This is a genomic window from Lacticaseibacillus styriensis (genome assembly GCF_030770295.1).
Classification (GTDB): Bacteria; Bacillota; Bacilli; order Lactobacillales; family Lactobacillaceae; genus Lacticaseibacillus; species Lacticaseibacillus casei.
The window spans coordinates 2,303,305-2,418,647 of the sequence record NZ_CP132483.1 but is presented as its reverse complement, the minus strand read 5'-3'; the positions used below and the strand labels follow the sequence as shown (position 1 = coordinate 2,418,647).

Genomic DNA, 115,343 nt, shown 5'->3' with positions numbered 1-115,343 from the left:
ACCAAGCCACGGTATATATTTTGCAGCATATCGTTCAACCTAATGTGCTCACCAAAAGCATCAACCAAATACATAGCACCAATCGCAATCAACCACACGCTAATTGCCTTCCAGAAAAAGTATTTCGGTTTGTGATCTGACATTGAACTCCCTCCCTGTTCAGTCGCGAGTGAATTTAAAATCAGTATAGTCATTTGTGAGCAAGAACGCATGTTTAAAGCCTTATTAGCTGAATGAATCCTCCAAAACAATTGCCTTGGACAAATGCCCTGAGAAGTTGTTCTTAAAAATTTTCTTTTAAAATTTGAGCAATTAAAAAATAAACGTTATTCTAAAGGTGTTCCAAAAATCATAACAGGAGCTGATTTATATGGCTGAGAAATACACGGCAGAGATTGTTCCGCTGAATGCAGAAAAAATCGGTACGAAGCCGCATGGCACCGCTGAATTTACGGTTGATGGTGCGCAACTGCGGATCCGTATTGAGATGTTTGATACACCAGCAAACGTCCAGCATTGGGAACACTTCCATGGTTTTCCTGATGGGAAGCCGGCAGAAATTGCCACGGCGGCGCAAGATGCTAACGGTGATGGCTTCGTTGATTTGCCAGAGACAGAGCCGGTTTCCGGTACGACCATGGTGCCGTTTGATGCCGAGCCTGCCAAGATGCATGTGCCAAATGACAGTTATCCGGTTGCTGATGCGGAAGGGCATTACGCCTATGAGAAGCTCGTTGATTTGGAGGAACTCCAACAGGCTTTCAAAGCCGCATTTGGCAGCGAAGATTTGCAACTCGACAAACGTGTGATTTATATTCACGGTGTTCCGGATTCACTGAAGTTGCCTGATACGGTCAAGGGCACAGTCATGAACTACGACGCGCACGTGACCTTGCCAATTGCGGTTGGTAAAATTGTCCGCGCCTAGTCGCAGTTTATAAATAAACAGCATATTTTAATCCTGATCCATCTTTGCCATAAGCGCATTGACGGATCGGGATTTTTTGATGTCGTTAAAAGATGGCAAATTCAGGGAAAAAGGTACTGGTAGCGTAATTCTACCTGTTTTGAAATTACAGCGCTGTAGTATTTTGTGAGTTGCAGAATCATTTTTAATAACACGTGTATTGTTAGCAAATCATCTAGTCAAACTGATAAACTTATTGTTAATATATTTAAAAATTAATACATGGAGGCGGGGAAATGCGGGGGAAACACATCATCATTAAAATCTTGATTGCGGGGGCAGCCATTTTAGCCGTCATGGGGTTACAAGGCGGTGGCGTCAAGACCAAACCAATCTCACTCACAGCACAGCAAACAGTTGTGGCGCAGCAGTCACAAAAGTCGGTGCCGTTATTTCAACAAATGGCGGTTTTTCCGGATGGGTGTCAGCGACCGCTTGCCGGCGGAATTTTTGCTTTTTACCGCTTCGACATTAAAGGACGCAAACAGTACCGAATGAAAAACGGCGATTGGCAGCTTGTCGGCAACCCGCTGACGGCTAATGGAGTTTACCTAGCTCAGGCTGATCAATTAGGTGTTGTCGGTATTACCCGGAAGCTGAATGATGGTAGGTTTTACGTTGAAAGACTAAAACTACCGGAGCGTTATGCAGTGAGACTACCTTCACCAGTAAAAGTATCCGTGAAGCAGGGGGCGTTAACAGTCAATGGCCAACCGGCACATGGCCGCGACTCATTACCGCGAATTTATGCATTGCGCGTGCCGGTGACACGGCAGTAAGTGCTTTACGTTAAAGAAACGAAGCGCTTGACTTTTACTCTCCCGCCGCATACAATTCACTTCATCAAGTCATAGTAGCGACTCACAGAGATCAGAACGCTAGCTGAAAGTTCTGAATGGTTCGCGAATCCAAGCTTGAGGTTGATGCTCAAATTAATTAAATCATGAAAAAGCGCAAAGCACTGCTTTGAACGAGAATGGTACCGCCTTAACGGGTGTCTCGATCAAAACGGTGCTTTTTTGAATGCTGAGAAAGTTGTAGCGTGCGGAGGTAACGATGGTAAAACGGGCAATGCATTGTAAACGGATTGTGGTCAAAATCGGGACAAGCAGTTTGATTCACCAAAATGGCAAGGTGAACTTACAGACGATTGATCGGCTGGCGTATGCCTTGACCGCGCTGAATAATCAAGGCTATGAATTGGTTTTGGTCACATCCGGCGCGATTGGGGTCGGGATGGCGAAGCTCGGGGTGAGTGCGCGCCCTGCCGCGATCGCCCATCAACAGGCGCTTGCGGCAATCGGCCAGTCAGAGCTGATGACCTTGTATACGCAACGGTTTAGCGATTACGGCGCCAAAATCGGTCAATTATTGCTGACGCATGATGTGTTTGATTATCCGCAAACTCGCCAACATGTGCTTGATACGATTGATGCTTTGCTTGCCCAGGAGGTCATTCCGATCATTAACGAGAATGATAGTGTGGCCGTGGATGAGTTGGATCATCGGACAACCTTTGGCGATAACGATCAGCTCTCGGCCTTGGTCGGAAAGCAGATTGATGCGGATTTGCTGATGGTACTTTCCGATATTGACGGGCTTTATGATCAGGATCCTAACCGGCATCCGGATGCGGCGCTGATTCCGGAAATCACCCATTTGTCTGCCAAGGTTTTAGCCGGCGCCGGTGGCAGTTCAACGCGTTTTGGAACCGGCGGAATGGTGACCAAACTAAAAGCCGCGCAAACGATGATGCGTGCCGGCAAACAGATGGTGCTGGCAAGCGGGCGTGATCCGCGGATCATCCTGCGCATCGTTGCTGGTGAACCAGTCGGAACTTGGTTTGGCAACGTTTTGGAGCAAGTGTCACCTGATAACCAAGCTTCAAATAGTTGAATTTAAAAGCGCACATATAAGATGACGTGATGAAAAAGTCAGCCATTTTGTCAGCCACTGCGGCTCACAAATAGCAAAGGGGACGATTTAAATGGATACAACGACGATCGATCTTGAACAAATGGGCAAAGCGGCTAAGGCGGCCGCAGCTATTCTTGGCCAATTAACCACGGCGCAGAAAAATGCCGGCTTACTGGCGATGGCTGATGCGCTGGAGACGCACACGGAAACGATTTTGGCAGCTAATCAAGCAGATCTGAAAGCTGCCGGCACGATGCCGAGCAAATTCAAGGATCGGCTGGTGTTGACGGAAGCACGGATTGCCGACATGGCGGCGGGCGTGCGGCAGGTAGCGGTCCTGGACGACCCTACTGCACAAACGGATCGTGCTTGGGTGAATCATGCTGGGCTGACTATTGCTCAGAAGCGAGTACCTTTGGGCGTTGTCGGCATGATTTATGAAGCGCGGCCGAACGTGACGGTTGATGCTGCGGCGTTGACGTTTAAAAGTGGCAATGCCGTCATTTTACGCGGCGGCAAAGAAGCCTTGCATAGCAATATGGCATTGGCAACGGTTCTGCAAGACGCGTTGGCGGCGCACGGGTTGCCGAGGGATGCAGTTCAGTTGGTGACGGATACGCGGCATGAAGTGGCCAATCAATTAATGCATCTCAACGATTACGTCGATGTGTTGATTCCGCGAGGCGGGCGCGGCCTGATTAAAGCGGTTGTGGAGCAGGCAACGGTCCCGGTGATTGAGACCGGTGCCGGTAACTGTCATATTTATGTTGATGCCCAGGCACAGCTGGAAATGGCAGTGGCGATTGTGGTCAACGCCAAGGTTCAGCGGCCATCTGTCTGCAATGCCGCCGAGAAACTTTTGATTCATGCAGATGTCGCTGACGAACAGCTGCCGGTAATTGCCAAGGCGTTGCAGGAACACGGCGTTGAGCTGCGCGGCGATCAGCGAGCGCGCGCCATCGTGCCAAGTATGCAGGCGGCGACGGACGAAGATTGGGACACGGAGTATAACGACCTCATCATGGCAGTCAAAGTCGTGGATTCCGAAGAAGCGGCAATCGCGCATATCAACGCGCACAACACGAAGCACAGTGAAGCCATCATCACCGATAATTATCAAAACAGTCAGCAATTTCTCCAACAGGTTGATGCTGCAGTGGTGTATGTGAACGCTTCGACGCGGTTCACGGATGGCTTTGAGTTCGGTTTCGGTGCCGAAATCGGCATCAGCACCCAAAAGCTGCACGCCCGCGGACCGATGGGCTTGGCCGCGTTGACGACGATTAAGTATCAGGTGCTGGGCAATGGCCAGGTGCGTGAAGATTAGCGTATTGTTTTACCATCAAAAATGTTGTCATCAAGTGGCGTTTTTACAAGCAAATGAGCTTCCAACACGCGGAAGCTCATTTGCTTTTTATGCTTCAGCATCAGTTGGCGGTTTTGACGTGCAACCAGCGCTTAACGGTCTCGCGATGGCCGAACAAGGTTGGAATGAGCAACAACAGTGCCAGCAAACCACAGGAAGGGAAGCCCCATAAGCCACCGGCAACGTCCATGAGGCCACCGACATACAAACTGCCAATTGGCGTTGAGCCTTGGTTGAGTAAAACATAGACACTCATGATGCGACCGCGCAGCTCGTTGGGAATCGAAAACTGAAACGCCGCATTGGACTGATTCAGAAAAACCATATTGCAAAAGCCAATGACGATCATAAAAATCATGGCTAACCAGTAAACGTGGATAAAAATCATCAACGTTTGGATCAAAGCTGTTCCTAGTGCGACTAACAGATATAAATCGCGACGAAGACCGAATCGGGCGAGGTAACTCATGAGAAATGCCGCGATAAGTGACCCAATACCAGTGGCCGACAACAGGTTGGCATAGCCTTGGGCACCGCGGCCCAGAACTTCCTGGGCATAAATGGGGATGATGACATTATTGTTGAAATTTAACGTGCAAATAATCAGCATGAGTTCGGCGCTCAGTTTGACATTGTCATGATGCACAATATAAACAAGGCCCTCTTTGACATCAGCAAGAATATGTCGCGGTGTGTGCCGGGCAACCGGGTGCTCCTGGTGAATCATGAACAAGCCAATAATAATCGCAATATAGCTTAAGGTGTCGATCAGAAAACACGGTGCAACGCCGATGGTCACCATGAGGATCCCCGCCAGAGACGGACCGGCAATTTTGGCCAGATTGAAAATAGACGAATTCAGCGAGATGCCGTTCATGAGATCTTTTCTGCCGACAAGTTCGATGACATAAGATTGCCTGGTCGGCGTGTCAAAACTCTGAAGAATCCCATAGCCTAAAGCGATCGCAAGGATCTGCCAGTACTGAATGATTTTTAAAAAAGTCAGGGTCGTCATGATCGCGCCCAGCACCAAAAAGCCAAACTGTGTCAGCAAAAGGATCTGACGTTTGGGATAGCGGTCGATCAGCGTGCCGGCAACTAAAGTGAGCGCCATAATAGGAACAAATTGGGCCGCAGCCAGTAAACCGACCAGAAAAGCGGACTTGGTCATCTGGTAAACCAGCCATGTCTGGGTGGTTCGTTGAATCCAAGTCCCCATGACCGAAATACACTGACCGAGCCAAAATCGGCGGAAGTTGGTTGAACGTAGTGAAGAAAAAGTTGCTCCAAAAACGTGCCTGTCCACAAAAATCATCGCCTTGCCAAGAGTTTACTGACCATCATCGTTGGCTTTTTTAGTGTGAATGTCAATATTGAAAATGGCAGATTAGCGGCCCTTTCTTTCGCTCAGTACCCTTAAGAAATGGTTTGTTGTCAAGTTAAACATGGGACAAAAAGACGCCAAATTAATATCAAAATGACGTCACAATCGCCTGTTACTGCGGCTATTTGTGACGAAAGCATGAATATTTATATATAAAATAATAACTATATTGACAATAAGATATTCGCGTTGATAATCTTAACTAAATTCATTAACGCGTGCGCTGGCGCAGGAGCCAGCACACGCTCACAAGGAGGCAATTAAGATGAAACACGCAAAAACAGGAATGACCGTTTTGTGCCAGGCCAATGGAAATATGGAACATGCTTTCATCGGCCAAATCGAAAAATGTTACGAAAACTCGGCGCTCGTGAAGATTCTGGATTATGACAGGCGCGATCGTTTCAACGTGCAGGATTTGATTGGCCGGACCGTCATTGCGTTCAATAAAATGAAGCAGAGTAAAAGCGATCGTCTGGAAACAACATATGACAAGCCGCTTCAAAGAGATGTCGGGTAGCCAATCGACTCTTAAAAGAGAAAGAATCATAGTCGCTAAACCATTGATGTTACTGGGGTCCCGTGAACTGCGGACAACTGTAACATCTTTTTTCGCTGAAGTGGTTGAAACGGAACCGATTAGGGTGTATAAATGCATCTTGTGATACAAATACGCGTACCGAGTCATGGTACAATTAGAAAAGGTGGTTAGGGGAATCATGTTATTTGCAGCGCATCTTCGTGATTATGCAGTTGTAGGTCAATACACGGACAAATGGGGTCATCGGCACGATTCTTCGCGGATCTGTCACCAGATGACCAAGAAGGAAGCACGTGAAGCCATGCAACGCTACTTGTTGCAGCATTACAGTGATTCGGTTGATCTGAACGCACCAATTAAGGTCAAGGTGCAGGCAACTAAGTGAATCTCCCCACCTTAACTTAGTTTATTTAAGTTTTTGTCCCAGTGCGATGTTTCGCAGCCAACTGATGGTTTCAAAACACCGCGTTCAAGAGGAGGTTTTTGTGTGTCACAAGATATCGTTGTAGGCGACAAAGTTTCAGTGCGTAAGACCAAGGATGTGCCATTGAGTTTCAAAGGAACCGTTGAAAAGCTCTACGCCAATGCAGCGATGCTGACCATTGACAGTTTTTCACCTGATGATGCTTCGTTAGTTGAAGATATGAAGAACAAAACGGTTGTGAACTATAAGCATATTAAAAAAGGCGGTAAGGCGGTAATTCCGCCAGCGCCTGAAGAAAAACGGCCGGGTGCACGGCACTAGGTTTGAAATGATCGCGGGACTCTCCATGAATATGGAGGGTTCTTTTTTTCACTCGAATTTGATAATCAGGATGGCGGAAACCCGGAAAAATAATTCATAATCTTTACGAGCAAAATAATAGCCAGCGAATCAGTCAACTTGGTACACTTAAAGTAAGTAAAAAAGAAGGGACTGATCATATGGCAGATTTTGATGCAGCAAAAGACAAAGTTAGCGGTAAAGTGAAGGAAACCGCCGGCAAGGTGACTGGTGACGAATCAACCGAAGCTAAGGGCAAGACCGAACAAATGGTGGGCGAAGCGAAAGAAAAGCTTAGCGATGCCAAGGACAAGATTGCCGAAAAGTTTAATGACGTGGTTGATAAGGCTAAAGGGAAAAAAGAAGATTAACGACCGCAACAAGGCGGCCGATAGTTACTTAAGGAGAAGACGCAGTTGCGGGCTTCTCCTTTTTTGCTTCTTGTTAGGCGCCTGCACGTTGATTTTTAAGCCCTAACATCTTCACTTACAAAAAATCAGCAAATTGTCTTTACTTACTAATGATAAGTGTTACACTAATAAGTGTTCTAATAAGTAAGCAATTTGGGAGGCTTTTTGACACATGACAGTTGTTAATGGTTACGAACAGAGCGATGCAGAGAAAAAACTGAATATTTTGAATTTGCCGTCATTGGCGGATGAAGCAAAGAAGATTATTCCAACAGGCGGATTCGGGTACATTGTTGGCGGATCCGAAGATGAATGGACTTTAGCCGAGAACACCAAGGCTTTCAATCATGCACAGATTGTTCCGAAGGCGTTGTCGAATATTGACTCACCGGACTTGTCGACCAGCTTCTTGGGCATTGACTTGAAGACACCAGTCATGATGGCGCCGACAGCGGCTCAAGGACTGGCACACAGTCAGGGTGAAAAAGATACCGCCCGCGGTGTGGCTGCAGTTGGTGGCTTGATGGCCCAAAGTACCTATAGTTCAACATCAATTGCTGATACGGCAGCAGCCGGCAATGGTGCGCCGCAATTGTTCCAGCTCTACATGAGCAAGGATTGGGACTTCAACAAGAGCTTACTTGATGAAGCCAAAAAGGCCGGTGTCAAGGGGATTATCCTCACCGTTGATGCGACCGTTGATGGCTATCGCGAAGAAGATATCATTAATAACTTCCAGTTCCCAATTCCAATGCCGAACCTGGAAAAGTATTCCGAAGGCGACGGCAAAGGTAAGGGTATCGGCGAAATTTATGCCTCTGCCGCACAGAAGATTGGTGAAGACGACGTACGCCGCATTGCGGAGTACACGGACTTGCCGGTGATCGTTAAGGGCATTCAGTCACCAGAAGATGCTTTGCGGGCAATTGGCGCAGGTGCAGCCGCTGTCTATGTTTCTAACCATGGCGGCCGGCAGTTGAATGGTGGCCCGGCTTCCTTTGATGTTTTGCCGGCCATTGCCAAGGCTGTCAACAAGCGCGTTCCGATTATCTTTGATTCCGGAATTCGCCGCGGCAGCCATGCTTTCAAGGCGTTAGCAGCTGGTGCTGATCTGGTCGCGTTTGGTCGTCCGGTTATTTACGGCTTGGCTTTAGGCGGTGCTCAAGGGGTTCAAAGCGTGTTCGAGCAAATTGACCACGAACTTGAAATCATCATGCAGCTTGCTGGAACCAAGACCATCGAGGACGTTAAGCATGCACCATTAACCCATTTTAATTATGGCCGGCCGGAAATCCAGTGACTTTAGTCATGGGATGGATAGGCCCGCTCTCAACGCCTGTTAGGGCGTTTTTTTAGTTCGTTGTATTTTTGGTTGTTGATGTAATGCTCAATGACGTCCTTGCCCATGTCGCCAAGTGTACTCATGTAGTAACTGGGTGACCATAAATGCCCACCCCAATCTTGAGAACGACGAATTTCCGGATGCCGTTTGAGAAAGATAAAGGCACTTCTACCCTTGAGCGCCTTGATGGCACTGGTTGGCGCCTTGCTGGGCGGAAAACTGATCAATACATGGACATGATCGGGCATGACTTCCATTTTTTCGATCACAATCTCATTATCATCGGCAACCTTTTGCAAAATGCCTTTCATTTCGTCTGCCAGTTCCTTAGTTGCAAAAATCTGATTGCGATATTTCGTGACCCAGATCAAATGGTAATGAAAATTATAGATATAGCGTCTGGTATAAACCGCGTCTTGGATTTTTTCTGTAGTCATAAAAGTCACCTCAATTGTTAGAGTCATTGACCAATGCTATAATACCATTATAGCAAGAAAAGAGGTGAGATTAAATGAAGTCAATGGCACAATTAGAATATCATTATGGCTTGAAGGTTCGCATCTACCCGAGTGATCGCCAAAAGAAATTGATTAAACTTAACAGCGATGCCAGTCGATTCGTCTATAACGAGATGGTTGCGATCGGTAAAGAACTCTGGCAATTAAAACAGGTTAAGCTACCAATTGACACGGTTCAAGATCGAATCAAGCAACTTGAATTACGACAAAATGCCAAGCAGTTGTCAAATCATTTCCAGTTTTTAGAAGACAAGCGAATTGACAGTCTTGCTAAGGCTAACGCTATCCGAAACTACCGCAAGGCATGGAAAGCCTTTCGGAAGGTTCATAGTACTGGCGTCCCAAAATTCCACCGCAAAAGCTATGCGTGGGGCTATCAGACTAATTGCCAATATATCCAGCAGAAAACGGCGCAGCTAACCAACGGGACCGTCTGCTTTGAAGATTGCCAGCACGTCTTAGTGCCTAAGTTAGGTCGGCTACGCATTAAAGGCTCCCACAAACGATTACTGAATCGAAAAGCAGAAACTCGTATTGGCACGGTCACGATTACTAAGGACGCCGCAGACCGTTTCTTTTTATCCATGCAGCTGGGTTCCGATACACCATTCATGACGAAACCTGCTAAGACCAATCGGCAAACCGGCATTGACCTCAACACGGAAAACTTCTTGACTACCAGTGATGGCAAAGTCGTAGCCAACCCGCGCTACTATCGAACAATCAGGGGACGATTGGCCAAGGAACAACGCGTTTTGTCACGTCGTGCCCGAAGGGCAAAGAAGGAACATCGGCCGTTACGTAACAGTAAGAATTACCAAAAACAGCGCTTGTTAGTCGCCAAGATTCATGCCCAGGTTCTGGATCGTCGTAAGAACTTCCTGCACAACGTCTCAACCACACTCATCAAGAACCACGATTTAGTGGTTGCAGAGGAATTGCGCAGTAAGAACTTACTAAAAAATCATGCCTTGGCAATGAGTATCGCAGACGTAGGCTGGCGTACATTCTTAGGCATGCTAACTTACAAAGCTGACCTTTATGGTCGCCAGTTTGTAACGATCAATCCTAAGAATACCACGCAAACCTGCCATCATTGCGGCTTCGTCATGGGAACAGAAGGCACTGATAAGCTGACGCTTGCTGATCGAGAATGGAACTGTCCTAAATGCCAGACCCATCACGTTCGCGATCACAATGCCGCTCAGAACATACTGATCAAAGGTATTGCTAAATTAGCCTGAATAGGCTCGTCCCTATGGCAACCTGGGGACGCTAAAGGCACTGGTAATTGCCGTGTAAGACAAGCAGTTCGTAGAACTGCCTGCAGTGGTGTATCTGTGCAAATTGTGATTCAAGCGCTCGTAACAGGGGTGTTTGCTCACAAGCCACTGACTTTAGTCAGTGGTGGTTGACCTACGCTGACTAGTTTCGGTGTCAGTAGATCCTTAAGACGCAAAAAAGAATCCGCTTCGGCTCAAAGCCAAAGCGGATTCTTTTTTGACTTGCTTGTGATCAAGCAAGCCCGCTATATGTTAAATTGTCATCAAAACCACGTCATTCAATGATCGGGTTTCAGCAATCCATTTACAGGCCGATTTGACTCAGTGTGTACATGGCGTTGCGGAATTCATCGCGTCGATTAGCGCGTTTTTCGATATCACTTGGCAGTTCCGTCATATCGATTCTGACAACGGCTCGCCGCAGTAAGCTGACCATTGTCTTGTCATTCATTTTGATGTAAAGGTGATCAGCGTCAAACCGTTCCACCGCGTCTTCCCAAACTCGGGCATTTTCGTGGTCGCTTTCGACGTTACGCTTGATCAGTGATTTGCCATCAACCGTGTTGAAGGTGACATCATAGGTTGTCATGTGAAGCTCCCCTTTCTTGGATGCATTTATCAGTTCAGAGTGAACTGGTTTGCACTCTTTAATTATACATCCTAATAGGTCGGTCCATTGGGATGTAAGATGAATTGCCAAAGATAAAGCGTGTCGGCGAGGAGATAGGCGGTTAAGCCGAGCAGGAAGGGCAGGGGCATGACAGATGTCATCAAGCTGTAGACACCAAAGATCAAAAGCGAGAAGCCTAAGTAGAACCAGCGTTTGAAGCCAATATCAATCCGCTTGACTGGATAAGCACTTAGGTAACCGATGAGACTAAAATAGTAGACAGCCAAAGTGAGGGTGATAGCAAAAGCAAACCACTGCGGATCAAGTAAGTGCGCCAACCATAAGTGGATCAGCGTACTGAGACTGAGAATCGCGGCCATGAGCGGATAATGTAGATGGATCACCGCTAAACCGCCATTTTTCTGCCGGCGATTGAGGCCGTTATCATAGACGAGTTGATAGGCCACAAACAACAGCATGACGACCAGGAAGAAAAGTGCTGCCGGCAAGGAAAGACCGGCATAAACCGTGTCCGCTACGCCAATGATCGACTCGCCGAAGATCAACAAAACCAGTAACGCGTACCGTTCGCTTAAATGGGTGAGATCGGTCAGTGGGGCTCTATTTGGTCGCCAAACCAGGGATGGCATCAGGGCGGCGCCGATAATTGCCACAAAAAAGACAGCGAACGAAAGGGTGTAGGGCTTTAGAAAGAGCGATATCAAAGCAATCACGCTACCGGTCGCAAGCGTCAGTCCGGATATTTTGGCGAGGGTTGCATGATTTTTTCGCCAAGTCAGGCCATATTCACTTGCCAAACTTAAAAATAAAACTGCCGTGCTCAACTGAAAGGACCACTTGGTTTTGGCGGGATCGCTGGTGATGGCGGTGCTTAAAACGATGACCCAGAACATGTTGACCAGGCTAAAAAGGTTGTGGCGCCATTGGGGATGGGAAAACTGATTCGTTAAGACGGTCTGGTAGGTCCAAATCACCCAAAACACCAGCAGCATCAATAAAAATTCCCCGATTATTTGCGGTGCGATCCTGCCATGCACCGGCAAAGCCAGGGTTTGCGCCATGCGACCAACAGCATAGGCAAAAATCAAATCATAAAAAAGCTCGACCATCGTGACCGATCGAAGCGACTTGGCCATGAGCATCCTTCTTTCTAAAAGCTAAGGCAGTGCTCGCCTTGCTTGTCTCAATATATAGTAGCCTATCATTTTCGTGACTTGGCGGCAAAGCAGTTGCTGCCAAGCCGGATTCGGATTCGGTCGGACTACCCTAATTCTGCTGAGATTGTTATACTAGTTTGGTTAGGGAGGTTGCGATTTGGTCAAACTAGTCCTTTTACGCCATGGCGAAAGCATTGCCAATCAACAAAATACTTATACCGGCTGGTCCGATGTGGGGTTAACCGCGCATGGTAAGGCGCAAGCAGCCGAGGCCGGGAACAAGATCGCGACAACCGGGATCCTGTTTGATCATGTCCATACTAGTGTGCTATCACGTGCCATCATGACTGCCTACATTGTGCAGGACAAGATCGGGCAGAATTACCTGCCGATTACCAAAAGTTGGCGGCTGAATGAACGGCATTACGGGGCACTGCGCGGGATCAACAAAGACCTGACCCGCAAACTTTTTGGTCCGGATCAGGTTGCCAGCTGGCGGCGCAGCTTTTACGCGCATCCGCCGTTGCTGGCCCATCCCAGTCGTTCACGCCGGTACCACCAGTACCCGGCCACCATTATTCCGCGCGGCGAAAGTCTGGCGGATGCGAGTGAGCGTTTGCTGCCGTACTGGAGTGCCGAGTTGGCGCCACGGCTCATGGCAGGCAAGAATCAGCTCATCGTGGCCCATGGATCAACGCTACGGGCGCTGGTTAAGTACATGGAAGACATCAGCGACGCCGGTATCAACAAAGTCGAAATCGGCAATGCGCAGCCGATTGTCTATACACTTGATGATCACTTGAAGATTCTTAAAAAACAAACGCTTTGAAGATGGCTTAGGCGTTGTCTTAAAATCAGTATCGCAGAACAAGTTACAAGGCTCAATGCACCATGTAACTTGTTTTTTTGCGAAAAAACAGCTAGCAAACATTGTTTGCTAGCTGCAAATCACGTGCTACCGCTTGTCACGGGTGATAAGTCCGCGGCGATTGAATGAACCCTCTTCCTGAAACGACGATATCGTCAGCAACTATCTTTGTCAACTATGTTTGATTTAATATATCCTGAAAATGTTATACTGTTGATTATAAAAAGGAGGGGGCACCTACGCAACTTACCAAACGTCAACGTAAAATTGTTCAGCTGTTGAAAGCTGACAGCCCCATGACCGGGGAAACATTAGCGGCCAAGTTAAAAATCAGTTTGGCCACGATTCGGGCCGATTTGCGTCTGCTGACAACGATTGGCATTCTGGATGCCCGGCCTAAAGTAGGTTACGCTTACCAGGGTGCCAGCATTTTACCGGCCGGAAATGAGGCGTTGTTTAAAACGGCCATTGCCAAAATCCTGCTTCCACCAACGGAAATCAAGCTCACGACCTCGATGGAAGAAGCGGTGACCAAGCTTTTTATCGCCGATGTTGGCTCCTTGTATGTGCTGGATGATGACGGCGCCTTGGTTGGCTTGATTTCGCGTAAAGATTTGCTGCGGGCAAGTTTTACTGATCGCGACACGACCCTGCCTGCCAGTATTGTGATGACCCGCATGCCCAATGTTGTTACCGTGACGGCTGATACTACGATTATGGACGCCAGCAAGTTGCTGCTTAAACACAACGTTGATTCATTGCCAGTAGTCCAAAACCGCGGTGACACGCATGTCATTGGAAAAATTACCAAGAATCGCATTTTTAAATATCTGATCGAAACCCTTGCCCCATAAGCTGTTTGGCGAATACTGCCAGCGGCTTTTTTCGTGCTTTAAAAAAACTTAAAACAAATAGGCCAATTTTCGGGTGTAAACGCTTGCAATTTCAAGAGCTAAATAATACATTATATACCGAACATATATAACGTCATATTTAACGAATGGGAGGATTTGTGATGAAACAAATCTATGCGTTTGCGGAAGGCAACATGGAGATGCGGGCTTTATTGGGCGGCAAAGGCGCTAACCTTGCCGAAATGACGAATCTTGGTTTACCGGTTCCTCCGGGGTTCACCATGACAACAGCGGCCTGCCATGACTATCAGCAGCGACACGGCCTGTCGGATGCTTTGCTGGCTGAACTTGACCAGCATTTGCAGGCATTGGAACAGGCGACCGGGAAGCGTTTTGATGACCCGACCGCGCCACTGCTGGTTTCGGTTCGTTCCGGCGCACCAATCTCGATGCCGGGCATGATGGACACGATTTTGAATATCGGGTTGAATGACCAAACCGTGCAGGCACTGGCAACGCTGACGGCGGATACGCGTTTTGCCTATGACAGTTATCGCCGGCTGCTCGCCATGTTTGGCAATGTTGTCTACGGTCTATCAGAAAGTGCGTTTGATGATGTTTTGACCGCGATCAAACAGGAAAAAGGGTATACGTCCGATCTGGCATTAAACACAGACGACTTGAAGCAGATTATCCAGGCATTCAAGCAGTTGTACACAGACGCAGGCAAATCCTTCCCGCAATCACCCAAGGCTCAGATCTTAGCGGCGATTGTTGCAGTGTTTGAATCGTGGAACAATCGGCGCGCAGTGATTTATCGGCGGGAAAATCATATTCCTGAAGATTTGGGCACAGCCGTTAATGTGCAAACCATGGTTTTCGGCAACGCCGGTGAAGATTCCGGTACCGGGGTGGCCTTTACCCGCGATCCGGCGACCGGCGAACGCGCCTTGTTTGGTGAGTATCTTTTAAATGCTCAAGGTGAGGATGTTGTCTCTGGCGTGCGGACGCCGCAACCGGTGGCGGTCTTGCATGAGCAGATGCCGGAAGTCTACGATCAGCTCGCTGCAATCGCCACGACTTTGGAGCAGCATTATCGCGACATGCAGGATCTTGAATTCACGATTGAACACGGCGAACTCTATCTATTGCAGGCGCGTAACGGAAAACGGACGCCGGCTGCCGCGGTTAAAATTGCCGTTGATTTGGTCAATGAAGGGCTAATTGATCGGCAGGAAGCCTTAATGCGGATTGAGCCGAAATCGCTCAGTGACATGTTGCATCCGGAGTTTGACCCGCAGGCATTGGCGGCACATGATGTGTTGGCCACCGGGTTGCCGGCATCACCCGGCGCGGCAACCGGTGAAGTTTACTTCACCGCCGCAGAAGCCAAAGCTGCGCATGAAGCCGGTCATCAGGTTATTTTGATGCGGCAGGACACGTCACCGGAGGACATTGAAGGGATGATCGTCAGTCAGGCGATTGTCACCGCTCGCGGCGGCATGACCTCACACGCAGCGGTGGTTGCCCGCGGCATGGGAGCCACCGGTGTCGTGGGGATGCACGCGCTGAGTGTCGATGAACACGCCAAAACAGCCTCGGTCGGTGACATCGTGCTTCATGAAGGCGATTGGGTATCGGTCGATGGCACAACCGGGCACCTTTATCGCGGGCGCATCACAACCACCGCCGCCATGGTTAAGGAAAGTCTGGCCACCTTGTTGGACTGGGCCAAAGCAGCGAGCCGGATGGGCGTTTACACCAACGCCGACACGCCCAAGGATCTGCAGCAGGCGCTCACTTTTGGTGCAGATGGCATCGGACTAACCCGAACCGAGCACATGTTTTTCCAGCCGGAGCGGTTGTTGCAAATGCGGCGGCTGATTTTGGCAAAAGATGCGGAAGGCCGCAAAGCACCGCTGGCTGCCTTAGAGAAAATGCAGGAACAGGATTTCTACGATTTATATCGTCTGGCAGCAGGTAAAAGTGTCACAATTCGCTTACTGGATCCGCCATTACATGAATTTCTCCCGCATGACTTACGCGAAATTAACGAAGTGGCCAATGAGCTGGGTCTAGAGCAGAACCAGTTACGCGAGCGGATGGCGGCGCTGAAAGAAGTCAATCCGATGCTAGGCCATCGCGGCGATCGCTTAGCCGTTACCTTCCCGGACATCTACGCCATGCAGGTTCGGGCGATGATGCATGCGGTCTTCCGGTTAGCCGATGAAGGAGTCACGGTGACGCCGCATATCATGATTCCGCTCACCAACTCGGAAACCGAATTGCGTTGGGTACGCCGACTGGTTAGCAACGAAATCGAACGGATGGCATCTGCTAAAGGCATTCAGGTGACGTATGAAGTCGGAACGATGATCGAAACACCGCGCGCATGTGTCACCGCTGACGCTATCGCCAACGTCGCCGATTTCTTCAGCTTCGGCACCAACGATCTCACCCAGTTGACCTTCGGCTACTCGCGGGATGATGTCGGCTCATTCCTGCCAGCCTACCTGGAAAAGAAAATACTACCAGCTGATCCATTTCAAACGGTCGACACAGAAGGCGTTGGCACGTTGATGAAGATGGCAATCGACAAAGGCCACGCGACAAAATCGCAGTTGCCGATCGGCGTCTGCGGCGAAGTCGGTGGCGATCCGGATTCAGTTGCCTTCTTTGACAGCATCGGCGTCAGCTACGTTTCCTGCTCACCATACCGCGTCCCCGTTGCGCGACTGGCCGCAGCCCAGGCAACGTTGCGGGCCACGACAAAGGAAAAGGCCCGTTCGTAATCCGCAATGACCGATATAAAAATAATCGCGATTCAGACCATATAAAAAGATGCACCCAAGTCAGCAGCGAAATTTTGCTTCATGACTTGTGGGGCACCTTTTTAATTAATTTGGCTTCGACTTAATCGTCTTCGTCTTCAGCCTGAGCATCAACCTGCGACCGGCTTAGTCGCGTTAATTTGGTAATCGGAATCTTCCCCAGCACAAGCGGTACAGTCTCATCTAACGTGTCAGCATATTCCAAGCCGAACCACTGAGCTGGCGAAACGGTCACGCGCTGGAGCCATAACCGCGCCTGAATGATGGTTTTCTGGAAGCCTTTGATCTGAGTCTGTGGTGACAGCTCTTCATGTAAAAGTACAAACGTCCAGTCACCGACCTGTCGATCCGGGATGGTGGTGTATTTTTGCGGTTGGGTTGGCAGTTCGCCTTCGCGCATCATGTCATTAACAATCTGCCGCAGGAAAACGTTGACCTGTTGCTCCATCCGGAAGCCTAGGAACAGTTGGACATTGACCATGTAGTCGGTGCCGTAAGTGTCAGTCGTGTATTCGGCTGTGTAAGGTTCATCGGTAACGTTGACCGTTACAAACCAATAAACCTGGGCACGTTTTGGTCGTTTATCCAGAATCGAGTACAGGATTTCTTTTTTGATGTAGTGGTCATTGGCAATCTGGGTCATATACACCAAATTGGTGGTATAAGTCGGATAGTTCGGATCGCTACGTAATTCGGAAAGCTGTTTTTTATAAGCGAATAGTGAAGCCATTTCTGCCCGGTACGTGTTGTCGTCGCGAATCCGACCGCCGTATTGCCAGACAAACATAATCGCTAGGATCACAAAGGCAATCATTGCGGTGACATAGCCGCCATGGAGAAACTTAACGGCACTGGAGATGAAGAATACCGTTTCAATGGCACCGAAGAAAATCAAGGTGCCTAATGCGATCACAGTTGGCGCGTGGTGGACCCGTAAGTATTGATAAAGCAGCAAGGTGGTCATCAACATGGTAATCGTGATGGCCAATCCGTAGGCACCTTCCATTTCGGCGCTGGTCTTGAAGTAGGCGATGATTGCCAGGCACGCTACCCACAAAATGGTGTTAACAACCGGGATGTACAGCTGGCCTTTAAGCCGGGTTGGATAAACAATGTGCAACCGCGGTAGGAAGCGCAGTTTAATGGCTTCGGAGACTAACGTGTAAGAACCGGAAATCAAAGCCTGTGACGCAATAATCGCAGCTAAGGTTGCCAAAATAATCGCACCCAGCCGGATACTTTCCGGCAACATCTGAAAGAACGGGTTGAAATCACTGATTTTATTGAACGCTGTCACGTGCGAATTGCGGTCCAGCCACACTGCCTGGCCAAAGTAGTTCAACACCAGACAGATATTAACATAAGGCCAGCTTAAGTATATGTTGCCACGTCCCACATGGCCCATGTCCGAATACAACGCTTCAGCCCCAGTGGTCGCCAGGAAAATACTGCCTAAAATAAACAAGCCCATTTTATTATCCGGACTGACCAGTAAACGCAGCGCGTAGTATGGATTCAAGGCACGTAACATCGACCAGTCTTTTGACAACGCCAGAAAGCCGGCAACGCCTAAAAAGGTGAACCACACAAACATAATGGGGCCGAACGCCTTACCGATGAGATCAGTACCAAAGCGCTGAATGAAGAACAAAAAGGTGATGATGAAAATCGTAACCCAAATGACTTGTTGCTGATTGTCAATCAGAATATTGCCATTGATGTGGACGCCTTTGAGCCCTTCAATCGCCGTTGTCACCGTCACAGCCGGCGTCAACATGCCATCAGCCAACAAAGCAGCCCCGCCGATCATGGCTGGCAGGACTAACCAACGGGCACGCTGGCGAACCAGCGTGTACAAGGCAAAAATACCACCTTCACCGTTGTTATCAGCCCGCAGTGCGATCAACACGTACTTGATCGTGGTGATGATGAGCAAGGTCCAGAAGATTAACGAAACAGAGCCGACCAAAAAATCGGTATCAAAATGTCCCATGCCACCGTTTCCGGCAACGATTGACTTCATAACATAAAGCGGCGATGTTCCGATATCTCCATAAACAACACCGAGTGTTACAAGTAAAGCCGCGGCAGAAATTTTATGCTTCAGCTTCTTATTAGCAGCCAAGCCTGACGCCATTCGTGCACCCCCTGAAAAGTAATAACGCCATTGTAGCAGAAACATGCGCCAATGTAAGGTACATATGCTTAATTCATTTTACGAAATTCCACGTGATCGCCGTCATTAAACAAGAAAAGCCGCCGATGAGCGGTTTTCGGTGGTTAAGACGGACTGAACATTAACGCTCGGCTTCGTAAAATTCATTGAAATAAGTGTCAAGATCCAGCGGTGCCAATTTAAAGGCAATGTGATGTGCGGCAAGTCCCAGCAACAATTGATTGAAATGTTGGCCGGGAAGTTCATTAACCGGCAAAACCAATAGGCCATTCGGGTAATGTTGCCACGGCATCCGGGGTAGACGGTTGGCGTTGTCGGCCGCCACTTGGATGTACAGTGGTTGCTGTTCATGCTGATCGATCGTTTTGATGATTTTGCCATCACGCATGAAGTAGATCAGGTCGGCATAGCCCTGCAGATTATTCAGCAAGTGTGACACGGTGATGATCAGCTTGCCTTCCGCCCGCAACCCGCGCAGAATTCGCGACATGCGCGCGACGTTAATCGTATCCAGACCGTTCATGAACTCGTCCAGCAGCATAATCGGCGTGTTTGCCGCCATGACCATGCCAAAGCAAAGCCGCTGTTTCATCCCCATCGAATAGGTACGCACCGGCTGATTGACATAATCGTGCATATCCAGAGCCGTGATGATTTGCTTGACGCTTTTTTTCCGGTTATGCCAAAGTCGCGCGTAATAGTCAAGATGCGCTTTGCCAGACAAGTCGGGATAAAGGTCGTCTTGAACCGGAAAAAGGCACATTTGGCGATGCATCGCAAGGCTTTGCTTTTGACTGCCATAGGTTTGCCCGTCTAAGACAACTTTACCGGACTGCGGCTTGAGGTCATTCAAGATCAGGCGCAACAAAGTGGTTTTACCTGTCCCATTAGGCGCCACGATGCCCACAATCGAGCCACTGCTCATGGTGAGACTGATGTTGTCAATGACATGCGGCTTATTTTTAAAACTCAAAGCGAGACTTTGTAATTGCAGTTCCATTGTGAGACCTCCGTTTACTTGATAATGGCGGCGCGCCGGCGATGCGTGACGATGAACAGCACGACTTCAAGAATGAGAATCACGCTGCCAATAACGACCACGGCAGCCAGCGGACTCATGCGACTGGTATCGTAACGAAAATTCTGTAAGCCGCTAACGATTGCCGCCGGATTCATGTAACCAGGCAGATAGTAAGCTGTTTGCGGAACCGAAAAGGCAATGCCGTGCATGAAATAAAGTGGCTCCCCAAATAGTAACAAGGCACTGACGACCAGCCCGACCAACTCGTTATGGAAAAGCAGCTGGCACAATAGGTTAAGGCGAATGAACAGCCACATTAATAAGAGGGTTAGGCCCAGAATCGTCGGTAGCGCAATGCCAAGCGCTAAGGGATCCAGTTTAATCGACATGCCGTCTTTAGCATAATACGCAATTGCTGCCGACAATGACCCAATGCCGTGTTGCGGGATGACAAAAGCCGCAATGATGACGACTGCCACCACTAAAAAGCCGGATAACGCTGTGAAAACCGTGAATGTTTTGGCATTGACAGCGTGCCAGGGACTGACCGGCAATAAGCGGGCAATGCTGCGGTGGCGTTGTTCGCTCGTCAGCAAGTCGTTGGCAAACAAAATCGTGACGATCAATAAAGCTGTCAGCCAGCCGCCTGCCGCACCGCGAAACAGCGTTTGCCAAAAAGTCTGTTGCTGAACCGTGGCCGTGTCGGGATGGGCTTGTTTGGCCAGCGGTTCCAGGGAACGGTACATGGTCGCATTGGCAAAGGCCGCGTCGGCATCTGGATACTGACGATTTTCAAAATAATAGGAAAGTGGATAGTGAAATGGACTGGATTGGGCATCAGGATTGGCGGCGTTTTGACCTAAAAATGCCAGATAATGCAAGGTTGCCTTCACATACGATTGCGTGTGCTGTTGCTTTTGGGCGTTTAACATGCGTGTCTCGATGTTGGCAAACTCACGGGTAGCTGGTACCCACTTAGCTGTCAGGGGACCATGAGGCTCATTGACAAAAGCCACATTTTTATCGCGATCGCGGGTCAGCGCATTTCTTGTCGGCAGCTCGGCAGGCACGTTGTTGGGTGGAAAAAGGACAAATTGACACAGTAGCGCAACCAAGGCAATGCCGATGACGGCTAAGTTTTTGCGGTTAGTGAGCAGTTGGTGGAGTTGAAACCGAAAATAGCGCATCAGGCATCCTCCTTTTTAACGCGATAGCCGAAAATTCCCAGATTGACGATGGCCCAGCCAAGTAACAGGGCTGCACCGACGCCTACGCTGGCAAGCGGCTGATTGAGCCGGTCAACCAGCGTGCCGCTTAAAGTGGCGTAACTATCGAGATACGGCAAAGGGAGGAACCAAAGCCAGCGGAAGACTTGCGGCAGCATAAGTGGCAATAAAGCAGCTACGGTCACAATGAAGGTTGTCAGATAAGCATTTGTTACCCATGTGTTAATCAACATGCAACAAGTAATGATCCAGATACCTGCCAATAGAGTCAGACCACGGAACAGCAAAAGATATTGCCAAAGCGGCAGTAAGGTCTCACCCATGACCGCTAGCGGATAGGCAGTATCGCCGAGGCCATTAAACATTGCTGGCAACGCAACGATCACCAGCAAGCCGACCGCCAGAATAAGCAGATAAAATCCGGTTAATGTCAGGAGCCGACTGCTGCCGGCCACGCCAGCCGTTAACGGGCGCGCGGTCATGAGTGTTTGGTGGTGGCGCCGTTCGACCCAACTATCGCAGGCAAGCAAAATAGCCGCTGCACCGGTGAGCCAACTGAGATAAGGCAAGATAGTGACTATGTAAGCACTGCTGGTTGTCACCCCGGTAACGGCAGGTTTGTCATCATTCTTTAGTCTTGTGAGCGTCAAAACATCGCCTTTTAGCTGATGAAGCGGCGGCAATGGCATCGTGTTGATCGCTTTAAAATGCCGCTGCCGCATTGCCAGCTGTGCATTGCGTAAGCTCAGCAAGCCGTTCCGCGTTGTATCGGGCTCACCAAGCTTAATTCCCAAGCCAATCACACCGGTTGCTGAATTCTGCGCGTCCAGATTCGCCAACAACGGCTTCTGCGACTTGCTCAACGTGTCCAAGTTATATTCGGCATAATTAGCGACCGCCGCATTCGCTGTCGCCTGCGCCGTCTGTCCGACGTCCAAGCGATGCGTCCACATCAAGGCAAAAAAGCCAATGATAAAAGCCGCAGCAAACAACCCTGCCAAGGCAAGATTCTTCCGCGAATGAACCATTTGACGCCAATCAAAACCCAACTGTGTCCCCATGCCCGACCTCCATTTCGAAAAATGACTTTAATTCGGTTGCCATCAGAATACCACAATTCAGGCAGAGCGCGAACGGGCCCGCTTAGAAACCGGAATGTAAGGGCCTGTAAGCGCGTTTCAGTGCCAGACAAAAAAGGACAGAAGCTCTTCGGCCATCTTAAGTGCCGAAAAACTTCTGTCCCTATTTTTTATCGTGGCCAGTTCAATTCACTGACACTATCTTGATGCCAAAGCACCCATTGGATCCCATGGTGCCAGAACGGTTGGCTTGGCGTATTCGTTTTTGATGACATCCTGCAATTCGGTTGGTAGGTACTTCTTGGAGATGACAACTTGGTAGACAAATTGATCGAACCAGTCATCGCTTGCCACGAAGTAACCTTTTTCGCCGACCTTGTCACCCCAAGAGTTTTCGACCTTCCACTTGGTTGGTTTGCCGTCAACAATGTCAACGCCAGTCAGAACCATGGCGTGGGTCATGAGGCTTTCACCATAGTCAAGGCGTTCTGCTTTGGTCATGGTGAAGTCGGTGTTGAAGAGGTCATCTTTCTTGTAGATGTTGGTGTCCAGAATACCGAGTTGACGATCAGAACTTTGCCCAACGTCAGAACCGAACCAGACGGACTCGCCAGCCTTGAGCTGCTTGATGGCTAAAGCTTTGAAAGTATCGATGTCGAGATTCAGGTGCCGGACTTCGCGACCGCCGACCACGTTACCAAGCATTTCAACGGTATAAAGGTGGTTGTATGGCTTGTCCGCTGTTGGTGCGTTGATAATACTTTGATAGTCGTCAAGGTTCCAGCCAACATACTTCTTGAAGAAGGTTTGCGGGGTTAATTCGCGATCGATGTGGTAGTTCTTGTCATCGTCGCGATACTCAAAGTCGAATTTAGTCGGCGGGTTGCCTAAGGCGTAAGCCAAAATCCGGTAGTCTTCCGCTAACATCTTTTGCTTAGCAGCTTCAATATCGGCATCGCTGGCTTTGTCAGCCACTAATTTGCGCAGTTTAACCGCGTCTTTGCGCAACTTCAGGTTGAGCAAGCCGTTTAATTCGTTACTTTTGTTTGAGTTGTAGGTTTCCGGCATCACTGACTTCGGCACGATGCCGTATTTTTCGATCAATGCCGACAACATGTCCCATTGGCCGCCGTCTTGTTGCGGGGTGGCCAAGAGGAACGCAACTTTACGGCTGTCCAGTGGTTGATCAGCGGTTTTTAAAACATTTTCATAAAAATAATTGGACTTTTCAAATTTATCCCAGAAGTTGGTATAGTTTTGGGAAAGTTCAAAGTCCTTGATCTTAAACTGGGCCTGAATGCCGTGGCGCATCGTATTGAGCGCGGCAAACATCCAGCAGCGGCCGCTTTGCTTTTGGTTGGCAACGGCGCCGGTCTCAAGTTCGATCGAGAAAGTCGGCGTCATGGCCACTTTGCTGTCGGTGTTTTCGGCAGTGGCGTTGATGCCATTGTTCATAACCGCTTTTTGTAAAGCAGCGGAACCGGGTGTGGCTTGCAGATCCTGTTTGAACTGATCCAAATCGCTGGAAGTAATTTCTGCAGACATTGAAATAAACACTCCTTTTTTAAACAGTTGATGATGAAGCAGTTGGCAGTCAAATGGTTAAAATATCCAATTAGCCGTCCATATCGCCTGAATGAAGCGACAAGCATAGTCTAGCATATAACCCGTGTTTAATTCAGAAAATCCCACACAGGCAGGTCGATCGGCGTGGTTTGAAGAGCGGCTTGCTCGGCTTCGGTCAGGAGGCTCTTGCGAACGACGACCTCGTAGACGTACTGGTCAAACCAACTCGCATCGGCAACAAAGTAACCGTCATGGCCGTTGTCTTTGCCCCACGAATTTTCGACCTTCCATTTTGTTACCTTGCCATCAACGACATCTGCACCGGTGAACGTCATGGCATGTGACATTTCGGCTTCGGTAGTCACGATTCGATCCGCTTTGTCCACGTGAAAATCAACGTCGAACAAGTCGTTGTAATTGAAAAGACCACCTTTGAGCGTACCGGATTTTCGGTCCATATCGGCCAAGACATCATTACCGAACCATACGACTTCACCGGCTTGCAACTGTGCCAATGCCAGTTGCTCCAGGCGTTCAGGCGGGAGGTTCAGGATCGTTAAAGGATGCCCTTCAACCACGGTGTTGGCCGCTTTGATGGTATAGAGCTGTTGATATTTTTTGCTTGGCTCAGGATCGCTGGCAACCACGATGTAATTATCAAAATGCCACTTGACGTACTTTTTGAAGAAAGTTTGCGGGGTCAAGCCGGTATCGCGGTGATATTGTTTTTTGTCATCGCGATATTCAAAATCGAAAGTCGTCGGCGGGTTGCCAAAAGTATAGGCAAGAATGCGATAGACCACACTGAGTAGTTCACGTTTTTTAGCGGCAATCGCGCCTTCACTGGCATGTTGCTGCTTCAGCGTGCGTAATACTTTGGCGTCTTTACGCAATTTTTCGTTCAAGACACTGTTTAATTCAGCCGTTTTGTCACTGTTGTAGGTTTCCGGCATGACGGATTTTGGAACCAAGCCATACTTTTCAATGAGTGCAGCGGCTTGATCATAATGGCCGCCGTCTTGATCCGGTCCGCTGAGGTAAGTGGCGACCTCGCGATCATCGAGTGGTTTGTCGGCCGTTGCCAAAATATTTTCATAGAATAAGTTGGCTTTTTCCAACCGGTCGAAAAAGGCATTGTAGTTTTGCGAGAATTCGAAATCTTTCAGGCCGAATTCATCCGCAATGCCGTGGCGAACCGTGTTTAATGTGGCAAATAGCCAGCAGCGGCCGCTTTTCTTCTGGTTGGCAACACTGCCGGTGTCAAGGTCGAGCGAGAATACCGGCTTCATGTCCTCGCCGTCGATGGCTTCGCGACTAGCCGCCTGTGGTCCGACGTTTTGGACCGCACGACTGCGGGCAGCGGCGGCGGGATGATGCGCGAGTTGCTCTTGAAACGCCTTAATCTGATCAAATGTAATTTCTGACATAGCGAGCCCCTTTTCTTATCGCATTAAAGAAACCTTACCTCAATTTAATTAGAATTTAAAGATGTGAGATGGACTTGAATAAAATTGGCGTACGCAGAAAGATGTTACGGTAGATGTTTTATGCCGTGCCAAACTCCGCATTCTCCGGCGGGGGCAAGGGCTGGCGACCGCGAAGCTAGAGGGGTGGGCACGACTTTGAGCCTCTGCAAAACCGGCAGAGTCTCAAAGATCGGCCTTGTACTACGCCGGGAAGATCGCCCGGCTAGTACAATGTCACCACTGAGCCCGCCCCCGCCTCCGATTGCTCCGCTTTGTCACTACGGTCTTTAAGATTCAAACCAACTATCTAGCCGAAACAAAAAACAAACGTACTGCCAATTTTTGACAATCGGTAGCACGTTTGCTCCTATGAAGTTTGGATCCTAGATTACGCGAACGTCATTCAGTTATCCTTCACCGGCCGCAAAACATCAGCATATTCCGGATGGTTGTGAAAGGCATGCACTGCGTATGAGCAAAGTGGTTCAATGGTTTTGCCTTCTTGACGGGCGGCGGCAACGACCGCTTCGATGAGTTGGCCGGCGATGCCTTGACCGCGAAGGCTTTCGTCAACAAAAGTATGATCGACCGCCCATGCTTGGCCGTCGTCAATTGATTGATACGTTAATTCGGCCAGCAGTCGGCCATCCCAGTCGGTATTGAAAATCCGGCCCGGTTCGTGTTGAAATTCCATATTAGCCTCCTTGGTAAAAGTGCGTGAGCGTGAACTGGCGCGTTATGGTTGAGCATCCAACGCATTGCACCGTCAGCGCCGCTTTTACCGAATCCAGTCACCGTGACGCTCGGGTCAATTTTGTTAATGCGATTGACCAGCCGCGTCCGCACTCCAAATTTAGCAAGAAAACGGTATAATTACAAGAAGGAAAGCCTTTTCAGCATGGTTGTCAGCTGGTGCCGCGTGTTATGATACCTTGGACACTACTTATATGGAGGTTCATTATGAAGACCCGTGGTTTTGAAATTGTTTCAAAGTATCAGGATGACGACCTGACCCTGCCAACGCGCCAAACCAAGCAGGCAGCAGGGTATGATTTTTACGCGCGTGAGGATTTCTTGCTGAAAAGCATCTGGCGGTATGATTTTATTCGGCTTTTTCGTCTGATTAAAAATGAACGCCCGCTGACTAACAAGGATTTCGAACGGGCTGAGCAGATCTTGAAACCGTATTTGGTGCCAACAGGTATAAAGGCGTATATGCAGCCTAATGAAGTACTGGTTTTGGCTAATCGCTCCAGCAATCCGCTTAAGCACGGCCTGACGTTGCCCAATGGGATTGGCGTGATTGATGCCGACTATTATGACAATCCGGACAACGAAGGCGAAATCTATATTCAACTGCTGAATTTCTTCCCCCGCGACGTGATGATTAAAAAAGGCGACCGCATCGGCCAAGGTATCTTCATGCCATTTTTACTGGCCGATGGTGATCAAGGCGGGCTGGCTCAGCGGCAGAGCGGTTTTGGGTCAACCGATCACTAGTTAATATTGAAGGGATAATATGGCGAAAGCAAAAACACAGTACGTATGTCAAAATTGTGGTTATATTTCGGCCACTTATTTAGGGCGCTGTCCGAATTGTGGCGGTTGGAATACGTTGGTTGAAGAAACCGTCAGTTCAACCAAGTCGGCACCGCGGCAGACGCGGGCAGGCAGTAAAGTCAAGCCGATGCGGATGGATGAAGTGACGGTTGCCAAGGAAACGCGGGTTAAGACTGGTTTGGCGGAATTAAACCGTGTGCTTGGTGGCGGCGTGGTGCCGGGATCGCTGGTTTTGATTGGCGGGGATCCCGGAATCGGTAAATCAACCTTGCTATTGCAGGTGTCCGGGCAGTTGGCGAGCACTGGCGGCACCGTTTTATACGTGTCAGGCGAAGAAAGTGCCAGTCAGATCAAAATGCGTGCTGGCCGCTTAGGGGTTGCCAATTCGGGGATGTACCTGTATCCGGAAACCGACATGCCTAGCATTGAAGGTGTCATTGACCAGATGCAGCCGGATTATGTCGTGATTGATTCGGTTCAAACCATGAATGTGCCGGATATGAACTCGGCAGTCGGTTCGGTTGCCCAGATTCGCGAAGTCACGGCCGAACTGATGCGTATTGCCAAATCTAAAGGCGTGACAATCTTCATCGTTGGCCACGTCACCAAGGAAGGCGCGATTGCCGGGCCTAAAATTCTTGAGCATATGGTCGACACCGTGCTTTATTTTGAAGGCGATATGCACCACACTTACCGAATTTTACGGTCGGTTAAGAATCGGTTCGGCTCCACCAATGAAATCGGCATTTTTGAGATGCACCAAAATGGCTTGCAGGAAGTCGCTAATCCCTCGGAAATCTTCTTAGAGGAACGGCTGGCTGGGGCCACCGGTTCGGCGGTAGTGGTATCGATGGAAGGCACGCGGCCGATTTTGGTCGAAATTCAGGCGTTGATCAGCCCAACGATGTACGGCAATGCCAAACGCACCAGCAGCGGATTGGATCATAATCGCGTCAGTTTGATCATGGCGGTGCTGGAAAAGCGCGCCAATCTCATGCTGCAGAATCAGGACGCTTACCTGAAAGCCACTGGCGGCGTTAAGTTGGATGAGCCGGCGATTGACTTAGCGATGGCCGTTGCGATTGCCTCGTCATATCGCGACAAAGAGATTCCGCCGACTGATTGTTTTGTCGGTGAAATCGGCTTAACCGGTGAAGTGCGGCGGGTGAACCGCATTGAAGATCGGGTCAAAGAGGCGGCCAAGCTGGGATTTAAGCGGATTTTCGTACCGCGCAACAACCTGCAAGGCTGGCATGCACCCAAAGATATTCAAGTCATTGGGGTCACAAGCATTGCCGAAGCGTTGCATAAGGTTTTTAATTAGAAGAAGAGAGGAGGCATACCATGAAGAAACGAATTGTTTATTTGATTTTCGGCTTGATCGGCATCGGGGTCGGCATGGGCGCATTACCAGCGCTTTGGGAAGCCATCGGTTGGCAGCATCACCTGATTGTCAACAACCTGCTGACGAACGGTTTAATCGGCGCCATCATTTTCCTGTTACTGGCCAGTCTCAGCGTCAACTGGATTCTGGGACGGTTAAAAGTGCTGGAAAAGACGCTGAACACCAAATCACCAAGCTACTTACTGTTTGGTAGCCTGTCGACCACGATCGGCTTGATTCTGGCCGCAATTATTTCGATTCCGTTGTATCGGTTCATCGCACCGCTGAATATCTTCCTACCACTCATCATCATGCTATTATTCGGTTACTTGGGTTTTCGGGTGGGTACGACACGCAGCGAAGAATGGCGGCGGCTATTGAATTTCCGCAACCGCCGGACAGCAGATACGGACAACGACCAAGTGCTTGAGCGTAAAGTCGGCGATCATTTTCGCAAATACAAGCTGCTCGACACCAGTGTCATCATTGACGGCCGGGTTCAGGCCATTGCCAAGACCGGGTTTATCGAAGGCACGATGCTGGTTCCGAACTTTGTTTTGCATGAATTGCAACTGATTTCAGATTCGGCGGACTCGATGAAAAGAATGCGTGGCCGCCGCGGACTGGACATTTTGAATGCCATGCAGAAAGATAAAGACATTCATATTGAGATGTACGAAGGCGATTTTGACGATTTAACCGAAGTCGACAGCAAGCTGCTCAAGCTCGCTAAATTGCTCGACGGCATCGTCATGACGAATGACTTTAACCTCAACAAGGTCGCACAATTTCAAAATGTACCGGTGCTCAACATCAACGCGCTGGCTAATGCCCTGAAGCCTGACGTGATCCCCGGAGAAAACATGACGGTCACCGTCATCAAATCCGGCTCTGAACGGCAACAAGGTGTTGCATATCTCGACGATGGCACGATGGTGGTGGTCGAAGACGGCAAGTTCTACATGAACAAACCGCTCGAAGTCATCGTCACCAGCGCGCTGCAAACGGCCGCGGGGCGCATGATCTTCGCGAAGCCGGCACACCAGCAAAAGGCAATCCGGGATAAGGAAAAGTAAATATTGTGGATGTGAAAAGGCGTTGTCCCGAGTTGGGGCAGCGCCTTTTTTAAGAAGTGGAACAGTGAATTTCGTCAGCGGTGGGGACTTAGCGACATCTTGGTTACTGAAGGAGTGACTCTTTAAACTTGAAGTCCGCTTTCCATCTACGGCTATAAACCGGACTGATCTTCGTAATAACCTTTAGAATCGATTCAAGATCAGTCAAAGTCTCCTGATCACTGGAAATTTTATACTGGCAAAGCAGTTTCAACATATGCAATTGAAGACGAATGAAAAAGTAATTATCTGGGATCTTTTGTTGCTGCAAATGCTCCAACGTTTGGACAGCCGATGCATATTGTCCACGGTAATAAAGCGAAGCGGCAATATTATAAAATGTCTGGAAAAAGAGATCAAGGTAATTTCGCCGTTGATGTAACGCAAAATGAATCGTGAGAAACTTTGCGTACAAGCGATCAAAATCTTGGGGTTGTAAAAATGCTACACAGTCGCCATAAAGTGAGTATTCAAATTTGTACCAAGCATCACGCTCCATTAGGTAGTCGGCCACATACTTGGAATCAGCTTTGGACAGTAGCTCGTGGTTTTCTTGGATGTCGATGAAAATGGACAAAACCATAATGCCTTTCAACTTATAAAATTTGTTGTGGGTGGCTTTAAACTTTTCCAAAAAGTCATGGTGCAACTTTTTAAATCCAGAAGCATCCTGTGACACCGAAAGTTTCCACAAGCGCTGATTCAGAACGTCCAAACTGGAATCAACAATACTTGCATCGGCATTCTGATCTTGATTGAGAATTTCAAAAAACTCTGGTGCGTCCATGCCCAAGTTGCTTAATAGCAAACAGAGTTTCTCAACTGAAATATCCGATAATCCATTTTCGAACTTTGAAACGGTACTTACGCTGAGTTCACCGGCTACATCAGCGATTCTCAGACCCCGTTCTACACGCAGCTCTTTAAACAAAGCACCAATGTTATGTGATTGCATGAAGCGGTCTCCTCCAATTTTCCTATAAGCAACTTAAACCCAATTATGTGATGAAAATATCGTTTTTGTCAAAAAACACGGATTGATCGGTTTGATCTGGTAAGTTAGTACTACTTAAAGAGTATCAAAATCAGGTCTTGCGATTGAGTTCAGATATCACCTAGAGTTTTTGATATTGCTGTAATTGATGCATATATATTTTTTTATTGGTACTACAAAATAAACAAAGAACAAATGAAGCTGACAATCATCAATCTCATCAAGAAAGTTGTGGTATGACTTAATGCTAACAGTTAATAACCTCGATAAATGGTTCGGGAAGAAACAAGCGCTGCACCAAATTTCATTTGAAATCAAACCGGGACGGGTTGTCGGCCTGATTGGGGCAAATGGCGCAGGCAAAACAACCATTATGAAAACCATTTTGGGCATTTCGAGTTTTACCGGCGACATTCGGCTGAATGATCAGAAGATCACCGTTGACAGTCATGATGCTTTAAAAGATGTGGGCGCCTTGATTGAGTATCCGGGTCTGTATCCTTATTTAACAGGTCGAGAACAGCTTCACCTTTTTACGAGAGGCGCTGATCGGCAAGCCAAAGTGGACAAAGTGATTGAAGAGATGCACTTGACCTCCTATGCCGATGCAAAAGCCAAACATTATTCGCTAGGGATGAAGCAGAAGCTCGGAATTGCGCTGGCGTTGGTGAATCAGCCGAGTCTGGTAATCCTTGACGAACCAATGAATGGGCTTGATCCCAAGGCAACAAGAGAACTGCGCGAATTGATCCTTCAGAAAAAAGCAGAAGGCACCTCATTCCTCATATCAAGTCATATCCTAAGCGAGTTGCAAAAAGTGGCTGACGACGTTGTGATCATTAATCATGGTCATCTCGTCACAAGCAATACCATGAGCGCCGTGTTGGCCAGAAATGAAAGTTATCTTTTACTGCGAACGAATCAGAACGACCGCGCGGCGCAACTTTTAGTCCAGAAAGGTTATCAAGCTACTGTCGAAGAAGGCAGCGTTAAGATTGTTAGAAACTCAATTCAAAATATGACGTCTTTGTTGCGTGCAGTGCTGGATCAGAATATTGCGATCCACGACATTCACGAACAACAGGATGACTTGGAAAACTCACTTTTAGGCATCATTGAGTGATCGCGACGATACGGGGGATTTTATTTTGTTCACATTGCTTAAACAGGAAACTTATAAACTCTTAAAAAGACCATCTTTCACCATTTTCTGGTTATTTCTCATTGTGTTTCAACTGGCAATGGCAATTTTCGGAAAGGTTTATCCACAGACGTTTCAGCCTGAGAACTTGTTCCTCAATGATTTTTATGCGCCGGTGATGATTGTCTTTTATATTATTGCAGTCGGCAGTACGCAGCTGTCATCAGAAAATCAGTATGGCACGCTGAAGGCCTTGCTGTATCGGCAGTATTCAAGTAGCAAAGTTTTGGTTAGTAAGTGGTTAACCTTGCTGGGCTGTGCACTTTGCTTTTATGGCAGCAGCCTCGTGATGACTTTTCTTTTGAAAGTCATCTTTTTCCAAAATAAATTTAGTCTGACTTTGCAAGTTAGCACGCATCAGCCGATTTGGCAGGCGATGTTGATGAATGCGGTGAGTGAATTTTTGACTTTACTTTTTCTGGCAGCTTTTGTGTTGCTGCTGGCCACTTTATTTGATAACTCAACGCCTGCAATCATCGTCGGCATTAGTGCCTACTTTGTTGTCTCGGTCTTTAACCAACTAATGTTTATGCTGATTGATCAACATGACTGGCTCAAATGGAACCCAGTGAATATGTTGAACTTCGGTGCACAATTGAATTCCCCAAAGCTTTCGAGTCTGACTCACTTAGGCATTGACCAGATGATGATTGGCTACATTGCTTATGGCAGCATCTTCTTAATCCTTGGCTTGATTGTCTTCCGCAGGCGCAATTTGCGGTAGATGATGGTATTCACGAAAAATAAAACGCCTGTTTAGGTGTCATTTTCTGCGTCCAAGTCATTTATCCAAGTGCTTCAAAGTGGATCTTTTCTCAGCTTGAGAATCCATTCGAAAGTTTTTATACCAATACCACGTGTTATAATTTGTGTGTAAATTAAAATAATTATTTTAACAAGATTTGGTTGAAGGGCTTTTGGCTTGGTTTCTGAAGGGAGCAATTGCATTGAGACCAATTGGAGAAGAAAAAGTTCATAGCAAACTGTATAAAGATGGCAAGTTGTGGGTGGTGATGCTGATCGGCTTCTTCTTGATGGGTGGTACGAGTTCCGCGCATAAAGTGGCGGCCAAGTCCATCAATGAAACCTCTCAATTGGCACAACGATCGAGAGTCAATGCAGCATTGACTCGTCAACAAAAAAAGTATTTGAGTAATCCCGTTGTCTCACCAATTACAGAGACAGGAAAAGCTGCTGAAGATCCTGCTACACAAGGAACCGTTGATATCAAATTTGTCGATGACCAAGGCAATCAACTTGCCCCGGATCAGACGTTTAGTGGCAAAGTCGGCGATCTGTATACCATCTCGCCAATCAGCATCAAAGATTACCAATACGCCCATTTAGCTACGAATAGCGCTCCGGCAACCGGCACGTACACTGATGGCACCGTCACTGTCACCATGGTTTACACCAAGACGCCAATTCCTCAAGGTAGCGTTAACGTGAAGTACGTCGATGATGCAGGCAACACGCTTGCACCTGATAAAGTGCTCACCGGCCAGCCCGGCGATCCTTATGAAGCCCGTCCGATCGATATTGCAAATTACCAATTCACCAGTCTTGCGCCAGACAGCGCACCGGAAAACGGGACCTTTAGTACCGGCACTTTGACTGTGACGTTTGTTTATAGCAAGAATCCAACGGCCCAAGGAACCGTTAACGTTCATTATGTCGACGAAAATGGGAACACACTCGCGCCCGACAAAGTTTTGACTGGAAACGCAGGAACACCTTATACCACAACGCCAGCAACCATTGCGGGATATCAGTATCTGCGCATGGCGCCAAACAGCGCGGCTGATTCAGGCACATTCACCAATGGAACGTTAAATGTCACCTTTGTTTATGCGAAGACGAGCACGCCGGTCACACCAAGCACGCCGACAAATCCATCTACGCCAAATCCGCCAAGCAATTTGCCATCAACAGGTGGTAACAATGGCTCGACAATAACGATCATAACGCCAACTAATAAAGCTAAGCACACATTGCCGCGGACACACGAAGAAGAACAGATCGGCTTGACGGCACTTGGCGTCGTCCTCCTAGCTGTGGCAGGCTTTCTGGGTATTCGTTGGCGCCGGCAAACGAAAAAAGCAAGTCATAAAAATTAAATCGCGCCATTTTCAATTGTGTAAATTGAGTTGAAAAATGGAATGGAAAAGAGCATCATTCACTTTAAATGATGCTCTTTTTATACCTAAAGAATTGAAAACGATCACAATAGATCGTTTTCTGAACAACCGAATGTGAGGTCGCGCGTATGTCAAAAATTGTGAACAGCACTGTCAGTCAAGCAGCCATCGTGATGATGGTCATCGAGATCATTGTTTGCTTGGTTTTGCCGGTGGCTTTAGCCGTGTGGATCATTCAACGGCGAAGTCATCCGAAAAAAGGAGCAACGCCAGTGTTCTTTATCGGTATGGCCATTTTCATTCTTTTTGCCGGTATTCTAGAAGGACCGTTTCGCGGCATTGCTCGGCAATTTCAACATACGCCGTGGCTTTACGCACTTTATGGCGCACTGCTGGCAGGCGTTTTTGAAGAAGTCGGTCGGTGGTTTGGTTTCAAATGGATTCAAAAGCGTATTCCCCAAAAAGCCAAGACACCCGAGACCCCGTTTTTGTATGGTTTAGGTCATGGCGGCCTTGAAATGATGCTGGGTGGTGGCTTGGCAATGTTCAGTAATGTGCTTTTTGCAACGACCATCAACAGTGGCGCGTTGGCTAAATTAATGACCAAAACCCCGGCAAGCGCGCGTGCTGGCATTATCACCGCGGTGAAGCAGTTGACTGGGATGAGCGGCTGGACGGTGTCACTAAGTTTGCTTGAACGACTGTTAGCCTTGACCATTCAGATTGCCCTTTCGCTGGTTGTTTGGTTGATTGTGGTCAACCGCAAGCAGTGGTTCTGGATGTTACTGCCAGTTGGCTTGCATGCTTTTATTGATTTTCCGGCTGGATTGAGTCAAGCAGGAGCTTTGAGCCTCACTGTGACAGAGCTGCTGTTAGTGGCACAAACAGTGATCGTCGTGGCGTTTGTTTACTGGCTCTGGCGCCGAGAAAAGCCGAGCAGCACTGTCAGCGCATAATGTTTTAATAAACAAATTGCTTTAAAAAGATGGCACTTTTCCCGGCGAAACGAAAAACCTGATGACCTTGAGGCGTTGCCGTCCATCGCTTGCCCTTCTGTGGTACACTAGCATTGCATGTTTACAGAAAATGGAGGCTAAGACATTGGCAGATCGACCAATTCGGGTGCGTTATGCACCTAGTCCGACCGGGCATTTGCATATTGGCAATGCACGGACGGCACTGTTCAATTATTTGTTCGCACGGCACAACAAGGGAACGTTGGTGCTGCGGATTGAAGATACCGATACAAAGCGGAACGTTGCAGATGGCGAGAAGAGTCAAATGGAGAATCTCCACTGGCTCGGGATTGACTGGGATGAAGGTCCTGACAAGGGTGGGGACTTTGGCCCTTACCGCCAGTCTGAACGTAAAGACATTTATGACAAGCTGATCAAACAACTTGTCGATAAGGGCTTTGCTTATGAATCTTATCGGACCGAAGAGGAACTGAAAGCCGATCGCGAAGCCCAAAAGGCCCGTCACGAAATGCCACATTACGAATACGAATATGAAGGTATGAGTGACGCGGAAAAGGCAGAGGCCATTGCTGCGGCGAAAGCCAAGGGATTACAGCCGGTCATCCGGTTCCACATCCCGACCGATAAGACTTACGAATGGGATGACATTGTCAAAGGCAAGATTTCGATTGATGCCAACACGCTTGGCGGCGATTTTGTCATTCAGAAGCGCGACGGCATGCCGACGTATAACTTTGCGGTGGTGGTCGATGACCATCTCATGGAAATCAGTCATGTGTTGCGCGGCGATGATCACATTGCCAACACGCCTAAGCAGCTGGCAATTTATGACGCTTTTGGCTGGGAGCCACCGATTTTTGGCCATATGACTTTGATCATCAATGGCGCAACCGGCAAAAAGCTGTCCAAACGTGATGAAACTGTCTTGCAGTTTATCGAACAATATCGTGAACTCGGCTACTTGCCGGAAGCAATGTTTAACTTCATCACGCTGTTAGGCTGGTCACCGGTTGGCGAAGATGAGATTTTCACCAAAAAGGAATTCATCAAGCAGTTCGATCCAAAACGCTTATCCAAGAGTCCGGCACGCTTCGACCAGAAGAAGCTGGAATGGGTTAATAACCAGTATATTAAGGCCAAGCAAAAGACGAATCCGAACGAGCTAATGAGTATGTCGCTGGCAAACCTGATTGAAGATGGCTTGATTCATAGCGATCCGGATCCGAAAACCATCGAGTGGGCCCGTCAACTGATTAGCCTGTACACGGACCAGATGAGTTACACCGCGCAGATTAGCAAGCTTGCCGATATTTTCTTCGACAAGGCAACCGATCTGACGGATGACGAGCGCAAGGAGCTGGCTGACGACAATGCCAAGCCGGTTATTGAAGCGTTCGCTAAAAAGATTCGGGCACTGGACACCTTCGACGCGTATTCTGTTGGACGTATTGTCAACGAGGTCAAGCAAGAAACACAGGTCAAGGGCCGCAAGTTGTACATGCCGATCCGCATTGCCGCAACGCTGCGGATGCATGGCCCGCAACTGGCTGAAACGATTGAGCTCATGGGGCGCGATCAGGTGTTGAAGAACGTTGATTTGGTCACATCACAACTTTAATTAGCAGAAAAATCCGCGCAATGGCGCGGATGTTTTGTATGCCGCCACGTTGAATGAGGAGAGATCGCGTTTTCCAGACTAAATCAACCCAGCCTTTTGGAAATAGGTTCATAATGAGGATAAGGATTTTTATAATGAACCCAGCAATCAAAGCAATGGAGGTCTGGATAATGGCAATTTTTACTGCTTATGACAACGCGGAGATACTTGCAGCCTTGCGTGTCGCCGCACCGCACGCGGAGATTCATACAGATGATCAGGTTGCGCGCGAACATAGCGCCAATGGCAATGCCCAGTTGGAGATTGACGGCAGAATTTTGGCCTATGTAGCGGCTGGCGATGTTGCGGATATTCAAGGTGTTTTGAAAATAGCGCGGCAATACCACATTCCGGTCGTTCCTCAAGGCGCGGATACCAGTACCGTTATCGGGGCGGATGGCCTGAATGGCAGCATTATCCTCTCAACGGTGCGCATGAATCGGATTAAGGAAATCAGCAAAGGTGACTTGTTGGCGGTTGTAGAGCCGGGCGTGATCAACGGTGACTTGGATAAAGAAGCCCGCAAGCAAGGCCTGTTTTATGCGCCTGATCCGGGTTCTAAGCCGATTTCCAGTATTGGCGGTAATGCAGCGACCAATGCCGGTGGGATGAGCACGGTTAAGTATGGCGCGACAACGGACAATGTGCTGGGCTTGAAAGTCGTGCTTGCAGATGGTAGAGAAATCAAACTCGGCGGTCGCACTTATAAGCATGCCTTTAGCTATGACTTGACCCATCTTTTTGTGGGATCTGAAGGCACATTAGGCATTATTACGGAAATCACCGTTAAGTTGAATCCGATTCCGATCGGGACGCCTGTGGTCGGGGTGGCTTATTTTGATAACATGACGGCCTTGGCAAAAGGGGTCGAGAATTTGCGGTTGTCGGGGATTTATCCGGTGACCCTCGAAGCACTGGACGGCTTGACCGTTGCGGCGTTGGATCGGTATGAAGGCACACACTATGCAGAAGGTGCCGAGGCAATGCTCATTTTCCGGCTGGACGCAGGCGGCGAAGCCAGTCTGAAAATGGCGGAACAGATTTTAACGGCCGATCACGCCAAGAATATCAAGGTAACCAGTAATCCTGATGAAGCAGGCGCCATCATCAAATTGCGGCAGGATATGTTGCCAGCGGTTTTCGCGAACGGTCAACACATTATGGAAGATATGGCCGTGCCGTTATCCAAGTTGCCGGAGATGATGGACTACATTGCTGAGGTTGCCAAAGATTTGAACGTTGAAATCTACACTGCCGGCCATGCCGGTGACGGCAATGTTCATCCCACGGTTATCTGGCCAGCCGACCAGACGGAACCGCCAAAAGAAGCGCTCCAAGCCATTCGCATGATGTTCCGTAAAGCACTGGCATTGGGCGGCACAATTTCCGGCGAGCACGCTGTGGGGATGAGCAAGAATCAGTGGAACAACGAGGAGCTCGGCTTTGATGTTGATGAAATTCAGCACCAGATCAAGGACTTGTTTGATCCGCTGAATATCTTGAATCCGAAGCGGAAGATTGATTAACGGTTAAAAAATTGAGATGATGGGTTAAAAAGAAGGGGGCAGTTCTGTGTCCACTTGGAATGAAATTAAGGGCAGAATTGATTCTATTCCCGACGAAGCATTGACCATCATCGATGCACTAACTGAGCTTGAAGCGGAACGGATTCGTCGCGGGATCTCACAAAAGCAATTCGCCGAAACAATTGGCATGAAGCAGCCGCAGCTTGCAAAGATTGAGCGCTTAGACGCTGTTCCGTCGCTGACGACATTGTCACGGTATGCTAAGGGACTGGGAAAAGGGATTCGTTTATCGATCGTGACGCGTTAACAACGAGTAGAAATTTTGGGCTTCCTTGCTGGTATGTAAGGGAGTCTTTTTGGTTCTATGCGGCGAGTAAACTGGGACCGGAAGTCGGCGGGTAAGGACCTTAGCGTGATGGCCAAGGCTGGGCACTTGTTAGGTTGAAACAGTAAAGATTGGGAGGCAATCCGGTTCCCAATCGCGTTCGCTGGCGCAGAAGTCTGCGTGTAAGGACCTCAGGCGCAATGGCCAAGACCGGGCCATCACGCCTGAGGCCACTTACACTCCAACTTCTAAACGCGCCAGCTCACGCTCTTTCCTTTATAATCCTCCCATTTTCCTGTAAAATGCAGGTAAGACGCTACAGGAAGGAAATGAGCCGATGTTAACGTTATATAATACGATGTCCCGGCAAAAAGAGCCGTTCACGCCACTGCACCCTGGAGAAATTCGGATGTATGTCTGCGGACCGACTGTCTATAATTATATCCACATCGGTAATGCGCGCAGTGCGATCGCGTTTGATACGATTCGCCGCTATTTTGAATACCGCGGTTATCATGTCACTTATGTTTCGAATTTCACGGATGTTGACGATAAAATCATCAATGCCGCGCATAAAACCGGCGAAGCACCGCTTGATTTGGCGCAGCGGTTTATTGATGCCTTCATGGAAGATACCACGGCGCTGGGAATCGAACCGGCGACTGCCCATCCGCGTGCGAGTCAAATGATTCCGGACATTATTGATTTTGTTCAGGACTTGGTCGCAAAAGGCTATGCTTACGCCGTCGACGGGGACGTGTATTATCGGGCGCGCAAGTTCAAACATTATGGCGAGTTAAGTCATCAAAATGTCGACGAACTCGAAGAAGGCGCCAGTCAGCACATTACACAAGAAGAACTGGCTAAAAAAGAAGATCCGATCGATTTTGCATTGTGGAAAGCCGCAAAACCCGGTGAAATCAGCTGGGACTCTCCTTGGGGTAAAGGCCGACCGGGGTGGCACATCGAATGCTCGGTCATGAGCACCCAACTTCTCGGCGATACGTTTGACATTCACGGCGGCGGTCAGGATCTTGAGTTCCCGCATCACGAAAATGAAATCGCCCAAAGTGAAGCCAAAACCGGCAAGCAGTTCGTCCGCTATTGGATGCATAATGGCTTTGTAACCATTGGCGAAGATGACGAGAAAATGAGCAAGTCGCTTGGCAACTTCATTACGGTTCATGACATTTTGAAAACGGTCGATCCGCAAGTTCTGCGATTCTTCATGGCTGGTACTCAATACCGGATGCCGATCCGATACTCCGATGCCAACCTCAAGAACGCTGCTAATAGCCTTAATCGTCTAAAAATCGCCCGTGAAAATCTGGTTTATCGCCGCGACAATGCCGTCCCAGGCGTTGATCCCAAGATCACCGAGCAACTGAAAACGTTGAAAGACCAATTTATCACCGCCATGGATGATGATGTAAACGTCCAAAACGGGTTGACCGTCCTTTTTGACTTGGCCAAATTGCTAAACGAATATGCCAACGAAGATACGGTTAAACGTGAAAGCCTCGACGACTTACTGAATCTCTATGATGCGTGGCTGCAGATTTTCGGCGTGGTTTTTGCCGATCAGACCAATCTCGATGCCGATATTGATGCGTTGGTGAAAGCGCGCGATGTTGCCCGGGCAGCGAAAGACTTTGCCAAAAGTGATCAGATTCGTGATCAGCTGGCAGCGCAAGGTATTATTTTGGAAGACACTCCTCAAGGAACGCGGTGGCGCAGAAAATGACATTTGATCCAAAACAATTGAACGGCATCGCATTGGCCTATATGGGCGATGCGGTTTATGAGGTCTACGTTCGGGAACATCTTCTCAAACGCGGGTTGGTGCGCCCGGCTGCCTTACAGCGCGCCGCCAAAGATTTTGTTTCTGCCAAAGCGCAGGCGGCCTTAATCGCGGGGATGGAAGACGAGCATTTGCTCAACGACGAGGAGGTCGCGGTTTTCAAACATGGGCGTAATGCCAAAAGTTACACGCATGCCAAGAATACCGATGTCGTCACGTATCGCGTTTCGACCGGCTTTGAGGCCTTGTTTGGCTATCTGCATCTCGAGAAGCACGACAAGCGGGTTGCGGAATTAGCCGCATGGTGTATTCAATACGTTGAAGAAGGGAAGACGGGTCATGGCAAAACAGCCGCAAGCAGCACCAAATGAACACGATCCGGACGAGTTTGTCTTCGGCCGCCATGCCGTTGAAGCCGCACTCAAAGCCGGCACCGCCGCAACTATTAACAAACTTTTTGTTCAAACCGATCTAAAAAGCGAGCCGATTCAACATTTAATCGGCATCGCGCAAAAAAAGAAAATTCTGGTCGCTACCGCACCGAAGCAAAAACTTGATCTCATGAGTGACCATGGCAATCATCAAGGCGTTTTACTGGCAATGACGCCCTATGCGTACGCAAGTGTGGATGATCTTTTTCAACATGCAGCAGATAAAGGCGAAGATCCGTTTTTCTTGTTGTTGGACAACTTAGAAGATCCGCACAATCTGGGCTCGATTCTGCGAACTGCCGATGCTAGCGGCGTGCATGGCATTATCATTCCCAAGCATCGCGCCGTGGGTCTCACCAGTGCGGTCGCCAAAGTCAGCACCGGTGCGATCGAATACGTTCCGGTTGCCCGCGTCACCAATTTGGCGCAAACCATCAAACAGTTAAAAGACCGCGGCATGTGGGTCTTCGGCACCGCGATGGATGGTCAGGATTATCGCCAGTGGGATGCAAAAGGCAGTACGGCGCTTGTGATTGGTAACGAAGGCAAAGGGATCTCGCCCGGAATTGCCAAACTCATGGACGCCACGATTGCCATTCCAATGGTCGGCCACGTGCAAAGCTTAAATGCCAGTGTTGCGGCCGGCATCTTGATGTATCAAGCATTTGCCAGCCGCCATGAGGGCAAATAACCATGCGCGAACACATTTTGATTGTCGACGGCTATAACGTCATTGGAAACTGGCCGGAGCTGGCCAAGTTGAAAGCGGAAGATCACTTCGATGTTGCCCGCGATCGGCTGCTGGACATCCTGGCAGAATACCGTAGCCACGAAAACGCCAAAATCATTGTTGTCTTCGATGCCATGTATGTACCTGGTATCGGCAAAAGCTATGCGAAGTGGGATCTGCAAGTGGTCTTCACCAAAGAAGACGAAACCGCGGATAGTTACATCGAACGGTTAGCCCAGGAAATGAACTCGCCCCTCGTGCAACTCGTGGTCGTCACCAGCGATCAGGCGGAACAGTGGACCGTGTTCTCCCGCGGCGCCCTCCGGATTAGTTCGCGCGATTTCCTCAAAGAGGTTCAGCGTTCCGATCGTGAATTCAACCACGATACTGCCAACTATGCTGCCCACCTCGCCCGCCGCAACAGCCCATGGAATAATGACCAGTTATTTCTGTTGGATAAAATGCGCCGGCATCTGGAGCGGCGGCCGAAGCCGAAGGAGTAGGATGTTTTTTCTATACCTGATAATGTACGCTAGTCTAAATCGAACAAATGCCATGTTATACTGACACTGATAGGTATTGTAGAAAGGGGAGCGACTCCATGCTCATGTACGTAGATACTAACTTATTTGAAAGCCCAGCCCAGGTCTTAGTCAATACGGTCAACACAGTCGGTGTCATGGGTAAGGGGATTGCTCTGCAATTTAAAAAACTTTATCCTGCAATGTTTAAGGAATATCAACACCTTTGCGAGACGGGAGAATTAACGGTTGGAAAGCTCTGGATCTATAAGACAAATAACAAGTGGATATTAAACTTCCCAACTAAAACCGATTGGCGCCAAAAATCAAAGCTCGAGTATATCGAACAGGGACTGCAAAAATTTGTGGAAACTTATAAGGAACGGGGCATTGAATCCATCGCTTTCCCGCAGCTTGGAGTCGGAAATGGTGGTCTTGATTGGGATCGTGAAGTAAAGCCGCTAATGGAGAAGTATTTGCGTAAGTTACCGATTGATGTATATATTCATATTTATCGTCAGGCTCGTAACTTGCCGGAGTTTTCAAATGTAGGAGAGATTCAATCTGCGCTTTTGTCGTAGATGATGTCTGCAATTTCAATATTCCCTTAAAGGAATGAAAGTTTGTGAATGAATTAAATTAAATTTTTGTCAAAAAGATTCCGCTGTTCTGGCTAATCGCTTTAATATAAGCGATTAGCCAGAACAGCGGTTTTTGCTTCAATGAGAATGAGACAATTATAAAATAAAAACTATACCATATCATAATATGGCCTTCAGACTGGACGAAATTTCGCGTATAAAAATAGGCCCATAGACAGGGCCACATAATAACTAATAAAACCCGAAGTACTCCTTTACAACCAATAACGATCATTCATGTATTCTTGCGTAACGCGATCTAATTCTTCATCGCTGATACGTTGTTTGTTCTTAACAGTGTATCGTTGTCGCATAGCGGCGTGAGCATCAAAGTGCAGCTCTGCATACTCATCTTCATCTAGGACAGCAATCGTAAATTTTCTACCGTTTTCGTCATATTCAAAAATATTGTTTCCTGTCCCAAAAGAAAGAATAATACCTGTCTGCAGTTTCGCTGAGAGGTTCAATTACCGCAACAAAAGCGCAAATGAAACATGAAGTACAATACTTTGCGCAATTTAAAACATTGGGCATTGGACCACGCCGGAACTTATAAACATAGCCGTCCATGATCGGCTCATAGCCATCTTCCGTCAAGCTAATCTCAAATGAACTTCTCGCTCGTAACCGGAAGACTGCTCCAAAGTTGTCACGCACCTCAACTCGGCCTGTACGCGTTTCAATTCGGTCGTTGTGGATTAACATTGTACCCGCTCGAAGAACTTTGCCGTTAATTGTTGGAGCTTCTTCCGTATCAGCATCATGACTGACAAAAGTGACCATAAATGTTCGAGGGTTTACTGAAGTTGCGCTACTTGGATCTTGCAGACGTTCAGGAGCCGTATTAAATAGCGAAGAAACATTTTCCATAACAATTACCCCCCCTAAAAAGAACGAAAAAGGACTAAAAATCATTAAGCAAAAATGAACTTTAGGCGAGGATATCATGATATAATCCAAAAGTAAAGAAGCTTCTTGCATAACATGAGATTTTACGAGGTTAGCTAAATGAAGACTAAATTTATTTCCTTTTTTCGCCTTTACGCTCAGAGCACTACCGAATTTTTTAAAGCTTCCCCTCTCTATGCTTCTATTCTTTTTTTGCTAATTCCACTGCAGTCAGTATTACCAGCCGCAATTATTGCTAGTTCACAAAGCTTACTCACAGACATTACAGGTAACAAAACATTTTCTGGAGCCTTAAGCGTGTGGGGGGTATCAGTCATGTTAGTTGGAATTTTTAATCCTATCGTCACACTAACGCAAGGACTGCTTACTGATCGATTAGTTGCACATATCAATTTATCTCTAATGCTGCACTCCAAAACTCTCAAAGGTATTTCCACCTTTGAGACATCACACTATTATGACGAGCTTGATTTCATAAGATCTGAGGCCTCGTGGCGTCCAGTTAATCTCATCGTTTTCAGTCTCTCACTTTTGCGTGACGTCATTACAACAATTTCTTACATTGTATTATTGTTGCAATTTCAATGGTGGATAATAGTTTTGGTTGTTATTCCGGCAATCCCTCAAGCCATCGTTTCTTATAAGATACAGCAAGATGCTTTTGAAACCATGGTGGATCGCAGTCCTAAGTCTCGAAAAATGCAATATTATGCCCAAACATTGCTTACTAATACGGATGCAAAAGAGGTCAGAATCTTCAATGCGTTTAATTTATTTATAAACAGGTATAGAACTACCTTTAGCCAAATTCATCAAGAACTACGGAAGGTAAGATTCAAACAAATGCGGGTGTCCGCTCTATTTTCCGTTACAAATGGTGCAGCACTAATCATCTCCTTGTATCTTGTTGTTCAAGGAATTTCAGCGGGAACTTACGAACCTGCTTCTCTCCTCACTTTCACAGCAGCAGTTGTCGCATTTGGTCAAAATCTAAGCGCGATTGTTGAAGGATCCAGTCTCTTATATGATTCACTTTTGTTTATGAAAAAATACTATGCTTTTTTAAGCAAGCCAGATACCTTGCGCCTTGCCCATCCTGGAAAATTCACGGCTGGGCCGTTCGAGATTAAATTCGAGAATGTCTCTTTTGCCTACCCCGAAACCAAGAAAACAGTAATCCGAAACGTCTCATTTAAAATACAGTCAGGAGAAAAGGTTGCAATTGTCGGAGAAAATGGCTCAGGTAAGTCTACTTTAATAAAGCTTATTCTTCGGTTGTATGACCCAAGTAACGGTACCATATTTATCAATGACATACACTTGCCATCATTGGACCTCGACAACTACAGAAATCACATTCGCGTCGTATTCCAAGATTACTCAAAGTTCAACTTGTCGTTGAGAGAAAGCGTAGGGATTGCAGATCAGCAAAACATTATGGACGCTGACGTCATACGTGCACTTAATAAAGCGAGCGCTTATAAAAACTTCGTGGCTCAGGACATCACGCTAAACACTCATTTAGGCAAACAATATGAAGACGGTATTGAAATATCAGGAGGGCAATGGCAGAAGATTGCAATAGCCCGTGCATTTTATAAAGATAGTGAAGCAAGTTTGGCAATTTTAGATGAGCCCACAGCGGCACTCGATCCTCGGAGCGAATTCGAAGTCTACAAAAGTTTTTATGAACTTAGTAAAAACAAAACCATTATCTTCGTTACGCATCGTCTATCATCTGTCACAATGGCAGATCGTGTTTTATTCCTTAAAAACGGCCAAATTGCTGGATTTGCTCCACATAAGGATCTGATGTCTACGAACAAAGAATATTCAGATATGTATCATATGCAAGCAGAAGGCTATGTTGCTGGATTAGCTAAAGATTAATGAACCTCAGCACCTGTGCAATCCACAATACATGGCAGTCTCTATTCTTACGAAGCACAAAGAGTCGCTAATCTATTCATTGGAGTAGGTCAGCGTTTAGAGCTTTTTGCAAATAAAGACAAATCACACCAAAGAAAAAGGCGGGAAATGAGATAGTTCCGGCATTTATTCTGACAAAGTCTCACTCACGCTTCAAATCAAGCGACACTGGATCAATGGGTAACGGTGTCCATCTGCTGATGGGCGTTACTGATTTCAATACTCAAGGCGCGCAGCCGGTTGTTGGTGTGATCAATCAGCTCAAAGAATTCTTGCGGCATGCTGTATGTCGGTTTCAAAATGGTCATAAGATTGGGCATCCGGATGTCCAATCTGTTATTTTCAAAATAAGCAACTGCTGTTTCATGCAGATTGCCGTGGACTTGGCGGATAGTTAAACCGCGCCGGAAAAGTCCGCCGGGATCATCATATGTATCATCAGTCATCATGGGCACTTCCTTCAAGTCGAGCATACGCTAGTCACGGTGGAATAGCTAAGCGTCTGAAGAATCCACTAAACTGATATTTTGGGTAAAAAAGCTTTTAACGCTATTCCACAAAGCTTCTGATTCACCATCTGTGCTTGCAATCGCAATAGCTAACTCGGCAAATTGTAGTTGGAATTCCTTACTGGAGGGCAACCGATAATTATTTCTTTCTAAAAACAGGAAAATGGCTGTATAAGCAGTGCGCTTGTTTGCATCATTAAACACATGTTTTTTGATTAGTTTCACAAAGTAGAAAGCGGCAAGCTTTTCTATGGTGTCATAAAGCAGATTTCCAAAAGCTTCTTGCCTTGCCGACTTTACGATATAGTCCAATGCTTCTGCATCTCTGATGCTAGGCTGTTGATGCTGGGCTGTTTGGGTAATCGCATTGATGGCGATGATTTCGTTCTGAGTTAAATATTCCATGCTACTTGTCCTTCAAGTAGTCCAGACCTATTCTGTACTGCTTTTGCAAGCGGTGAATCGTCTTGATCAACTTTTCTTCGTTATCCTCTTCCTTTGCATGAACGACATGCACAGTTAAATCGCCATCTGGCTGCATACTGAATTCTAGTTGGGTATTTTTCTTGATACCACTGCGCCGCCGTATCTCTGAAGGAATTGTGACCTGTCCCTTGCTAGACACGGTCGCGCGAACAGCATCGCTTTTTGAATCCTGCATATTCAGTATCCTCCTTACTTATTCCTTACATTTAACAGTTTATCACATTGTACTAAGAAACGGGGGACGTATGACATGGTACACACTAGTTTCTGTCAATTTTTCAAGAGAGTCTGACAAATAGCTGATTTTGCTGCCATCCCAGGTGAAGCAACGATCCATAGAACAATGATCAGCAAGATTCGGCGGTTAACACGGGATAGCGTCCGTTTTAATGCTCTTGGGGCGACTAAAGATGATCCAGCCAAAAAAATCGGGGAAAAAATAAACGTCGCAAAATCGGATTTTTTCGTTGAATTTTAATTTGTTTGGTTAAAACCACTGCGAAAAAGTTGAAAATACCGACGTTTAAAATTAATTGATCAGATGAACTCAAACCTATCGTATATTGTGTTTAGGGAAGCTAGCACCCTAAAAAGTTTAAATATATCGGCTGTGAATAAGTCGAAGAAATGGAGGAAACGCCATGCAACAATTCGTGACGTTGGATGATAGCCGCCTGGAACGGATCAGTGGAGGCAGCACTGATAATTTTTGGACTTACATTGGCATGGGACTCGGAGCGATTGCACGAAGCTGGGTTCAAGGTGGTTTTGTGGCACCCGCAATGAGCCTTAGCATCGATGTTCTAAACGAGCTCAAACGAAAAGAAAACTTGCCATAGGATGAGTCAAAAGAAAGGATGAGCGTCATGACCAACTTAAAAGATTCCGAACTTTGCCAGATTACAGGTGGCTTCTTACCGTTCGCAATTCCGGTAGCAACGATTCTAGGCATTCTGGCGACAGATGCATTTAACCATGCTGACCAGCTGATTGATGGCTTTAAGCAAGGCTGGGAAAGGCCGTAATAAACCTATGATGGCGTGCTATTCACAAGAGGCAGGGTTAAAGCTATCAAAGATGTTTAACAGCTTTAGCTATGAGGCCATGGTCTATCGGACTTCCGTGACTTTACTGCCATTATTCTTGTTGAAGGCTACTATCTCGATTTACAACGGTTCAGTCTAAACATAAAAGGAGAAAAATATGAGTCATATGGTTTTGCGTCATCGCAAAGCGGCGATTGTCTTGGCAGTGGCGGCGTTTGCTATCGTGCTTGTGGTTGCAGTTAGGTACAACGCAATTGTCGCTGATATTGCTGCAGCAGTTCCTTTGAGTCGAGAGACTAGGAAGACTATTGAAATGTTTTTGAATGCCGGTATGGGTGCAGCAGCGATTATTACGTTATTGGGTGGCGGTGGCCTAATCGCGTATATTGTGCGGCAAGCGTTTAAAAGTGGGGGCAAGAAGTTAATTCTTGCAGCTTAATTAGTTGTGAAAAAGTCCAAAGTGTTTCTGTTAAAGAAAACGGCAATTTTGTGTCCGCTTTCTTTATTTATATTCACCGCAATTACTATTTCAATCGCAATCAGCCTTTTTCTATCATCGTATCATTTTCCCCAAAACTTGCCTGTTGATTTGAAAAGTCAAGTTACTGAATTTTGCTTTTTTAGAATCCTAATGAAAAACATTTTCGTTTCACTCTTATTAATAAGTGGGTTCTTCTTGTATAAAGTATCAACAGTGATTGTATTGTTAGCAAACGCAGTGTCCATTTCCCTTGTGCTAACGCTGAATATCTATACAACTGGTGAAGTCTGGTACTTTCTTGGCCTGATAAGTATTCACGGATTAGTTGAACTTAGTGCGCTAATGATTGCGGCAAATATGGGATTTCAGCGAATTAATCTCAAGATTCGGACACAGAGGTTGGCATTTAGAAATACAATAGTGCTCATACTGATATTACTCATTATTTCAGCCAGCCTAGAAACGTTTGTAACGCCCTTGTTTTGGAGATGACGTAAAATGATTGAGGTATTGGCGGTTTCGTTAAAAAGAGGTCTTTCTGGCGTTCCTTTTGTTGATACATTATCCGCTAGAAAGACAGTTTGGTTTTGGGGAGTTATCAACTTATCCGGCTTGGCCGCTTCAATAATTACTCTTAGAGAAATCTTGATATCAGGAGTCCTTCTTGACGATATCAAGAAAATTATGATGGTGTGGTCTGGGTTCACTTTAAATGTTCCTGAAATACTTGGAATTCTTGTCGCGGTCAATGCCCTAATTTATTATCAGGATTTAAAGTCACTTTGTCTTATGTCCTTGAATCAACCAATAATAAGATTCGGAGTGCGTTCGGGCATTTCCTCAAGTTTGTTGAAGGCTGCATTTTGCATAAGAGCAATCATCTCCATGACGCGAATACCCTTTTTGCTCTTTCTTATAACGCTGACTATAGAAAATCTCCGCGGCGTTCGTTGGCTTTCTTGCAGTCTTTTTCTGGCGACATTGGGCATTGCACTCATTACTTTTATGCACTTTTCATTGGAGAAGTGGCTGAGGAACGAGCTTGTAAAGAATGTACTTGTACTTATTTTTGCATTTGTATTCACAGCAAGTGTGGGGAAAAGTTTATGCGTCGAGTTTATAAGAATTTTTTTAAACGAAAAAATTTTAACTGCTGCATCCTTTTTCAGCTTTGAACCGCAGTACGTGCTATTTTTAGTATTGATTTTGATAGTCTTCTTTGGACTTTACAAATATCGTAAGCCAATCAGTTTCAAGTGGTCTTACATGAAGGATCCAGTGAAAAATGCTATTTTCTTAGCGATCAAAGATACTGGACAGATTGGCACATGGTTTTATTTTATCAGCAGTAGTGGGCTTGCACTTCTAATGAGCAGCGTAGATGAAAGATACTCGTTGTTGGTCGTGTTTGTCACAATTTATTACAGCACCATGGTTCTGTATCAGACGATTATTAATAATCTTCCAGGTTATTTTGAAATAAATGTTCATAAACAAATATTTATCTGGAATAATCACTTAGACGTGCTTGTACGTCGGTGTCTATGTTCCTTTCTGGTGTACCTCACCGTTAAATTAATGCCCTTAGTCTTTTTGATCCTACTTTTCAGCTGGATTAAAAGACTTTCATTTTTGGAAGTGGGATTACAAATTCTGGCCACCCTTAGTATCTCTTACTTAATGGCAGTAGTTTATCAATTGACGGGTTTACTGGGATATACGAGAAATCATGATACCAATGCTTTTGAAATTAGAGAGCAGCTTCGTGTAAAATCTTTCAGAACGATTATTGAGGGTATCTCTTTGGCTTTTGTTGCGCCTTGTAGTGCTTTGCCGTTGACGCTACTTGTTGTCGACAGAATCAATATACAACTATTCATCATTTTGGAAACTGCAATGACGCTCACTGCAACGCTGAGTGTCTTAGTTCTGCTAACAGTGGTCTCATTATGTATAAAGAGGGGAAGATATGGGCAATCAGGTTCGGGTGAAGAACGTTAGCTTTTCTTACGATGATAATGTACTATTTCGAGACCTTTCTTTGCATTTTTCCTCGGGAAGCATCTATAGAATCATGGGGTCGAACGGGGTTGGAAAGACGACGCTCCTTAAGTTACTCGCGTTTGACCTATTACCAAACGAAGGGGTAATCGACACTGATTTAATGCGAGAGGAGATCATTTATCTTCATGACGGGAATATACTGGATCCCAACTTAAGCGCCAAAGAACATGTGGATTTTTTGATTTCCTTTGACAAAATCAATCGACAAAGGCTGGCAAAATTGCAGTATTTACTGGAAAAGATGAAACTTGAAGCATATTACAACGAACTAACGTCGGCGCTGTCGCTAGGCACAGTCATGAAATTAACATTTCTCTTGTTTTGGCTTCAAGAGCCCAAAATGTTGATGCTTGATGAGTTCTTTTCTGGAATTGATACGAGTGGCATGCGATGCATTGTGGACTTGATAAATGAAATGGCTACAGAAGGCTCAGTTATTCTTTTCGTTACTCATGTTAACCAGAATGCTGATTTATTAGATTATCATCCAGTGCAAATCTGCGAGTAAAGGTCGATTGGCAAGTTGGTTATGTTTCTCTTGGCTAGGCGCATTAGGGGTGGTAAGTATCACAAAAAAAGGTAAGGCTTTTCTATTTGGCGTCGCGGTTTGGGCACTCGTCATTCTTTTCAACATGCTCATGGATCGCGTTCTATACGGACATTTAATATGGGGCGAGTATTTAAAGATGACTGGATGGATCCTCATTGCTGTCATATTGGGAAGAATTTATTTTTCCAAAACCAATTAATCCACGCGGTGAGTTGCTTGGCTTGCACCAGGGACGCGTTTAAAACTACGAACTTGGCGGAGTTAATGCCGTGCTTCTTTGGTTTAGCAATGCGTTGCCAGCCCAATCGCTGCGCAGCTAAGTCGTATTAACAATCTTTCAATAATTTAAGGAGAAAAGACAGCGAAACCGCAATTTCGTCGTCTTTTCTGTTTGAAATGGGATGAAACTTAGCCTCAAATTGTAATATTTGGCGTGTCATCCGATGTGCTATATTTTGACTCTTCCAAAGTTGCTATTGGAGAACCTGATAAAATCTCTTGGTTGCTTTCTCGCGTAAAATATTCTATGATGTCGTTACTAGCTTACAAAAAGTAAGTAACACGCATGGGAGGCATTTTTGATGGTAGACATTGAGCATTTACAGTTTGGACTTGAAACTTTTGGTGACATTGTGGCAAATGAAGACGGAAGCTTACAGACCGCCGCTGCATCCATTCGTCAGATTGTGCGCGAAGGTGAGCTGGCCGATGACTTGGGCATTCAGGTCTTTGGGGTTGGCGAACATCATCGGCCGGACTATAGCGTTTCGAGTCCGGAAACGGTTTTGGCGGCGATTTCAGCAGTGACCAAGCAGATCAAGTTGGCAACGGCGGTCACCGTGCTCAGCTCCGATGATCCTGTGCGGGTTTATGAGCGGTTCGCGACTTTGGATGCGCTGTCCAATGGGCGAGCGCAGGTCATGCTGGGACGCGGCTCGTTCACCGAGTCTTTTCCTTTATTCGGCTATGACTTAACCGATTATGACGACCTATTCAATGAGAAATTGGGATTATACGACGTCTTGCGCAATGAAAAGGCAGTGACCTGGTCGGGCAAGTTCCGTGCCGCTTTGAAAAATCAGGAAGTTTATCCGAAGACCGAAAACGGTAAACTTGAGACTTACATTGGCATTGGCGGCTCGCCGGAATCCGTGATTCGCGCGGTTAAGTTCGGTTACAAAGTGATCATTGCGATCATTGGCGGGCAAGCCAGCCGGTTCAAGCCGTATATTGAGCTATATCACGCAGCTGCCAAAGAACTCGGCAAGCCGGAATTTCCAATTGCCGTGCACTCGCATGGGTTCATTGCTGATGACGAGAATGAAGCTGTCGAAGTTGCGTTTAAAAATATCAAAGCCAACTTTGATCGCATTGGGCTGACCCGTGGCTGGGCACCGATGAGTCGTGAACAGTTTGACGGTGAAACCAAGGTAGGTTCATTCTATGTCGGCAATCCCGAAACCGTTGCGCGGCGCATGGCCGAAACAATTGACCTGCTCGATCTCGGCCGCTTCGATCTCGTTTATGGTGCCGGCAACCAGACCGCAGCTCAGCGCGAGCGGATGATTGAGTTGTATGGTACGAAAGTCATTCCGCGGGTTAAAGAAATTTTGGCAGAAAAGGCGGCGGTGAAATAATGGTCATTCAACGCGTAGGTATTCTTGGCGCAGGAAAAGTCGGCATCGTGCTGGCTGGTTTGGCGCTGGATGCCGGCTACACAGTGCGAATTTCCGGTTCGGGATCCGTCAAGAAAATCGCCTTAACCATTAAAACCTTAGTTCCCGGCGCCATTGCGTCAGAGAATGCGGATGTCGTTGCCAACAGTGACATCATCCTGCTGGCGATTCCACTTAGTCGCTACAAGAACATCGATGCTGACTTGCTGAAAGGTAAACTGGTCATCGATGCCATGAATTACTGGTGGGAAACGGACGGCATTCGCGAAGAAGTCTTAGATCCGGACACGACTTCCAGCGAACAGGTTCAGGCTTATTTCAAAGATGCCAAAATTGTCAAAACGTTCAATCACATGGGTTACCACAATCTGCAAGAAGAGGCGCGGCCAAAAGGCGACTCGAGACGGAAGGCACTTTTCGTCACCGGCAACGATCCTGACGCTGTCGCTACAGTGGCCGCTTTTGTCGATACAATGGGCTTCGACACGGTTGTCCACAACAATCTGGCAGATGGCATCATGACCGAACCAGGCAGTCCGCTATTCGGCGCCAGCCTGCGCTACGCTGAGGTTAAGAACATCATCGATCACTTTGATCAGACCGAGTTCGGTAAGCGGATAGCGGCGAAAGTTCATAGTCATTAATAGGTGACGGGAGTTTGGCATAAAAGCAAGGCATGCAGCTTCTTGAAGGCTGAGATGCCTTGTTTTTGCTTCTATAATTGATTGTTTAAATGAAATGCAATTGTTAGACTGACAATAACAAGCAAGATCTTTGGATGTCTGGGGTGTCTACTGTGTTGGAGGAGAAAGAATGAAGAACAAGAGATCAACCAATAAGACGGCTGTTTATATTTCGCTTTTCCTAGGTGGTATTGTTGTTGGCTTGATAACTTCACCAATTATCCAAGATTTGTTACGGGTAATTTTTAAGTAAACGATTTTATATTTATAAGAAGTACACAGTCTTATCCCTATATCGCAGTAATTCAGTATAGGTATAAGCCTGTGCGCTTTTTTGATCTGCGATTGCTGGTATAAAGAACATTAAATGTACTGAGTAGAATAACAAGCGTTTTATAGCACATAAGCAACGTTAATTTTTAACTTGGCTATTCTTGCAGTTCATGTAGTAGCCTACTTGTAGAGACGTTAAGCCCTGCATGGAGGAAGAAACTAATGAACAACTTACCCTTGCCCGTCAGAATTGTCCTTTTCACCTTAATTATGGTGATTGTGTTTACCATTCTCGGGGTTATTGACGCAGCTTGGTTAAAGTATCGGAGACGCCCGGAGATGATCAAACAACGGAGGCTTGGTCTTATTAGTCTAGGAATTGTTTGTATCATAAGCGGCATCGGTCAAATCTTGGGTCTGTGGCCTTAAATGTTCCCATGGAGAAAGCTGTTAGTCTCTTAAGCTTTGCTAGCTAAACGAAATTCTACCTGATAGCCCACCTCTGCGTTACCAATTGCCTAACGTTCTAACCGATTACAATCTTACTAGTAGATTGATCGAAGCTTCGAACAAAAACCCACAACGTTTCCTCATCCGCCAATTGGCATGGTGAGAAAGCACTGTGGGTTTTCTTTTTTGCGTTCAATTAAACATGTCTAAGCTTTCCGGTTCAGCAAACTTCCCGTCAAGCGGATCAGATCATCCTGCGCCGACCCGGCCGGCAACTTCTTTAAACCGGCGATGGCTTGATCGGTATGTTGTCGGGCCATGGCGTAGGCTTGCTTGACGCCTTCATATTGGATGACCAAATCACGGAGCGTATCCATTTCCGCATCGGCGATTTGATCCTTTTTGGCCAGCAACGGCAAAAAGGCTTGGCGATCGCGCTGCATGGCTAGAATCAACGGGGCGGAATAGACCCCGCTGCGGACGTCTTCGCAAACCGGCTTGCCGAGGGTGTCGCCGTTGCTTGTATAGTCGAGGATGTCATCGAGCAACTGGAAGGCAATGCCGATGTCCATGCCGATTTTTTCGGCAGCTTTGGCGAAGTTGTTGCTACCGCCGCTTTCGTAGGCACCGACAAAGCAGCTTAAGGCAAAAAGTTGACCGGTTTTGCCGGAAACCTGTTTGAGGTAGTCATCAATGGTGATGTCGGTTTGGTAGCGGGTGGCCATTTGATCCAGTTCGCCTTTGAGGATCTTCTCCATGCTGCCGCTGTCTTGTTGAATGCTGCGGAGGCTGGAGGCGTAATGGGCCAGGAGCTTGAAGCACACCACGAAAAGATAGTCGCCGGCATAAACCGCGGTTTCCGGGCCAAATTGTTTTTGAATCGTGATCTGGTTGCGGCGGGTTGGCGATTTGTCGATGATGTCATCGTGAATGAGCGTTGCCGTGTGCAAGGTCTCGATCGCTGCTGCCAAGGCGATCATTTTCTCCCGATCCGTATCCTGAAAACGCGAAAAGAGCAGACAATAGGCCGGACGCAACAGCTTGCCGCCGCCGTTGATCATCTCCAGGATAGCTTCAGCCACTGGCGTATTGTTGGTGGTAATCTGTTTTTCAATTAACGTTAGTGCTGAGGATAATTCAGGCGCCAACGTCGGGTATTCATGCCACATGGGATGAATTTTCATGGTGTCGCTGCTATATAAAACGTGGAAGAATGTCTCTTTGACACCAATAAAGGTTTTATATATTTCCTTTCTTGATTGACAATCCTACATTTCATTTAGTCCCGTCAACAACGGTATTCCCACTCTGAAATAAATCATCATGACAGTGACCGTCTCCTGAACTTTAAGGGTATAGCCTACCCCGTAACCTTTGATTTTGCATAAGCAATTAGATTCTCAACCGCATTTTCGTCTCGCCGCAGCTTCACCCCGCATTGATAACAATGATAGTCATCATGACCAGTTCGATGTTTTAAGTTGCCGCGTAGCGTGACCCGTTCATCAGCGGTTTTCACATAACCACAGCGTGAACAACGCTGGGTGCTGGGGTAATACTGATCCGCCAGCACCAACGTATTGCCATACCAGTCAGCCTTGTACTGCATGATCACTTTGAACTTACCAAACAATGATCGATGCAAGTTCTTCGCGAGACGTTTATTCATGCGCATATGGCGATTATCCAGATCCTCAATCCCAATGAGGTCATAATCAGTGACGAGCATAGTCGTAAACTTTTGCAGCAAATCCGTTTGAATCCGCTCAACTCGTTGGTATTGACGCTTCAACTTGGTTCTCGTTGTGCGATAAGCCTTGGAGTTAAAATGCTTGGGACTTACTTTCCGCTTGCGGGCCAATTGGCGCTGATAATGAGCAATGCGGGCGTAAAGCACTGGCAGGCGGTCAGGTAAGGTGGGTTGGGTGGCATAGCCAGTTGACGTTTGATAGTCAAACTTGCCGATGTTGGCATCAACGCCAGTGACCGTTAGAACCGGCCGCTTTTCAACAGAAGTCTGAACCTCGATTGAAAAGGAAGCATAGTAACCGTCAGCGTCTTGAACGACACATACCTGTTTAAGCTGACCTTGCCAACGAGGTTGCTCGGCTAGTTTGATGTCGTACCACGTTCCAGCACCATGAGGTTTATCTAAACGTAACTTGCCATTCACAAGTTGCGCCCGATCCGTTTTGAACGTTTTGCGGGATCGTTTCTTAGATTTCCAGTTGGGCTTATCGTGATCTGGCATCTTTGGATTGAAGTAGTTCTTCCATGCCTTACCTAGATCCTTTACAGCAAGCTGCAAAACTCGGGCTGACTGTTCGTACTGCCAATCGGCTTTGTTCCAGACCAGTTCGTCCCGCACTTTGCGTTCATTAGGACGCAAAGTTTTATCGGCCATCACTAGGGACGCATCGTACATGGCATTCCGCGTTTCGAGGGCTTGATTCCAGCAAAACCGGCGATAGTTAAACAACCGCTCCAGTTCACGCCGCATGGTTGCATTGGGATAGAGTTTAATCTTATGCATTTTAATCAAAAGTTGTCACCTCCTCTCAATTAGCTGGTTAAACGCCACTTGAGGGGAAGCTCAGAGTAAGCCGTTCAACCCAAGGCTAGCTAACGGAACTTTGGTAAGAACCATCATACAGTACCGATTCAGGCTCTTGTCAATACATTTCGCTAGTTAACTTGGTTTGAACACACGGACAGCTTCCACTTAATTATTCTGTCCATGTTGTACCGCCTAATTCCATATGGTTCGTCATATTTGAGTGCTGTTAACATCCTCCTTTTTTACGTTGCTTGCTTCGGTCGTAGCGCAGGCGACGTAAGATATCAATGTGTTCAAAAAGGAAATTAGCCGCAATGCCGACTGCGATGCCAGCGAGAATGCCCATAAATGCCAGGATCGGCAGGTAGAGCATCACCGTCCAGCTTTGGGCGATCAACGATGCCACCAGCAGCTGGCCGACATTGTGCAAAATGCCACCCGCGGCCGAGATGCCGATCATGCTGACGCGTTTTTCACCCAGTTGTTTGATGAGCAGCATCCCCAGCCAAGACAGGAGTGCCCCGGCCCCGCTGTACAAGAACGTTGACAGGGTGCCGCCTAGCAAAGTGGTGAGTAAAAGGCGCAGCCACAGCAAGACGAAGCTATCCGAAATGGACATCGTGAACAGCGAGATGATGGTGATGAGGTTGGCTAAGCCTAGTTTGGCACCGGGCGCAAACGCAAACGGGAAAGGAATCATGCGCTCCAGTAAGCCGATAATGACGCCTTGGGCACAGAGCAAGGCAATATAAATATATTGCCGGGTGCGGTCGGCTTTATAAATGCTCATTCGGTCACCATACCTCCCGTGTTGTTACTGCCGCCTTTGTTGGATTTGATTTCAATCAACAACTTGTGCGGCAGGCAGACAATGGTTTGTCCGGGTTTGGTAATTCGGCCGCGGCGGACGCAAACCTGATCCTGACAGTTGGCTTCGGTAATCGCAACTCCGGCACCTTGAACTTCGATCTTATTCCAGTCGCCGTCTTTGGCGCGATAAGTGAATTGGGTCGTGCCGGTGTGGCCGGTTAACCTTTTCCGATAGACTTCGTGGCCATCATGGGTCACCACGGCTGTTAAAACGCGCTGCGAGGCTTCTTGTTGCTGCTGATTTTCCTGAATGCCGAAGATGAGGTAGGGGATGAAGGCCGCAAGAAACAGGCCGCCGACAATGATCCAGTCAAAAGGACGAATCATTTTAAGATAGCGTTTGAACGTATTCGGCCGTTTCATAGTCAAGCTCCAATCTAACAAAAATCAGTTGTTCGCATCGGTCAATGAAAAGATGGACGTGAACGTCAAGGACGGGGAGCGCTGCACACCACAGAACATGGCCGCAGCAGCTTCCCGCTCTTGAAAAAAGACTCTAGGCAAAATCCACCCAGAGTCTTCTGCGCCGGTAAACGCGTTATCGTGACAATTATTTGAGTGCATCGGTACCGTAAAGTGATTGCGGTGTTCCATAGCGCCATTTGCCAAAGACTTTCTGGAGATAAGGGACAACCCATTTATCAAGGCCGAACGCGCGGCCGGAGCCGTTCATGCAGGCAAAGGCCATCGGAATCATCCAAATGTTGACCCAGTAGAACATGCCACTCAGGCAGAACACGCCGACAAAAGCAATGGTGGCTGCCGAGGTTAACCAAGTGAACAGGCCGGCGATCAAGGCGAGGCCGATCAGAATTTCCATGATCGTCATCGCTTTTTGCATGAAGAACGCCACTTGCTGGTTAGGAATCAAGGTCTTGGTAATGCTGTAATACCAGTTCGGCATCTTATCAAAGACCATCATCGGATCATTCCCGTACTGATAGGAAAGTGAAAAGACAGTCTTGGTGGCCTTGGCCGCGCCGGCTGCAGCTCCGGATGCGGCGCTGGTAGCATCGGCACCGGCGGCAGAAGCACCGCTGGTCGCAGCTGGCTGCAGCCAACTAAATGGCAGGCGCAGCTTATCAATAAACCATGACTCCTTGCCTTGAATCTTCGGCCAGCAATCAATCAGCCACATCGCGCCTAACGTGAGCCGGGCAGGTACCGTCCATAGTACGTTGCCTTGACGGGAAAGATGGCCGCGGAACATATTACGTTCGTTGCGGGTCCGGAAGAATTCGTGCATGAAGTATTGGAATAAATAATAACCGGAATAAATTTGGATGAAGTAGAGCATGTTGACTAAGTGCTTCATCAACATCGCAAAGAAACCGGAGAGATGCAGCCAGCCCATGATGTTGGCAACACCATATTTGGAACCCAAGCTGACCATGAAGCCAGAATAGTTGGCTTTATATTCAATCTGTTCCTTGTTTTCCAGCTTGGCTTCAATGTTCGTCAAGGCAGTATGCGCGGTTGCTTCGGCCCCTTGAACGATTTGCGGTTGGCCGCGGCCAGTGCCGTCTTGATCAACCAGTGAGACATCACCAACAACGTAAATATTTGGATCGTCTTGCGATTCCATGTTGTTCTTAACCAGGATTCGGCCAGCACGACCTTGTTTCAAGCCGAAATCTTTGGCTTGATCCGTTGCCTTGACCCCTGCTGTCCAAACCAGCGTGCATGTTGGAAAAGTGGAACCGTCTTTCAGATCGACATGGTCTTCATGAACGCCGACAACGCCGGTATTCTTCATGACTTTGATGCCGCGTTTTTCCATGTAACGTTCGGCTTTGTTCGCGTCTGAACGATCCAGCATATTCATGATCGTCGGCGCCATTTCCATCAGGCTAAACTGGATTTCGTTCGGATCTAGCTTGTACTGTTTGGCGAGGGTATCGCGCCAGTCACGCAGCTCGCCAATAGTTTCGGTACCGGTAAAGCCGGAACCGACAATGACAATTGACAAAAGAGCTTTGCGCTTAGCCGGATCGTGTTCTTCGGAACCGCGCCGCACGACATCTTCAATGTGGCGTTTCAACCGAATCGCGTCTTCCCACTTACCCAAAGTGAAACCGTGTTCGGCAACGCCTGGTGTTCCGAAATCATTTGGCTGTGATCCGATCCCCAAGATCACATAGTCGTAAGGGAAGCGGCCGTTTTCCGTGACCACTTCCTTCTTATCGCGGTCAATACCTGTCACGTTATCGGTGACAATCTTGACGTTCTTACGTCGATTGAATAGCCGCTGCAAATCGTATTGAATCGCATCTTCCGGAACACGATCCGCTGCGATTTCGTGCAGTTCGGTGACATAAGTGAAGTACGAGTGGCGATCGATCAGCGTGATCGTCACGTCTTTGTTGCGTTTGTAGTGCTTGGCCAGGTGCTTTGTCGCATAAACCCCGGCAAACCCCGCGCCAACCACGACGATATTGGTTTTCGCCATGCATAACACTCCTTACCATTTGCAATATCCATACTTTTGTGAAGTATGTATCCAAGTCATTATAGCCTTTAATTTCGCTTAATGTCTAACGTTCTAGCTCTCTTTTTCCAAATCCGGACATTTTTGTGTAAAAAGACACAAAAATACGCTTTCGAAACAAATCTAAGAAAATGAGAAAGCGCTTATAATACCTGAGTTTAGTTGATTTTTTTGACTTGACTGGCTAAACTAAATATGTGATTGAGAACACAATATCGCAGTAATGAACTGCAAAAGGGGTAAATGTCATGAAGTTAAGTAAAGTTGTGACGGGGACAGCCGTTGTTGCACTGTCCACTTTGGTTTTAAGTGCATGCAGCAGTAGTTCAAGCAGCAAAAATTCGTCCAGCAGTAAGGCTTCCAGCAGCAAAGTGGTGAAGAAGTCATCAACCCAAAAGCAAGTTGCCGGCGGTCCGCTGAAGGATGGTACTTACAAGCTGAATGAAACCGGCTATGACCATGGCTATAAAGTCGAAATGGCCATGACAGTCAAAGACGGGAAGATTACTTCTACTAAGTATGACTACGTTGACAAGAATGGTAAATCCAAGACCAAGGACGCTGCTTATGAAAAGTCAATGAAGTCCAAAGTCAAGGTTGGTCCAAAAGAATATATTCCTGAGTTGAACAAGTCGTTCCAGAAGAACGGGACAAATGTTGGGGCAATTGATGTGATCTCAGGTGCGACTGACTCCAGCCTGACCTTCAAGAACTATGCACAACAATTGATTCAGGCTGCCCAAGCCGGTGACACCAAGCCGATTGAAGTGAACAATACCGGCAAGATGAAAGACGGCACCTATACACTTGAAGAAAAGAACTACTTCAATGGGTATCGGGTTACCTTCTCCATCACCGTCAAGGACGGCAAGATTACGCAAAGTAACTATGACAACGTCAATAAAGATGGCAAGTCCAAGACACTTGACACCAAGTACGAAGCTAATATGAAGAAAGTCAATAAAGTCGGCCCGAAGGAATACATTCCGGAACTGAATAAGTCGTTGGTTGCTAAGCAGTCACCAGCCAAGGTTGATGTGGTTTCCGGTGCGACCCACAGTTCCGATACCTTCATCTTATATGCTGATCAACTGGTCAATGCTGCACAAAATGGCAACACGAACAAGATCGAAGTTGACAACATTGTTTACAACAACTAATTTGTTGGTTTCACGATCGATGCGGTTGGACTGATTGTTAGTCTAGTAGCTTAAGTAGGGACTTGTTCGGAATACTTCTTCTGAGCAGGTTCTTTTCTTATGCCTACAAAACCCCGTATAATGGCTCTGCGACTAATTGGAGGACTATATATATGAAGAAAAGAGTTGTCGTCGTTTTACTGATGCTGCTGGCATTGGTAGCGACTGCCTGTTCCAGTAAGCCTGCAGCGAAACGCACGTTGGTCGAAGGCGACCCTTATTCGGATACCCAGTTTTTGATGGGCACGGTTGTCACGGTTAAAATTTATGACAAGGGCAAGCAAGGGGCGTTAGATGCCGCTTTTTCCCGGGTTCAACAGTTGGCCGATCAGCTGACGGTCAATCAAAAGGGGTCGGAAGTTGATAAGATTAACCAAAACGCCGGGATCAAGCCGGTTCACGTGACGCCGAGTGTTTATCGCGTGATCGCGGCGGCCAAGCATTACAGCGAGAATTCCAATGGCTCGTTTGATTTGGCGATCGGGCCGATCACCAGTCTGTGGCACATTGGCTTTGCCGATGCCCGCAAACCGGCCCAAAGCGAAATTGATGCCAAGTTGCCGTTGGTGCATTACCAAGATGTCATTCTTAATAAGAAGCAACAGACCGTTTACCTGAAGAAAAAAGGCATGGCCATTGATCTTGGCGGCATCGCGAAGGGGTTCATCACCGATGAAGTCGTTAAGACACTCAAGAAACAACATGTCACCACGGCTATTATTGACTTAGGCGGTAATATTTTCGTCATGGGTAAGAGCCCCAAGGATGCGAAGAAAGATTGGAATGTCGGCATTCAGGATCCGAAAAAGCCACGCGGGACGGCGATCGGTACCTTGCCTGCCAGTAACAAAACGGTTGTAACCTCCGGAATCTACGAGCGCTATCTCAAAGTTAATGGTAAAGTTTATATGCACCTTATGAATCCCAAAACCGGCTACCCATTTGACAATGAGTTGATGGGCGTGTCGATCGTCACTAACAAAAGTGTCGATGGCGATGCTCTGTCAACCGCGACGTTTGATAAGGGGCTAGTCGATGGGATGGCATATATCGAAAAGCTGAAATATGCCGATGCCATTTTTGTCACCAAAGACAAAAAAGTTTATGTCAGCTCGGGATTGAAAGACAGTTTCAAACTGTTCAAAAATTCCGGATACACGCTGGCGAGTTTAAAGAAGTAGAGCGTGAACTGGCGCGGTTTCTGGCCACGCGAGCGCGTTTAAAGGGGGAAGTCGATGACGCTGCCGATTTTCTTGGAATTGGTGGAAATTCGCACGAAGCTGGCAAGTATTTTGCCGTTTGCGATTGGTACGTTATTTGCAGTGAGTTACTTTCACGGCTTTAATGCTGTGAACACGGGGTTATTCCTGGTGGCGATGTTGCTTTTTGATATGATGACTACCGCGCTGAACAACTTGATGGATTATCGCAAAGCCAAAGATGAACACTATCAGCAAGCCGTTAATGTGATCGGCCGGGAACAGTTAAATCCAAAGTTAGTCAGCCGAATCATTATCGGGATGCTGGCAGGCGCCTCGCTGCTTGGAATTATTTTGGTTGTGCGGACTGATTGGCTTGTGTTGTTGATGGGGATGGCTTGTTTTGCAATCGGTATCTTATATACTTGGGGACCGTTACCATTGTCGCGGTTGCCACTGGGAGAAATCTTTTCCGGTGTCGTGATGGGCTTGGGCATTCCGGTGATTGCCACTTATATTAATATTGCCCCTGGAAAATTGATCGCTTTGGATTGGGGGTGGCCGACAATTGTCTTGCGTGGCGATTTTATTGCCATCATCGCTTTAGGTTTGACCTGCATTACGCCAATGGCCACCATTGCTAACGTCATGTTGGCCAACAACATGGCTGACTTGGAGGAAGATGAGCGGAATCATCGGCATACGTTGCCCATGTACTTAGGTCACTGGTGGGCACCGCGGGTTTACGCCTTGTTAGCCTATGTTGGTTTCCTCGCGGTCTTGTTAGCTGTTGTGTTTGGCGCCTTGCCGAGCTGGGCATTGCTGATTGAGTTGGCGTGGCCACTGGTCATTCGCAACGTCCATCGCTTTATTCGCGATCCAAGCAAGCCGCGAACGTTCCACACTGCCGTCGTGAACCTGGTTTTGGAAAATGGTTTATTAACCCTCGGCTTGGGAATGGGGGTCTTGTTATGACGCAACCATACAAACACCTAACCTGGCCGCTGTTCCTTGAATTTATTCGCTTACCGGCAAAAGCCGCGAGCATGCTGCCGTATGCGCTAGGCATTAGTTACGCCGCGTGGGCTTTTCAACAATTTTCCTGGGTCAACAGCCTGCTTTACGGCTTGGCCCAGCTTGCCATTGCTTTGTTTGTCACTGGCTTCAACAACGTGCAAGACTACTTCAAAGCTAAGGACCATAGTTATCAGCAACAACAAAATATCATCGGCCGCGAGCATCTTTCTCCTTGGGGGATGTTGGCGTTGACGATTCTGATGCTATTAGTGAGTGTCGTTCTTGGCCTGCTTCTTGTGATGCGCACGAATCTCAGCCTTCTGGTCATCGGTGCCATTGGTGTTGGCATCGCCATTCTATATACGTTTGGTCCGATCCCGTTATCCCGGCTCCCGCTTGGCGAATTGCTGGCCGGCATCGTCGAAGGCTTCGGCACATTCACGATTGCCGTGCTGATCAACATGCAGGCACCGCAACCTTTGGATCTCGTCTTGGGCCGTCGCACATTTGCGTTTTCACTGAATCTCGGTTGGTTGTTGCAATTATTCATCGCCGTCCTCCCGATTGTCATCCTCAACGCAGCGGTCATGTTTGCCGACAACATCGCCGATCTGGAACAAGACGTGAAAAATGAACGCTACACATTGCCCTATTACCTCGGGAAAAAGCGTGCCTTGCGTTGGTACCGGCTAATTCCATTTACCACCTTTGTCACCTTATTACTCGGCATCGTTACTGGCATCTTGCCGATTTGGAGTTTGCTGGTACTGGCGACATGGCCACTGGTGCTCCACAACACAAGGGCCTATACCAATTCACCTAGTAAAGACAAAACTTTTATTTTCACCATTCGTTCGCTCTTGAGCTTTGGTGGGGCGCTGTTGGTGACGTTGTGGTTGGGAATCTGGTTTTAGGTATAAAAAGATAAAACACTACAAGTAGGCAGCTATCACTTTTTGATAGCTGCTTTTTTAGGCCTAATGGAATGGTCAAAATAGAGAACATTAGCAATTAATAACCGATAGTGCTAATTTCAATAACGTATAAATTGCGATGGGTGTTAGTGGCTGTATTCAAAGCCCTTTTAATAGGTTGATTTGTGGCGGTTCACGTGCACCTATATTCTAAATTAAGAATATAAAAAACGAGGACATATAACCGAGCCTAAATTAAAAAATTAATTTTTTTCAAAAAAATTATTTACTTTCTATAGCTTATGAGTGTATTATCAAAAGCGAACCAACTGATATATTAAACTTTTCAAAATAAACCTTGGAGGTGCCACATGGCAGGTCAAATCCGTATCACCCCAGATCAGTTGCGCAGTCAGGCGAAAGCTTATACCAATGGCTCACAACAGGTTGATTCCGTTCTTCGCTCTTTAGAATCAACCACGAATCAAATCGCAAGCGAATGGGAAGGTCAAGCCTTTCAGCAATACCAAGCACAGTTCGAACAGTTGAAGCCAAAGGTGCAACAGTTTTCACAGTTGTTGCAGCAAATCAACGGCCAACTTAACAACGCTGCAAATACGCTCGAACAAACCGATCAAAGCATTTCCAAGAGCTTTGGTTTCCAGTAATGGGTTAACACAAGGAAAGTCAATGAGCAAAATGTTCATTGGCTTTTTTTGATACTAGGGGAGGAGCAACATCATGAGGGAAAAGTTGAAAAAATATCGGTATCTGATTGGCGGCCTGGTGCTTGCTTTGATCCTAATCATCGGGCTTGTACAGGTAAGTTTGAACAATCAGAGCGTTAGTGAAGCAACACCGCATAAAGATTATCGGTTGTCGATTGCGCTGGTGAACGAAGATAACGGCGGAAGCTTTAATAACCAGAGCTATAACTTTGGCAAAAACTTTGTACAGTTAGTGACACAAGATCCGAAGAATGCTTGGACAGTTACTTCAAGAAGTATTGCCGAAAATGGTTTGCGGCATAAGCGCTATGAGATGATGTTGGTCATACCAGCTAATTTCACACAAGAAACATTGCAACTGGAAAGCGCGAATCCTAAAAGCGCGGAGCTTGAATATAAGCTGAATACTAGCAAGAATTCGTTAATTCGTTCGCAAGCACAGGAACAGATTAACTCGTTACTTCAAACATTTAACCAACGTGTCATTAACATGTATTTTTCCAGCGTGATTAACAATTTACATACTGCACAAAATAATGTCGGGAGTATCGTTGTTCAGGAAAACCAGTTAAATGGTACTTTAACAGGGCAAGTGAACAAACCCTTTTCAGGGCTCGGCGACCAGTTCTCGGCGCTTACCGATCAGAGTAAACAAATCGAGGGCGATTACGATGATTGGAAGAGTCAGGCCACGCAATTTAACAAGGAAGCCAAGAGCTCTATGACAAGTGTTATCGAAAATGGCAACACGACGCTTAGTGGCTTAAAGCAGTTCAACGATTCCCAAACGCGTCAGATGAAGAATAATAAGCAGACGATGACCGAGTTTTTTAAAGACTCACAGAAAAAGCAGTCGGATCTTTTGAACAAGGACTACAAGAAACTGATTGCCAACAACAAAAAAGCATTGGCTGCTTATCAGAACCAGTACAATCACGATGCCAAGGAATATGATACCTTTCACCAAAATATTGATAGCCAGTTTGACTTGTTTAATCGTCTATCCGGTGGGCAAATTTCCCATGGTCAAGCTTATCAGTCGTTAATTGATGCGAATAAGGCGTTGAAGCCGAGTTTGGTAGCAATGAATCGGCTATATGTGACACAGAACGATGCTATTGACAGTCAGATTCAAAAACTCCACACGGCGCAAGCCGATTTACACACTTTCTTTTCTGGTGATCAAAAAGGTGATGTAACGAACGTTGATGTGGTTCAAAAGCACGTTCAATCGGTCATCTTAAAAGAGATTAAGACCGAACAAAACAAGCATCATTATGAAGAACCGAAAGTCAATCAGGCAACTGAAAAATTGATCAGCCAAAACCTTCAGAATGCCGTCAAACAAGTTCCGAGTGACACAGGTGATTTACTTGGATGGTTAACTTATTTTGACAACATTGATACAGCGACGTCAGATGGCTACAAGCAGGATATTGCCTTAATCAATAAGTTTGCGGATGACAATCAGATCACAAGCAAGGATCGCAAATCGCCAACCATCTTTGATCAGTCAATTAAGAACCTGATTAATGGTGTACAGGCACATACCCAGCAAGGGATCTTTGTGCCAATCGATGCTTTAAAGTCGGGACAGAAAGTACAGATTAGTATTGAAACCCCTGACGTCCTTGAACTTGACACGAACAAATTAGTGAATGATATCGCTTCCCAGTTTGATAGTCAGCATTTTACGATTTCGGCAACGTCAAACAACATCGTGATCACTGCCATTAAAGACACTGAATCGCAGTCTTTGAAGTTTACGCCAGCATTCCATCTAAAGAGCGGCAAGTTACCGAAGTCGGTTTTAGACGACAATACTGTTCAAGTGAATTACCAATTGCAATTGGTGACTAACGACGGGACTAAAACAATAACCGAAGTCAAAAAGTTCCAGCCGAGCAAGCGGCAACGACCACGACACAACCGGCTACTGCTGGAGATCAGACTCAAAAGACGACAGATGCAGCTGGCGACACAGGTACTGACCAAAAGACTGATACCGACAAGACTGATGCGAATGCGCAGGCACCCGATCAGTCAACAACGAAGGAAACCAATAAGGTCAAAAATCTGGCGGATGATAATCAGTTGACGGTTAAACTGGATCATCCCGCATTGGACGCGGCGGCTAAACAGAAGTTAACGCATTTAGTCACAGAGTTAACTAAAATCGTGCAGGCTAGCACGTTAATTACGAATTACTACGGTTCAAGTAACCAAGCGGATCAGAAGCTTGATCCATCTAGTCAAAAGAAGCTAACGGATCAAGCCGGTAAAGATTCGTTGTACTACGCTTTGGAACACACGGATATTGATGATGCGGTTGCGGAAATGGCCGCAAAAGAGCTAGCTCCTGGCTTTGTTAGTGAAGCAACACAACAGGATAAAGCCATAACTGACCAGATAACCGCACTTACTAAGCAAAGTGAAAATACTGACTTTAAAAAACAGTATCAAAATGAAACGGATGCGGTCTCAGCACAAACCGATCGGATTCAAACAGCAGCAGATCGGTTGGTGAGCTGGTATAAGAAGGCAACAGCATATATCCATGCGTCAAAATTATCTCCTAAAGCCAACTTGGTACTGGATGATACCAAATTACCGTTAGACCTGGTAAAACAGCCTACTTTAGAGGAAGACCTTAAAAGTGGACCGGCCTTAGTCAAAGAATTCCAGGATCAGATGGCAGATAGTCAAAAGACTGTGACTCAGACTATGAGCGATGCTGCGAAAGTAAAGGACATGACACCATCTTTCCACACGCTTCAGAAAACTACGAATACACTTGCTAACAGCAGCAAGACGATTGTGAATAATGCAAGTGGACTGACGCAACGTTGGACAAAAGTTGTCGGCAATAACGACAATTACTCGAAAAAGTTTTCTCAAGTTCTAGGCAATACTAAGAATGGCCAGGCAGATAATCAAAAAGTTTATAACTATTTGGCTGATCCGGTTCACGTCAAGAATAATGGCGAAATCACGAGTAAAACTTCGATCATGCCATATTACCTAACCTTGATTATGGCATTTGCAACGTTGTTCACTGCGTATATCTTAGCAACGATCGAGAAGAGAAGACGAGCCAGTGTAGCAGATCGCTTTGTGAATACAGATCGCTTTGTTTGGCAGAATACGCCATGGACGCTTATTACTTTAGGTACTGGGCTTGTCGAAGGAATTGTTATCGGCTTCTTGTCAACTCGGATCCTCAACACGGTTCAGGTATCCGATATGACTTGGATTGTCGTTATTAGTTTGATTCAGCTGGTATCGGTCATGTTGGCGACTTATTTACTCCGACAGTTCAAAGCGATTGGGATGTTTGCACTTTTGATCATTGTTGCGATTTATCTGTTCTTTACGCCGAGCTTAGGTGTCCAGGTTCTTGCAGGGACACTGACCAAAACGATGACAGCCATTTCACCTTTCTCATGGATTGAATCTTGCATTACCCAACTAACCGGAGGCACCAATCTTGGATGGCCGAGCTATCTCTATCTCAGTGGGGCAGCTGTCGTTGGCGTTGTTATCAACTTATTGGTCTATCGGCGCAAGAAGGGAAGAAAGGACGGTGCGGCTAATGAAGCGGAAATTGCTAAGTAGATTAGCCTTCATCATCCTGTGTTGTTTGATGAGTGTCTGTTTACAGGAACAGTCAGTCTTGGCTGACGTTAATCCTAATGACGGCAATCTGCAACTCAATGATCAAGTGATCGAGCACACAGCCAACGCCGATACTGCCCGTCAACAAAAGCAAGCGACTAAAGCTGCTGAAGCGGTACCGGATTTGTTTAGTGATCAATACAATCAAGCGGCGAAGAAACAAGCAAAAGAAAGACAGAACATGGGACACGAGATCCAGCAGGAAACTTTCAAAACAGCGCCGCAGATTCAGCAAGATCATCAAAAACTAACAAAACAGATAAAACACCAGGTCTTTATGAAGCCACAAACGGTAAAAACAACGGGTGATACGGACGAAGGACAACAACAGAGATTGCCAATCGTGCGGTGGCTACTGATTGGGCTCGTCCTAGTTATCTTTGCTGCTGGTGGCTGGGGTGCCGGTTTGCTTGTCAGACAGTGGACGCGCCAGCGAGAAAAGACCTTGCCAACAAAGAAGGGGGCATAATCTTGGCCGATAAAAATGAATATGTCAACGTTGCATTGGAAGTAGTCTCCGATGGGGATGTTAAGCAAGAACGCGACCTTCGTGTTCCTAAATGGATTACCACTCGTCAACTGCGAGAACAGATCACCGAAGACCTCGAACTTGATCGCAATCAGCTCGCCATTGACATTCTACGATTGAAATACAAAGACGAAATCTTAACCGATAGCCAGTTAATGAGCAACTTCTCGTTAGCTGAAGGCGATGTGATTGATATCATATTGGTCGCTAAAGGCGCCAGCAAACCAATAACAACAGAGGAAGAGTGAAACGCGTGGAAAAAACAATAAAGTTGAACGGGGACGAACTCCATTTACAGTACGAAACCGGCAAAATCACCGTAGCTATTTCACGGGCACAAGTCAGCGCGGCGAAGAATGAACTGGAGGCAGGCTTGACACCGGATGCCAACCTTCTATCAGGAACGGTCACAGTTCAAGGTGACAATGTCATCTGGACATATCAGCGTCCTGCTGAAACCAAGACGATTGACGAATTACGGAAGCAACTATCTCGAGTCGAACAGTTAGCGCTACTTTCTAATCTGGCGCAATTGGAGAAATTTGAGCAGTCGCGTGTGACCGTGCTCATTCATCCAGACAATTTGGTCTTTGATGAAAGCTTTGTCCCATTCGTGGTTCATCGTGGCTTGCGCGACATTGTGCCGCCTAAAACATTAACGCCCGAACAGCTATTGTCTCAATACAAGGCATTTGTGCTGTATGTCATTGCCAATCAGCGCGACTTTGAGCAGATGGCACAAGGCGACTTTAATCGGGTGAGAAGAACCAGCTTTAACCAAAGTATTATCGAAGCAGCTGATTTCACGGCAGTTAAAGCTTTGGTCGACCAGGCCTTGGCGACTGAACGCGAACGGACGCGGGCGACCAACGATGTCGTGCCGAAACGGCGTTACCGGTTTTATCGGTATGGGTTTTATACCGCTTTGGTGGCTGTCATTGCCTTGATCGGCGTAACGGTTTACTTCACGGCCTTCAAAGTGCCATTTGATGACCGCATGCAAGCCAGTCAGAAAAGTTATCTGAGTGCCGACTACGATGCTGTCATTAATGACCTGAAACATGATCAGCCGGCAAAATTGCCCAAAGCCGAGCAATATATCCTCGCGACCGCCTATATCAACACAGAGGGGCTAAGCAGTGTCCAGAAGAAAAATGTGTTGAAGAACGTCTCGTTACAGAGTGATCAAAACTATCTGAAATTCTGGATTTACAACGGTCGGGGTGACTTTAAACAGGCCTTGAGTCTGGCGCAATACATTGGTGATAACCAGTTGATCCTGTATATCTACACCAAGTTGTATGAAGAGGCCAATACCAACACTTCCTTGACCGGTGATCAGAAACAAACCCAACTTGCAAAGTATCAGAAATTGATTGACAGTTACAAGAAAAAACTAGGAGGCTCTGCTAATGGACTTAGCAAGTAAACCCGTCACGACAGCAGCACCGGCAGCAGAGAAACTGAAGCCGGATCGATTGCTAATTTCAAATAACCATTTGATGCAGACGATTTTGGTGGATCCTCAGCAGGATCGGCAGATTAACCTAGCCGATCCGTTGTATCGGATGGCGGATACGCCGAGTGACACTAAGATCGCGATTAAGGCCGGTGTCGTGACCATTGACGGTCAGGCCATTGCCCCGAAGGAAACCCGCAAGGTCGGGCAGTTGTCCTACCACTTGGTTCCGCAAGCAGTCACGCAATACTTTGACCTGATGGGCGTCAACGAACTATTTGGCGGGCCTTATGCCGGGGATGCCATTTATCTGCAGGACACGAAGGTCTCGTTTGCGCTGAAGCGGCAGGCGGATCACTTTGATCTGGTGATTTATGCCGGGTCTGTTTACTTACGGACTGAGTTAGTCGGGGAAGGAACCCATTATCTCGGATTTGGCGATCCGATTTACTTTGCCGATGTTCGGTTAACGCCAAAGCGGGATCATTTGGAAGTTCATGATCCGTTTGGCAAGGCGACTTTGCATCTGCGCGTGATCACGGAAGAGATGATTAAGCTGCCGGATGATTATCCCAATTATCACCGGTCACCGCGGATTATCTACCGGGCACCACAAACGCAGGTTAAGGTTGAAGCGCCGGAACAGGAACCCACCTCACCGGATCAACATCTTGGACGCGTCATCTTACCGCCAGTCGTGATGGTGGCTATGTCCATCATGATGATTACCTTATCCGGCAGTAACCCGGTCATGATGCTGTCAATGGTTGGCATGAGTCTGGCCACGGTTGTCGGCTCCATTTCCAGTTATTTCCACAGCAAAACCGAATACCGGGAACAAACCGCCGATCGTAAACAAAAGTATGAGGCTTATTTAGACGAAGAAAACGGCAAGCTAAATGAATTAAGTCGCAAACAGCGTTACGCCCTTGACTATCACTATCCGAATCTGAATAAGATCGGCGATATGATCCATCATGTCGACCCCCGGATTTACGAGAAGACGCCACTGCACTTTGACTTCTTAACGTATCGACTGGGACTTGGCACGGTGCCGACAAGTTACAAAATCGACTTTGATGCCGAGGCATTCAGCGAGGATCCGTTAATTCATGAAGGCCAGGCGATTAAGGATTACCACGCAACTTTAGCGCATGCGCCGATTACCACCGATCTGATGCATGGGCCGGTCGGGATCATTGGCCAGCGTTCTCTGGTCATTGAACATATCCAGCAGATGATTCTGCAATTGGCGACTTTTCACAGTTACCATGACGTGGAATTCTTGGCTGTGTTCCCTGAAGCCGAAAAAGATCAATGGTGGTGGTTGCGCTGGTTACCGCATTTCACGCTGCACGCCATGAACGTTCGCGGTTTTGTCTGGCATGATCGCAGTCGGGATCAGGTTCTGAACTCGTTCTATCAGATTCTGAAAGAACGTGACCAGGAACTGAAAGAATCCAGCAATGCCCAAGAAAAGCTGCAGTTTAAACCACACTATGTGCTGTTTTTGGCTAACGACGAATTAATCTTGGATCACCCCATTATGGAATATCTGACCAAAGACCTCACCGATCTTGGGGTGTCACTGGTCTTCGTTGCCGATGTCATTCAGAGTCTGCCAGAACACGTGACCACGGTTATCGATATCGGCGATCGGCAGCATGGCAAGGTCTTGCTTGAACAAGGCAAGTTGAGCGATCAGGCGTTTGTCCCTGACCACTTTCCGGAAACGTTTGACCGGAATCAAGCTGTCCACGAATTGGCGGGTTTGCATCATCTGGAAAGTCTCAAGAATTCGATTCCCAAGTCAGTCACTTTTATGGAAATGTACGGCAAGAAACATGTGGCCGATCTGGATATCGGTCACCGCTGGCAAACCAACAAACCGTTTAAATCGCTGGCCGTGCCTTTGGGTGAACGGGCACCGGAAGATATTGTCACGTTAAACCTGCATGAAAAGGCCGATGGCCCTCATGGCCTACTTGCCGGGACGACTGGTTCCGGTAAATCGGAAGTCTTACAATCCTATATTCTTTCAATGGCGGTCAACTTCAAACCCAGTGATGTCGGTTTCCTGTTGATTGACTATAAAGGTGGCGGCATGGCGAATCTATTTAAAAACCTGCCACATTTACTTGGCGCTATCACTAACTTAGACGGGGCCCAAAGCATGCGGGCACTTGAATCCATTCGCGCTGAATTGCGGCGTCGCCAGCGTTTATTTGGTGAATTCAATGTCAACCACATCAACCAATACCAACGCCTGTATAACGAAGGGGTTGCCAAAGAACCGATCCCCCATCTATTCCTGATCAGTGATGAATTTGCCGAACTCAAGACCAATCAACCAGACTTCATGACCGAACTGGTTTCAACCGCCCGAATTGGCCGTTCCTTGGGGGTTCACTTAATTCTCGCGACCCAGAAACCCAGCGGTGTCGTTGATGACCAGATCTGGTCCAACTCCAAGTTCAAGATTTCCTTGAAAGTTCAGGATAAAGCCGATTCAAATGAAATCCTGCATACGCCGGATGCCGCTTCCATCGTTGAACCCGGTCGTGGCTACCTGCAGGTGGGGAATAACGAGAAGTATGAGTTATTCCAGACCGCTTATTCCGGGGCCACTTACGATCCGGATAAGGATGAACAGCAGGTCAGCAAATTACCACTCTACACCATCAACGAGATGGGACAATATGAGATCCTCACGAAAGACCTCAGTGATGAACGCGGCGAGAAGACAGCAGATATTAAGAAGAAGCCAACCGAATTGGAAGCCGTGATCGACTACATTCATGATTATGCTGCCAAGCATGACATTCATCGCTTGCCTCAGCCATGGTTGCCACCGTTGAAGAAGACCATTCTTCCCGACAAGGCAATTGACTGGAAAACTGCATGGGAGCAGACAAAGCATATGGAAGTACCGATTGGCATCGTTGACATTCCGTCTGAGCAGGCACAACGTCCGTTGCAGTTTGATCTGATTAAGAATGCCCACACAGCAGTCTTTGCTAGTCCGGGCTATGGTAAGTCAACTTTCTTACAGACAATTGTGATGCAACTTGCGCGAGCCAACACACCGGAGCAAATGCACTTTTATCTTGTTGACTTTGGTACGAACGGCTTACTCGCACTGAGAGACTTACCACACGTTGCCGATCTGATTCGGATTGACGAAACGGAAAAGGTCAAGAAACTCACAGAACGTCTAAATCGTGAAATCAAACGCCGCAAGCAACAACTTAACAAAGTCGGGGTTGCATCGGTTGAACAATACGAGGCTGCTACAGGTAAGACGATGCCGTTGTTGCAAATCGTTATTGATAACTATGACGCCGTTCGTGAAACGTCATTTGAAGAAATTGTTGAATCAACGATGACGGCCATATCACGTGAAGGTGCCAGTGTCGGGATTTACCTGTTAATTTCGGCTAACCGCCATGCGGCCATTCGCGTACAAATGGTTGCTAACTTGAAGACCCAATATGCACTTCACTTGATTGATCAAACCGAAAATGCCGATATTGTTGGTCGTACCAAACTGAAAGTCGATGAGATTCCTGGCCGTGGCTTGGTCAAATTGGATAATCCCCAACTATTCCAAACCTATCAACCGGCAGCCGGCAAGGATGGCCTGAAGATTCTGGAAAGCATTCGGACTGAAGCAAAGGCCATGAAGGCGGCCTGGCACGGTAAAGTACCGGAAGCTATTCCAATGGTGCCTGATGAATTCAGCTATCAAGAATTTGCTAATCGACCAGCGGTTAAACGCCTGCCGAAGACAATCTTACCATTGGCGTTACGATTGGATACCACGGAGCCAGTTGGTGTCAACTTTGACAAGGATGATGTCTTTATTTTGACTTCAGAAAGCGACGAGCAAGCGAATGAATATGCACAAACCGTCATCCATGCCATGGCCGGGCTGGGTAATAGCTATGAGACGATGTTACTTGGATCGACAGACGATGTTCAGCGGTTTGGGACAGCCATGTCTACCTCGGGGGATTCGACAAAATACAGTCACATCATAGACAAGATTAGAAAAGAGATTAATCTGCGGCAACAGGGTGAACATCAAGATTCACCGGACATGGTGGTTTATATCCGTGACGTGCAACAGTTACTGGAAGTGGAGCCGCTTAGCGATGAAGACGTGGAAGACCTCTTCACAAATTCTAGAAAGCTTGGCATTCACGTCATTGTTGGCGTTGATCGGAAAGCCTTAGAAACCCAATTCTCGCCTGCCATTAACTTGCTTAAGACGAACTTTAAGACCGGTATTGTCGGGGCAAGAATGACCGACTTCTCGTTAATTGACGTTGGCTACATCCAAAATGAAGAATTTCCAACGATCAATGAAGGCTACTACATGAACGGCCGGCGCTATGCGAAGGTCCGAGTGGCCAAGGCTAACAGCGAGGAATAAAGATGAGTCGGCGTAAACAGATCGTAATCATTATTAGCGCAGTGTTTCTAGGAGTTGCTTCAGTGCCAGCTGGAGTAGTGGGGTACTTTTATTTGGAAAATCAAAGAATGAAGACAGAGATGGTGAAGATTGTGAAAGATCATCATCAGTTGTTGTTGGATTATATGCAAAGTAAAGAGATTGATCCTCATCATAGAGTGAAGACAGTGACTGTTTACTATGACAAGACTGAACACAATCCCATGGGTAGTATCATGATCTATGGTTATGTGAACGGCAATAAGAAATATGATGTTTCCTTTGATATGGATAAAGTGGACATCGGAGGTGTAGACAAGATAAGAGTTGACTCGGCTGATTATAGTATGGATTTGCTGGATTTTTTGGAGGGAAAATCTAATGAATAATGATAACTTTTTTGAGAAGTCTATTTCGACCTTGACTGATCGCCAAAATCAACAGCTTGCTTATAAAGAGTACAGGAAATTACAGCCAAATAAAGTTGTAACAATAGATAAAAAGGCTATAGGTTATCTTGCTGATCCAATGGAGAATGATACTCATTCTGGTCTCCAAGCGTATACGATCACAGCAAATAAGCCTTTGGTTGCTCACAACGATCCCGACAAAGTAAAGGAAGTAACGATCCTATTTCGCGGTTCCACCTCACCGGCGGGCATCAACAGCGTTGCCTCTGCCATAGACTTCTTTAACGACTGGATTAAGAACGACCTTCCAGCCGCGGAACAGGTGTCGCCCTTAGCCGGTGGGATCATCGGTGGGGTGGAAGGCGCTTTAAGCGGTGGTCCAGCTGGAGTGAGTGCCGGGGTCACCACGGGCGTCCTTAAGAGTGAAGGAAAGGGCCCTAAAGTCGTCCCACCGCAATTCACAGCCAGCTCAAAATATCTGAAAAAGATGATGAAGCGTTATCCGAATGCCAAATTCAATGTTTACGGGCATTCACTGGGTTCGATGAACGCTCAGTATGCCGCGGCGGATACTGATCATCCGGACCGTATTAATAAGGTCTTTGCTTATGAAGGACCGAATATCCATAAGATTCTGAACTCGAAGCAGCGGAAGACTGCTAAGGGGTTAAAAGACCACATCTTTAACTACGTGGATTCAAAAGACTTGGTGCCTTTGGGCTACAGTACTGGCGCAGCGGCGGTTGGCTGGGTTATTCACGTGTTTTCCAAGAAATCCAAAAAGGGTTTAGGCGATCAGCACATGTGGGGTGGGTATCAATTCACCTCCTCTGGTGAAGTCAAAGTAGAATTTGATGATGCCTCCGTCAAAGGCGAAGTCAAGGTCCGGATGCATGATTTGATGAGTCAGTACCAGCATATGAGCCAAACTGGTGGCGGACTGGCGAGTGGTGAACGGATCTATTTAGACGCCGCGCAAGCGACGGTCTTTGCCGGATTAATCGAAACGACGGCCGAAACCGGGATCACTGCTATCAAGCAGGATATCCGAAAAGGGGTCACCGCCCTGCAAGACAATCAAGAAGATGTAAAGCGGCTTTCACGGCAATTAGGCAGTCACCTGACAGAAGGCGAGATCAGCGGCGCGTTGGCCGAAGTCGGGGCGACGCAGTACAGGCTCGTCACCGTTCCACAGGCAAAGTTGGATCATCTTAAAACCGAGGCTGGTCAAATCGAAAGCGATTATAAACGGATTGCCAAGCAGGTCAAAAGCGGCGTCGAACAACTGAAAGACAGTGATCGGCAGGTAGCGACGTTTTTTCGCAAAGCTGAATGATTCGGTATTATCTTGAATGATGCCTTAGTGTTCGCGGTTAAGATATCGGCATACAAAGATTCGGATCGGGTCAATAGTGAGGGCTAAAAATGAGTCGACGTAAACAGATCATCATCATTATTTGTTCAGTCTTGCTGGTTGTTTGTGCCGTGCCGGTTGGCATAGGAGGCTACTTTTACTTGGAAAACCAAAGAATGAAGACAGAGATGGTGAAGATTGTGAAGGACCATCATCAGTTGTTGTTGGATTATATGCAAAACAAGGAGAACGATCCTTATCATAGGGTAAAGACGTTAACCATTGAATATGGAAAAACGGAACACAGCCCGATGGGTGGCATCATAATTTATGGTTATGTCAATGGCAATCGAAAATATGATGTTTCCTTTATTATCGATAAGGATGATATTGGTGGTGTAGAAAAAATAAGAGTTAGCTCGAGTACAACCAGTATGGATTTAGAACGAATGTTAGGAAATGAATAAAATGAGTAAAGAAGAATATTTGCCAGATCAACTCACCGATCGTGAAAATGTTAAATTTACGAATGAGGGATATGAGAAGTTATCTCTAAATAGGAAAGTAAAAGTGAATAATAAGATCGTTGGCTATCTTTCTAATTCAATGGAGAATGATACTAATTCTGGCCTACAAGCCTATACGATCACATCGAGTTCACCCTCGGTTGCTCACAGTCAACCCGACAAGGTAAAAGAAGTGACAATTATCTATCGCGGCTCCACCTCACCGGCGGGCATCAACAGCATCGCCTCTGCCATAGACTTCTTTAACGACTGGTTTAAGAACGACCTTCCGGCTGCCGAACAGGTGTCGCCCTTAGCCGGTGGGATCATCGGTGGGGTGGAAGGCGCTTTAAGCAGCGGTCCAGCTGGAATAGGTGTTGGGGCTGTAAACGGCATTCGTAAAAGTGAAGACAAGAGTCCCAAAGTCGTCCCACCGCAATTCACAGCCAGCTCAAAATACCTGAAAAAGATGATGAAGCGTTATCCGAATGCCAAATTCAATATTTACGGGCATTCACTGGGTTCGATGAATGCTCAATATGCCGCGGCGGATAATGATCATCCGAACCGTATTAATAAGGTCATTGCCTATGAAGGACCGAATATCCATAAGATCCTGAACTCGAAGCAGCGGAAAACTGCTAAGGGGTTAAAAGACCGCGTTTTTAACTATGTGGATTCAAAAGACTTAGTGCCATTGGGCTACAGTACTGGCGCAGCAGCGGTTGGCTGGGTTATTCATGTGTTTTCCAAGAAATCCAAAAAATGTTTAGGCGATCAGCACATGTGGGGTGGGTATCAATTCACCGCATCTGGCGAAGTCAAAGTAGAATTTGATGATGCCTCCGTCAAAGGTGAAGTCAAAGTTCGGATGCATGATTTGATGAATCAGTATCGAAGCATGAGCCAAACCGGTGGTGGCTTGTCGAGTGGCGAACGGATCTATTTAGACGCCGCGCAAGCGACGGTCTTTGCCGGATTAATCGAAACAACCGCCGAAACCGGGATCACTCCTATCAAGCAGGATATCAGAAAAGGGGTCACTGGCCTGCAAGACAATCAAGAAGATGTGAAGCGGCTTTCACGGCAATTAGGCAGTCACCTGACAGAAGGCGAGATCAGCGGCGCGTTGGCCGAAGTCGGGGCGACGCAGTACAGGCTCGTCACCGTTCCACAGGCAAAGTTGGATCATCTCAAAACCCAGGCTAATCAAATCGAAAGCGATTATAAGCGGATTGCCAAGCAGGTCAAAAGTGGCGTCGAACAATTGAAAGATAGCGATCGACAGGTAGCGGGGTATTTTTCGCATGAATAAACCAAACAAAGATACTGAATATTATCAGGCACAACGCAAAGCACTCATTCAAAAACGCGAAGAGATCGAAGAGAACAAGCGACTGGCTAACGGAGCATTCGATGAGTTAGAAGAAAAAGCACATTGGGCGAAAGGTAAAGTGGCTAATCCGGAAGTCTTTACTCCTGTACTGAATACCTTCGAGCAACAACGGTCAGATTATCACCATGATTTTCAAAAACAGCTGCAAAAAGTAGACGATGATCTCGCTGCGGTTGACAAAGAGTTGCGTCAAACGAAAGAAGGTCGTGAAGATGAATGAAATTGTCAAAAAGATTCTTCAGGAAGGCGAAAAACTGATTGTGCGTACTTTGGGAATGAACGCAAGAATGTCTGCCAGTCGTCTGGAAAGTTCAACCAAAGAAAATATCAACAGCAATGTGGCGCAAGTGAGCTCGGGCATGAAGACGGCTATAGGTCAGCTTGACTCGGCCATTGAGGGCAAAATGGGAAAAGCCTTGGAAAAGGCGGTGGATGCTGAAGATAAGAAGTTGAGTCGATTGAATGACTAACGTGATGTGTAAATGAATGATGGCACACTAGCATGGCATCAGTCATGCAATTGTGGATGAGTTTTGTTAGGAGGCAGAAAGATGAGTGATGATGCAGCAAAGGCGGCCCGGAGACAGAGCTTGCGCGGCCGAATTAGTGATTACGGTGATCAAATGACATCCTTGCAGAGTAAGATCGCCCGACTTAAGGAAGCAGAGACGAAACTTCAGGCGGCTAAAACTGAATTAACGACTCATCAGTCAACGTTGAGATCAATTTCAGGATTGGTCAATAATGGCCAGTGGCGCGGAAAGCGGCAGACCGAATTCTCCAAGGATATGGATCAAATGACGAGCCAACTGAAAAGTGATCAAGAGAAAATCGATAACAACCTGGATTTAGTGAGAGCTAAAATCAATTCGTTGTCATCGGATGTTTCACAAATGTCGAGTTCCATTAGTGGGCTGCGCGCAGAGCTAGCGTCTATTTAGAGAGGGGAGTCAAAATGAGCGAAATTGGCGTAAAGATTGGCAGTATCTCTTCTAATATTGCCAATGCAAATTCGGATGTTGCCGGGATCAGCAAGCTAGCTCCAGTGAGGTTTTCAGGAACCGATTTAAAGCCCTTTACTGACGTCGAGTCACTGATCACCAAATTAGGCAGCGAACTCTCGAAATACAAAGCACTGGCCAAAACCGACACCCAGACATTTCAGCGCGCTGCGAATCAATTTGTCGAGGCTGATTCGAGCATTGCCAGTTTTAACAAAAAGAGCATTGGAGGTCTATAGCCGATGGTTAAAGTCAAAATAGCACCGATCGTCTCGGCACAGCTGGAATTTCACCATCATGCCAAGCAACTTCAGGGTGAACTGGAGTTGACACGCAATGCCATGGAGAAAGTGCCAAAGTCCGCGGGTTTTCACGGCCAGACGCAAAAGCACATGACGACTTATGTGCAAGCGGTCCATAGTAATGGCGCCGAATTGCTGATTGATAATCTGAACACCCTTGATAAAGCGTTCGCCCAGTTGTTGAGTCAATTTGCCAGTTCAGTGGATCCGGACAGAAAGGCCGAACTGAACAGTGAACAACTGACACAAATCAAGTCACAGCTGACATCACTGGCGAATGATCTACCAAGAGTCACGCAAAAGGCCAATCAGGGCGTTAACGAGGCCCAAGGCATTGTCGCCTGCTCGCGGCTCAACAATACCGCCCAAAACACTGCTCAGGGCGCCATCATGAGGTTGCAAACCACCATCACCGCTTTGAACAACTTCAACAGTATGGCCACCAGCAGCAAAATCAAGAACCTCAAGGATGATATGCGGGTCGCCAAAGGTATTATCAGTCGTGCCAGCGAGCACCCGGTTGGCAGCTTCAGCCAGGCCGATTTAGCTGCCGCAGTAGATTTGAAGTCGGTGACGTCACTAACAGAGCGGTTCGGCAAGAAGACCAGGGCAACCAAGATTGAAGCAACTTCGTTAAGCGGAGTGAGTGCTAAAGACAAGAAGGGGAAGTCGTATACGCTTGCCGAGTTTCTCGAGGATGCCAAGCCAATTTGGGATCAAATAAGATCAACAGGCGTCCAATTGGGTAAAGTCCTAAAAGGTGCACGAATCACTAGACTATCCGATGGTACGCTGGTTATTCGTTCCATCGAGCATTCCAAAGATTACAGCAAGCTCAGTAAGTACCTTCAAAGATTCAACCGACTCCATGCATCAGCTAAACTGGAAGTTCTGGATAGTCTCACCGGTGCGAATCACCTGCTCAAATCTGGTCATAAATTTACCCGAATAACCAAGAACGGTGTTTCAGTGGGTTTAACGAAGGCAAACAAGGAATTAATGAACGAGCTTAACATCTTTACCCATGATTCCATTATGCGCGATTCAAAGAAAGGTTTTGAGAATGTTGGAAAAGCACTTCGAGGTGGAGCCAAGTCCGGGCTGAAGGAGGGCTTAAAGAGCATTGGCGGGTTGAAGGATGTTGTGGATGACTTAAAGGCGCTGAAATTCGTTAAAGGTGCTGGCAAGTTTGTACCGGGTGCTGCCGTGGTAGCCGATACGGCTAATATCTATGAAGGTTTCCATGAAAGTACGCAGCTGGCTGACAAGGATCATTTAAAAGGTGGTCAGTTAGTTGCCAGTCAGATTGGTGGGGCAGCGATTGATGCTGGCAAAGTGGTTGCTACAACTGCATTAGCTGGAGCAGCCACGGCAGCGACGGCAGGCGTTGTGGCTACGGCGCCGGTATGGGCGACAGTTGCTGTTGGAGCTGGAGTTGCTGTGGCGGCATCTTCTCTCTTAGATTATTTCCATGTTGGAGAGACGTTGAAACGTGGCTGGAATTCATTAGTAAAGGGAGTATCAGGATGGTTCAGATAAAGGCGGTTCTGCGCAATTTTTTACCCAAAAAATATGAGATAGCGTTTAATCGGCGCACAACACCAGACTCTTTCAAATCAGCGGTTAAATTCAATGCTACTATCGCAATTTTCTTGTTGGTTATCCAATTCTTGGGAGCTCCAAATATTCTTTCACAGAAAGATTCTTCTTGGTGGGAGTATCTGTACATTATCGAAGGAATTATATTTGGTTCTGTCATTTTTGACGGCTTTTTTTGGCTACTGCTTCGTCACAAAGATTCTCTTGGTGTGCAACGATTTACGGCTGTCACAGTCTTTGCCCTTGGTGGCTTTATTAGTCCAGCAATGGTAATAGCAACTTTCTGCCTGATAAGCCCCACTCCTTGGAACGCGTTCTTAGTTGCTATGGGGATATCATTATTTACAGCAATCTTTCTTCTAATGTGTCACTTATGGATAGTAGCATATGCAGTTAAAAAACAAAATATCGCACTGAGGGATCAATATGCAGATGTCCCTGTGAATACAGTTTCAATTGCAGCAATAATTGGGCTACTAATAACGAGCTTTTTCAAAATAGAGTATATTATGCCCGCTCTTACTGCAGTTTTATCAGTCATCCTAGGAGTTGTATATTGCTTACTCTTTTTTCAATATCCTCGTATTTTACGTTATTGGAAAAGTCCCATTAAACAAGAGTTCTCTTCATCATACAAGAATGGTATGTCGAAGATTAAAAAAATTAAATGACTATTCGCTGAAGAAACATACTATAGATGGGATATGGGCCTCGAATAGTTTCATGGGTAAAGGAGGTATCTGGATGGTTCAAATGAAGGAAGTTTGGCGTAATTTTTTACCCAAAAAATACAAGGCTGTGGCTAACAAACAAACCACACCTCAAACCTTCACGGCTGCAATGGCAGGTAATGGTATCCTTGCACTCTTTTTAATAGTAGTAAATGTATTTACTTCTTCGGGTGCTATTGATGAGGAGTGGCAATTTTGTATTAGAGTCGCAAATGTGACGATGATAGGAGTTTTGATTCTGGATGGTTTTTGCTGGTTCTTAATGAGGTTCACAAGTTCAATTAAAGCCCAGAGATTTTGTGCATTTATCGCTATATTCTCGGGTGGGTTTATTAGTCCTGCACTCATAATTGGAATACTAGCTATGATGAATCCAGAACCGATTAGAGCCTTTTTAATTGGTATGGGTACCGCCTTATTCATAATGGTGGCACTTTTAGGCTGTCATCTAGGTCTGGCGGCGTTTGCTCTTAGAAAAAAGGATATTTCATTAAGGGATAAATATGCCGATATTCCAATTAATACGGTGTCGATATTATCTATTATATGTTTGCTGCCGACTCGAATCATTGCCGATCATGGTAGTGGTATCCCATTTGCAATGAACCTTTCCGCTATTATCGGAGTTATATATTGTTTAGGCATTTTCCAATATCCACGTGTATTGCGCTATTGGCGACAACCAGCTAAACCGGGGGTTCCTGAGCCAGTACCACACAAGAACGGCATTGCCAGAATCAAGAAGATCCGATAACCAGTACCTGTAAGTTGACACCACATCATTTCATTAAGGAGAAAATCATGGCGAATACATTGGACGAAGTAGCATTCGAAATGCACAACTTGGCGCATAAGCAGTTGGAGACTTCTTATACAGAATTCATGACGTTGTTATCCGTAACGGAACAACTCGTGTACGAACGAGGCTTTTATAAGAACGGGCCGACGATGATTGCTCTGAAGCCAACCGAGTTTGAACAGGAAAAACAAACCTATGACGTGTACATTCCAGTGAACGAATCGGTCACAAACGGAACCTTCGAAAATGTCGATGAGTTGAAATACGATCGGGCTTTACACACGCGAGTTCCTTTCGATGAAGGCTTGCAGGCAACTTTGGATGAGATGAAAGATTATCTGAAGAGCGCCGGCGTTGTCTACCAAGACCAATTATTACTGGTGATGACGCAAGTATATGAAGAATACTGGGTGGACTTGTTGATTCCCATGACAGAGAAGGTGGCAGAATGATTCCGATTGGTAAAGAGCAAGCCCTGCATTATCGCAATGTTGTGAGTCGTTATTACCAGTCAGATCTTGCCGGACTGGTGGACTGTTTCAATGAGGCCATGGCGACCGTTAGCGCTAAGTACACGCCCGCCGGTGGGTTCTTCTACGCGATTATTTCCGACATACGAAAGACCGACCACATGCTGGCTCAAGTGTTTATTCCCATTGTCGAGGATGCCGCACCGGATTTGCCGGAAGAATATCGCTTTCAGTCCTATTTTCAGATGTTGGATTTGATCGCTGCCCGGGCATTAGGGAAAACCAAAGCTGATTTTCAAGCTCCCTTGGGGGCGTTGATTAATTACTGTGCGGACGAATCCCTGACACCGGTGACGCCGCCGTTCTTCCGGACGGTGGTGCTGGATGGGAAACCGTATACGGATATTTATTTTGGCGTGGTTCCGGATGGCTATGGCAAGGACATGATGGTGCCACTGCATTCGACTGATGAGTGATCGCTTCTATGAACAGGTTTTAAGCGCAAGGGACGAGGGTCAAATGATTAGTCCAATCTCAGAAGGGGGCGCTTAAATTTGGATGTGGAGACTAGAGACCCTCTTAATCAATTAAAAGGAGAAAACTAATTAACAAGATTCAATCTCTCGAATCATACAAGCATATTTTATCTAGCGGAGGATCATTAAATCATGACAAGTGAGCTCGAACTTGCAAAAAAATCAATAGATAAGAATCCGTATCTTAGCTGGCAAAACATTAGTGAGTTTGTCTTAATCGTGTTCGTATTACCTGGGATTATCTATTGTATTAAACAAGACAAATCAATTAATAACTATACGTTTCATGGTATTCTCATTGGAGCTTTCATACTCATAGTCATAATAGTGGGAGTTTGTTCGGCCAGGAGATTTCCTGGAGAACTAGACAAGAGTATTGATGAAGTAACCAAAAGTTTACAGAGTAGGTTCCCTATTCGTGGGCAGAAGCAGATTGAGTTTCTAAACGAAATCATCTCTGAATCTGAAAACACTAAAGGATTCTCAAAAGGGACTATTACAGCGTTGGCTTGGACATCAACTGGCATCTTAGCTTTTCAATCAGCCTTAATAAACTATACAAATAATTTTGCGACACAGATTGTAGCAGCCATTGGAGCGGTTAGTGACCAGAATACTAAAATACAGGGTGTTCTTGAGCTAAAAAAAAGCTGAGTGAATCATCTGATTATGTATTTGCCTTTTCTGTAGCGACAGTCTTTGTGTGTGGGATCATCGTTTGCCTGAGTTTTTTACAGACAGTAAGTAAAAATCGGATTGTTGCTATTGCGGCTCGGGAGCTTAAGTATAAGCAACTGAGGATTGCTCATAAGGATGAGAATTCAAGCAATAATTAAGAACCTCTTGCAACTGAAAAAAAACGAAGATAAGATTCCGGTTTTTATAGTGAAGGTAGGAAACGTCTGAAAATGTAATCTGATGCCTTGAGTCTCCGTCTCTTACATCTGGCAGACTTTCAACAACAAAGCCTCACCCCGTTCATGCATCCGGACAATATCTTCGTCAACGGCAATGACTTCCGCGTGGCCCATCGTGGCGTCCCTAAGGTCATGGCGCCGGCCCAGCCCAATGAAGCTGATTTCCTGAAACAATTAAAAGCCATGGTCGTTGCCACAGTGCTGCCTAAATATCACTTTGAACCGCTGATTGAGGGCTTAGACCAGATTCGCGACCGCTTCGTGCGCAAGATCGCCGAAGCTCAGACCATTGATGACCTAACGGATCTGCTCAATCAGGCTTATCGCGACAACACCAAGGACATTACGTCGGTAGCGAAAAGTCGTTATCGCACGTTCAAGTGGCTGGGCATTGTCATGACAACACTGGCCGTGATTGCGGTTGGCGGCGTGATTTACTTGGCCGGGGTGACGTTACCCAAACAGAACCGCGTCATTGCCAGTCAGAATGCCTATGCCATTCATGACTACACGGATACCGTCCAGGCACTCAAAAACGACGATCCCAAAACTTTATCCAATTCAACCCGCTATGTCTTAGCTACCAGCTACATCAACCTCGATAACCTTTCCCAGAAGCAAAAATCCGGTATTCTGAGCAACCTGTCGCCAAAATCCAGCGAAAACAACTTATTGTACTGGATTTACACCGGCCGCGGGGACTTCAAAGCCGCTTTGAATCTGGCGCAGGGTATTGGCGACAATCAGCTGATCCTGTATGCCTACACCAAACTCTACGATGCCACCAAGGCCAACAACAACCTGGACGGCGCCAAGAAGCAACAGTTGCTGAAAACGTACGGTGATAACATTACGAAATATGACAAAAAAGTAGGAGGCAAAGCCAATGCCAACACAGCTCAATAAGACAATGACCCAGCAATACCCGGCTGTGCCGAACTTTGATGATCAGATCGTCCCGCGTGATGCCGTTCAATATGACGTTTTCAGCTATGGCCCAACGTTTGAACATGTCGAAATTACGGATCCCAGTCGCGCCGTCACCCTAAACCAAGGCCAACTGCAACAACACGATGGCCAGTGGACGTTAGACGGCACCGACCAAACCAGCCAGCAGCTTCATGATCAAGGCATCATCGTGATCAGCCACGATCAGCTTCAGCTGTTGACCACCACGCTGCCAGTCAATGACTGTTTAATTGGTGATGTTCCTTCTGCCGGCATTCGGTATCAGACAGAAGCAACGGTCTACCTGGTTCGCCGTACCGATGGCGAGTTTGACTTTTATGTCACCCAGAAGAAAGCGCCGGTTTACCTTAACGACCGCCGCCTCACGTCAGAACAAGGCCAGCTTCATCGCTATGATCGGTTGGTGGTCGATGGTCTCCTGCTGGTCGTTGAGAAGCAGCAATTCAAACTGGCTTCCTTCGATCAACGGGATATCAGCCTGAATGCCGGAGTTGTCCGGGAAGAAGCCTTTCAGCCGATTTATCCGGTTGACTTTCCGAAGTTCCATCGCAGTCCGCGGATCATGTTAACCCCGCCAACGGATAAGATTTCTCTTAACCAGCCGGAATCTGTCGGCGAGGAAACCAAGAATAGTCTGGTCCGGGCGATTTTACCGCCGTTAACCATGGTCGCGGCGAGTCTGGCGACCAGTGTCCTGAGCGGCGGCAATCCCTTGATGAGTGTCGGGATGGGCGGCGCCAGTCTGGTCACCGGCGGCCTCACCGCCTCGGCCTATTTCACCAATAAAAAAGAAAGCCGCAAAAAGCATCAGAACCGCACGGCTGATTATGAAGCTTATCTGATCAACCAAACGGCCAAACTGGCCAAGTTAGCGGAACAGCAACGCCATGCCGCCACTTACCACTATCCGACCACCGACAGCATTGCTGAAATGATCGCCACCTACAACAGTCGGCTGTATGAAAAAACCACCAACAATGCCGACTTCCTCAGCTTCTCGCTGGGAACCGGTTATGTGCCGGCCAGTTACAAGGTAGAATGCTCGGCCAACGATAGCAAGCAAGACGATCTCGTCAAACGCGCGCAAAGTCTCGCGGCTGATTATCAAACCTTGGCACATATGCCGATTACCACAACATTAAATCAAACTACCTTGGGATTGGTCGGACGACCAGTCATCACCAACGAAGCCATTCAGGCACTGTACCTGCAACTAGCCGCTTTTCATTCGTATCGGGACGTGCAATTCATCACGCTGGTTCCGGAGAAAGATTACGCAGATGTCTGGGCCAAATGGCGCTGGTTACCGCACAATCAGATTCAATCGCTGAACCTGCGCGGCATCGTTCATGACACCCAGTCCAAGGATATGGTGCTCAACAGTTTCTACCAGCTCATCAATAAACGTAAACAAGCACTCAAAGAAGCCGGTCATGAAGGCATTCAATTTGCGCCGCATTATGTCTTGACGATTCTGGATGAAAGCTGGCTCAACGGCCATCAGCTCAATGAATTCCTGGCCGAAGACATGTCCCCATACGGCGTCAGTGTCATCTGGGTCAAAGAAGACGAAGCCATGTTGCCGGAAACTGTCACGTCGTATGCCAAATACGACAACAAGGATGCCGCGGAACTGGTGAACGAACAGGGCCATTACGTGGCCAAGAAGTTCGCCCCGCTGCGCCTGCCGCAACAACATGATCTGGCGCAGACGATTCGGCGCTTGGCTAACCTGCATCACGTTGAAGCCGAGAAAAATGCGATTCCCGAATCCGTTAGTTTCCTAGAGCTTTACAAAGTCAAATCCGTTGATCAACTCGATGTCGAATCACGTTGGGCCAAAGCCAACACCTCCAAATCGCTGGCGGTGCCGCTGGGTCTACGTGGTAAAGACGATATCGTTTATTTGAACTTGCACGAACGCGCCCATGGCCCGCATGGACTGGTCGCCGGCACCACCGGTTCCGGGAAATCCGAAACCATCCAAAGCTACATGCTCAGTCTGGCGGTCAACTTCGCTCCTGAAGATGTCGGCTTCCTGCCCATCGACTTTAAAGGCGGCGGCATGGCCAACCTGTTTAAAGACCTGCCGCATCTGCTCGGCTCCATCACCAACCTGGACGGCGCTGGTTCCGCCCGCGCCCTTGCCAGCATTCGCGCCGAATTGCAAAAGCGTCAGCGCTTCTTTGGCCAATACGGCGTCAACCACATTAACGGCTACACCAAACTCTACAAAAAAGGCAAAACCATCACCGATCCCAAGGAAAAGCAAAAGTATCCGGATAAACCGTTACCGCATCTCTTCCTGATTTCCGATGAATTCGCCGAACTGAAAGCCAATGAGCCCGACTTCATGGCCGAACTGGTTTCCACCGCCCGCATCGGTCGTTCCTTAGGTGTGCACCTGATCCTGGCCACCCAGAAACCCAGTGGCGTTGTCGATGACCAAATCTGGTCCAACTCGCGCTTCAAGCTGGCCCTCAAAGTCCAAGACGCCGCCGACTCCAACGAAATCCTGAAAACGCCAGACGCCGCCAGCATCGTTGAACCCGGCCGAGCCTACCTGCAAGTCGGCAACAACGAAATCTACGAACTCTTCCAAAGTGCGTGGAGCGGTGCTACCTACGGCCAACGCAGCGAGGAAGCCAACAAAGTCGACGAACGCATCTGGAGCATCAACAACCTCGGCCAATACGAACTCCTGACCACTGACCTGTCAAGCAACGATGACGTCAAGGAACAGGACACGACCGAAAAACGCACCGAACTGGACGCAGTGGTCGATTACATCGCCAAAACGGCCAAAGCCGATCATGCGGTGTTGCCGGATAAGCCGTGGCTGCCGCCGTTGGGGACTGAGTTAGTCGCACCAGCGATTGATTTCAAAACAAAGTGGGCGAAGCATCAGTTGAACACACAAGTAGCGGTCGGTGAACTGGATATTCCTTCAAGACAGGAACAAAAACCATTTGTGCTGGACTTTCAGAAGCTGAGCCATACCGTTATTTTTGGCAGTGCCGGTTTCGGGAAAAGCACCGCGCTACAAACACTAATTCTGAACTTAGCCAAGATGAACTCACCTGAAGAGCTTAACTTTAATCTCTTTGATTTTGGTACCAATGGCCTCTTGCCCCTAGCCAAACTTCCGCATGTCGCTGATACAGTGACACTCGACGAAACCGACAAACTCATGAAGTATCTTCGCCGAATTGTGGCTGAACTTGACAGGCGCAAAGACTTATTTAAAGAAAATGGTGTGACGTCATTGGAACAGTATCGGGAGAAGACACACAAACAACTGCCTTTGATCGTGAATGTTTTAGACGGTTTTGATCCCGTACGCGAAGATGCGAAACAAGAACCAATCGAACTGGTCATTAATCAGGTCCTGCGTGAAGGTGCCAGCCTCGGTATGTATATGATTATGACCGGTTTGCGAACCAACACCTTTAAGTACAGCATGTTAAGCAACGTGCCAACTAAAATTGCGCTATTTATGGTTGACGAGGGTGCCGCTAAGGAAGTTGTTGGCCGCGATGCGTTGCCGCAACAAGAAATTGTTGGTCGTGGGCAAATCAAACTCGATCAAGTGACTGCCTTGCAGTTCTATCTTCCTGCCGCCGGTCAAACCGATATTGAACGGCTCAATGCACTGGACAAAGAGGTGGAAACTCTCGCAAAAGCCTGGCAAGGTTCTGTGCCGGCGCCAGTGCCGATGGTACCCAAGACGCTGACAAAAGAAGCCTTCTTTGCAAATCCAGATGTGGATAAACAACTGGCCAAAGCGCTGTTGCCACTTGGTCTAGACAAAGAAACGACAGATGTACTTGGCTACGACTTGAATAAGCATCCATTCTTTACAATTGTTGACGATCTGGGATCGCAAACAGCTTCAATTACGGATACTTTATTGACCGACTTCGGTAAGCTTGGTGAAGACTATCAGAAGTATCTGATTGACGTCAACAATACACTAGAAGACCAACATGATCAGTTCGATGTGATTGTCGATGGTGATGAATCAGCCACGATCATGGATGAATTCAATGAGGAGCTTGCAGCCCGTAAAGAAGCACCAGAAGATAAGCGTTTCTTGATTTACATTCCTGAGTTTGTTGAATTCTTTAAAAATAAAGTCCCATCAGAAGATAAAGTGCGTGATCTCTTACGTGAAGGTTATAAATACGGCATTCACATCATCTTACAAACGGATAAAGGGAAGATTGATGCTGCTTTCGATGCAGCAACCAAGTATGTCAAAAACAATATGGTCGCCGGTATGGTGGGTGCACGCATTACCGACCAGCAATACATTAAAGCTAAGGCAGATTACAAAGAACCGATCATGGCAGACGATGAAGACAACTTCTTTATCGGTCGCGCTTATCAGCGGATTAAATTGATTGGAGGAGAAGACGATGGCTGATATGGACATTCTACAAGCATTGCTTGGCAGTACACAAAGCTCAACTTCAGACGCAAAAGCAAAAATCCGAAAGCTGAAGGAAGCCAAGTCGAAACTGGAACCGCAGATAGAAGAATATGAAACGCTAGCCCATTCATTAACAAGCCTCAAGACCAGCACAAGCCACAGCACTTTCAAAGGCACTCGCCGGGAAAAGTTTGACAGCAACCTGCAGGAAATGACCAGTGCCTTAAAGTCTGAAATCGCCAAACATCATGATGCGATCCAAAGTATCAATACTAAAATCGGACAGTTGGAGATGCAGGCCGACAGTATGGACAGTCAGATCGGTCAGTTAATTGAACAGATTGCCAAACTGGCGACAGATTAGGAGGTGCCATGATGGCAGGGAAAATCAGTTATTCATCAGATGAATGGCAGTCAGTTGTAGCCAAAGCATCGAGTGGCAATTCGTCAATTGCGCCGGGGAAAGGCAGTTCGATTTCGAAAACAACCCTTTCAAATTTCCGGGATCTGTACACCGAGCAAGAGACGATTCAAACATTAGTTCAGCGTTACCGTGAATATGCGGAACAAGATACCCAAAAGATGAGTCGTGTTGGGCACAAGAAGCAGGCCGATGATGAAGCGGATGCGCGCGAAACTATGGCGAGCTTGAATGACAGGAGGAGTCGTTGATGGATAAAGGACAAGGCAATGACAATCTTGAAATGTTGCGTGAACTGCTTACGGCACATACCTTTGACGATGAGGTTCAGGTAGATGACCAGCTTTTGTCGTTCTTAGTCCAGATCGGGCATACCAGTCAGCTACTACGAAATGTGTATCACGCTCTTTCTCAAAGAGACGAAGCATACACCTATAAACCGTTGCTTGGTAGTCCAATCGAATTTCGGTTTGATCATAACCTCCAACAAGTGACGGTTCATAAAGCAACTATGAATAAACAGGTCACAATGGATGATTTCTTATTTCTCTTGGGATCAGCCGATGCGGTGTATGCGCCCGTCTTACCTCTCGGCACTGTTCTGGTTTTGAACAAGCGAATGCTTGACCCTGAAATCACCAAACCATTTGAGAACAAGGACTTTAAAGTTCTGATCACTGGCAGAAAGATCCCCTTATCAGAAGACTACGCTAACTACCTTATTGATTATGTTACGCGACTGTGGCCGTATGGTGAACTACCAGAAACCGAGCCGCTGATGGTTTCAAATATGATGATCGAACGAGTCGATCAGTTAGGGCCAACAGATGAATTTGCCGATGGATTTGCAGAGAACATTCTGCACACGAATCAGTTGGTGGAAGGGCGACTGTCAACGGCATTTATGGCCTCAGCCTTGGCCAAGAAGTTGGTTACAGCCATCCAAAACGAAGGGAATGAAACAGCCTAATGGGATTTCATGTCGATTTAAAAGAAGTCACTGAAGCAGGCAAAAGCTACCAAGCTAAAGCCAAAGCGGTGACGGAACAGATCAATCAGAGTGGTCTTGCTTTAGGCCATGTTGCCGATTCAAAGGCGCTGGAAGGGGCGACTGGCCGGGCGATCGGTCAGGACATTCGCAATATTCATTTACCGATTGCGACGGCCTTGGTTGATTTGTATCGGGCACTTGATCTGGCGTTTCAGCAAGAGCAGGAACGCTTTGCCACAACGGTCAAAGAAACCGATACCAGTGCCGTCATTGATGAAGACACGCTGGACAGTCTCAGTCAGCGGTTGGATCAATTGCGACAGGAGAAAGACCAACTGGACAGCCAAACCAAAAACATTTACCGCGATGTCGAAGATATCGTCAGTCTTTCGTTTCCCTCAACCAGCAAGTTTGACCACGAAGCTGCCGATACGCATGATGTCCTGCAACACACGAAGACGTGGGTGCATGAGTTTGAGGGACAGCAAGGTGCTTTGGACAATCTTCATGACATTGAAAGCAAAGTCCAAAGCAAGCTTGGGGAAGCCGAAGGCATCGTTGGCAATGCCTTCTCGAGTTCCAAGTTGATGAGTGTGGCGTCCTCCACCAGCTTTAGGACTTATGTCAAGCAGAAGCTGGGGAGTTTGGAACGGCAAGTCGAGAAGATGCGGCGGATGGACCGGAAGAAGAAGTGGACTAAGGAGGTTAGAAAAGGCCGCGAGTTCTATGAAAATGAGCATGTCGATAACTATGGTGACCTAGTTTCTGCGTCAGGTCAGTACTTTATTTCCAAGGGTAAAAATAAGATGCGTACAAGTGAGTATGCGACTGGATTAAGAACTGATCCAATTGCATATGATACGAATACGCGCGCGTACAGGATAGGGCAGGCTGCTGTCGATAAAGGGAAAGTTCTTGATGGTGTTGGTAAACGGCTAGGTAAGGGACTACCCTTTGTTAGTTTTGGAATTGATACGGTTGACGATATTGTTAATAGCCATAGGCCAGTGGGACAGGCTGTGATCTACAATGGTATGGCTACTGGACTGGGGTATGCAGCCGGAGTTGGAGGAGCAGCTATCGCTACAGCGTTTGCTGCGCCAGGTATTTTGGTAGTGGGAGCTAGCGTGGTAGCCGCGGCTGGTGCTACTGCATTTTTTGAACTACTTTATAAAGATAATGTTCTTCATTTAAAAGATGGGATTAACGGCATTGGGAAGGGCTTCGATTGGGGCTTTAATGCACTACGCGGTACGCTTGAGGCTTCCCCCAAATCCGTCGGGTATGTTTTTTCGGTCTAAATATTTTAATCTTCTTTAAAAAACAACATTCTGGAGGCATCATGACAACCATTCAGTTCCGACCAATATATAAATACTTTCGATATGAGATGGGCGTTGCAAGTGATGGAAATCATTACTTAATTGACATGGGAAATCCCTTTATGGCGTGGTTCTTTTATCCATATAGTTTTATCGCACCTATGTGCTGTTATTTAATTTCTGATGAGGTAGCAAGAAATTTATCACACCAAAAACGAAGTGCGCCAACTTCGGTGGCATTGGCAGGAGGAGTAGGGGTCTTAGTAAGTTCAGTTATTCGACACACTGATAATAGTTTTGGAGTCACGATGAGCCTTGGAAATAAACTATTTTTAATTGTGCTTATTATAGGGGTCTTGATAGCTAGTCGGCTTTATGCCATGAATAAAGCCAAAAAGTTTGTCATGGAAATAGGGGCAGAACTAAATTCCGGAAATGAAAAGATGATTCATTTGCGGCCCAATGAAGTGAAAGCTTTTTTTACAATTAGTTTTCTAATGCTAGCAATGGCAACAATTCTAAGCATCAATACATTTATAGTTTTGCAGCCTCAAGTGAACATTTTATTTTTTCTAATTTTTGCAATAACCTTTTTTATTTATATATATCTGTCATCTTTAGCCTTGTTACCTGCCTACTCATTTACTATTTACTTTTCTCATAAAAAGTAAGTTGAATCAGGTCCGAATTTAGTTATTGCATTTAAAAATGACTGACTATACTCTTATTTTTAAGAGAATAAAAAATATATCAATAGGGGAAATTCGTAAAGGTGTGGGAACTCATAAGAAACAATTATCAACGACATTTGTGGCCTCAGCCTTAGCCCAAGAAACTGGTTGCGGTCATCCAAAACGAAGAGAATGAAACAGCCTAATGGGATTTCATGTCGATTTAAAGGAACTTACTGAAGCAAGCAAGATCTATCAAGCCAAAGCGTTTGAAGGTTTGTATAAGAACAATAACCTTGGAACAAAAACGCTTGTAAACGGAGCAGGTAATTTAATAGATAAAGGATTGAGCTCACTTGGGCATGTTTTTGACGGGTTCTCCACATCGACTGGTCACGTTGGTGTTTGAAGAAAAGCGGTGAGAATAGAATACAGATCATCAGGAATACAGGTCTTAAGATTACATCGGAGGAATTATGCATAAAGCTAAATTTCATTATGTGAAAGCTTATTTTACTTTCGAAGTGGTTGAAACCACAGATGGTGCCGTTTATTTAGTGGATATGGGGTCGCCCTTTATCGCTTGGTTTGCTTTGGTAAGTGGGTGCTTTATACCCAGAAAATGTTACCCAATCAGCGGTGATGAGAGAGAAAAGATTTTACAGCAAAAAGGACCCAAGGCCAGAAACGTTTTATTTACAGGTGGGATTGCAGTGCTAATTAGTATACTTAGCCGCGACACCTTGCATATATTTTCAGTGTCGACCAATAGGACACTTAGATTACTGCTCATTCTGTTGGTTTTGATGATCAGCGTATTAATTAAGTGGGGCGCTGTTTGTAAGGCTCACAATATGATTCGGTCATTGGGTATCGCTTTGGACGAGAGGCACTCTGTTAAAATCTCCTTTTCAGTAATGAGTTTTAGAACATTATCTAAGCAAATAAGAATTGCCACAGTAGTTTGGATTTGTTTAGTCTTTAGCTTAATACTAAATTTCCAACCAGTTCTTAACCTTATTAACCTACTAATGATGGGAGTTTTATTTTTCGGGATTGTGGGCATTTCCAGCTTTAGCTTTCGAGAGAACACTGAATACATTGTTAAGAAAATAAGGGAGACATAATAAAGACAAGATTATTAAAAAGCAAAGCACAATCTTGCTTGTTTTCCGCGATGAGATTTTCTATGTCAAATTAGTCAAGCATGTTTGGGGATGACAATGCATCAATCGTCCATGTTTTCTCACTATATCCATAGGAATGTTATTTGACTCTTTCGGAAGTTGCTTAAAGACATGTGTATTTAAATCAAAGGGGGAAGTATGGAAAGCGCTCAATTCAAATACGTCACGACAAATTTTAACTTTGAAGTTGTTGAGTTATCTGACGGCTCGAGTTATCTCGTTGACATGGGAACGCCAGTAATCGCATGGTTAACTTTAATAATGGGCTGTTTTATTCCAAGGAGATGTTATGCCATCTCTGATGAAGATAAAGCAAAGATCCTTGGGCAGGAACAACAGAGGAGCCGTAATACAGGATTGATAGCCGGAATCGCTATCATAATAAGTATGCTTAGCCAGAATTATGATAATATATTGTCTTTCCGCTTGACAACACTTACGAAATCCTTTTTGATATTAATCTCCTTAATTATTTCTTTTGTTGTTAGAAATGCTTTTGCTCGTAGAGCTCAGCGGATGATTATGTTAAGGGGAGTTAATTTAATTAAAAGAGAGCAATTCAAAATTAGCTTTTCCGTGAGGCAAGTTAAGCCCATACTTAAACAAATTTTACAGGCGTTAATTGCATGGGGAATGATTTTTGCACTTCTTGTTTTTATATTACAACCGAGTATGAACATCGTTAATCTTTTAATGTTTGGAATGGTCTTTTTTGCCCTTTTGGGCCTCACTAGTTTTTGTTTTCGTGAGGACAGCGCATACTTTGTGCGTAAGATAGAGCGTCTAAAATAAAGCGGGTTAATTTGGAACATCGGTTCAATCATGAACGAGAATATAGCGCCTTCGTTTTTTAGAAGATGGTTCATAAAATAAAAAGGAAGTGGCATAATGTCAAACTTATATCCATTAGGTTCAGTTGTAACCCTTAAAGACGGCACCCAGAAAGTCATGATCATTGGTCGAGGCGTTGTGACGAACGGTGACGAAGACAAGGAGTTTTTTGATTACGTTGCTTGCTTGTATCCTGCAGGTATCTTCAATGACCAGATGATCTACTTCAACCAAGAGAACATTGACCACTGTTTCTTTAAAGGCTTTTCTGACGAGGAAGAAGCGGCCTTTGATAAGGTTTATCCATCACTCGTTTCGAAGTTGCCAAAAGATGTCAGTAGAGGAAAGGCCTGAGGTTTTTTTAACACAGTAAACATCACTGGTGATACATTGCTGTTAAGTTGAAGTGTACTGTTACAAGCCACTGAACCTAGAAACAATCAAAAGAGATCATCTATAAAGTGCGCAACACGTGAGGAAAACCGAATCAGGAGCGACACTGCGAGTTGATGGTGTCCAGAAGTTAGCAGAAACCTATGCGTTGTTAAATCAGGTTATAAATGCGTACAGCACGGTTGTTGAGCATGATGTCAGTCGTTTTAAACAGCAAGGTACGAATGATATTCAGTTTGACAAACAGTATGCATCTGGTTGGGAGTGATTGATATGGCAAAGAGTGCAGGCGATCAAATTGATTTCGAACGATTGGTCGAATACCAACGTGATATGCATCGGGGGCTTGAACGACGCAAGGAAAAGCTACAAAGCCTGAAAAGTTCACTGACGAATCTCGGACATTCGCCAAATTATCAAGGAACGACAGCGGATGCGGTCAGAAGCTACATTGATGAAGTTCACGTTTCGGGTATCATTAATAACTTACTGACGCTGATTGAAAGCTTTGAAATCGTTTTGGATGATTATGTTGCCGAATATCCGGAAGTTGATGGTGGTGAGAGTTTTCGCCTTGCTGATCAGGATTACGAGGCGCTGCAACGCAAGATTAAAGAAGAAAAACCAAAAATCACGCCAATTAGGAGAAGCGTCGTCAATACGTTAGATGCCGTAGACGACATTATTTCAACATCTGGCCGTAGCAAAGTGAGTGTATACGGGGCCTCGCTCGAAGATCATTTAAGCAACATGAATCACTTAATTGATGATCAACAGGAGAAGTGGGGCATGTATGAAGTTGAGCACGCCCAAGATACAGATGATCTGCAGACGATGATCACTAAGATTCGCAGCATGATCGCCCAATATGCAAATGGGAAGCAACCAACTTTAGATCAATATCAGGCAGGTGGTTTTGCGGCCTTAGCCGGGCAAGCTTTTCTCGAAGACATGAACAGCTTAGCCGAACAAAATCGACAATCTGCCAATATGGATCGTGGAGCACTTAAGTTGATTCAAATCTACCGGAAAGATCAGAGAGATTATGACAAACGAGTTGCCCAGAAAAAGGCACAGGAGCGACAGGATCGGTGGTCGAAGGTATGGATGAATGGCATATTCTTTTTAGCTGGCGCGGCCATTACGATTGCAAGTGCTGGCACAGCAATGCCGCTCGTAGTAGCCATGTTTGCTGCCAATACAGCAATGTCACTCTCTGACTTGGCTGGAGATGTTCAATCTGCGCGGCTGAATAAAGACCAAGCTGGGCCTGCTAAAGGATTTATGCAACATTTTTTCGGAAAGAAAAATGGATCAATGGCTTACGAAACTGTAGAGTTAGCAACTTCTGTCGTTGGATCGGGAAAAGCAATTACAAATTTGGCAGATAAGGGTTACTTGGTTTAAACAGCAAGTAAAGAAAGCGTAGTTGATGCATACAGAGACTGGAGTGCCATGGATGGTCGTGGGACAGGATTAAAAATACGGCAAACACTAATATTCAGATGACGCTCCACCCTATATCAGCGGCTAATAATGGGCATGTTTTGCCACAGTTAACCGAATTTGCAAAGGGAAAAAATTGTCAACGAGCCTTCACGTTGCCGGGGCATATGGAGAAGATTGGTGCCGAAGAGCCGACAAAGATTGGTGCCGAAGAGCCGGCACTGCTTGCTATTCAAACATAACCTTGGTATCATATTGGACGTGACTGGAGGGAACAAGATGTCAGTAAAGAAAGTTGCTTTAGCTTGTTCGGTTTGTGGGCAACGGAATTATTTTGTTCCCGAAAACCCGAAGCGAACGGAACGGTTAACTTTAAGAAAATTTTGTAAACATTGTGGCCGGGTAACGGTTCACCAAGAAACCAAGTAATAGTGGAAGGAGCGGACTGATGAAATTTATCAAAAGTGTTTTTGCGGAAATGAAGGCTGTTACGTGGCCGACCGCGAAACAGACACGGCGTGATACGTTTACCGTCATCATGACTTCCATTATCTTTGCCATTTATTTTGCGGCGGTTGATTGGGTCATTAACATGATCTTTCAGGCGTTCTTGTATTAAAGCCTGACAAACCGCTTCATCTTTGCTATACTATGAGCAGCGCAAAACCGCCTTCGATGACGGTTTTTTATTTTGACTCAAAACACAAAAAGGAGAACATTATGGCTGAAACAGTAACATCAGCAGAGAAGCATTGGTACGTGTTGCACACTTATTCCGGTTATGAGAATAAGGTGAAGACGAACCTTGAACAGCGGACGACCAGTATGAATATGGATGATTATATTTTTCGGGTGGTCGTTCCTGAAGAAGAGGAACACGAACAGAAGAATGGTAAGGATAAAGTTGAAATGAAGAAGACTTTTCCTGGCTATGTGTTGGTTGAAATGGTGATGACTGACCAGTCTTGGTTTGTGGTCCGGAATACGCCGGGAGTTACGGGGTTTGTCGGCTCACATGGGGCCGGTTCAAAACCAGCGCCTTTGCTGCCGGAAGAAGTTGCCAGTGTACTGCATTCGATGGGGATGAGCACGCGCCATCAGAATGTTGAGTTTGATGTGGGCGAGCCAGTGACGATTATCGATGGTGCCTTTACCGGCATGCATGGTAAGGTGACGGCGGTTGATAAAGATAAGATGAAGTTGAAAGTTGTTACGGAAATGTTTGACCGTGAAGTGACAGCCGAATTGGACTTTGATCAAGTCGATAAGCTGTAGGTAACGCCTATGAGCGGCTGGTTCTGGATTCTTGTGACGCTGGGCGTGATTGTCGTTGTGGGCGTGATGACCGACTATTTTCTATTGGCGCGGACTGGCTATGCGCCGGTGCCGCTCGTGATGGATCCGACACCAACGTTGTTTATTCCCGGGCATCTGGGGACGCGCTATTCGTTTGGCCATATGTTGTGGCGTATGCAGCGGCGTTATGGCTTGAGCAAGGATGTCGTGGCCATTGTCGCCCCGGATAGCAGCGTTCATTTGCGCGGACAGTTGAATCTAAACCATCACGCTGCCGTTCAGGTGTTGTATACGGACAAAACGGTGCGGCCCGCTGCCCAGTTGCGCGGGTTAAAGCATGTGATTGTCGCTTTGCAGGAACAGCAGGCGTTTACCCGGGTTAATTTGGTCGCGCATTCGATGGGCGGGGTGACGGCGGTGCTGTATTTATTAAGCCAACCTGCTGTTCCGGTGGCGAATCTGGTGACGATTGCCGCACCGATGAATGATGTGGAGGTTGCGCGGCGTTCGCCGATTCTTAATTGGCCGTTGACCCGTCAAGGACCGGAGCATACAGCGCCGATCTATCAATATTTTCAACGTTCGATTGCCAACTTGCCGCCAGATTTACGGTGGTTGAATATTGCCGGCGATTTGATGTTGGGTGGGCGCCACGATGGTGAAGTGGCGATCAGCAGCAGCTTTTCCGTGCGGTATTTGGTGAAGGATCGGATCAAAGATTATACTGAGGTTGTGATTCGCGGACCGCGGGCAGCCCATAGTCTACTGCACGAGAATCGGTTGGTGGACCATGATATTGCCGAATATTTATGGCAGCGCCAACGCGATTTTTAGGTGCAGCTTAGTTGAAGTAGATAGTTGAAGGTTTGCGGACAGAAGCCGCCCAGGAGGAAATGAACATGGCAGAAGTATATTTGGCTGCACCGTTTTTTGATCCTGCTCAGATTGAGCGGCTTGATCAGGTTTTGGCAGCTTTGCATGCAAATGAATCGGTCACCGCGATTTTTTCACCGCGTGATGACACGAACAAGGCGGGCTTAACGCCGAACTCGCCAGGGTGGCAGCGGCAGGTATTTGGTGAAGATATTCAGGGACTGCACCGCGCAACGGTTTTGGTTGCCATTCTGGACTATGTCGGCGAGAATCCCGACCCGGGAACGGCGTTTGAGATCGGGTACGCCTACGCGCACCATATGCCGATCGTGGCGCTTCAGCTTGGCGAGATGAAAATGAATCTGATGCTGGCAGGGTCGATTACCTGCTTTGTGAATGATGTGACCGAGCTTAAAAGCCTTGATTTGGACCATGTGTTAGTGCGGCCGTATGTCGGACCGGTCTTTTAAATCCGCAAATAGATCAGATGTCGTCAGCGATTTCTTGCGCTGGCGATTTTTTAATTTCGTCATTATTTTTAAAAAGCCGTGCATCCCGCGTTGGCCAGGTGGTTGCCAACATTAACAATTTGTTATTGATTAACCTATATCTTGATATTAGGTTCGTTTGGCTATACCATATCTTGTATACGGGAGGGACAGCTATGCAAGTTATGATGAAACCGATCACCTTGGCACCTGATTTTATTGCCGAGGTCAAGAAAGAAATTAAACCACACTGGGGCGAACTGGGGTGGGTCACGTATAAGCGGACCTATGCCCGGTGGTTGCCGGATCAACAACGGACCGAGAATTGGGATGAAACCGTCAAGCGAGTGGTTGAGGGGAATATTAACCTTGATCCGCGGTTACATACAGCCAATCCTGATTCAGAAGTCGTGGACGAACTGCAAAAAGAGGCACGGAATCTTTTCAAGCTTATTTACGGGTTGGCTGGCACGCCATCTGGCCGCAATCTGTGGATTTCCGGAACCGATTATCAAAAGCGTAATGGCGATGCCTTGAATAATTGCTGGTTCATTGCCATTCGTCCGCAACCGTATGGTGAGTCGCATATTGTGCCGACGGATTTTTCGGCTGACCAGCCTGCTGTCTCGATGCCGTATTCCTTTATGTTTGATGAATTAATGAAAGGCGGCGGCGTCGGTTTTTCCGTCACCAAAGACAACATTGCCAAGTTGCCGCCGGTCGCAAACGCCGTTGACTTGACGATTGTGATTGATCGCAACAGTGCTAGCTACGCGGAATCGCTGAAAATGGGTGCGGTTGATCGAGAGGCTTGGGAACAGGCGCATGCAGCCGAACATAATGATCGCTACGTTTTGCCGGATACCCGTGAAGGCTGGGTTTTAGCCAACGCCAAGGTGATTGATCATCATTTTGCGACGACTAATCCTAGTGGTCAGACCAAACTGGTGCTGGATATCAGTCGGATTCGGCCAAAAGGCGCCCGGATTCATGGCTTTGGCGGCACGGCTTCCGGTCCGATGCCATTAGTCGAGATGTTGCTGGATATCAACAAGGTGCTCAATGCGCGGGTTGGCCAGCGGTTGACCGCGGTTGACGCTACGGATATCGGCAACTTGATCGGCAAGACAGTGGTGGCCGGCAATGTGCGGCGTTCCGCGGAAATGTCGTTAGGATCGGCCGATGATGACGCGTTCATTACGATGAAGCAGGATCAAAAAAAGCTTTATCATCACCGCTGGGCATCTAACAACAGTGTCGCGATTGATACGCAGTTTGACGCTTATGCACCGATTGCGACAGCCATTGCCAAAAACGGTGAACCGGGCGTTGTGAACCTCGATTTATCACGCCGCTTCGGCCGGATTGTCGATGGTGAAAATGCAGCTAACGATCCGGATGTGGAAGGCACCAACCCATGTGGCGAGATTTCGTTGGCCAATGGTGAACCATGCAACTTGTTTGAACTCTTTCCGGTCGTTGCGGTGCAACAAGGTTGGAAATTGAAGCAGGCCTTTGCGTTGGCAACGCGTTATGCCAAGCGAGTAACCTTCAGCAATTACGACTGGCAGGTTTCCCGTGATATTATTAGGAAGAATCGCCGCATCGGCATTTCGATGTCCGGAATTCAGGATTGGTTCCTGGATGATTTTGGTCATCGCGTCGTGTCCGGATTTGAACCGGTTGTGGATCCGCACACCGGTAAAATGCTTGAGAAGCCGATTTATAATCCGGAAATCAAGCAAGCAGTGGATGGCTTGTATCACGCGGTTGTTGATGCGGATCAGGCTTATTCCGATGCATTGGGCTGTGAGCCTTCCCGCAAACACACCACGGTTAAGCCATCGGGAACCGTTGCTAAGCTGGCAGGCGTTTCAGAAGGCATGCATTTCCATTATGCCGGCTACCTGATTCAGCGCATTCGGTTCCAGGCCAACGACCCGTTGCTGCCGGCTTTGAAAGCATGCGGTTATCATATTGAGCCGGATGTTTACACCAAGAACACGATGGTCGTTGAGTTCCCGATTCGCGCGGCGCATGCTGACGATCCGGCATTTGCTTCAGCCGGAACGGTTTCGATTGCCGAACAGATTGCGACCCAAGCATTCTTGCAGACATACTGGTCTGATAATGCGGTCAGCTGCACGGTCACCTTCCAGCCGGAAGAAGCCGATCAGATTGCCGGCTTGTTGTCACAGTATCGGCACGTGATCAAGTCAACATCCATGTTGCCGTACGTTGGTTCAGGTTTCAAGCAGGCGCCAAAAGAGCCGATTGATGCTGACACCTATACGCAAAAGTGCGCCAAGATTCACGGATCGGTCGCAGCTGTTTTTGCCGCCCAAAATGCCAATCATGATCAAAAAGATCTGGAATTAGTTGACCAGACGGATTGTGCTGGCGGCGCTTGCCCGATTAAGTAAAAATGCGGAGGAAATTGAAGGTTATGTTGAAGAAAGCTTTACGCTCGCTGGTTGTCTTTTTTGCAGCAATGTTTGTGCTGGCTGGTTGCAGCAACAATTCGAGCAGCGCTGCCAAATCCAGCAGCAAGCCGAATCAGATTGTGGTCACTTATCAGCTGAAGCAAAATGGCAAGGCGTTTGCCAAGAAAAAAATTACCCAACCCAAAAAGTCAGTGGTGATGACCGGTCTGAAAAAAGGTTGGTCGGTCAAGGCTTCGAAAGGGTTTATCACTGAGATTGCCGGCAAGAAGCAAAATGTTGCCAAGAAGACTTACTGGCTATACACCATCAACGGCAAGATGGCGAAAAAAGGTGCCACAACGCAACCGGTCAAGAACCACGATAAAGTTGTTTTTGACCTGAGTGTTACCAAATGAAGCTGCCAACGTCAGCCAAAAAGCCATCGCCTGTTCGGGCGGTGGCTTTGCTTGGTCTATTGACGGCTTTGTGCACGGTTTTGCGGATCGTTAAAGTGCCGATTCCCAACGTTCAGCCGGTGACAGATATTTTGATGGTCGTGACGTTGTTACTTGGACTGCGCTGGGGACTCAGCTTGACCGTCAGTACGCTGGTGGTCTCCAACCTTGTCTTAGGATTCGGCTTGTGGACGCTGCCGCAAATCGCGGCTTATATGATTTGCATGCTCGTGTTGCAGGCGATTGTGCTGATGTTGCCGGTCGTCCGGCGCCTGCTTTGGCTCCAAATCGGCTTGGCCGGGTTGCTGGGCTATCTTTATGGGTTTGTTGTCAGTCTGGGGATGGCGGTCATTGGCAGTTTGAATGGACTCGGCTTTTGGGCGTATTATATCAGTGGCTTGTTGTTTGATACTTATCATGCGATCGGGAATCTTGTTTTTTATCCGATCGTTCTGGTGGTGTTGCAGCAAGGGTTGAAACGGTTTAACCGCGGATAACGCGCTTACGGAAAAGAGGACTAGTCATGAAACTTTACACAAAAGTCGGCGATCACGGTGCCACGAAACAGATTAATGGTAAGAAAGTGCCGAAATATGATCCGCAGATTATCGAGCTGGGCGATTTGGACGAGCTTGATTCATGGCTTGGCTATGTCGCTTCGCAGGCAACGGCGACGCCGGGGTTTGATTGGCTTGCGCAGGCGTTGGAAGACCGGCAGCGGGAGCTTTATGAGTTGCTGGCCGACGTTGCGGTACCGCGGCACCACACCATTACCGAAGCGCATGTCAAGGCACTGGAAGATGCGATTGATGACATGATGGCACAGGTGCCGCGTATCACCGCTTTTGTGTTACCCGGTGGCCATCCGCTGGCAGCAGCGTTGCAATATGGCCGCGCCGTGGCACGCCGAGCGGAACGTTCGCTGGATCTGCTGGCTGAAGGAGATAAGACGGTCACTGCAGTGGTTTTGCAATACAGCAATCGGCTATCTGATTACCTTTTTGCATTGGCACGTTACGTCAATTTCAAAGCAGGCGTTCCTGAAGTGAAGAGTAAGTAAGTGCATGGGTGATAACAAAAAAGTGCCAAGGTCATAACGACCGGTGACAATACAAAAGCGCATTCGTAATAAGAGTGCGCTTTTGTTTTCCCTGAAAATAGTTCGGAAGGATTAATTAAGATGTTAGTGCCAAAGCGGAGCAATCGTAGGCCAGATGGGGCTCAGCTGTGCCCTCCGCTCTAGCTTCGCGTCGCCACCCCATCTGGCCGGAGATTGCGAAGTTTGGCACGGCTCGGAATTTATGGTCTAAAACTTTTCTATATTGTTCGCCATTCATTAAACTAAGAACATTTTCGCGGAATTATTATTTAGAATCATTAGCTTCGATTAGTGGATACATTTGCAGCAGATTGTGCCGCTCGAACCAATAGCCAAGCCGCAGTAATTGATCTTCGCGACCCTTAGCAGCCACAAACTGGATGCCCAGTGGTAGACCATCCGGTGATATAGCGGTGGGAAGGCTAATGGCCGGGGCGCCGGTTAAGTTGGCTTGTTGGGTGAACGGCGAGTATGCGAGGCTGGGCTCAAATAAATCCCAGACGAGCTGCTTTTGCTCATCCGGTGCAAGCTCGACTGCGTGTTTCATTTTATCGACGATGGCAGGTGATTGTAGCTCAGCATCAATGCGCGGCGCCGTTTTCGCTGTCGTTGGCGTTAACAGCAGATCATAGCTGTCGTGAAAATGACTGTAAGCTTCGGCTGCTCGATCCCAGACGCCCAGCGAACGGCTGTAATCAGCGGCCGTTGTGTGCAATCCGGCTTGATAAATGGCCCACGTGACGGGTTCGACGTCTTCCGCAGTGACCGCGCGGCCGGATTGCTCGGTATAGGCTTGGAACATGGCCGCGGTTTCGCCGCCGTTCATCAAATAATAAGCCTTCATCAAGGCTGTGCCATCCACATCCGGCTGTGCTTCAACAACAGTGTGGCCAGCCGCGCGCAAGGCATCCACGGCTAACTTGACTGCCTTGACTGCCGTGGCGCTAACCGGTGTACCGACAGGCGATTGCGTGGTGTAGGCGATTTTTAACGGCCATGGGTCATTGACGTCTTCGAGATGCAACGGTGGCGCATTAAACGGTGCGGCTAATTGGGTCGTTGCCAGTCCGCGCAACAAGGCTTCGGTATCGGCCATGGTGCGGGTCAAGGCAAAGTTAATGGAGGCACCTTGCCACCCACGCCACTCACCCGGCCCGGTCGGCACGCGCCCACGGGTAGGTTTTAAGCCGATTAAGCCGGAAAAAGAAGCGGGGATCCGAATCGAACCGCCACCGTCAGATCCGGCAGCAAGCAAACTGATGCCAGCCGCGACCAACGCCGCCGCGCCGCCGGAAGAGCCACCTGGCGAATAGTCCAGATTCCATGGATTCCGAGCCGGACCGTAAAGCGTAGCATCAGTGATATTTTTGAAGCCGAACTCCGGTACATTACTTTGACCGATGATCACAAAACCCAGTGCCTGTAATGCTTTGACAAAGTTATTGGTGCTGGTAGCTTTGGCATCTTTGAATAGCCGACTGCCGGCTGTGGCCGGTGCGCCGGCGAAGTTTTGCCCCAGACCTTTCAAGACCAGCGGCACACCCAAGAATGGTTGGCCGGTGTCTTTCAGTTGCGCGGTATCGTGTTTGGCAGCCGCAAACCTTGTCCAGGTGATGGCATTCAGTTTGGGGTTGAGCTTGGCAATTTTATCGGCCGCCGCATCGATTAAGTCAGCGCTGGTAATGGCGCCGGCACGAATCGCGGCAGCTTGGGCTAATGCTGAAGAAATCATTAATTTTTCCTCCAAAAGGGTCTTCCTGACAACAATGCTACTTTAGTTATCTTTGACAACCATCTTACTGTCAAGTTATTCTTTGAGTAAAGCTAATTGCCTGCAATGATTCATGATTTTTTTGCTAGGCATACAAAAAGGGGTGAGAAGAAGCGGCTTATGGAACAAGATAATAGTGACGAAGCACCCACGAAGACATGAACGCAATAATTAAGTGGAAGGTGCTCATGTGGTTATCGTCGTGAAAATAGCGAAATGTATTCATGACTAGCTGACAAATGTTTTCTGGAAACCATCTGTCCGCTGGCCGGCCTTGCGTCATCACGAGGCTTAATGAAGACAGCCACTCAATCAAGAAAGGAACTATATAAAAGTTTATTGATGCCAAAGCGGCATGCTTCCACATTTTATATAACAAGAGATGATGTTCAAGAAAACCATAACAAGGCATAACGCTTCCACGCAGGAAAAAACGGCGGCGCTGATGCAGTATAGCCAGCATCAGCCACATGAGGTTCTGGCGACACTGAGAACCCGTGAAGCAGGTCTGATGCCTGCCGAGGCCGCCGATCGTCTGGAAGAAACGGGATCCAACACCGTCGTGACCCAACATCCGCGGCCGTGGTATTTGATTTTATTTGCAGCATTTAATGAACCGTTTGTCTGGGTGCTGCTTTTATTATGCATCGTTTCCATCATGACAGCGGATTATGACGGCGCTCGAATGATGGGGCTGATGATTACGCTCTCTGTTTCGATTCACTTTTGGCAGGAGTATCGGTCGCAAAAAGAAAGCCATGCGCTGGCTGCCTTGATTGCCAATACGACAGCGGTGACGCGTGACGGGCAAACGCAGGAGCGGCCGATGGATGAAGTCGTGCCGGGCGATATTGTCCAACTGGCGACGGGAGATATGATTCCGGCTGATGCTTATTTGATTGCGACGCACGATTTGTTCGTCAATCAATCGTCTTTTACCGGTGAAGCGATGCCGGTGGAGAAAACGGCCGGCAAAGCCACTTTAGATACGGATCAAAGTCTTTTTGATGCGCCGAATCTGGTTTTCATGGGAACGGACGTGATTTCCGGTTCCGGTACCGCGGTGATTTTGAAAACCGGGGATGCCACTTATTTTGGTGATATGGCGAATCAAATCGGCCATAAACCCGCGCCAACGAGTTTTGAACAAGGGATGCGGGCCATCAGCCGGGTTTTGATCAGCATGATGCTGGTGTTGGTGCCGGTGGTGTTCGTGATCAACGGCATCACCAAGCAGGATTGGTCACAGGCGTTCTTTTTTGCGATTGCGGTTGCGGTGGGGCTGACGCCGGAAATGTTGCCGATGATCGTCAATAGCAATCTGGCAAAAGGCGCGCTTGCCATGTCGAAACGAAAAGTTATTGTGAAACGACTGCATGCGATCCAAAATCTCGGGGCCATCGATACCCTTTTCACCGACAAAACCGGGACAATTACCGAAGATCGCGTGGTCGTGATGCGGTATGTCGACGCGACTGGGGCCACTGATCCGGCGGTGCTGCGGATGGCGTATATGAATGCCAATTATCAGACCGGGTGGCACAACCTGATAGATACGGCAGTGGTGAATTACGCGCATGAGCACGAGGCGATTTTGGCGGATTTGCCCGCGGGATTAACCAAAATCGATGAAATTCCGTTTGACTTTGAGCGCCGGCGACTCACGGTGGTTGTCGCTAACGAGGACCACCAGTGGATGATCACCAAAGGGGCATTTGAGGAAATGCTGGCGGTGTGTGATCGGGTCGAACTGCATGGCGAGGTGCTGCCGATTACCCCGGAACGGCTCAAGCAACTTCAACATACAAATGCGGCCATGAGCGGTCAGGGGATGCGGGTGATTGTGGTGGCTTATCGGCAAGACGTCCATCAACAGGAAATTTATACGACCGCTGACGAACAACATATGGTGATCGCCGGTTTTCTGGGCTTTCTGGATCCAGCCAAGCCAGATGCCAAAGAGGCGGTTGGCTTATTGCGGAACCACGGCGTCCGGGTGAAAGTTTTGACCGGTGATAACGCCATTATTACGCAACATGTTGCCGAAGAAGTGGGCATTGCCAATCAGCTTGTTGTCACGGGAAATGATGTCGAGGCCATGGACGATAAGGCATTACAGCAGGCTGTCGAGTCAACGGATCTGTTCGTGAAGCTCAGCCCGTTGCAAAAAGCGCGCATTATTAAAACCATGCGGGCAGCCGGACATACGGTTGGGTACATGGGCGATGGCATCAATGACACGGCCGCATTGCGCGAAGCCGACGTCAGCATCAGTGTGGATACGGCTGCGGATATCACCAAAGACGCAAGCGGCATTATTTTGCTGGAAAAGAGTCTGCTGGTGCTTGAAGATGGCATTCTTGAAGGACGACGGGTCTATGCCAACGCCATGAAGTACATTAAAATGACGATCGCCTCGAATTTTGGGAATGCCTTTTCGGTTTTGGTTGCCAGCATTTTTCTGCCATTTTTGCCGATGTTGGCGATTCAGCTGCTGGTTCAAAATCTGATTTACGATACGTCGCAAATGACCATTCCCTGGGACAATGTGGATGACGCAACGTTAGCCGAGCCGACGCCATGGCGCGCTAAGGGCTTGTTGCGATATACGTTGACATTTGGGCCGTTAAGTTCGCTTTTTGATATCACAACGTTCCTATTCTTATGGTTTGGGCTCGGAATCGGTGCCCATGCGGCCAGTTTGCCCGCACAGCATGTTTTTCAAGCAGGCTGGTTTGTCGTCGGTCTGTTCACCCAATCGTTAGTCGTGCACGTTTTACGGACGCGGGTGACACCATTTTGGCGGTCTCCGGCATCGGCCATCGTCATCCTGTCGACCATGCTGGCCTTGTTGGTGGGGTTGTTCCTCATCCTCTCGCCGCTGCATCGTGCCTTTGACTTTGCGGTGTTGCCACTTGGCTATTGGCCGGGGGCGGCGCTCATCGTGTTGACTTACCTAATTGTTGTTGAATGCGTTAAGCGGGTGTATTTAAAGCGCGGCTGGCCGTGGCTGTGAAAAGCCATTCGGGGTGTTTCCCAAACTGAATCTTACTTGCCTTTTACGAGACAGCGTGCTACGCTACTTAAGTATGTTTTCAGCATACGCGTGGGAGGCCAAAACTTCTGGCCATCATAACCACATCACGGACTTAAGGAGGTATGTCTCGTGGCTAAAAAAGTAGCAAACATTGTCAAACTCCAAATTCCTGCTGGGAAAGCAACCCCAGCTCCTCCGGTTGGCCCTGCACTTGGGCAAGCCGGTATCAATATTATGGGGTTCACCAAGGATTTCAATGCACGTACGGCTGATCAAGCCGGCATGATTATCCCGGTTGTCATCACGGTTTATGAAGATCGTTCATTTGATTTCGTAACCAAGACCCCGCCGGCTGCAATTCTTTTGAAGAAAGCTGCTGGTGTTGAACATGGTTCCGGCGAACCGAATACCAAGAAGGTTGCTAAGGTGACCAAGGCTCAGGTCAAGGAAATCGCCGAAACAAAGATGCAAGACCTTAACGCTGCCGATGTTGAAGCGGCTATGCGCATGGTTGAAGGAACGGCTCGCTCGATGGGCTTCGAAGTCGAAGACTAAGACGCACTGTTCGGATTCTCAGTGAAAACTGAGGTAATCAGGTGGAAGGGAGAAAACTGATCTCCCAGTGACCACATTTGCAAGGAGGAAAACCCAGAATGGCTAAAAAAGGTAAAAAGTATTTAGAGGCTGCTAAAGCGGTTGATTCAAACAAGCAGTACACCCCTGAAGAAGCGGTTAATCTGCTGAAGAAAATCGACTACGCCAAGTTCGACGAAACCGTTGAAGTTGCCTATCGTTTAAACGTTGACCCAAAGCAGGCTGACCAACAGATCCGTGGCGCAGTTGTGCTGCCAAACGGAACCGGTAAGACGTCGAAGGTTATCGTTTTTGCCCAAGGCGACCAAGCCAAGGCTGCCGAAGACGCCGGTGCTGACATTGTCGGTGCCGAAGATTTGGTACAAAAGATTCAAGACGGCTGGTTGGACTTTGATGTTGCGGTTGCAACACCACCAATGATGGCCCAGGTTGGTCGTTTGGGCCGGGTACTTGGCCCGAAAGGCTTGATGCCTAACCCGAAGACCGGTACCGTTACCATGGACACTGCCAAAGCTGTCAATGATATCAAAGCCGGCCAGGTTGCTTATCGTGTTGACAAGGCTGGTATCATCCATGCCCCAATCGGCAAGAAGAGCTTCGATGCTGACAAGCTGCTTGAAAACTTCAAAGCCATGAACGACATCGTTTTGAAGGCACGCCCAGCAAGTACAAAGGGTATCTACATCAAGAGCCTGACCCTGACGTCCACCATGGCGCCTGGTATCAAGGTTAACCCGACTGACTTCTAAAATAATGATTATTTTGAGACTCGCTGAAACTGGCGGGTCTTTTTATTTTGCGTTAAATTAAAGTCGGCGTACGCCTTTGGGCTGCAAGGAATTTGCCGATTTGACTGTCCGTGCGAACGGTATGCATTTGGCATCTATCAAGGGAATACGCTATGATTAAGTAAGGACACGAAGGGAGCGTTTACAAAAATGGCTTATCAAACCGTTGATCCGAACACGAACACTTTAGAGAAGACTTATGCGAACACAACGTCTGCGCAAATCGGCGAAATGCTGACAACCGGGCATGCGTTTTATAAGGAACAGCGTAATCTTGATCCGGCAACGCGGGCCGCAACGTTACACGCAGTTGCCGCTTATTTCCGGGATAATGCAGATGAAATGGCTGCGATTATCACCAAGGAAATGGGCAAGCGCACGGAAGAGGCTTTAGGTGAAGTCGAACTTTGTGCTGAAATTGCGGACATGTACGCTGACCGGGCGCCGGCACTGTTGAAGCCGCAGCCGATTGACAGCACGGCCGGCGCTGCAGTGACGAATCACGTTGCTACCGGAATCGTGTTTGGTGTCGAACCCTGGAACTTCCCGTATTATCAATTAATGCGGGTTTTTGCACCGAACTTCATGGTTGGCAATGCCGTCATCATCAAACCTGCAAGTAACGTACCGGCCAGTGGACTCGAATTTGAAAAGGCTGTACTGGCAGGCGGTGCGGACAAAGGCGCCTTCCAAATTGCCTTAATCGGGCACGATGATACCGAGACCTTCATCAAGGATCCGCGGGTTGCCGGTGTTTGTCTGACGGGTTCTGAAGGTGCCGGTTCGCATGTTGCGGCGCTTGCAGGCAAATACTTAAAGAAATCGTTGATGGAATTAGGCGGGATGGATGCCTTTCTGGTTTTAGACGGCGCCGATCTTAGCAGTGTCATTCCGGAAGCGGTCAAGACGCGACTGATGAACTGTGGCCAGGTCTGCACCAGTTCCAAACGGTTTATTGTGCTAGATAAGTACTATGACGATTTTGTAGCCGGGTTGAAGAAGGGCTTTGAAAGTGTCAAAATCGGCGATCCAAGCGATCCTTCAGTTGACGTTGGCCCATTGAACAGTCAAAAGGCCAAGGATAAGCTTCAAGGTCAGGTTGACACGGCGATCGAGCACGGTGCCAAGGTCGTTTACGGCAATACGCCAGTCGATCTGCCGGGCGCCTTCTTCCAACCGACAATTTTGACAGACATCGACAAGGCTAACCCTGCTTACCACACCGAATTATTTGGCCCAGTTGCCTGTGTCTACAAGGTACACTCTGAAAAGGAAGCCATTGAGCTTGCCAATGATGTACCTTATGGCCTTGGCGGTGCAGTCTTTGCCGGCGATACCAATCACGCTGCAGAAGTTGCCGCGCAGATTGAAACCGGTATGGTCGGTGCTAACCAAAGTCAGAGTTACAATGCCGAATTGCCATTTGGCGGCGTCAAGAATTCCGGTTACGGTCGGGAACTTGGCGATTTGGGGCTGTTTACATTTGTTAATGAACAAACCGTTACGCGGGCACTGCGCAAGTAATTGTTATTTCCATGTGTGCTAGGCGGTCATTGCTGCCGTGGCAAATTGAACCAAAGGAGCTTTTGAAAAATTCCAGAAAACGCCATCGCGCTGTTGTTGCGATGGCGTTTTTGCTTGTGAACATGGGCCGGATTCGGATCCACAACGTGTGAAAGTCAGCATGAAAGTTAAAAAGTCAAAAATTGGAACCGTTTTCATGACAGTGGTGTGTTAATATTTTTGACAATAATAGTATTATATAAATGTATTGTGTGTGTAAGAATTTAAATATTTATAAAAGTAAGTCCTTTGAAAGATTGGTCTAGTGGCTTTCACAGGACTTTCGTTGCCTTTGGCAGGAGAGCATATAATCACATTTTTAGATATTTTTGACTGTATTTGCCCTTTTACTGACGGAGGAACTTTTCAAATGAGCAGTGGTTGTGCATGAATTATTTCATCAACTTTTTCAAGTCAATAGCCAGGTAGCCATGTGCAGCTTGATCCGGAAAGGAGATGGTGCCACGGGGGAACTGCTTTAAGAAAATGGGTTGGAAACTAACCAATTGGGTTACTCAATTATTTTTGAGAGGATCTTGAGTATGAAAAAGGTAAAGAGAACGAATGTTTTGATGGAGAAGAAACGATACAAGATGTTCAAGTCGAAGAAAAAGTGGTTAATCGCACCACTCTTCTTCCTTGGCGTCGGGTTGGGAACAGCCTTCGAACCAAATGAAGTTAAAGCTGATGTTCAAACACCAAGCAGTTCCACCTATACTGAGGCTTCCTCATCAGGTGCCAGTAGCGGACAAAATAGCGCCAGTAGCAGCGCTGCAACAGATACACAAAGCAGTGCAACTAGCGCTAGTCAAAGCAAATCAAGTGTTGCTAGTACTGATAGCAGTAGTGCTGCGAGTGACAGCCAAAGCAGCAGCGTAGCGAGCGCCAGCCAAAGTAGTAACAGTGCCGCCAGCGCCAGCCAGGGCAGTAAGAGCGCCTCAAGCGCCAGTGCTTCAAGTAGCAGTGCAAGCAACGCCAGCGATGGCAGTGCCAGTCAAGGTAGCAGCAGTGCCGCCAGTGCCGGTAGCGCGAACAGCAGCAGTGCCAGTCTGGCTAGTGCCGCTGCGAGTGCTGCGAGTTCCGCTAGTGCATCAAGTGCCAGTTCATCAAGTTCAAGTTCATCAAGTTCAGATGCCAGCGCAAGCAGCGCCAATGCAGCAAAGGCCACACAGAGTGCACTTGCAGCAAGCTCGGCTGCAGCTACTTCCGGCTCTAGCGTTGACGTCAGCACGGCTTCTGATTTTAACACGGCCATGGCGAACTCGGCTGTCAGTGAGATTAACGTTCAGGCTGATTTCGTTGATGATGTATCGGGTGCTGATCGGCAAACATATGCTTATCGGCCGAACCTAGTTATTAATGGTAATGGCCACACAATTGATTTTCGTAAGCACTGGTACGAGCAAGATGCTACGGCTACTCAGAATGAAAGCCTTACGATCAATGACTTGACCATGTATGGTTACAGTTATTGGGGCCCGGTTACCATCATGGGGGTTAACCCTAACTCCGGGTATGATCATTCCGTGACCTTTAATAATGTCACATATACTGGTGCCCAGTTAATGTATGGCAGAACGACGAAGGTTTACATTAAGGGAAAGACAACGGTTAATTCCGTAAAATCCTACACCTCACCGTTTGATAATTCGACTCAGCTTGCACAGCCAGGTGATGGCAGTCAGCAAAACTTTGAAGTCAGCTATATGGAAGTCGAAGCCGGCGCTACTTACACAGGTACTACTTATAGTGGGACGGCCGTTCAAGTTCACAATGGTGGCTCGTTTATTGTCGATAAAGGTGCGACCGTTGATCTGCAAAGAACAAGTGCGACTGGTGCCAATGAAGACGGCTTTAATGCACTGATTTATACAAGTGGATCGGTTGAGTTTAAAGAAGGATCGAAGGTTACTCTTAATAAGAATAAGCTTGAAGAAGATAACTTCTCACCGATTTATATCGACAATGGCGCTAATTTAACGGTCGACAAAGACGCAGTTGTTAATATTGATGGTGCAGCTGGCAATACTCCGGTTAGGATTACCGGCAGTGGTACAGTCAACCTCAATGAAGGTTCATCAATGACCATTAACCAAACCGGGGACACGTTCGGCACTAATGGTGTCATTAATATCACTGGCACTGGTGGCTTTTATGTTGCGAGTGGTAGCACCCTTGCCGTTAATGTGACGGACACAGGTGCAGCTTCGATTAATGTCATCAAGACGACCGGTAGTAGCCAGTTGAGCTTTGCCCAGGATGCAACTGCCAAGCTGACGGTTAATGGTGGCACAGGTATTGCCCATGTGCTTAACATTGGCAATAACTCGAAGATTAATATTTATATGCCAAAGTCAATTCTTTTCAGTATTGACGGTAATACGAATAGTGCTTCCAGTATCTTCGATGTTACTGGCAGTGGTACGTTAACCGCCCAGTATGTCAAGATTAACCCTGACAATGGTAAGAGTCCTTTTGGTCCGTATAAGTCCGTTTCTTATACATTGAAAAATGACGGTTCTACGTCAGCAACGGCAACGGTTCAAGGTTTAACTGAAGCTTCCGAAACTTCAGGCAAAGATCTTGCTGATGATTTTGCAACTGATACTAGCCTGGAATTCGTAACAGCTGCAGACAATTTTGTCACCGTTGATCCAGTCACTGACGAAACGACAACCCTCACAGGTAAAACCGGTGCGGATGGTTATGTAACGATTACCGGATTAGACGGGATTCCTGATGGCACTCTGACGGCAAACTCATATGATTCGACTAAGTATTTGGTACAAGCCGATGACAATGGGAACTGGAGTTATAAACTTCCTGATGGCGTTAAATTAACACCGAATACCTCCTTTAAAGTGGTTTCAAGCGATGCCTTTATCGTTAAAACCGCAACAGTGGTTGTTAATGATGCCGAAACACCAAAACAGGCTTCTAGTGCTGCCGATAGTTCAAAGAAGACCGGTAGTGCCGCTGATGCAACGGATTCACAGGCCGCTGTGACAAACAGTGCTGCCAGTGCTGCAGCAAGTTATGCGAGTGAAGCTGCGGCGATTGCCAAGAGTCAGGCTTCCAATGCGACGATTCAGTCACTGGCAAGCGATGCCCAAAAGCAGGCAAGCTTAGCATCTGATGCTAAAGTCGCGGCCGGCAAGAGCTCAAGTGCCGCCGCTGCGGCAGCAAGTACTGCAGCCAGCGCTGCCATTGAAGCTTCATCCGCTGCTGCTGCTGTAGCCAGTGACGATGCCTTAGCAAGTTCTGCCGCTGCCGCGTATGATTCTTACGCAGCGGAAGCAAATGCTGCTTCTGCAGTTAATGATTCTGCGGGTTATGCAACGGCATCAACCGCTGCTGCATCTGCTGCTAGTCAGATGAACAATTCATTGTCGGATGCTCAATCAGCTGCAAAAATTGCTGCAAGCGATGCAGCAGTTGCAAGTAACGCTGTCAGTGCTGCGGTTGAAGCTCAGAGTGAAGCTACAACACAAGCGGCTGCTGCATCAGCTGCAAGCAGTCAGGCACTTGAGGATCTGAATAAGATTAAGGCGGCAGTGAATAGTGACGCTAATGGTGCCAGTTCCAGTGCCAGTGAGGCTAATATTGCTTCAACTGCCACCTCGAGTTATGCAAGTGCCGCAAACTCCAGTGCTAGTGAAGCCGGTTCTTATGCATCTCAAGCAAGTTCGAGTGCCAGTGACGCAGCCGGTCAGGCAAGCACGGCTGATCAGCATGCAAGTACCGCTGCATCGGCCGCTTCC

General features: G+C 47.2%; 111 protein-coding genes and 1 pseudogene (2 of these 112 only partly in view). 89 read left to right on the top strand and 23 right to left on the bottom strand.

Translation table 11 applies throughout. The annotated features are described in order from the left end of the window. On the bottom strand, positions 1-143 hold the start of the coding sequence (locus LACSTY_RS11405) for a CPBP family intramembrane glutamic endopeptidase (protein WP_161492247.1). Its footprint begins 625 nt before the window's first position; the window shows 143 of its 768 coding nt (coding positions 1-143); the start codon lies at positions 141-143; the stop codon falls past the left edge of the window. Between the two features lie 227 nt (positions 144-370). On the opposite strand from LACSTY_RS11405, the gene LACSTY_RS11400 reads away from it, so the two are divergent. The 4 genes from LACSTY_RS11400 to LACSTY_RS11385 all read left to right on the top strand — a co-directional run bounded on the left by LACSTY_RS11400 (position 371) and on the right by LACSTY_RS11385 (position 4,211). Continuing rightward, positions 371-928: a hypothetical protein gene (locus LACSTY_RS11400; RefSeq protein ID WP_087912725.1), complete on the top strand. Its 558-nt coding sequence runs from the start codon at positions 371-373 to the stop codon at positions 926-928. A 275-nt stretch (positions 929-1,203) separates the two neighbouring features. Next, complete coding sequence (locus tag LACSTY_RS11395) at positions 1,204-1,746, top strand: hypothetical protein (RefSeq protein WP_087912724.1); 543 nt, start codon at positions 1,204-1,206, stop codon at positions 1,744-1,746. A gap of 277 nt (positions 1,747-2,023) precedes the next feature. Beyond that, on the top strand, positions 2,024-2,863 hold the full coding sequence (gene proB, locus LACSTY_RS11390) for a glutamate 5-kinase (protein WP_087912723.1): 840 nt from the start codon (positions 2,024-2,026) through the stop codon (positions 2,861-2,863). Between the two features lie 91 nt (positions 2,864-2,954). After that, positions 2,955-4,211, top strand: coding sequence for a glutamate-5-semialdehyde dehydrogenase (locus LACSTY_RS11385; RefSeq protein ID WP_087912722.1), 1,257 nt, complete (start codon positions 2,955-2,957; stop codon positions 4,209-4,211). A 100-nt stretch (positions 4,212-4,311) separates the two neighbouring features. On the opposite strand, the gene LACSTY_RS11380 is transcribed toward LACSTY_RS11385, so the two are convergent. After that, positions 4,312-5,556 carry an MFS transporter gene (locus LACSTY_RS11380; RefSeq protein ID WP_087913294.1) on the bottom strand — a complete coding sequence of 415 codons (1,245 nt, stop codon included), beginning with the start codon at positions 5,554-5,556 and terminating at the stop codon, positions 4,312-4,314. Between the two features lie 343 nt (positions 5,557-5,899). On the opposite strand from LACSTY_RS11380, the gene LACSTY_RS11375 reads away from it, so the two are divergent. The 5 genes from LACSTY_RS11375 (at position 5,900) to LACSTY_RS11355 (ending at position 8,648) form a co-directional block, all read left to right on the top strand. Beyond that, a complete protein-coding gene (locus LACSTY_RS11375) occupies positions 5,900-6,154 on the top strand; it encodes a hypothetical protein (RefSeq protein WP_025013316.1) in 255 nt (84 codons plus the stop codon). A 199-nt stretch (positions 6,155-6,353) separates the two neighbouring features. Further along, entirely contained in the window at positions 6,354-6,560 is a 207-nt protein-coding gene (locus LACSTY_RS11370; RefSeq protein WP_010492293.1) for a hypothetical protein, read from the top strand. Positions 6,561-6,662: 102 nt separating this feature from the next. Further along, entirely contained in the window at positions 6,663-6,920 is a 258-nt protein-coding gene (locus LACSTY_RS11365) for a hypothetical protein (protein WP_010492291.1), read from the top strand. Between the two features lie 179 nt (positions 6,921-7,099). Continuing rightward, on the top strand, positions 7,100-7,309 hold the full coding sequence (locus LACSTY_RS11360) for a CsbD family protein (protein WP_025013314.1): 210 nt from the start codon (positions 7,100-7,102) through the stop codon (positions 7,307-7,309). Between the two features lie 211 nt (positions 7,310-7,520). Next, positions 7,521-8,648, top strand: a complete 1,128-nt coding sequence (locus LACSTY_RS11355) for a lactate oxidase (RefSeq protein ID WP_087912721.1) — start codon at positions 7,521-7,523, stop codon at positions 8,646-8,648. Between the two features lie 29 nt (positions 8,649-8,677). Here LACSTY_RS11355 and tnpA read toward each other — a convergent pair whose 3' ends face one another. Beyond that, entirely contained in the window at positions 8,678-9,127 is a 450-nt protein-coding gene (gene tnpA / locus LACSTY_RS11350; RefSeq protein ID WP_087912720.1) for an IS200/IS605 family transposase, read from the bottom strand. A 74-nt stretch (positions 9,128-9,201) separates the two neighbouring features. Here tnpA and LACSTY_RS11345 point away from each other — a divergent pair, with 74 nt between their 5' ends. After that, positions 9,202-10,452, top strand: a complete 1,251-nt coding sequence (locus LACSTY_RS11345) for an RNA-guided endonuclease InsQ/TnpB family protein (RefSeq protein WP_087912719.1) — start codon at positions 9,202-9,204, stop codon at positions 10,450-10,452. 343 nt (positions 10,453-10,795) lie between these two features. Here the strand turns inward: LACSTY_RS11345 and LACSTY_RS11340 are convergent, their stop codons facing one another. Beyond that, on the bottom strand, positions 10,796-11,080 hold the full coding sequence (locus LACSTY_RS11340) for a chromosome partitioning protein ParB (protein ID WP_047105507.1): 285 nt from the start codon (positions 11,078-11,080) through the stop codon (positions 10,796-10,798). A 71-nt stretch (positions 11,081-11,151) separates the two neighbouring features. Next, positions 11,152-12,258, bottom strand: a complete 1,107-nt coding sequence (locus tag LACSTY_RS11335; RefSeq protein WP_087912718.1) for a low temperature requirement protein A — start codon at positions 12,256-12,258, stop codon at positions 11,152-11,154. A 178-nt stretch (positions 12,259-12,436) separates the two neighbouring features. Here LACSTY_RS11335 and LACSTY_RS11330 point away from each other — a divergent pair, with 178 nt between their 5' ends. From LACSTY_RS11330 to ppdK, 3 genes are all read left to right on the top strand, one after another. After that, on the top strand, positions 12,437-13,108 hold the full coding sequence (locus LACSTY_RS11330; RefSeq protein WP_087912717.1) for a 2,3-bisphosphoglycerate-dependent phosphoglycerate mutase: 672 nt from the start codon (positions 12,437-12,439) through the stop codon (positions 13,106-13,108). A gap of 305 nt (positions 13,109-13,413) precedes the next feature. Continuing rightward, positions 13,414-14,001 carry a CBS domain-containing protein gene (locus tag LACSTY_RS11325; protein ID WP_087912716.1) on the top strand — a complete coding sequence of 196 codons (588 nt, stop codon included), beginning with the start codon at positions 13,414-13,416 and terminating at the stop codon, positions 13,999-14,001. 161 nt (positions 14,002-14,162) lie between these two features. After that, positions 14,163-16,793 (top strand): pyruvate, phosphate dikinase, encoded by a 2,631-nt coding sequence (gene ppdK / locus LACSTY_RS11320; RefSeq protein ID WP_087912715.1) that lies wholly within the window; start codon positions 14,163-14,165, stop codon positions 16,791-16,793. A 121-nt stretch (positions 16,794-16,914) separates the two neighbouring features. Here the strand turns inward: ppdK and LACSTY_RS11315 are convergent, their stop codons facing one another. From LACSTY_RS11315 to LACSTY_RS11285, 7 genes are all read right to left on the bottom strand, one after another. Beyond that, positions 16,915-18,969: a KUP/HAK/KT family potassium transporter gene (locus tag LACSTY_RS11315; RefSeq protein ID WP_010492273.1), complete on the bottom strand. Its 2,055-nt coding sequence runs from the start codon at positions 18,967-18,969 to the stop codon at positions 16,915-16,917. 160 nt (positions 18,970-19,129) lie between these two features. Next, on the bottom strand, positions 19,130-20,008 hold the full coding sequence (locus tag LACSTY_RS11310) for an ATP-binding cassette domain-containing protein (protein WP_070650342.1): 879 nt from the start codon (positions 20,006-20,008) through the stop codon (positions 19,130-19,132). 14 nt (positions 20,009-20,022) lie between these two features. Further along, complete coding sequence (locus LACSTY_RS11305) at positions 20,023-21,216, bottom strand: ABC transporter permease (RefSeq protein WP_087912714.1); 1,194 nt, start codon at positions 21,214-21,216, stop codon at positions 20,023-20,025. Then, the gene (locus tag LACSTY_RS11300; RefSeq protein WP_087912713.1) at positions 21,216-22,316 is read right to left on the bottom strand and encodes an ABC transporter permease; all 1,101 of its coding nucleotides are present in this window, start codon (positions 22,314-22,316) and stop codon (positions 21,216-21,218) included. The genes LACSTY_RS11305 and LACSTY_RS11300 overlap by 1 nt, the downstream gene beginning before the upstream one ends. Positions 22,317-22,532: 216 nt before the next feature. Next, positions 22,533-23,879 carry a C1 family peptidase gene (locus LACSTY_RS11295; RefSeq protein ID WP_087912712.1) on the bottom strand — a complete coding sequence of 449 codons (1,347 nt, stop codon included), beginning with the start codon at positions 23,877-23,879 and terminating at the stop codon, positions 22,533-22,535. A 128-nt stretch (positions 23,880-24,007) separates the two neighbouring features. Next, the gene (locus LACSTY_RS11290) at positions 24,008-25,327 is read right to left on the bottom strand and encodes a C1 family peptidase (RefSeq protein WP_087912711.1); all 1,320 of its coding nucleotides are present in this window, start codon (positions 25,325-25,327) and stop codon (positions 24,008-24,010) included. Positions 25,328-25,769: 442 nt separating this feature from the next. Then, positions 25,770-26,060: a GNAT family N-acetyltransferase gene (locus LACSTY_RS11285; protein ID WP_025013303.1), complete on the bottom strand. Its 291-nt coding sequence runs from the start codon at positions 26,058-26,060 to the stop codon at positions 25,770-25,772. 266 nt (positions 26,061-26,326) lie between these two features. Between LACSTY_RS11285 and LACSTY_RS11280 the strand changes: the two genes are divergently transcribed. From LACSTY_RS11280 to LACSTY_RS11270, 3 genes are read left to right on the top strand one after another with little or no spacing between them, the layout of a single operon-like run. Then, on the top strand, positions 26,327-26,866 hold the full coding sequence (locus LACSTY_RS11280; protein ID WP_025013302.1) for a dCTP deaminase/dUTPase family protein: 540 nt from the start codon (positions 26,327-26,329) through the stop codon (positions 26,864-26,866). A gap of 19 nt (positions 26,867-26,885) precedes the next feature. Then, positions 26,886-28,250 (top strand): DNA repair protein RadA, encoded by a 1,365-nt coding sequence (gene radA, locus LACSTY_RS11275; RefSeq protein ID WP_010492253.1) that lies wholly within the window; start codon positions 26,886-26,888, stop codon positions 28,248-28,250. Between the two features lie 20 nt (positions 28,251-28,270). Continuing rightward, the gene (locus tag LACSTY_RS11270; protein ID WP_010492251.1) at positions 28,271-29,386 is read left to right on the top strand and encodes a PIN/TRAM domain-containing protein; all 1,116 of its coding nucleotides are present in this window, start codon (positions 28,271-28,273) and stop codon (positions 29,384-29,386) included. A 103-nt stretch (positions 29,387-29,489) separates the two neighbouring features. Here the strand turns inward: LACSTY_RS11270 and LACSTY_RS11265 are convergent, their stop codons facing one another. Further along, on the bottom strand, positions 29,490-30,380 hold the full coding sequence (locus LACSTY_RS11265; protein WP_087912710.1) for a helix-turn-helix domain-containing protein: 891 nt from the start codon (positions 30,378-30,380) through the stop codon (positions 29,490-29,492). A gap of 283 nt (positions 30,381-30,663) precedes the next feature. Between LACSTY_RS11265 and LACSTY_RS11260 the strand changes: the two genes are divergently transcribed. The 12 genes from LACSTY_RS11260 (at position 30,664) to LACSTY_RS11205 (ending at position 42,307) form a co-directional block, all read left to right on the top strand. After that, entirely contained in the window at positions 30,664-31,542 is an 879-nt protein-coding gene (locus LACSTY_RS11260; RefSeq protein ID WP_087912709.1) for an ABC transporter ATP-binding protein, read from the top strand. Between the two features lie 25 nt (positions 31,543-31,567). Further along, positions 31,568-32,344 carry an ABC transporter permease gene (locus tag LACSTY_RS11255; protein ID WP_087913293.1) on the top strand — a complete coding sequence of 259 codons (777 nt, stop codon included), beginning with the start codon at positions 31,568-31,570 and terminating at the stop codon, positions 32,342-32,344. A gap of 223 nt (positions 32,345-32,567) precedes the next feature. Then, entirely contained in the window at positions 32,568-33,737 is a 1,170-nt protein-coding gene (locus LACSTY_RS11250) for a MucBP domain-containing protein (protein WP_225362696.1), read from the top strand. 149 nt (positions 33,738-33,886) lie between these two features. Next, a complete protein-coding gene (locus LACSTY_RS11245; protein ID WP_087912708.1) occupies positions 33,887-34,714 on the top strand; it encodes a YhfC family intramembrane metalloprotease in 828 nt (275 codons plus the stop codon). A gap of 145 nt (positions 34,715-34,859) precedes the next feature. Continuing rightward, positions 34,860-36,353, top strand: a complete 1,494-nt coding sequence (gene gltX / locus LACSTY_RS11240; protein ID WP_087912707.1) for a glutamate--tRNA ligase — start codon at positions 34,860-34,862, stop codon at positions 36,351-36,353. 170 nt (positions 36,354-36,523) lie between these two features. Continuing rightward, positions 36,524-37,918 (top strand): FAD-binding oxidoreductase, encoded by a 1,395-nt coding sequence (locus LACSTY_RS11235; protein ID WP_087912706.1) that lies wholly within the window; start codon positions 36,524-36,526, stop codon positions 37,916-37,918. Positions 37,919-37,964: 46 nt separating this feature from the next. Then, on the top strand, positions 37,965-38,225 hold the full coding sequence (locus LACSTY_RS11230) for a helix-turn-helix domain-containing protein (protein WP_087912705.1): 261 nt from the start codon (positions 37,965-37,967) through the stop codon (positions 38,223-38,225). 355 nt (positions 38,226-38,580) lie between these two features. Then, positions 38,581-39,987, top strand: coding sequence for a cysteine--tRNA ligase (gene cysS, locus LACSTY_RS11225; protein ID WP_087912704.1), 1,407 nt, complete (start codon positions 38,581-38,583; stop codon positions 39,985-39,987). Next, positions 39,984-40,415 (top strand): Mini-ribonuclease 3, encoded by a 432-nt coding sequence (locus LACSTY_RS11220; RefSeq protein WP_025013696.1) that lies wholly within the window; start codon positions 39,984-39,986, stop codon positions 40,413-40,415. Before cysS ends, LACSTY_RS11220 begins: the two co-directional genes overlap by 4 nt. After that, positions 40,384-41,166 carry a 23S rRNA (guanosine(2251)-2'-O)-methyltransferase RlmB gene (gene rlmB, locus LACSTY_RS11215; RefSeq protein WP_010492226.1) on the top strand — a complete coding sequence of 261 codons (783 nt, stop codon included), beginning with the start codon at positions 40,384-40,386 and terminating at the stop codon, positions 41,164-41,166. The genes LACSTY_RS11220 and rlmB overlap by 32 nt, the downstream gene beginning before the upstream one ends. A gap of 2 nt (positions 41,167-41,168) precedes the next feature. Next, a complete protein-coding gene (locus LACSTY_RS11210; RefSeq protein WP_010492225.1) occupies positions 41,169-41,708 on the top strand; it encodes an NYN domain-containing protein in 540 nt (179 codons plus the stop codon). A 104-nt stretch (positions 41,709-41,812) separates the two neighbouring features. After that, entirely contained in the window at positions 41,813-42,307 is a 495-nt protein-coding gene (locus LACSTY_RS11205) for a macro domain-containing protein (RefSeq protein ID WP_225425935.1), read from the top strand. A 459-nt stretch (positions 42,308-42,766) separates the two neighbouring features. Here LACSTY_RS11205 and LACSTY_RS11200 read toward each other — a convergent pair whose 3' ends face one another. Further along, complete coding sequence (locus tag LACSTY_RS11200; protein ID WP_087912702.1) at positions 42,767-43,237, bottom strand: hypothetical protein; 471 nt, start codon at positions 43,235-43,237, stop codon at positions 42,767-42,769. 138 nt (positions 43,238-43,375) lie between these two features. Here LACSTY_RS11200 and LACSTY_RS11195 point away from each other — a divergent pair, with 138 nt between their 5' ends. Beyond that, positions 43,376-45,166 carry an ABC transporter ATP-binding protein gene (locus LACSTY_RS11195; protein WP_087912701.1) on the top strand — a complete coding sequence of 597 codons (1,791 nt, stop codon included), beginning with the start codon at positions 43,376-43,378 and terminating at the stop codon, positions 45,164-45,166. A 212-nt stretch (positions 45,167-45,378) separates the two neighbouring features. Here the strand turns inward: LACSTY_RS11195 and LACSTY_RS11190 are convergent, their stop codons facing one another. The 3 genes from LACSTY_RS11190 to LACSTY_RS11180 are packed head-to-tail and all read right to left on the bottom strand — an operon-like array spanning position 45,379 to position 46,375. After that, positions 45,379-45,654, bottom strand: coding sequence for a hypothetical protein (locus LACSTY_RS11190; RefSeq protein ID WP_191981857.1), 276 nt, complete (start codon positions 45,652-45,654; stop codon positions 45,379-45,381). A gap of 45 nt (positions 45,655-45,699) precedes the next feature. Next, entirely contained in the window at positions 45,700-46,119 is a 420-nt protein-coding gene (locus LACSTY_RS11185) for a type II toxin-antitoxin system death-on-curing family toxin (protein ID WP_087912700.1), read from the bottom strand. A gap of 1 nt (position 46,120) precedes the next feature. Continuing rightward, complete coding sequence (locus LACSTY_RS11180) at positions 46,121-46,375, bottom strand: AbrB/MazE/SpoVT family DNA-binding domain-containing protein (protein ID WP_087912699.1); 255 nt, start codon at positions 46,373-46,375, stop codon at positions 46,121-46,123. 466 nt (positions 46,376-46,841) lie between these two features. On the opposite strand from LACSTY_RS11180, the gene LACSTY_RS11175 reads away from it, so the two are divergent. The 8 genes from LACSTY_RS11175 (at position 46,842) to LACSTY_RS11140 (ending at position 52,661) form a co-directional block, all read left to right on the top strand. Further along, complete coding sequence (locus LACSTY_RS11175) at positions 46,842-47,039, top strand: ComC/BlpC family leader-containing pheromone/bacteriocin (RefSeq protein ID WP_087912698.1); 198 nt, start codon at positions 46,842-46,844, stop codon at positions 47,037-47,039. A gap of 27 nt (positions 47,040-47,066) precedes the next feature. Further along, positions 47,067-47,225 (top strand): hypothetical protein, encoded by a 159-nt coding sequence (locus tag LACSTY_RS11170; RefSeq protein ID WP_047105543.1) that lies wholly within the window; start codon positions 47,067-47,069, stop codon positions 47,223-47,225. 178 nt (positions 47,226-47,403) lie between these two features. Beyond that, positions 47,404-47,685: a hypothetical protein gene (locus tag LACSTY_RS11165; RefSeq protein WP_087912697.1), complete on the top strand. Its 282-nt coding sequence runs from the start codon at positions 47,404-47,406 to the stop codon at positions 47,683-47,685. 6 nt (positions 47,686-47,691) lie between these two features. Next, positions 47,692-48,219, top strand: a complete 528-nt coding sequence (locus LACSTY_RS11160; protein WP_087912696.1) for a stage II sporulation protein M — start codon at positions 47,692-47,694, stop codon at positions 48,217-48,219. Positions 48,220-48,225: 6 nt separating this feature from the next. Then, on the top strand, positions 48,226-49,728 hold the full coding sequence (locus LACSTY_RS11155; protein ID WP_087912695.1) for a hypothetical protein: 1,503 nt from the start codon (positions 48,226-48,228) through the stop codon (positions 49,726-49,728). After that, positions 49,697-50,299, top strand: a complete 603-nt coding sequence (locus LACSTY_RS11150; protein ID WP_087912694.1) for an ATP-binding cassette domain-containing protein — start codon at positions 49,697-49,699, stop codon at positions 50,297-50,299. The genes LACSTY_RS11155 and LACSTY_RS11150 overlap by 32 nt, the downstream gene beginning before the upstream one ends. Before the next feature lie 623 nt (positions 50,300-50,922). Further along, a complete protein-coding gene (locus tag LACSTY_RS11145; protein ID WP_087912693.1) occupies positions 50,923-51,978 on the top strand; it encodes an LLM class flavin-dependent oxidoreductase in 1,056 nt (351 codons plus the stop codon). Continuing rightward, a complete protein-coding gene (locus tag LACSTY_RS11140) occupies positions 51,975-52,661 on the top strand; it encodes an NADPH-dependent F420 reductase (protein ID WP_087912692.1) in 687 nt (228 codons plus the stop codon). The genes LACSTY_RS11145 and LACSTY_RS11140 overlap by 4 nt, the downstream gene beginning before the upstream one ends. A gap of 968 nt (positions 52,662-53,629) precedes the next feature. Here the strand turns inward: LACSTY_RS11140 and LACSTY_RS11135 are convergent. The 5 genes from LACSTY_RS11135 to LACSTY_RS11115 form a co-directional block, all read right to left on the bottom strand. Further along, a complete protein-coding gene (locus tag LACSTY_RS11135) occupies positions 53,630-54,607 on the bottom strand; it encodes a polyprenyl synthetase family protein (RefSeq protein ID WP_162494869.1) in 978 nt (325 codons plus the stop codon). A 176-nt stretch (positions 54,608-54,783) separates the two neighbouring features. Further along, the gene (locus tag LACSTY_RS11130; RefSeq protein WP_087912690.1) at positions 54,784-55,965 is read right to left on the bottom strand and encodes an RNA-guided endonuclease InsQ/TnpB family protein; all 1,182 of its coding nucleotides are present in this window, start codon (positions 55,963-55,965) and stop codon (positions 54,784-54,786) included. 241 nt (positions 55,966-56,206) lie between these two features. Then, entirely contained in the window at positions 56,207-56,770 is a 564-nt protein-coding gene (locus LACSTY_RS11125) for a Gx transporter family protein (RefSeq protein WP_087912689.1), read from the bottom strand. Then, positions 56,767-57,213, bottom strand: a complete 447-nt coding sequence (locus tag LACSTY_RS11120; protein ID WP_049171238.1) for a NusG domain II-containing protein — start codon at positions 57,211-57,213, stop codon at positions 56,767-56,769. The genes LACSTY_RS11125 and LACSTY_RS11120 overlap by 4 nt, the downstream gene beginning before the upstream one ends. A gap of 187 nt (positions 57,214-57,400) precedes the next feature. Next, the gene (locus tag LACSTY_RS11115) at positions 57,401-59,299 is read right to left on the bottom strand and encodes an NAD(P)/FAD-dependent oxidoreductase (RefSeq protein ID WP_306390919.1); all 1,899 of its coding nucleotides are present in this window, start codon (positions 59,297-59,299) and stop codon (positions 57,401-57,403) included. Positions 59,300-59,586: 287 nt separating this feature from the next. Here LACSTY_RS11115 and pplA point away from each other — a divergent pair, with 287 nt between their 5' ends. The 47 genes and pseudogenes from pplA (at position 59,587) to LACSTY_RS10880 (ending at position 103,790) form a co-directional block, all read left to right on the top strand. Then, positions 59,587-60,498, top strand: coding sequence for an extracellular electron transfer flavoprotein PplA (gene pplA, locus LACSTY_RS11110; protein WP_049171243.1), 912 nt, complete (start codon positions 59,587-59,589; stop codon positions 60,496-60,498). Between the two features lie 152 nt (positions 60,499-60,650). Then, entirely contained in the window at positions 60,651-61,718 is a 1,068-nt protein-coding gene (locus LACSTY_RS11105) for an FAD:protein FMN transferase (protein WP_087912688.1), read from the top strand. 54 nt (positions 61,719-61,772) lie between these two features. After that, entirely contained in the window at positions 61,773-62,711 is a 939-nt protein-coding gene (gene menA, locus LACSTY_RS11100; RefSeq protein ID WP_047105560.1) for a 1,4-dihydroxy-2-naphthoate polyprenyltransferase, read from the top strand. After that, positions 62,708-63,667 carry a UbiA family prenyltransferase gene (locus LACSTY_RS11095; protein WP_087912687.1) on the top strand — a complete coding sequence of 320 codons (960 nt, stop codon included), beginning with the start codon at positions 62,708-62,710 and terminating at the stop codon, positions 63,665-63,667. The genes menA and LACSTY_RS11095 overlap by 4 nt, the downstream gene beginning before the upstream one ends. A 371-nt stretch (positions 63,668-64,038) precedes the next feature. Next, positions 64,039-64,335: a WXG100 family type VII secretion target gene (locus LACSTY_RS11090; RefSeq protein ID WP_087912686.1), complete on the top strand. Its 297-nt coding sequence runs from the start codon at positions 64,039-64,041 to the stop codon at positions 64,333-64,335. A gap of 73 nt (positions 64,336-64,408) precedes the next feature. Beyond that, positions 64,409-66,493 (top strand): type VII secretion protein EsaA, encoded by a 2,085-nt coding sequence (gene esaA, locus LACSTY_RS11085; RefSeq protein WP_087912685.1) that lies wholly within the window; start codon positions 64,409-64,411, stop codon positions 66,491-66,493. Then, positions 66,490-68,010 carry an ABC transporter permease gene (locus tag LACSTY_RS11080; protein WP_087912684.1) on the top strand — a complete coding sequence of 507 codons (1,521 nt, stop codon included), beginning with the start codon at positions 66,490-66,492 and terminating at the stop codon, positions 68,008-68,010. Before esaA ends, LACSTY_RS11080 begins: the two co-directional genes overlap by 4 nt. Continuing rightward, positions 67,988-68,539 carry a type VII secretion EssA family protein gene (locus tag LACSTY_RS11075; protein WP_151466739.1) on the top strand — a complete coding sequence of 184 codons (552 nt, stop codon included), beginning with the start codon at positions 67,988-67,990 and terminating at the stop codon, positions 68,537-68,539. Before LACSTY_RS11080 ends, LACSTY_RS11075 begins: the two co-directional genes overlap by 23 nt. Positions 68,540-68,541: 2 nt before the next feature. Continuing rightward, entirely contained in the window at positions 68,542-68,847 is a 306-nt protein-coding gene (locus LACSTY_RS11070) for a hypothetical protein (RefSeq protein ID WP_087912682.1), read from the top strand. A gap of 5 nt (positions 68,848-68,852) precedes the next feature. Then, complete coding sequence (gene essB, locus LACSTY_RS11065; RefSeq protein WP_161492246.1) at positions 68,853-70,028, top strand: type VII secretion protein EssB; 1,176 nt, start codon at positions 68,853-68,855, stop codon at positions 70,026-70,028. Beyond that, complete coding sequence (gene essC / locus LACSTY_RS11060; RefSeq protein ID WP_087912680.1) at positions 70,012-74,493, top strand: type VII secretion protein EssC; 4,482 nt, start codon at positions 70,012-70,014, stop codon at positions 74,491-74,493. Before essB (LACSTY_RS11065) ends, essC (LACSTY_RS11060) begins: the two co-directional genes overlap by 17 nt. 2 nt (positions 74,494-74,495) lie before the next feature. Continuing rightward, positions 74,496-74,900, top strand: coding sequence for a DUF1310 family protein (locus tag LACSTY_RS11055; RefSeq protein ID WP_087912679.1), 405 nt, complete (start codon positions 74,496-74,498; stop codon positions 74,898-74,900). After that, on the top strand, positions 74,893-76,257 hold the full coding sequence (locus LACSTY_RS11050) for an alpha/beta fold hydrolase (protein WP_087912678.1): 1,365 nt from the start codon (positions 74,893-74,895) through the stop codon (positions 76,255-76,257). Before LACSTY_RS11055 ends, LACSTY_RS11050 begins: the two co-directional genes overlap by 8 nt. Before the next feature lie 89 nt (positions 76,258-76,346). Beyond that, entirely contained in the window at positions 76,347-76,742 is a 396-nt protein-coding gene (locus tag LACSTY_RS11045) for a DUF1310 family protein (RefSeq protein WP_087912677.1), read from the top strand. A 1-nt stretch (position 76,743) separates the two neighbouring features. After that, positions 76,744-78,096, top strand: a complete 1,353-nt coding sequence (locus LACSTY_RS11040; RefSeq protein ID WP_306390918.1) for an alpha/beta fold hydrolase — start codon at positions 76,744-76,746, stop codon at positions 78,094-78,096. Continuing rightward, entirely contained in the window at positions 78,089-78,397 is a 309-nt protein-coding gene (locus LACSTY_RS11035; protein WP_087912675.1) for a hypothetical protein, read from the top strand. Before LACSTY_RS11040 ends, LACSTY_RS11035 begins: the two co-directional genes overlap by 8 nt. Further along, positions 78,390-78,647: a hypothetical protein gene (locus LACSTY_RS11030; RefSeq protein WP_087912674.1), complete on the top strand. Its 258-nt coding sequence runs from the start codon at positions 78,390-78,392 to the stop codon at positions 78,645-78,647. The genes LACSTY_RS11035 and LACSTY_RS11030 overlap by 8 nt, the downstream gene beginning before the upstream one ends. 81 nt (positions 78,648-78,728) lie before the next feature. After that, the gene (locus LACSTY_RS11025) at positions 78,729-79,118 is read left to right on the top strand and encodes a YwqH-like family protein (protein ID WP_087912673.1); all 390 of its coding nucleotides are present in this window, start codon (positions 78,729-78,731) and stop codon (positions 79,116-79,118) included. 14 nt (positions 79,119-79,132) lie between these two features. Continuing rightward, positions 79,133-79,417 carry a TIGR04197 family type VII secretion effector gene (locus LACSTY_RS11020; protein ID WP_087912672.1) on the top strand — a complete coding sequence of 95 codons (285 nt, stop codon included), beginning with the start codon at positions 79,133-79,135 and terminating at the stop codon, positions 79,415-79,417. 3 nt (positions 79,418-79,420) lie between these two features. Continuing rightward, positions 79,421-81,019 (top strand): hypothetical protein, encoded by a 1,599-nt coding sequence (locus LACSTY_RS11015; RefSeq protein ID WP_087912671.1) that lies wholly within the window; start codon positions 79,421-79,423, stop codon positions 81,017-81,019. Further along, positions 81,007-81,750: a hypothetical protein gene (locus LACSTY_RS11010; RefSeq protein WP_087912670.1), complete on the top strand. Its 744-nt coding sequence runs from the start codon at positions 81,007-81,009 to the stop codon at positions 81,748-81,750. Before LACSTY_RS11015 ends, LACSTY_RS11010 begins: the two co-directional genes overlap by 13 nt. Positions 81,751-81,823: 73 nt before the next feature. Then, positions 81,824-82,564, top strand: coding sequence for a hypothetical protein (locus LACSTY_RS11005; RefSeq protein ID WP_087912669.1), 741 nt, complete (start codon positions 81,824-81,826; stop codon positions 82,562-82,564). Positions 82,565-82,611: 47 nt separating this feature from the next. Further along, a complete protein-coding gene (locus tag LACSTY_RS11000; protein WP_087912668.1) occupies positions 82,612-83,061 on the top strand; it encodes a hypothetical protein in 450 nt (149 codons plus the stop codon). After that, complete coding sequence (locus LACSTY_RS10995) at positions 83,058-83,555, top strand: DUF5085 family protein (protein WP_087912667.1); 498 nt, start codon at positions 83,058-83,060, stop codon at positions 83,553-83,555. The genes LACSTY_RS11000 and LACSTY_RS10995 overlap by 4 nt, the downstream gene beginning before the upstream one ends. Positions 83,556-83,747: 192 nt before the next feature. Next, positions 83,748-84,269 (top strand): hypothetical protein, encoded by a 522-nt coding sequence (locus LACSTY_RS10990; protein ID WP_087912666.1) that lies wholly within the window; start codon positions 83,748-83,750, stop codon positions 84,267-84,269. Between the two features lie 269 nt (positions 84,270-84,538). After that, on the top strand, positions 84,539-85,438 hold the full coding sequence (gene essB, locus LACSTY_RS10985) for a type VII secretion protein EssB (RefSeq protein WP_225362695.1): 900 nt from the start codon (positions 84,539-84,541) through the stop codon (positions 85,436-85,438). Continuing rightward, positions 85,419-89,927 carry a type VII secretion protein EssC gene (gene essC / locus LACSTY_RS10980; protein ID WP_087912665.1) on the top strand — a complete coding sequence of 1,503 codons (4,509 nt, stop codon included), beginning with the start codon at positions 85,419-85,421 and terminating at the stop codon, positions 89,925-89,927. The genes essB (LACSTY_RS10985) and essC (LACSTY_RS10980) overlap by 20 nt, the downstream gene beginning before the upstream one ends. Then, a complete protein-coding gene (locus tag LACSTY_RS10975; RefSeq protein WP_087912664.1) occupies positions 89,920-90,297 on the top strand; it encodes a YwqH-like family protein in 378 nt (125 codons plus the stop codon). The genes essC (LACSTY_RS10980) and LACSTY_RS10975 overlap by 8 nt, the downstream gene beginning before the upstream one ends. A gap of 8 nt (positions 90,298-90,305) precedes the next feature. Then, complete coding sequence (locus LACSTY_RS10970) at positions 90,306-90,605, top strand: hypothetical protein (protein WP_151901591.1); 300 nt, start codon at positions 90,306-90,308, stop codon at positions 90,603-90,605. Beyond that, positions 90,605-91,324: a DUF4176 domain-containing protein gene (locus LACSTY_RS10965; RefSeq protein WP_087912662.1), complete on the top strand. Its 720-nt coding sequence runs from the start codon at positions 90,605-90,607 to the stop codon at positions 91,322-91,324. Before LACSTY_RS10970 ends, LACSTY_RS10965 begins: the two co-directional genes overlap by 1 nt. Beyond that, a complete protein-coding gene (locus tag LACSTY_RS10960) occupies positions 91,324-92,646 on the top strand; it encodes a T7SS effector LXG polymorphic toxin (protein ID WP_225362694.1) in 1,323 nt (440 codons plus the stop codon). Before LACSTY_RS10965 ends, LACSTY_RS10960 begins: the two co-directional genes overlap by 1 nt. Before the next feature lie 41 nt (positions 92,647-92,687). Further along, positions 92,688-93,338 (top strand): DUF443 family protein, encoded by a 651-nt coding sequence (locus tag LACSTY_RS10955; protein WP_087912661.1) that lies wholly within the window; start codon positions 92,688-92,690, stop codon positions 93,336-93,338. A gap of 205 nt (positions 93,339-93,543) precedes the next feature. Continuing rightward, positions 93,544-93,747, top strand: a complete 204-nt coding sequence (locus LACSTY_RS10950; protein WP_087912660.1) for a hypothetical protein — start codon at positions 93,544-93,546, stop codon at positions 93,745-93,747. Positions 93,748-93,814: 67 nt separating this feature from the next. Then, positions 93,815-94,465, top strand: a complete 651-nt coding sequence (locus LACSTY_RS10945) for a DUF443 family protein (RefSeq protein ID WP_087912659.1) — start codon at positions 93,815-93,817, stop codon at positions 94,463-94,465. 198 nt (positions 94,466-94,663) lie between these two features. Continuing rightward, positions 94,664-95,317, top strand: coding sequence for a DUF443 family protein (locus LACSTY_RS10940; RefSeq protein WP_087912658.1), 654 nt, complete (start codon positions 94,664-94,666; stop codon positions 95,315-95,317). A 96-nt stretch (positions 95,318-95,413) separates the two neighbouring features. Then, on the top strand, positions 95,414-95,710 hold the full coding sequence (locus LACSTY_RS10935) for a DUF4176 domain-containing protein (RefSeq protein ID WP_087912657.1): 297 nt from the start codon (positions 95,414-95,416) through the stop codon (positions 95,708-95,710). Positions 95,711-95,828: 118 nt separating this feature from the next. Continuing rightward, entirely contained in the window at positions 95,829-96,017 is a 189-nt protein-coding gene (locus LACSTY_RS10930) for a hypothetical protein (RefSeq protein ID WP_087912656.1), read from the top strand. Positions 96,018-96,022: 5 nt separating this feature from the next. After that, complete coding sequence (locus LACSTY_RS10925; RefSeq protein ID WP_087912655.1) at positions 96,023-97,156, top strand: LXG domain-containing protein; 1,134 nt, start codon at positions 96,023-96,025, stop codon at positions 97,154-97,156. A 318-nt stretch (positions 97,157-97,474) separates the two neighbouring features. Then, positions 97,475-97,624, top strand: a complete 150-nt coding sequence (rpmG, locus tag LACSTY_RS10920; protein ID WP_075760979.1) for a 50S ribosomal protein L33 — start codon at positions 97,475-97,477, stop codon at positions 97,622-97,624. 19 nt (positions 97,625-97,643) lie between these two features. Continuing rightward, on the top strand, positions 97,644-97,814 hold the full coding sequence (gene secE / locus LACSTY_RS10915) for a preprotein translocase subunit SecE (RefSeq protein WP_010492112.1): 171 nt from the start codon (positions 97,644-97,646) through the stop codon (positions 97,812-97,814). A gap of 101 nt (positions 97,815-97,915) precedes the next feature. Continuing rightward, positions 97,916-98,470 carry a transcription termination/antitermination protein NusG gene (nusG, locus tag LACSTY_RS10910; protein ID WP_025013288.1) on the top strand — a complete coding sequence of 185 codons (555 nt, stop codon included), beginning with the start codon at positions 97,916-97,918 and terminating at the stop codon, positions 98,468-98,470. Positions 98,471-98,479: 9 nt separating this feature from the next. Continuing rightward, the gene (locus tag LACSTY_RS10905; RefSeq protein WP_087912654.1) at positions 98,480-99,325 is read left to right on the top strand and encodes an alpha/beta fold hydrolase; all 846 of its coding nucleotides are present in this window, start codon (positions 98,480-98,482) and stop codon (positions 99,323-99,325) included. 65 nt (positions 99,326-99,390) lie between these two features. Continuing rightward, positions 99,391-99,834 carry a nucleoside 2-deoxyribosyltransferase gene (locus LACSTY_RS10900; protein ID WP_087912653.1) on the top strand — a complete coding sequence of 148 codons (444 nt, stop codon included), beginning with the start codon at positions 99,391-99,393 and terminating at the stop codon, positions 99,832-99,834. A 194-nt stretch (positions 99,835-100,028) separates the two neighbouring features. Continuing rightward, a complete protein-coding gene (gene nrdJ / locus LACSTY_RS10895; RefSeq protein WP_087912652.1) occupies positions 100,029-102,275 on the top strand; it encodes a ribonucleoside-triphosphate reductase, adenosylcobalamin-dependent in 2,247 nt (748 codons plus the stop codon). Between the two features lie 26 nt (positions 102,276-102,301). Continuing rightward, on the top strand, positions 102,302-102,691 hold the full coding sequence (locus LACSTY_RS10890) for a DUF4430 domain-containing protein (protein WP_087913290.1): 390 nt from the start codon (positions 102,302-102,304) through the stop codon (positions 102,689-102,691). Continuing rightward, positions 102,688-103,303, top strand: a pseudogene (locus tag LACSTY_RS10885) (ECF transporter S component). Before LACSTY_RS10890 ends, LACSTY_RS10885 begins: the two are co-directional and overlap by 4 nt. Beyond that, positions 103,254-103,790 (top strand): cob(I)yrinic acid a,c-diamide adenosyltransferase, encoded by a 537-nt coding sequence (locus LACSTY_RS10880; protein ID WP_087912650.1) that lies wholly within the window; start codon positions 103,254-103,256, stop codon positions 103,788-103,790. The pseudogene LACSTY_RS10885 and the gene LACSTY_RS10880 overlap by 50 nt, the downstream one beginning before the upstream one ends. 304 nt (positions 103,791-104,094) lie before the next feature. Here LACSTY_RS10880 and LACSTY_RS10875 read toward each other — a convergent pair whose 3' ends face one another. Continuing rightward, positions 104,095-105,561, bottom strand: a complete 1,467-nt coding sequence (locus LACSTY_RS10875) for an amidase (protein WP_087912649.1) — start codon at positions 105,559-105,561, stop codon at positions 104,095-104,097. 424 nt (positions 105,562-105,985) lie between these two features. Here LACSTY_RS10875 and mgtA point away from each other — a divergent pair, with 424 nt between their 5' ends. The 5 genes from mgtA to LACSTY_RS10850 form a co-directional block, all read left to right on the top strand. Beyond that, on the top strand, positions 105,986-108,616 hold the full coding sequence (gene mgtA, locus LACSTY_RS10870) for a magnesium-translocating P-type ATPase (RefSeq protein ID WP_087912648.1): 2,631 nt from the start codon (positions 105,986-105,988) through the stop codon (positions 108,614-108,616). 150 nt (positions 108,617-108,766) lie between these two features. Then, complete coding sequence (rplK, locus tag LACSTY_RS10865; protein ID WP_005688081.1) at positions 108,767-109,192, top strand: 50S ribosomal protein L11; 426 nt, start codon at positions 108,767-108,769, stop codon at positions 109,190-109,192. A gap of 98 nt (positions 109,193-109,290) precedes the next feature. Continuing rightward, entirely contained in the window at positions 109,291-109,980 is a 690-nt protein-coding gene (gene rplA / locus LACSTY_RS10860) for a 50S ribosomal protein L1 (RefSeq protein ID WP_010492086.1), read from the top strand. A 189-nt stretch (positions 109,981-110,169) separates the two neighbouring features. After that, on the top strand, positions 110,170-111,543 hold the full coding sequence (locus tag LACSTY_RS10855) for an NAD-dependent succinate-semialdehyde dehydrogenase (RefSeq protein WP_087912647.1): 1,374 nt from the start codon (positions 110,170-110,172) through the stop codon (positions 111,541-111,543). Positions 111,544-112,124: 581 nt separating this feature from the next. Beyond that, positions 112,125-115,343, top strand: the 5' portion of a protein-coding gene (locus LACSTY_RS10850; protein WP_306390917.1) for a pectate lyase-like adhesive domain-containing protein. It continues 8,793 nt past the right edge of the window; the window shows 3,219 of its 12,012 coding nt (coding positions 1-3,219); its start codon is at positions 112,125-112,127; the stop codon falls past the right edge of the window.

What these genes read in the sequence shown, in the direction of transcription:
- LACSTY_RS11000 (WP_087912668.1), top strand. Translation starts at nt 82,612, where the DNA reads ATGGCGAATACATTGGACGAAGTAGCATTCGAAATGCACAACTTGGCG.
- LACSTY_RS11290 (WP_087912711.1), bottom strand. Translation starts at nt 25,327, where the DNA reads ATGTCAGAAATTACATTTGATCAGATTAAGGCGTTTCAAGAGCAACTC.
- LACSTY_RS10965 (WP_087912662.1), top strand. Translation starts at nt 90,605, where the DNA reads ATGGATAAAGGACAAGGCAATGACAATCTTGAAATGTTGCGTGAACTG.
- LACSTY_RS11040 (WP_306390918.1), top strand. Translation starts at nt 76,744, where the DNA reads ATGAGTAAAGAAGAATATTTGCCAGATCAACTCACCGATCGTGAAAAT.
- LACSTY_RS11015 (WP_087912671.1), top strand. Translation starts at nt 79,421, where the DNA reads ATGGTTAAAGTCAAAATAGCACCGATCGTCTCGGCACAGCTGGAATTT.
- LACSTY_RS10950 (WP_087912660.1), top strand. Translation starts at nt 93,544, where the DNA reads ATGGGATTTCATGTCGATTTAAAGGAACTTACTGAAGCAAGCAAGATC.
- LACSTY_RS10905 (WP_087912654.1), top strand. Translation starts at nt 98,480, where the DNA reads ATGAGCGGCTGGTTCTGGATTCTTGTGACGCTGGGCGTGATTGTCGTT.
- LACSTY_RS11025 (WP_087912673.1), top strand. Translation starts at nt 78,729, where the DNA reads ATGAGTGATGATGCAGCAAAGGCGGCCCGGAGACAGAGCTTGCGCGGC.
- LACSTY_RS11020 (WP_087912672.1), top strand. Translation starts at nt 79,133, where the DNA reads ATGAGCGAAATTGGCGTAAAGATTGGCAGTATCTCTTCTAATATTGCC.
- LACSTY_RS11270 (WP_010492251.1), top strand. Translation starts at nt 28,271, where the DNA reads ATGAAGAAACGAATTGTTTATTTGATTTTCGGCTTGATCGGCATCGGG.
- esaA (WP_087912685.1), top strand. Translation starts at nt 64,409, where the DNA reads ATGAGGGAAAAGTTGAAAAAATATCGGTATCTGATTGGCGGCCTGGTG.
- LACSTY_RS11145 (WP_087912693.1), top strand. Translation starts at nt 50,923, where the DNA reads ATGGTAGACATTGAGCATTTACAGTTTGGACTTGAAACTTTTGGTGAC.
- LACSTY_RS10935 (WP_087912657.1), top strand. Translation starts at nt 95,414, where the DNA reads ATGTCAAACTTATATCCATTAGGTTCAGTTGTAACCCTTAAAGACGGC.
- rplA (WP_010492086.1), top strand. Translation starts at nt 109,291, where the DNA reads ATGGCTAAAAAAGGTAAAAAGTATTTAGAGGCTGCTAAAGCGGTTGAT.
- LACSTY_RS11315 (WP_010492273.1), bottom strand. Translation starts at nt 18,969, where the DNA reads ATGGCGTCAGGCTTGGCTGCTAATAAGAAGCTGAAGCATAAAATTTCT.
- essC (WP_087912665.1), top strand. Translation starts at nt 85,419, where the DNA reads ATGCCAACACAGCTCAATAAGACAATGACCCAGCAATACCCGGCTGTG.
- LACSTY_RS10855 (WP_087912647.1), top strand. Translation starts at nt 110,170, where the DNA reads ATGGCTTATCAAACCGTTGATCCGAACACGAACACTTTAGAGAAGACT.
- LACSTY_RS11135 (WP_162494869.1), bottom strand. Translation starts at nt 54,607, where the DNA reads ATGAAAATTCATCCCATGTGGCATGAATACCCGACGTTGGCGCCTGAA.
- LACSTY_RS11190 (WP_191981857.1), bottom strand. Translation starts at nt 45,654, where the DNA reads ATGATGACTGATGATACATATGATGATCCCGGCGGACTTTTCCGGCGC.
- LACSTY_RS11295 (WP_087912712.1), bottom strand. Translation starts at nt 23,879, where the DNA reads ATGTCTGCAGAAATTACTTCCAGCGATTTGGATCAGTTCAAACAGGAT.
- LACSTY_RS11265 (WP_087912710.1), bottom strand. Translation starts at nt 30,380, where the DNA reads ATGCAATCACATAACATTGGTGCTTTGTTTAAAGAGCTGCGTGTAGAA.
- LACSTY_RS10990 (WP_087912666.1), top strand. Translation starts at nt 83,748, where the DNA reads ATGACAAGTGAGCTCGAACTTGCAAAAAAATCAATAGATAAGAATCCG.
- LACSTY_RS11310 (WP_070650342.1), bottom strand. Translation starts at nt 20,008, where the DNA reads ATGGAACTGCAATTACAAAGTCTCGCTTTGAGTTTTAAAAATAAGCCG.
- essC (WP_087912680.1), top strand. Translation starts at nt 70,012, where the DNA reads ATGGACTTAGCAAGTAAACCCGTCACGACAGCAGCACCGGCAGCAGAG.
- LACSTY_RS11305 (WP_087912714.1), bottom strand. Translation starts at nt 21,216, where the DNA reads ATGCGCTATTTTCGGTTTCAACTCCACCAACTGCTCACTAACCGCAAA.
- LACSTY_RS11030 (WP_087912674.1), top strand. Translation starts at nt 78,390, where the DNA reads ATGAATGAAATTGTCAAAAAGATTCTTCAGGAAGGCGAAAAACTGATT.
- LACSTY_RS10955 (WP_087912661.1), top strand. Translation starts at nt 92,688, where the DNA reads ATGACAACCATTCAGTTCCGACCAATATATAAATACTTTCGATATGAG.
- LACSTY_RS11090 (WP_087912686.1), top strand. Translation starts at nt 64,039, where the DNA reads ATGGCAGGTCAAATCCGTATCACCCCAGATCAGTTGCGCAGTCAGGCG.
- LACSTY_RS11355 (WP_087912721.1), top strand. Translation starts at nt 7,521, where the DNA reads ATGACAGTTGTTAATGGTTACGAACAGAGCGATGCAGAGAAAAAACTG.
- LACSTY_RS11260 (WP_087912709.1), top strand. Translation starts at nt 30,664, where the DNA reads ATGCTAACAGTTAATAACCTCGATAAATGGTTCGGGAAGAAACAAGCG.
- LACSTY_RS11195 (WP_087912701.1), top strand. Translation starts at nt 43,376, where the DNA reads ATGAAGACTAAATTTATTTCCTTTTTTCGCCTTTACGCTCAGAGCACT.
- LACSTY_RS11395 (WP_087912724.1), top strand. Translation starts at nt 1,204, where the DNA reads ATGCGGGGGAAACACATCATCATTAAAATCTTGATTGCGGGGGCAGCC.
- LACSTY_RS10880 (WP_087912650.1), top strand. Translation starts at nt 103,254, where the DNA reads ATGAAACTTTACACAAAAGTCGGCGATCACGGTGCCACGAAACAGATT.
- radA (WP_010492253.1), top strand. Translation starts at nt 26,886, where the DNA reads ATGGCGAAAGCAAAAACACAGTACGTATGTCAAAATTGTGGTTATATT.
- LACSTY_RS11375 (WP_025013316.1), top strand. Translation starts at nt 5,900, where the DNA reads ATGAAACACGCAAAAACAGGAATGACCGTTTTGTGCCAGGCCAATGGA.
- LACSTY_RS10945 (WP_087912659.1), top strand. Translation starts at nt 93,815, where the DNA reads ATGCATAAAGCTAAATTTCATTATGTGAAAGCTTATTTTACTTTCGAA.
- LACSTY_RS11280 (WP_025013302.1), top strand. Translation starts at nt 26,327, where the DNA reads ATGAAGACCCGTGGTTTTGAAATTGTTTCAAAGTATCAGGATGACGAC.
- LACSTY_RS11075 (WP_151466739.1), top strand. Translation starts at nt 67,988, where the DNA reads ATGAAGCGGAAATTGCTAAGTAGATTAGCCTTCATCATCCTGTGTTGT.
- LACSTY_RS11200 (WP_087912702.1), bottom strand. Translation starts at nt 43,237, where the DNA reads ATGGAAAATGTTTCTTCGCTATTTAATACGGCTCCTGAACGTCTGCAA.
- LACSTY_RS11120 (WP_049171238.1), bottom strand. Translation starts at nt 57,213, where the DNA reads ATGAAACGGCCGAATACGTTCAAACGCTATCTTAAAATGATTCGTCCT.
- rpmG (WP_075760979.1), top strand. Translation starts at nt 97,475, where the DNA reads ATGTCAGTAAAGAAAGTTGCTTTAGCTTGTTCGGTTTGTGGGCAACGG.
- LACSTY_RS11360 (WP_025013314.1), top strand. Translation starts at nt 7,100, where the DNA reads ATGGCAGATTTTGATGCAGCAAAAGACAAAGTTAGCGGTAAAGTGAAG.
- LACSTY_RS11185 (WP_087912700.1), bottom strand. Translation starts at nt 46,119, where the DNA reads ATGGAATATTTAACTCAGAACGAAATCATCGCCATCAATGCGATTACC.
- cysS (WP_087912704.1), top strand. Translation starts at nt 38,581, where the DNA reads ATGTTAACGTTATATAATACGATGTCCCGGCAAAAAGAGCCGTTCACG.
- LACSTY_RS10970 (WP_151901591.1), top strand. Translation starts at nt 90,306, where the DNA reads ATGATGGCAGGGAAAATCAGTTATTCATCAGATGAATGGCAGTCAGTT.
- LACSTY_RS11165 (WP_087912697.1), top strand. Translation starts at nt 47,404, where the DNA reads ATGAGTCATATGGTTTTGCGTCATCGCAAAGCGGCGATTGTCTTGGCA.
- LACSTY_RS11285 (WP_025013303.1), bottom strand. Translation starts at nt 26,060, where the DNA reads ATGGAATTTCAACACGAACCGGGCCGGATTTTCAATACCGACTGGGAT.
- LACSTY_RS10900 (WP_087912653.1), top strand. Translation starts at nt 99,391, where the DNA reads ATGGCAGAAGTATATTTGGCTGCACCGTTTTTTGATCCTGCTCAGATT.
- LACSTY_RS11400 (WP_087912725.1), top strand. Translation starts at nt 371, where the DNA reads ATGGCTGAGAAATACACGGCAGAGATTGTTCCGCTGAATGCAGAAAAA.
- LACSTY_RS11105 (WP_087912688.1), top strand. Translation starts at nt 60,651, where the DNA reads ATGAAGAAAAGAGTTGTCGTCGTTTTACTGATGCTGCTGGCATTGGTA.
- menA (WP_047105560.1), top strand. Translation starts at nt 61,773, where the DNA reads ATGACGCTGCCGATTTTCTTGGAATTGGTGGAAATTCGCACGAAGCTG.
- LACSTY_RS11055 (WP_087912679.1), top strand. Translation starts at nt 74,496, where the DNA reads ATGAGTCGGCGTAAACAGATCGTAATCATTATTAGCGCAGTGTTTCTA.
- LACSTY_RS11155 (WP_087912695.1), top strand. Translation starts at nt 48,226, where the DNA reads ATGATTGAGGTATTGGCGGTTTCGTTAAAAAGAGGTCTTTCTGGCGTT.
- LACSTY_RS11035 (WP_087912675.1), top strand. Translation starts at nt 78,089, where the DNA reads ATGAATAAACCAAACAAAGATACTGAATATTATCAGGCACAACGCAAA.
- LACSTY_RS11125 (WP_087912689.1), bottom strand. Translation starts at nt 56,770, where the DNA reads ATGAGCATTTATAAAGCCGACCGCACCCGGCAATATATTTATATTGCC.
- LACSTY_RS11235 (WP_087912706.1), top strand. Translation starts at nt 36,524, where the DNA reads ATGGCAATTTTTACTGCTTATGACAACGCGGAGATACTTGCAGCCTTG.
- LACSTY_RS11180 (WP_087912699.1), bottom strand. Translation starts at nt 46,375, where the DNA reads ATGCAGGATTCAAAAAGCGATGCTGTTCGCGCGACCGTGTCTAGCAAG.
- LACSTY_RS11095 (WP_087912687.1), top strand. Translation starts at nt 62,708, where the DNA reads ATGACGCAACCATACAAACACCTAACCTGGCCGCTGTTCCTTGAATTT.
- LACSTY_RS10960 (WP_225362694.1), top strand. Translation starts at nt 91,324, where the DNA reads ATGGGATTTCATGTCGATTTAAAAGAAGTCACTGAAGCAGGCAAAAGC.
- LACSTY_RS11245 (WP_087912708.1), top strand. Translation starts at nt 33,887, where the DNA reads ATGTCAAAAATTGTGAACAGCACTGTCAGTCAAGCAGCCATCGTGATG.
- LACSTY_RS11170 (WP_047105543.1), top strand. Translation starts at nt 47,067, where the DNA reads ATGACCAACTTAAAAGATTCCGAACTTTGCCAGATTACAGGTGGCTTC.
- LACSTY_RS11370 (WP_010492293.1), top strand. Translation starts at nt 6,354, where the DNA reads ATGTTATTTGCAGCGCATCTTCGTGATTATGCAGTTGTAGGTCAATAC.
- LACSTY_RS11045 (WP_087912677.1), top strand. Translation starts at nt 76,347, where the DNA reads ATGAGTCGACGTAAACAGATCATCATCATTATTTGTTCAGTCTTGCTG.
- LACSTY_RS10875 (WP_087912649.1), bottom strand. Translation starts at nt 105,561, where the DNA reads ATGATTTCTTCAGCATTAGCCCAAGCTGCCGCGATTCGTGCCGGCGCC.
- LACSTY_RS11050 (WP_087912678.1), top strand. Translation starts at nt 74,893, where the DNA reads ATGAATAATGATAACTTTTTTGAGAAGTCTATTTCGACCTTGACTGAT.
- LACSTY_RS11175 (WP_087912698.1), top strand. Translation starts at nt 46,842, where the DNA reads ATGCAACAATTCGTGACGTTGGATGATAGCCGCCTGGAACGGATCAGT.
- LACSTY_RS11220 (WP_025013696.1), top strand. Translation starts at nt 39,984, where the DNA reads ATGACATTTGATCCAAAACAATTGAACGGCATCGCATTGGCCTATATG.
- ppdK (WP_087912715.1), top strand. Translation starts at nt 14,163, where the DNA reads ATGAAACAAATCTATGCGTTTGCGGAAGGCAACATGGAGATGCGGGCT.
- LACSTY_RS11300 (WP_087912713.1), bottom strand. Translation starts at nt 22,316, where the DNA reads ATGGGGACACAGTTGGGTTTTGATTGGCGTCAAATGGTTCATTCGCGG.
- nusG (WP_025013288.1), top strand. Translation starts at nt 97,916, where the DNA reads ATGGCTGAAACAGTAACATCAGCAGAGAAGCATTGGTACGTGTTGCAC.
- pplA (WP_049171243.1), top strand. Translation starts at nt 59,587, where the DNA reads ATGAAGTTAAGTAAAGTTGTGACGGGGACAGCCGTTGTTGCACTGTCC.
- LACSTY_RS11335 (WP_087912718.1), bottom strand. Translation starts at nt 12,258, where the DNA reads ATGGCCAAGTCGCTTCGATCGGTCACGATGGTCGAGCTTTTTTATGAT.
- LACSTY_RS11210 (WP_010492225.1), top strand. Translation starts at nt 41,169, where the DNA reads ATGCGCGAACACATTTTGATTGTCGACGGCTATAACGTCATTGGAAAC.
- rlmB (WP_010492226.1), top strand. Translation starts at nt 40,384, where the DNA reads ATGGCAAAACAGCCGCAAGCAGCACCAAATGAACACGATCCGGACGAG.
- proB (WP_087912723.1), top strand. Translation starts at nt 2,024, where the DNA reads ATGGTAAAACGGGCAATGCATTGTAAACGGATTGTGGTCAAAATCGGG.
- LACSTY_RS11010 (WP_087912670.1), top strand. Translation starts at nt 81,007, where the DNA reads ATGGTTCAGATAAAGGCGGTTCTGCGCAATTTTTTACCCAAAAAATAT.
- tnpA (WP_087912720.1), bottom strand. Translation starts at nt 9,127, where the DNA reads ATGACTACAGAAAAAATCCAAGACGCGGTTTATACCAGACGCTATATC.
- LACSTY_RS11205 (WP_225425935.1), top strand. Translation starts at nt 41,813, where the DNA reads ATGTACGTAGATACTAACTTATTTGAAAGCCCAGCCCAGGTCTTAGTC.
- nrdJ (WP_087912652.1), top strand. Translation starts at nt 100,029, where the DNA reads ATGCAAGTTATGATGAAACCGATCACCTTGGCACCTGATTTTATTGCC.
- LACSTY_RS11345 (WP_087912719.1), top strand. Translation starts at nt 9,202, where the DNA reads ATGAAGTCAATGGCACAATTAGAATATCATTATGGCTTGAAGGTTCGC.
- mgtA (WP_087912648.1), top strand. Translation starts at nt 105,986, where the DNA reads ATGTTCAAGAAAACCATAACAAGGCATAACGCTTCCACGCAGGAAAAA.
- LACSTY_RS11385 (WP_087912722.1), top strand. Translation starts at nt 2,955, where the DNA reads ATGGATACAACGACGATCGATCTTGAACAAATGGGCAAAGCGGCTAAG.
- secE (WP_010492112.1), top strand. Translation starts at nt 97,644, where the DNA reads ATGAAATTTATCAAAAGTGTTTTTGCGGAAATGAAGGCTGTTACGTGG.
- LACSTY_RS10975 (WP_087912664.1), top strand. Translation starts at nt 89,920, where the DNA reads ATGGCTGATATGGACATTCTACAAGCATTGCTTGGCAGTACACAAAGC.
- LACSTY_RS10925 (WP_087912655.1), top strand. Translation starts at nt 96,023, where the DNA reads ATGGCAAAGAGTGCAGGCGATCAAATTGATTTCGAACGATTGGTCGAA.
- LACSTY_RS11150 (WP_087912694.1), top strand. Translation starts at nt 49,697, where the DNA reads ATGGGCAATCAGGTTCGGGTGAAGAACGTTAGCTTTTCTTACGATGAT.
- LACSTY_RS11005 (WP_087912669.1), top strand. Translation starts at nt 81,824, where the DNA reads ATGGTTCAAATGAAGGAAGTTTGGCGTAATTTTTTACCCAAAAAATAC.
- LACSTY_RS11115 (WP_306390919.1), bottom strand. Translation starts at nt 59,299, where the DNA reads ATGGCGAAAACCAATATCGTCGTGGTTGGCGCGGGGTTTGCCGGGGTT.
- LACSTY_RS10995 (WP_087912667.1), top strand. Translation starts at nt 83,058, where the DNA reads ATGATTCCGATTGGTAAAGAGCAAGCCCTGCATTATCGCAATGTTGTG.
- LACSTY_RS10940 (WP_087912658.1), top strand. Translation starts at nt 94,664, where the DNA reads ATGGAAAGCGCTCAATTCAAATACGTCACGACAAATTTTAACTTTGAA.
- LACSTY_RS11340 (WP_047105507.1), bottom strand. Translation starts at nt 11,080, where the DNA reads ATGACAACCTATGATGTCACCTTCAACACGGTTGATGGCAAATCACTG.